The following is a 109,652-nucleotide window of genomic DNA, read 5'->3' on the forward strand; positions in this document are numbered from 1 at the left end:
CACGCCGCTGCGGCCACGGGGGCCGCAGCTTCACCGGGCCACGCGCCGGCGTGGCGGTGCTACATGGTATTGACTACGAGCCCGATATGGGTATAGAAGTTCATGGCACCGAAGAGCATGAAGATGACCCCGCTGATGACCAGGCACCAGTAGGCGGCGCTCACCACGCCGCCGCGCACCTGCCCGCTGGCATCCGGGCGCACCGCGGCGAAGAAAAGAATCGCACCCACACCGGCCAGGCCAAAGACCGCGGAGAGAGCAATCGACTCGAGCCAGGGGTAGGCAGCGAAGGACCCGGAAATCGGCTCCTGGGGAGGGGCGGCGAAGAACTGGTAGACCATCCCGGCGCACATAATCGCCAGCAGCGCCAAGCCCATCGCCAGCGCAAAAATGGAGACCGGGCGGGCAATCCGCGCGAACGTGCGGAAAGGCGAGCTGGATGCGAGGATGCGATCCCCGCGCTTCCACAGGATGAAACTCGCCGCGAGCAGGAGCACGCCGAAGCCGAGGCAGGTTTCCCCGAAGATAATATTGTCGAAGGGGAAGCCGCCGGCGGCCAGCGGCCAGGTGAGGCACATGTGCAGGCCGGTCAGCGTCTGGATCAGGCCGGTCACGAAGAAGCCGAGGGTGTAGCCGTCCAGGCTCACGGCCTTATCGGCATCCGCGCCGGCTACGTGCACGGATGCTGCGGCGCCAGCTCCCGTAGTGCCAGCTGCGCCCGCGGCATCGCCAGCTCCCACCGCTCCCGCTGGAACCGCGCTGCGCAAGTGCACCAGCAGCCGGCCAACCAAGATCAGGCCCACCCCGGCCGCGATGGCCATAATGGTGTTGTAGGTGGGCATCGACGCCCAATCAATCATTCCCGGGGCGCTTTCCCCGGTGAAGAAATCTCCCACGTTCACCACTCCTTTCTCAATTTAGGACTAATGTCCCCATGATAGCCGGGTTTGCCCGGCACAGTGGGCCACAACACAGTAAGCTAGGCTTATGACTCACTACCGCGTGCATAACCCCAATACCGGCGAGGTGGAAGAATGCTTCCCCTCCCTGCCCGCCGCCGCGATCCCGGGCGTGATCAGCGCTTCCTGGGATGCCTTCACCAGCTGGCGCGATACCCCGATGGCCACCCGCGCCGCGGTCCTGCACCGCTTCGGGGAGCTCATCACGGAGCGTTCGGCGGAGCTCGCCGATATTATCGGGCGGGAAATGGGCAAACCGGTGCGCGATGGCGTCGCCGAGCTCGCCGTCGTCAGCCAGCACGCCCACTGGTTCGCCGATAACGCGCCGCGCTACCTGGAACCCACCGCGCTGGATGCCGGGGATGGCATCCCCACCTACGTGCTCCACCAGCCGCTGGGCGTGCTGCTGGGCATCATGCCCTGGAACTTCCCCTATTCCCAGATTGCCCGCTTCGCGCTGCCCCAGCTCATGGTCGGCAATACGATTCTCATGAAACAAGCGGAGATCTGCCCGCGTTCCTCGGCTGCGTTCGAGGCGCTGCTGCGCGAAGCCGGCCTGCCTGCCGGGGTGTACCAGAATATCTACCTGGATATTGCGGATACGGAGAAAGTCCTCGCGGACCCGCGCGTCAAAGGAGTATCGCTGACCGGTTCGGAGCGGGCGGGATCCTCGGTTGCGCAGCTGGCCGGGAAGTACACGAAACGTTCCCTCCTGGAGCTGGGCGGCAATGATGCCATGGTGGTGCTGGACGCCGCCGATATCGCCGCGGTAGCCCGCGCGGCGGTGCGCACGCGCGTGTTCAACGCCGGGCAGGTCTGCACCTCGAATAAGCGCATTATCGTGCTGGATAGTGTTTTCGAGGAATTCCTCGCGGCGGCCCGCGCGGAGATCGCGAGCATCGTGGTGGGTCCCTATGATGACCCGGCCACGGATATGGGGCCGCTGTCCTCGATTGCGGCGAGGGACGAGGTGGTGCGGCGGGTGGCGAGCGCCGTCGCCGCTGGAGCGCACCGCCATTACGGAGGTCACAAAATTGACCGGCCGGGCGCCTTTATGACCCCGGCCTTGCTCACCGATATTCCCACGGACCACGATATCGCTCGCAACGAATTATTCGGGCCGGTGGTGGCGCTCTACCGGGCGGCGGATGAGGAAGCAGCCCTCGAGCTGGCCAATAGCACCGCCTACGGTTTGCAGTCCTCGGTGTGGAGCCAGGATCTGGAGAAGGCGCAGCGTTTCGCGGCGCGTTTGGCGGCCGGGATGACCATTATCAATAAGCACCGCGAATCGGCGCCCACCTGGCCTTTTGGTGGAATTAATCGTTCCGGTTACGGCCGCGAGGAGGGCGCCTGGGGTTTGCGTGCCTTCACGAACGAGCATGCGGTGCGCGTCCATCCGGCGCGATAGGTACGACGGCGCAGCTTCGTTGGTACGACGGCGCAGCTTAACTGGCGCGGGGCCGGCCGGGCAGGTAGGTGCCGCATGCCATCGGCCGGTGCCCGGAGTGAGAGAAACGCGAAGCTCGGGGGCGTTTTTTGTGTCGGGGTGGTGTCGTACCCTAGAAGGGCTATGGAGGAATCGTACAAAGCAACAATCGCGCGGCTGCGGGAACGCGTGGCGGCCGCCCAGCAAGCCGGGGCTACCGTGGGGCGGCGCCCGGGTGTGCCCGCACCGGCTCAGGCCGCTGAAAGTGCGCCTACTGGTCAGGGCGGGGCAGCGGCTGCGGGTGCGCCGGCGGCTGCGAGCGTGCCGGAGGTTTCGGGTGCGGCGGCGCGCATTCTCACCGGCCTCAATAGCGCCCAGCGGGAAGCCGTGATTCACAGCGGCGGCCCGCTGCTTGTGGTCGCCGGGGCCGGCTCGGGGAAAACCCGGGTGCTGACCTCGCGTATCGCCTACCTCATCGCCACCGGGCAGGCCCACCCGGCCAATATCCTCGCCATCACCTTCACCAATAAGGCGGCGCGGGAAATGCGCGAACGCCTGGAGGGGATGCTCGGCGGCCTGGCCCGCGGCATGTGGATCTCCACCTTCCACTCCGCCTGCGTGCGGATTTTGCGGGCCGAACACCGCGCGCTCGGGATGCGCTCCACCTTCACCATTTACGATGCCGCGGATTCCCAGCGCCTCATGACCATGGTGTGCCGGGAAGAAAATATTGACATCCGGGCCTACCCGCCCAAAATGCTCAGCCGCCAGGTCTCTAATCTCAAGGATGAACTGGTTACCCCGGCCGCGCAGGCCGCGGCCGCAACCGATAGGGACGGCCAGGTGCTGGCCCAGGCCTACGCCGCGTACCAGGATCGCCTGGAGCGCGCCAATGCGCTGGATTTCGATGATCTTATTATGCGCACGGTGGAGGTGCTCACCTCCCACCCGGAGATCGCCGAACGCTACCGCACCCGCTTCCGCCACATCCTGGTGGACGAATATCAGGACACCAACCACGCCCAATACGTCCTGGTGCGCACCCTGGCCGGGCAGGGCCCGGAACGCTCCGCGCTCACCGTGGTGGGCGATGCCGATCAGTCCATTTACGCCTTCCGCGGCGCCACTATCCGCAATATTGAGGATTTTGAGAAAGACTTCGCGGATGCCACCAGCGTGGTCCTCGAGCAAAACTATCGCTCCACCCAAAATATTCTTTCTGCCGCCAATGCCGTCATCTCCCATAATGAAGGGCGCCGGCCGAAAAAGCTGTGGACGGATTCGGGGAGCGGGGAAAAGATCACCGGCTACGTGGCCGATTCGGAAAGCGACGAAGCCAATTTCGTTGTCACAGAAATTGACCGGCTCCGGGATAATAACGGGGTGCGTTACGGGGATGTGGCGGTGTTTTACCGCACCAATTCCCAGGCTCGGGCCCTGGAAGAAATGTTCGTGCGCTCCGGGATTCCCTACCGGGTCATCGGCGGTACCCGCTTCTATGAGCGCAAAGAAATCAAGGATGCCCTCGCGTACCTGCACGCGGTCGCCAATCCGGATGATACCGTTTCGCTGCGCCGCATCATCAATGAACCCAAACGCGGGGTGGGGGATACCGCGCAGGGCCACCTGGCCACCCACGCCCAACGCTGGAATATTTCCTTCGGTGCCGCGGTGGCCGATGTGGCTACCCCCAATCCGGAGCGCGGCGAAGTTGCGGGGCTGACGGCTCGGGCCCGCAGCGCCGTCGCCGATCTGGCTCGCATCCTCGAAACCGCGCGTCAGGATGCCGCCGCGGGCGGTAAACCCGCGGATATCCTCGATTACCTCATGGATGAATCCGGGTACCTGGCTGTGCTACAGGAATCCAAAGACCCGCAGGATCTCAGCCGGGTGGAAAACCTGGCCGAATTACACGCGGTCGCGGTGGAGTTTTCCGCTCAAAATCCGGATGCCGGGTTGGGGGAGTGGCTGGACCAGATTTCGCTGGTCTCGGATACGGATCGGCTTCCCGAGGGGAGCGAATCCGAAGGGGAAACCACTCTCATGACGGTCCACACCGCCAAAGGTCTGGAGTTCCCGGTTGTTTTCGTCACCGGCCTGGAAGACGGCACCTTCCCGCATATGCGTTCCCTGGATGACCGGCGCGAACTCGCCGAAGAACGCCGCCTCGCCTACGTGGCCTTTACCCGCGCGCGCGAACGCCTCTATATTTCGCGAGCGGCAGCGCGCTCTTCGTGGGGTGCACCCCAGGAGTTCCCGCCCTCGCGTTTCATTGAAGAAATCCCGCCCGAACTTATTGATTGGCGCCGGGAACAATCCTCCCAGGATCTCGTGCGCGGTGGCGGTATTGGTTCCGGTTACGGGTGGGGGCGCCGTGAGCGGCGCGCGCCTTCTTTCTTTGACGACGACGCCGGGCCCATCATCGGCTCAGGTACATTCAAACCCGGGAAACTCGGGGTGCCCGCCACCGCTAACTCGGCCTCTCGCGCTGATTCTGCCGGAAGTTCGCATCAAGCAGCTGGCGGTTCGGGTGGTGCAGCGGGCTCAACTAGCGCGGCGGGTGCACCTAGCGCGGCCGATACCGCAGCGGATACCAAAGGCTTCGCGGTGGGTGACACCGTGGAGCACCGCTCCTTTGGGCGGGGGACCATCCTCGGCTTCGAGGGCCGAGGAAAGTCCACCACCGCGAAAGTCGCTTTCGGCTCGGTCACGAAACGCTTGATGCTGCGTTTCGCTCCGCTGACGAAAGTGGAGAAGTAGCGGCACTCGCGGCAGCGGCCGGCACGCTCAGGGTGCGCCGGTGGCTGCGTGCCGCCGCGCGCCCGCTCAGCTTGTACCAGGCCAGCGCGCTCAGGAACACTACCCCGTCGGTGAAAGCCATCATCGCCGAGGTCGCCAAATCCAGATACAGGGCCAGCACGAAGCCGAGGAGCGCCTCGGCCACCGCAATCAGGAGAGTGAGCACCAGGAGGTGGCGCAGCGAGCGGGCGAAAAGAATCGCCGTGGCCGCCGGCACCACCATGAGGGCAATAACCAGGATCGCGCCCGCGGCATTGAAAGCCGCCACCACGGTCAGGGACACCAACATCATGAGCCCCAGCTCCACCGCCCGCACCGGGAAGCCGATAGTCGCAGCGAAATCACCGTCGAAAGTATCGGTCTTGAGAACCCGGAAAAACACCGCGATGAAAATCGCGTTGAGCGCGCACACCGCGAGCAGCTGCCACATGGTGCGCGGGCCAATATCGTAACCGCCGATAATGATATGTTCCGGGCTCAAAGCCATGAGATTGAGATCCCCGGTGAGCACGGTGTCCTGGCAAATATGGATATGGGAAAGCGTGGTCGAGAGCAGCAAAATACCCAGGGCGAAAAGCACCGGGAAAATCACGCCCTGGCTGGCATCCCCGGTGAGCAACCGGGTGCGATCCAGCTGCTGGGCACCCAGCACCACCACCAAACCCATGAGCGCCGCGCACACCACCATGATCGGGGAATGCGTGGAACCAGACAGAATCGTGCCCACCACAATCCCAGGGAGCACGGCGTGCGACATCGCATCCACCAGCATGGACTGCCCGCGCAACACCAGGAACACCCCCGGAAGCGCGCAGGTCACCGCGGTCACCACCGCGAGCAACATAACTGCCACAATGAAACTCATTGCCCGCTCCTCTCCGAAGCACCCCCGGCTGCCAGAGCATCCGGCGCCGTAGGCGCCGGCGTCGTCGCCGATCCTTGCGCACCCGCAGGAACCGGAACCTCCGCGGAAGCCAGCGCCCGCGTGGCAAGATCACCGCGCAAGCGGCGCTGGCGCAGGGCCACCACCACAATGGAGCGGCGCGGCGCGGCCAACAGCGAGAACGCGAAAATAACAAAGAGGTGGAGCACCACAATCGGGCCGGTGGGAACCTTGCCCAGGCACACGGACAGGTACGCGCCCGCCGCGCCCGCAACCCCACCGAAAATCCCGGCCAGCACCATCATGGAGGACATGCGGTGCGTCCACTGGCGCGCGGCCGCGGCCGGCATAATCGCAAAAGCGACCATGAGGATAAGCCCCACGCCCTTAATTCCAATCACGATAGCGATGGTGACGAGCACCAGCATGAGCGGCGTGAGCACGCGCGGGCTGAAGCCCTGCAATTGCGCCGTCACCGGATCGAAGGTCACCAATTTGATTTCTTTAAAGAAAGCGAGGATAACCGCGACGGTGAGCAGCCCGAATACCGCGATGGTCACCAGGTCCCCGGCGCGTACATTCGCCGCGTTGCCGAACATGTAGCTGTCGATCCCGCCGCGATTGGGCAGGTGGGAATGGGTGAGGAGCCGTAGGCACACCATCCCGCCGCCGTAAAACAACGAGAGGCAGATGGCCATAGCCGCGTCCGCCTTCACTTTCGAATGCGCCACGATGATATTGGTGAGAACGACGGCGCACATCGCCGCCGCGCTCGCCCCCAGCACGAGGACCACCATCGAGCGCCCATCCATGCCCAGCAGGGTGGCCACCGTGAAGGCGGCAACCACACCGAGGATGGAGCTGTGCCCGATAACGTCGGATACCAGGGACTGGCGGCGCAGGTAAAGCAGGCAGCCAGCGATACCGGAAAACACCCCGATGAGGGTGGTTCCGATGAGCATGGTGCGGAAAATATAGGTTCCCCACAATTCCAGCGGGGAAATAAAATCAATCATCGCGCCGCGCCCTCACTTGCGTTCGAGGGCGATGGAAAGGCCGTAGGCTCGCGCGATATTATCCGCGGTGAAAGCCTCCTCCACGTTTCCGCTCGCCACCAATTTGCCGCTAGAGAGCAGCACAACGCTATCGCAGAAATCAGGGACCGTCTGCAAATCGTGATGCACGATCATCACGGTTTTCCCCTCATCAACCAGCTCGCGCAGCAGCGTCATAATCGCCTGCTGGGAGGTGATATCGATACCCGCGAAAGGTTCGTCCATGAGGTAGAGCTCGGCGTGCTGGGCCAGGGCGCGCGCCACGAAGGTGCGCTGCTGCTGGCCGCCGGACAGCTCGTTGATATGGCGGTGGGCAAGATTGGAAATTCCCAGGCGTTCCATGGCCGCTGCGGCGGCTTCGCGCTGGCGTGCGCCCGGGCGGCGCAGCCAGCCCAGCTGGGCGTACGTACCCATGAGCACGACGTCGCCCACCGTGGTCGGGAAATCCCAATCCACGGTGGCGGTTTGCGGCACGTAAGCAATGCGTGAACGCACCCGGGGGAGTGGTTCGCCGAAGAAGCTGACGTCCCCGGCGAGGGCCGGAACGAGGCGCAGGGCCGCCTTCATGACGGTGGATTTCCCCGCGCCGTTCGGGCCGAGAAGCGCCACCACCTGGCCTGGACTGACGCGGAGCGAAACATCGCTCACCGCGATCGTATCCTGGTAGGCGACGCTCAGGTGGTCAATCTGACAGGCCAGCGTGGTAGCGGATCCCATAGATATCACCTATTTCTGCGACAGCGCGCTGACGATGGAATCAACGTTGTAGCTGAAAGCACCCAGGTAGGTATTCGTGGGCGCTTCGGAGCTGAGGGTGTCGGCGAAGAGCTCGTTATCGGAGACCTCAACGTGCCAGCCCTTTTCGCGCACCGCGTCCTGGAGGTGCTTAATGACTTCGGGGTTCTTGAGGTTGTCCTGGAAGATCACCGGAACCTTGCGCTCGGCAATGAGGGTGGCGAGCTCGTTGAGCTCCACCGCGGACATTTCCGATTCGGAGGAAACGAAATCGGTGGCGTGAATTTCAATACCGAAAGAAGCGCCCAGGTAGTTGAAGGCGTCATGCCCGGTGATGAGCACGCGGTTTTCCTTCGGGATCTTATCGAACTTGGCCTTGGCTTCATCGGCGGCCTTGGCGATCTTCTTGTTGTATTCTTCCGCGTTGGCCTTGTAGAGGTCCGCGTTCGCGGCGTCGATCTCACCGAGCTTGGTGGCGGTGGCCGTCACCACGTACTGCCAGTTCTCCGGGGAGTTCCACACGTGCGGGTCGTGGCCTTCGATCTTGCCGTCTTCTTCCCAGGGGAGGAGCTTATCCTCCGGGATGGCTTCCGCGGCCGCGATCTGGCGGTCGCCGAGCTTCTCAAGCTGGCCCATCATCTTGTGTTCCATATCGTGGGAGGTCCACACCACAAGATCGGCCTTTTCAATGGCCTGGGTGTCCTGGGTGGTCAGTTCCTGGGTGTGAGGATCACCGCCGGGCTTGACCAAGGTGGTTACGTTAGCCTCGGGAGCGACGTTGCGAATAACATCTTCGAGGTAACCGGTAGTTGCCACCACCGACAGGCCCGCGGCCTTTGAGGAGTCGGTGGCCGGCGATTCGGATGCGCCCTTATTATCGGTGGCGCAGCCGGTCAGGGATGCGAGTGCCAAAGCCCCGGCCGCGGCAATCGCGGCCAACTTAACAGAATGTTTCATGGTGTCCTTCTTCAATCACGAAAGCATGTAAGGTATGGGTTTCTTTACTCGGGACCTGAATATGTTAACCGATGCACGCATAAAGCACTAGGGCGAATCTGCGAAACGTCGCGAAAAATCCCGGGAATCTCTGGGTGAAAAGTCAATAATAATAATTGCGTGCCTGGTAGTTGCGGCACGCCGGCTCACTTCTGGTAGTACGACGACGCCGCCAGCTGGCTGCCGCCCTTACCTGTCCGCATGATGGACCGGGGCGGGGGCGCCACCCGGGGTGGGCTAAGCTGCACAGCTATGCAGCAGGATCTCAAGGTACAGGGTCAGGCCGGTGCGGCCTGGCGATGGTGGCGCGCCTAAGAAGCGTGCCCCTGCGGCGCAACCACGCCGCCCCAACCACCTGAGAGGAGAATCCCGTGCAACGGGACCTACCGCATTCACCTGAGCACCATGTCCCCGATGCCCTATCCACGCATCGCCGGCACTCCACCACACTCACTGTCTCCATCATGGCGCCTTCCGCAACGCCGGCTACTGCCGCCGCGGCGGCGGCCATGGCTGCCTCCACCCGCGCCCAGCTGCGCTGCCGCTGGTGGAAAGCCGCCCGGGGGCGATGGCGCGGCCCGCTCAGCACCGCAGTCCACCCAAACTTTCCCAACGTACGGAGTTGTCATGATTAAAGAAGCCATTATTAAAGTTGTGTCCAAGCAGGATCTCACCTATGACGAGGCCTATACCGTTATGAATGAGATCATGGGCGGGGAAAGCACCCCCACCCAGACGGCAGCCTTCCTCGCCGCGCTGTCCACCAAGAACGCGCGGGCAGAAACCACCGATGAGATTTCCGGCTGCGCCACCGCGATGCGCGAACACGCCGATTACTTCGAGGTTCCTTTCCCCACCCTGGAAATCGTGGGAACCGGCGGGGATAACGCCCACTCCTTCAATATTTCCACGACCTCGATGTTCGTGCTGGCCGCCGGGGGAGTCAAGGTCTCCAAGCACGGCAACCGCGCCGCCTCCTCGCTGTCCGGTACCGCCGACTGCCTGGAAGCCCTCGGGGTGAATATCAACCAGGATCCGGATACCTGCCGGCGTCTCCTCGATGAGGTGGGCATGTGCTTCATGTTCGCCCAGCTCTACCACAAGTCCATGAAGAACGTGGGGGCGATCCGCAAGGAGCTTGGCTTCCGCACTGTCTTCAATATCCTCGGGCCGCTGACCAACCCGATCCACCCCGAATACCAGGTCCTCGGCGTTTACGATGAATACCTCGTCGAGCCCCTCGCCCGCGTCCTCAATGACCTGGGCGTCCACCACGGCCTGGTGGTCTACGGCCAGGATAAGCTCGATGAGATTTCCCTCTCCGCACCCACCACGGTCTGCGAAGTACGTAACGGCGAATACCGCACCTTCGAAATGTCCCCGGATGTGTTCGGTTTCAACCGGGCCACCCCGGCCGATATGCTCGGCGGCACCCCGGAAGAAAACGCCCAGATCACTCGCGATATCCTTTCCGGGAAGATCACCGGCCCCAAGCGTGACGTGGTCCAGCTCAATGCCGGTGCCGGGCTCTATATCGCCGGCAAGGCCCGCTCCATTGCCGCGGGTGTGGATATGGCCGGCGACCTCATCGAGGATGGCAGCGCCTACCGCAAGATTGACGAATTCGTGGAGGCTTCGCGTGCCTAATATCCTCGAGCAGATCGCCGCCGCCACCCGGGAACGGGTGGCCCGCGATAAAGAACAGATCCCCGCGGCCCGCATGCGCGAACTCGCCGAAGCGCTTGCCGCCGCGCCTGCGCCTGCCGAAGCACTCGCGCCCGCCGCCGGGAGCCAACCCGGGAGCGATCCGGCCAGCTTCCCCTTCGAGGCCGCCCTGCGCGGCCCCGGGCTCGGCTTCATCTGCGAAGTGAAAAAAGCTTCGCCCTCGAAGGGCATCATCGCCGAAGATTTCCCCTACCTCGATATTGCCCGCTCCTACGAAGCGGCCGGGGCGGAAGCTATGTCTGTGCTGACCGAACCGCAGTGGTTCCTCGGTTCGGATAGCTACCTGGAGGAAATCACCCGCACGGTTACCACCCCCTGCCTGCGCAAAGATTTCGTGGTGGATTCCTACCAGATCTACCAGGCGAAAACGCTGGGGGCCAGCGCGGTGCTGCTCATCTGCTCGCTCCTGGATACCGCAACCCTGCGCGAGTACCTCCAGCTGGCGCATTCCCTTGGGCTATCCGCCCTGGTGGAAACCCACGACGCTGCGGAAATTGACTCCGCCCAGGCGGCCGGCGCCCACATCATCGGAATCAACAACCGCAATCTCAAAGATTTTTCGGTTGATCTGACCACCGCGGGCCAGTTGCGGGCCCGTATCGAGAGCACTGCCCTCGTCGTCGCCGAATCTGGGGTGCGCGGGGCCGCGGACGTGGAAGCGCTCGCGGCCGGCGGTGCCGACGCGGTGCTCGTGGGCGAAGCCCTCATGCGCAGCGCCGATAAAGTAGGAGTACTGGCCCAGTGGCGCCAGGCCGCGGCGCGCGTCGTCGCCCCCGCACAGGAGAAAGAATAACCATGACCGAAGGACACACGATGGAAAGCTCCACCTCGGGAACCTCCACGCCGGAAACCGGCGCGCCCGAGCGCCCGGGCAGGTTCGGCATCCACGGCGGGCAGTTCATCCCGGAAACTCTCATGCCGGCCATCGAAGAGCTGGACGCCGCCTACCGGCACTACCGCGACGACCCAGAATTTAATGCCGAACTCACCGATCTTTTCAATAATTACGCGGGCCGGCCCTCCCTCCTCTACTACGCGGAGCGGATGACGCGCGATCTGGGCGGCGCGAAAATCTACCTCAAACGCGAGGACCTCAACCACACCGGCGCCCACAAAATCAATAACGTGCTCGGCCAGGCGCTGCTCGCCAAGAAAATGGGCAAAACCCGCCTCATCGCGGAAACCGGGGCCGGCCAGCACGGGGTCGCCACCGCCACCGCTGCCGCGCTGTTCAATATGGAATGCGTGGTGTTCATGGGGGAGGAAGATACCCGCCGCCAGGCCCTCAACGTGTACCGGATGCGGCTACTGGGCGCGGATGTGGTCGCGGTGAAATCCGGGACCGGCACCCTCAAGGACGCCGCCAGCGAAGCCTTCCGCGAATGGACCGGGCGGGTCAGCGATACCCACTACTGCCTCGGCTCGGTTATGGGCCCGCATCCCTTCCCCACGATCGTGCGTGATTTCCAAGCGGTTATTTCCCGCGAGGCCCGCGCCCAGATCCTGGAAGCCGAAGGGCGCCTGCCCGATGCGGTGATCGCCTGCGTGGGCGGCGGCTCGAACGCGGCCGGTTCTTTCTATAACTTCGTAGGTGACGCGGGCGTGCGCCTCATCGGCGCGGAAGCGGCCGGGCGGGGCGTGGATACCCCGGATACCGCCGCGACCATCGCCACCGGCACCGAAGGCATTTTCCACGGTATGAAATCCTATTTCTGCCAGGATGAATTCGGGCAGATCGCCCCGGTGTACTCCATCTCGGCCGGCCTGGACTACCCGGGGATTGGCCCCGAACACGCCTACTGGCACGATATCGGGCGCGCGGAATACGTACCGGTCACCGACGCGGAGGCCGTGGAGGCTTTCGAATACCTTTCGCGCACCGAGGGGATTATTCCCGCGATTGAATCGGCGCACGCCCTCGCGCACGCCATGAAGATCGCCCCGGAGATGCCGGGCAAGATTATTATCGTCACCCTCTCGGGCCGCGGGGATAAGGACGTTGCGGCCATCGCGCGCTACCGGGGAGAAGATATCCATGACTAAACAGGTACCCATCGCCCGGGCTTTTTCCCGCGGCAAAGCTTTTATTCCCTTCTTCACCTGCGGGGATCCAGATTTAGGTACGACGGCGCACATCATCCGCGCGGCCGGCCGGGCCGGTGCAGATCTCATTGAATTCGGCGTGCCTTTCTCTGATCCGACCGCCGAGGGCCCGGTCATCCAGGCATCCTCGGAGCGGGCGCTGCGCGGGGGAGCCACCACGGACAAGATTTTCGAGATGATCGGCCAGGTGCGCCCGGATCTGGAATGCCCCTTCGTCATCATGACCTACGCCAATGTGGTCTTCTCCTACGGACCGGAGCGCTTCGCGCGCCGCTGCGCGGAAGTTGGGGTCTCCGGCGTGATCCTCCCCGATGTGCCTTTCGAAGAAAAGGGCGAATTCGAGGGGGCTTTGGCTGCGCATAACGTTGATCTCATTTCGCTGATCGCGCCTACCTCCGAGGATCGGATCGAGGCGATTGCGCGGGCCGCGCGCGGCTTCCTTTACGTGGTCTCCTCCATGGGGGTGACGGGCATGCGCTCGAATATCACCACCGATGTGGGGGCCATCGTGGAGAAAATCCGCTCGGTCACGGATACTCCCTGCGCGATTGGCTTCGGGATTTCTTCCCCGGAGCAGGCCGCCCGCATGGGGGCGCTCTCCGACGGGGTGATCGTGGGATCGGCCCTGGTTTCTCGGATTCACGAACTTGCTGCGGCTGGAAAGGGCGCGGAGGAAATCGCCGCGGATATCGCCGGCCGGGTGAGCGAACTCAAGGGCGCGCTCGGCTAAGCGCCGCGAAGGTGCCGGTGCGCGTAGCGGAGCGCAGGCTCCGCGCGCAGCGGCCGCGCGAAGATGGTGCGGTGAGCAACACGCCGGGCCCTCTTCCGCGGCCCGGCACCCATCGCGCGCCACCATGGAAGGGATGTTAACGTATTCGCGCCGCGTGGCGCTCGCCCTGGCCGTTATCCAGCCCGTGGTCCTCACCTGGATCACGGTGGTGCTCATCTGCCTGCTCGGATACACCCTCACCGCGGCCTCCCCGCTGCTCGGGGACGTAACCTGGCAGGGCGCGGCACGCCTGGGCGGCTCCCTGTGGCTGCTCGCCCTCGGCACGCCGCTCGTAACCGCGGGTGGGCATATCGGCCTCATGCCGCTGCTCCTGACCGCTCTCATCGCCTGGCTCACGGTGCGTTTCCTGCGCGCCATCGTGGTGGAAGACTGGTGGGACGTAGCCATCGCCACGCTGAGCGGAGCGGGCAGCGCCGGTGTGATCTGCCTGCTTTCCCTCCCGCAATCATCCCTGCTCCACGCCCTCGTGGGCGGGGCGGTGCTCGGCTTCGCCGCCAGCCAATGCGCCTGGCTGGAACGCCCGGCCTGGCCCGGGGTGGCCATCCTCGAACGCGGCTGGCGCCTCATCGCACCGCTGGCCGCCACCCTGGCCGCCCTGAGCCTCCTCCTGGTTCTTGCCGCGGCGGTGCTCGGCTTCGGGCGCGCCCAGGCCCTGCACGCCGCCTATCTCACCGACCTCACCGGCACGATTCTCTTCACCCTCACCCAGCTGCTCTTCGCCCCCGCGCTCGCGGTATGGGCGCTGGCTTACGTAACCGGCGCCGGTTTCACGGTGGGCAGCGGCGCGGTCTTTTCGGCCCTGGGTGGCAGTTTCGCCCCCATCCCCGGCCTTCCCGTTTTCGGCCTGCTGCCCGACCCGGCCCTGCGCCCCGCCTGGCTCCTCATCATCCCCATCCTCACGGGCCTGGCCTGGGGCGTGATCCGCTCGCTGCGCCCGCGCGACTGGGTGAGCGCCGCAGTGGGCGCCCTGGAACTCCTGGTGCTCGTGGCCCTCGCCGGGCAATTCGCCACCGGCGGGATCGGCCCGGGCCGCATGCTCGAGGTCGGCACTCGCGCCCCGCTCCTCACCGGCTGCGTGGCGCTCACGGTGCTGCTGCCTTTCGCGCTCGGTTACGGCGCGCGCGACTTCTGGACGTGGGTGCGCGCCTTGTGGGAACGTTACCGGGTACGGCGCGCCCTGCGCCCCGCCCCACAGCAGCACGACGCCGCCGCCCACTCCGCAGCGCCCACTTTCGCCACCACCGTGACGCCTGGCGATGCAGCGATGGAGCAGGCCGCACCGGAGCATTCCGAAGCGCCGGGCGGAGAGAGCGCCCTCACCGCGGACGCCAGCGCCACCGCGCCCACGGCCGCCACCGCGCCGGCTGCGCCGACGGCACCGGCCGCCACGGCGCCAGCCGCGCCGTCCACCACCCTGCATTCGGTTCCTACCGCCGCGATCGCTCCGGAACCAGCATCTTCTCAGCCCGCCGCCGCTGACTGGGAAGAGCGTGGGAAAAGTGAGGAAAAATAACAGGAGAGCTGGGCATAGAGTGAAATAACGGCGCGCGAAGGCGCCCGGGCGGCCTAAAATTTTGCCTATGCTTCAACCCAATACGCACGGGGCGCTCCTGGCTGCCGGCCTCTGCTCGCTGGCTTTCCTGGCGCTGGGGGTGCGCACCATCCCGCGTACCCGTCGCCTGGCTACCGCGATTCCGGTGCTTGCCATGGTGGTGGCAGCCGTATGCGGCGTCGTCGCTATTGGGGTGGGGATGAACCTCAACTTGCAGTACGCAAGCACGTGGAGCGATGTCAAAACCATTTTCACGAAAAGCGGCGGCAAGGCTTCCATGACCGCGGTGACGAGCGAGCTACCCAAATACGCCGGGCAGTCCGGTGAGATTCCCATGCCGGAAGGCAAAGAGTGGAAAGCTGATTTCACCCCGGCCGGGCACGGGGTGGTGGGCACCGTTTTCCGCGGCCCCGAATCCGGCCTTGAGCTGCCCGTTTGGGTCTACCTGCCCCCGGATTATTCGCCGGAGCGCACCTACCGCGTGATCGTCATGATCCAGGGCTTCCCCTCGCAGACGGAGAAAATCCCGGGCGTGCTGGATTTGGAACATACGATGCCGGAGAGCGCGCCGGATACGATCATGGTGGTTCCCTCCCTCAATGTGGATAACCAACAGCCCGATTGCGTGGATCTATCCGGGCGGCCCGCGGTGGGTACCTGGGTGAATCGCGATATCGTGCAGATGGTGCGCAAGAATTTCTCGGTTTCCGCGGATCGGCGCGACTGGGCTATTGCCGGGGCCTCCTACGGGGGCTGGTGCGCGCCGGTGCTCGGCCTGTACAACCCGCAGACCTTCGCCTCGGTGATTTCCTTTTCCGGGTACAACGTGCCGGTTATCGGCCTGACCCAGGCCCCCGGCCTGCGCGAACAATTCACCGTCACCAACCTCATGAAAAAAGCGAGCTGGCCGCAGTCCATGTACTTCACCGGCACCCGCACCGATAACGACCCGGTGGAACTCGCGCGCGGCCTGGAGGAAGTCAAGAACCCGCGCCTGAAAACCACCGTGCACCTGGACCCGAACGGCGGGCACTCCTGGGACACCTGGAAAAAACAGCTGCCCGGGGCGCTGGACTGGTGGAATGGTGATCGGGCGGGCGGAGCGAAAAGCGTGGTGGCCACCCGCGGCTGGATGACCCAAAAAACAACCGTTGCCGGCGCCTACCTGGTCTTCGCGCTCTTGGCCGCGGGGAGCATTGTGCGCGGGCGGGCCCTGGTGCGCCGCCCCCGCTACGTGCCCCGGCACGCACTGCACACCCGCCGCCACGCCCTGCCGCGCGGCACAGGCCGCTACCGGATCCGGCGCTGGGCCTGGGTGAGCCTCACAGTGGCCTGGGGGATCGTGGCCCTGCTCCTCACCGTCAATCTCAAAACGCATACGGTCGAAGACATCCGCTTCATCGGCGCCTTCTTCCACCTCTTCACCATGTAGCGGCGGGTAGGCGCCCTCGCAGGCTGAGCGTTCCGCGCCGGGAAGCTACCACCGTACCGGCAGTGGCCGCCCCGCCGCGGGCTATACTGGCTCACGTGAATGCGCACTTTTCCCACCCGCTGGTCTACTGGGCCTGCGCGGCCTGGATCGGCATCATCGTGGCCCTCGCCTTCCTCGCCGACCCGCGCGTGGCCATCCTCGCGCTCGCGGGCAGCTTCGTGATCCTCGCGGTGGCGCGCCTGACGCTGCCCACCGGCTACGTCCCCTCGGTGCGTTCGCGCATCACCGACGCCGCCACTCTCCTCCTCCTGGCCGCAGCCCTCTTTTTCCTGGCGCGTTTCGCCCTCACGCCCCCCGTTATTTAAGAACGACGCCGCAGCTCCCCGGCACGCCACCACGCAGGCGCTGCGCCGTCGCCGTGCCACCACACCTTTCCCGTGTTCGCTTGCCGCTTGTTTCTGAGACGCGGTGGGGCCGGTGGGCGCGGGCTCGTCCATACTGGTGGAGTGAGTCCCTTAGCTATGAACATTATCTGGGTTGTTGTTTTCACGCTGATCGGCGCGTTTTTCGCCGCTTCGGAAATCGCGCTGGTTTCCCTGCGGCAAACGCAGATCGACGAGATGGCGGAGAATTCCGCCTCCGGGAAAACTATCCAGCGCCTAACCGCGGATTCCAACCAGTTTCTTTCCGCTGTTCAGGTGGGCGTGACCCTGGCCGGGTTCTTCTCCGCCTCCTTCGGTGCGGCTTCCATTGCCCCGGAGATCGCGCCCACGTTCAGAGCGTGGGGGATGTCGGAAAACGGGGCCACCACCCTGGCTTTTGTGCTCACCACGCTCGTGATTTCCTATATTTCCATTGTGTTCGGGGAGCTGGTGCCCAAGCGTATCGCCCTGCAATCGGCGGAAACGATCTCCACGCTGGCTGCCCGGCCCCTCGCTTTTATTACCGCGGTGCTGCGCCCGGTCATCTGGTTCCTGGGCGTGAGCGTGAACGGGGTGCTGCGGCTGCTGCGCCGTGACCCGAAAGAGCAGCGCGAAGAAATGGGGGTGGCGGAGCTGCGCGCCTTCGTGGCCAGCCAGGAAACGATTGGCACCGAGGAACGCGATATGGTCGTCTCGATGCTGTCCGTTTCAGACCGCACGGTGCAGGAGGTCATGACGCCGCGCACCGAAGTGGAATTCCTAGACGCGGAACTTTCTCTAGACGAAGCACGCCCCCTTGTTACAGCCCTGGAGCACTCGCGTTATCCGGTGCGCCGCGGTGGGAACGACGACGACGTGATCGGCTTCCTGCACATTCGCGATATGCTCGCTCCCGCTCCCACGGCTCAAAGGGTGAGCGATTTGGTGCGCCCGGTGACCTTTTTCCCGACGGGTAAGGATGTGCTGGAAGCCCTCTCAGATCTGCGGAAAGCCCATGCCCATCTTGCCATCGTGGTGGATGAATACGGCGGGACGGACGGCATCGTCACCATTGAGGACGTGATGGAAGAATTCGTGGGCGAAATCCGCGATGAGTACGACCGCGAGGTTCCCAAGGTGCAGGTGCACGGGGGAGTGCGGGATATGGACGGGCTCTCCACCCGCCCCGAAGTGCTCAAAATGCTCGGGGTGGAGCTACCCGAGGGGCCTTTCGATACCCTGGCCGGCTATATCATCGCCCAGCTCGGGCGCATGCCGCAGGTAGGGGATTCCACCCGCCTGGGCGCGGTGGAACTCACCGTGCAATCCCTGGACGGGCGGCGCATCGACCGGGTGCGGGTGGACCAGGTGACCGAATCGGAGGACATTGCCATGGCCCGGATGGAAGGCCATAGCGAAGCCGGGCGGTAGCTGGTGCTCTAGCGGATCACGCGGGGAGCTGAATCGCGCGGGGAGTGAGACTCGCAGGCGGCAGCTGGAAGCCCCCGCTGCCAGCGGTCGCGGTTCCGTTGAATTCTGGATAGACCTTCACGGAGCTGAACGGAGATTTCGTCTAGCGGTGCGCAAACGCCAAAAAATAGCATTTTTATGGCGTTATGAGCGTTTCTAATTTTCGCGACAGTGAAAATAATATATAGAAATAGTCACTGCCAGGCCGCATAGAAAACTAATTATTATGTATAAATCGACGGTGCATTCGGCAAGTAATCGAGCTATAGTGGGCTCGTTTCCGATCTGTTGAATTTTGGTTACAAAAGACGTTTCCGCTCGAGACTTTAGTCACAAGTAGCTACCTGTTACCGCATAAATAAGCAGAAAAGTCTGACTACTGCGTGGTTCGTGCTGGAATTATCCTGAACGTTACCCGTGGTGGAAACTGTAGAAATAAGCTAAGGTAAATCAAGAAAGCGACTATGCAGTCGTACTCATTCCTATTCCTTATTGAACGTGAAAATGGTTTCGCGACGGGGGTGGGAGATCTGCCTGTAACAGTATCAATTGGTGAGGGGTTAGTAGTGAAGCTGATCAAACGAGCGGCTGCCGTTATTGCCGCGCTTGCTGTTTTAGCGGGGGGGGGGGAGCCGCTCCTAGCCTCGCGTCACCCGACACTTCCGATGGGGGAGAAACGAGCGCAACGGAGCGCGCAGCAGGTATCCCCGTCGGCCCCAACCTCACCGCCACCTGGGATTCCACCACAAAAACACTCACCGTCGCCGGCCACGGTGAACTCAATCGTAAACAGTGGATGGATCTGAAAAAACAACACTGTGATACCGGCGGGGAAACTGAGCCTAAGAAAATAGTTTTCACTCTAAATGGTGGTAAAGAAATAATCTTTCCCGAGAGCTCTACTGCCCTATTTAAAGACTGTGTTGATGCGGAAATTGATCTCCCTGCTAATGGAATCAACACTTCCCGAGTCAGGAATATGAGGGAGATGTTTATGGATGCTCATAAGGCTAATCCGGACGTTTCTAACTGGGATGTTGGAAATTGCAGGAGTTTTGTGCGAATGTTTACGGGCTCGGGTGCTAATCCGGATGTCTCTCGCTGGAAGCCGCACTGGAGTGCTGAATTTCAGTGGATGTTTTTTGACGCGCCCAACGCTACATTTATCGATATAACTAACTGGACGCTTCCTCAAAATGGAACAATCCTCGACAGAAGAAGAACCGCTGAATGGATTTTCTTTACCAGCAGTCGTACAACACTGCGACTGAGGGGAGAACAATTTGAGCAACTAAGGTCGCTATATACAATCGCATCCTTCGACTCAGATGTTTTCTATGAAATCGTTAAAGAGGGGGATACCGAACCTCTTAGCTGGAATATACCTGGTGATCAGGTGAAGAACTTTTTCATTCCTAATTATAATTTTTCGGTATATCAAGATAATGCCATTTATCTTCTCCGTCCTATGGACATTAAAGAAATTACGGTGAAAGCCAATCCGATTATTATTTATGCAGGCGAAAAATCACCAAACTTGACCTACGAGATTTCGCCGTCAGGACTTGGTGACCAACTAGAAGGTGAACTTGAAACAACATATTCAAATGGCATGGGTCCGGGTGAATACCCAATCAGCCAGGGAGCGCTTCGACTCAAGCGTTCGGCACTTTCTACCTACTCATTGAAATTTGTGCCCTCAACCTTAACTGTAAAAGAAAAACCTGCGCAGCCTCCGGCTCAAGTGACGGCAACGGATTGGGTTGATGGTGCGAAAGACTGTAATACTCGGAAGGTTTCGCAGTCGCGTACGGTGACCACGACCCCGCAGCGGTGGGATTCTTCCTCGCGCAAGTGGGTCCTTGATACTGCGAAAGCAACGAAGAAAACCGAGTCCCGCCAGCGCGACATGAATGACGGCGAGCACCGTGCATGTACGCCGCAGCCGCCAGCCCAGGTGACGGCAACGAATTGGGTTGATGGCGCGAAGGACTGTAATACCCGGAAGGTTACGCAGTCTCGTACGGTGACCACGACACCGCATCGTTGGGATTCGGGCTCGCGTAAGTGGGTGCCCGATAATGCCGCTGCAACTAAGAAGACCGCGACCCGCCAACGGGACATGAACGATAACGAGCATCGCGCATGTACGCCGCAGCCGCCAGCCCAGGTGACGGCAACGAATTGGGTTGACGGGGCCAAGGACTGCAATACCCGCAAGGTTACGCAGTCGCGTACCGTGACGACAACGCCGTATAAGTGGGATTCTGGCTCGCGTAAATGGGTGCCTGATGCCGGGAAGGCAGTCAAGAAGACTGAGACCCGCCAGCGGGAGATGAATGACGGCGAGCACCGTGCATGTACGCCGCAGCCACCGGCCCAGGTGACCGCTACTAACTGGGTTGACGGTGCGAAAGACTGCAACACGAGGAAGGTCACGCAGTCTCGCATCGTGACCACGACACCGCATAAGTGGGATTCTGGCTCGCGTAAATGGGTGCCCGACACCTCGAAAGCAACTAAGAAGACTGAGACGCGTCAACGCGAGATGAATGACGGCGAACACAAGGCTTGTACGCCGCAGCCGCCAGCGCAAGTTACCGCAACTAACTGGGTTGACGGTGCGAAGGATTGTAATACTCGGAAGGTGTCGCAGTCGCGGACGGTGACGACAACCCCGCATAAGTGGGACTCGTCCCAGCGCAAGTGGGTCCTCGACCCCGCGAAAGCAAGGAAGAATACCGAGAGGCGGCAGCGGGATATGAATGACGGCGAACACCGTGCATGTAGCCCCCAGCCGAATCCGCAGGTGACGGCAACGAATTGGGTTGATGGCGCGAAGGACTGCAACACCCGCAAGGTCACACAGTCGCGGACGGTGATCACGACCCCGTATAAGTGGGATTCTTCCCAGCGGAAGTGGGTCTTGGACAGTGCTGCGTCGTCGACAAAGACTGAAACGCGTGAGCGGGAGATGAACGATGACGAGCATCGCGCGTGTACTCCGCAGCCGCCGGCCCAGGTGACCGCAACTAATTGGGTTGATGGGGCCAAGGATTGTAATACTCGTAAGGTTTCGCAGTCCCGGACAGTGACCACGACACCGTATCGGTGGGATTCTTCTTCGCGTAAGTGGGTGCTCGACACGAGCAAGGCTTCGAAGAAGACCGAGACGCGTCAGCGTGACATGAACGATGGTGAACACCGCCAGTGCACGCCGCAGCCGTCGGCCCAGGTGACCGCAACTAACTGGGTTGATGGCGCGAAGGATTGCAATACCCGGAAGGTAACGCAGTCGCGGACGGTGACGACGACCCCGTCTAAGTGGGACTCTTCCCAGCGGAAGTGGGTCTTGGATACTGCTGCGTCGTCGACAAAGACTGAAACCCGCGAGCGGGACATGAACGATGACGAGCACAAGGCGTGTACTCCGAGGCTCCCGGTTCAAGTCACACATTCGGATTGGGTGGACGGCTCCAAAGATTGCAATACCCGCAAGGTCACGCAGTCTCGCACCGTGACGACGACACCGTCTAAGTGGGACTCTTCCCAGCGGAAGTGGGTCTTGGATACGGCTGCGTCGTCGACAAAGACTGAAACCCGCCAGCGGGAGATGAACGATGACGAGCACAAGGAGTGCAGTCCGCGGCCGGTGGATAAGGTCACGGAAGGTGACTGGCAGGACTCGACCGAGCAGGGGGCTAAGGACTGCTCAACGCGGAAGGTTAAGCAAACCCGGACTGTGACGACGACTCCGCCTAAGTGGGACTCGGGTAAGCGCCAGTGGGTTTTGGATACCGCGAAGGCTTCGAAGCGGACTGAGACGCGTGAGCGGGACATGGATGAGCGCGAGCTGGGGGAGTGCGTGAATGTTGCCCTCACGGTTTCTAAAGACACCCTCACGGTGGTGAAGGGCCAACCGGTTCTCGAGCCGCTAAGCGTGGAGGCCACCTCTACGACGGATGCGGGGTTGATCAGCCTGCAGACCGTGTGCGCCCCGAAGCATGACGGCCAGGCTGAGGGCGAGCGCAATGCGTTGCCTGTGGGTGTGGAGTTGGTGCGCGTGAAGCAAGCACCTGATGGCGTTGAGCTTGCGGGGAGCGGTGCGCGGACGGTTGGTGAGGTGGATGGTAATGCCACCCAAGCCGAGCTCGGCACGTATCGGTGTTGGGTGTATGCCACGAAACCCGGTATCACTATCGACCCGCTCACCGGTGCGGCTACGGGGCCGAACGCTGTGGAAGGCGTGGGGTGGGCACGCAAGGCGCTCACGGTTGAGGTTGTGCAGCCTGCGCTTCCGAAGACGGGTGGGGCTGGAATGAACCGCACGGCTGGCCTGGGTGCGCTTCTGATCGTGGGGGTCACCGGTGGCTGGTGGTGGGCTCAGACCCGACGGAAGAAGGGGGTGGGCCGCCGCGCGTGAACTATTGCTACCACCTACATGCGCTCTCAATAAACCAAGAGGGCGCGTGGTATCGAGCGCAAGCAAAAAGGGAGACGAGGGTGGGCGTGTGGCCACGCAACAACCACTACGCGCGCCCTCGGTTCCCTGGCGAGATAGGTGGGACCGGCCCGGTAGGGGCAGTTTTTCAACAAGTTCAACAACAAGCGCTTGGCGTTGGCCGGGCGTGTTGGTCAGTACTTCTTGTGGTGCTGAAATTATTGGGAAGGAAAAAGTATGGCTCGTAAGAAGTCATTGAGAGCGTTGGTGGCGGCGTGTGCGCTGGCACTGACGGGAATGGGTATCGGGGTGGCTAACGCCGCACCCGAACCGGCAGGCGATCCGGCGTCGGTTGCTCCGTGGGCTGCGGGTGCTCCCACGACGGGGTCGATTACGATCACGAAGCAGGACGCCGCAACGCACAAGCCTGTGAACGGTGCTGAGTTCACGGTCACGAAGGTGGATGCCCTCGGGGATGTCACCCTTGGTGATATGAAGAAGATGGCTGATTGGGAGACCGTGGCGGGTTCAATCAAGGACCTCAACGCGAATCCCGATAGCCCGAAGGCGAAGCTCAGCACGACCGCTGTTTACAAGGTCGAAACCACTGGTGAAGGTAAGGCAGTTTTTGATCGCCTTCCGCTTGGTCTTTACAAGATTGTGGAATCGAAGGTGCCGCTTGGGTATACCTCGGATATTAAGCCGTTCTTCATGACGGTCCCGGAAATCACGGGAACCTCTTCTGCGGACCAGAAGTACACCTATGATGTTTCGGTCACCCCGAAGAATACGGATGTTCGTGACCTTGTGAAGAAGACTGGTGCTTTCGAACAGGTTGTGGGTGCGGGCGATGATGTTTCCTACACGATTTCGGCGACCTTGAATAAGAAGGGCCCAATCACTGGGGCTGATATTAAGGGCTTCGCGGTTTTCGACGATGCGATGACTGATGCTTACACCGTGATCGATAAGACTTCGGTCAAGGCTGTCAAGGTGAGCGGCGAAGTAATTGCGGAATCGCAGTACAACGTTGCTACCTCAACTGATGGTGTGGAAGCTGGGCGTACTCGCCTCCAGGTGAATTTCACTGATGACGGTCTCAACACTATCGCGGCTAAGGCGACTGCGTCGGAGGCTCCGGTGGTGACCGTGGACCTGACCTTCACCCTCAAGGCTGATCTTGCTCTTGATTCGGTTTCTAATAAGTTTGGTTTCATCCCCGGGCACTCGGATAGCGAACCGACTCCCGGCCCGATTGTTCCCGAACCCGGTCCGACCCCCGGTCCCGGACCCGAGCCGGGTCCTGGCCCGAATCCGTTCCCGACTATTGAGTTCTACGATTTCCAGATCGCCAAGACGGATGCTTCGGATGGAAGTGTGCTTGCGGGCGCGAAGTTCGTGGCCTTCGCCAACCAGGATGACGCTAAGGCTTGTGTAGCGAAGAAGGATCGTACTAACTGCTCTGGTGCTTCGGTTGGTTTCGGTACCAAGGTGACCGGCGATGATGGGTTGACCCCGAAGTTTAAGGCGAAGAAGGGTGAGGCTTTCTACGTGGTTGAGGTCGAAGCCCCCGCGAAGTTCATTCGCTCGGATGAGATCACCGAAGTCACCGTAACCGATAACGCCGGCCAGGTCTTCCAGACTGGTATTAAGAATGTTCCGACGAAGGATTCTGGTAAGTGGTTCGACCTGCCTAAGACCGGTGCTATCGGGGTGGGTATCTTCGCCCTCCTTGGCGCTGGCCTGGTGGCGAGCGGTGCGGTGACGCACCTGCGTTCGCGTAAAAACAACGCATAAACAGGAAAAACTAACGGTTCAGGTTTGCCAGCCTGAGTAGGTAACGAAGATTGTGGGGCCGGTCAGTCCGACTGGCCCCACAATCTATCAAGCGCAAGTTAATTCTGCACGACTAGCGCAATACGAATTGCACGGCTAGCGCTAGTAAAAAGCCACGCCAGGGAAGGGGGTAGGGACATGAGCGGCGAAACGGGCGCGGTGCGTGGGCGGCGTGCCCTCAACGCCCCGACACCCAACCCCGCGGAATCAAAGCCAGCCCTCGAAACGGAATCCAAGACGGTACGCAGGGCAGGATCCGGGGAAGCACCTAAGGTGGCGCTTCATGTGGAGCCCGAACCGGCTGCTGCGCCAGTACATCATGTGGAACCCAAGGCACAGCGCGGCCCTGCCGCTGGTGTGGTTCGTGGGCGGCGTGCGGCGCGTGTGGGGGAAGAAAGCGGGCTGGCGAGCCTGCTGTTCTACACCGACCCGAAAGAGGATAAACGCCGGCTCTCCCCGCTGGCCATGATCCTCATCGGGATCCTGTGCCTGGCTTATCCGGTGACTTCGACGGTGTGGAATAACTGGCAATCCAAAGTAGTCTCCCGTGCCTATGAGGGCCAAGTGAATACCCAATCCCAGGAACTACGGAACTCGTATATTGAGCGGGCTCACGCCTATAACGCGAGCCACCAGGGGATGGCGGTCCTTGACCCTTATCTTGACGATATAGCCACCGACCTGCCGGCCTACCAGGAATACGCTCGGGTGCTTGATCAGCCGGATGGGATTATGGGGATCGTGAAAATCCCGAAGATCGGGGTGAAACTCCCGATCTACCACGGCACCTCACCTGAGACTCTGCAGCGGGGTGCCGGGCATATGTTCGGGACCGATATACCAGTCGGCGGTATAAACCGGCATAGTGTGGTGACGGCTCATACTGGACTGCCGACCTCTACCATGTTTGACCGGCTCACCGATCTGGGTATCGGGGATGAGTTTTTCTTCGAAATCCAGGGTCAAGTGTTTGGGTATCGCGTGGTCAGAGTAGACGTCGTCGACCCTCACGACCCAAGCCTGCTGGTACGCGCACCCGGGCGTGACCTAGCCACTCTTCTTACGTGTACTCCGTATGGGGTGAATTCGCACCGGCTGCTGGTGACGGGTGAGCGGGTGTTGCCTGACCCGGTGGAAGTGCCGGCGGTGGACGGGTTGCAATGGTCGTGGTGGATGACCCTCTTCGTGCTCGCCATCCTTATCTCTTTGCTGTTTGCGTTCCTGGTGGCACGCTCGGCGCTCGCCCGGCGTGAGGAGGACTCCAGGCGGGATATGTTGCCCCGACACATGCTCCGCTAGCTGCACCGTAGCGCTGGCCAACGTGGCAGCCTGGAGCACGCGGCGGGGTGCTGCGGCGTCGTACAACCCTCACTGATTTAGACCATTTAGCATCACGACATACAACGAGGTACCGGTGTGAGACTGGAATTATTAGAAACCCTCATTCTTTATTCGCGACTGGGCACCATGGACGCGGTGGCCCGCAAATGCGGGTGTACCACGGCGGCGGTCGTGAAACGTATCCAGCTCTTGGAAGAAGAAGTCGGCCAAGTACTTACCCGCAGGGTCGGGCGCGGGCGAGAACTCACCGAAGCTGGGCGCTACCTGGTGGAGCGCAGTCACCAGATCCTCGGGCTCGTGGATAGTACGGTGGCGGAGCTGCAGAATCTGGAGGATAACCCGCAGGGAACTATCGTGATCGCCGGCCGGGAAAGCAGCGCGCTGGATAGCCTGGCGCCGGTGATGAGTCAGGTGCGGGCCCGCTACCCGGGTATTAGTTTCCAAGTCACGTTGTGCGGGCGTGAAGCGGCCACCCGGATGCTTGCTGAGGGTACGGCTTCTTTCGCTGTTTTGGATGATTCTTGGGATTGCACAGCTTGGGAAACCCTCGCGCTCCGCGGTGAGGATCGGTGGGGCTTGTTGGTGCGTACGGATAGTGACGTGGTGGGGCGTGGGACGGTTCGGCGGGCGGATATTACCCAGCGGTCCTTGATTATGCCGAAGGAGCGTAGTCGGGAGCTGGGATATTGGTTGGATAAGGAAAACCAGCTGACGGTAGTAGGCCGGTACGGGACGAGTCGCGGGGCCCGGGTGATGGTGGAGGCCGGGGTTGGTGAGGCTATCGTGCTGGAGAATATGACGCTGAGCGGGGGCGCGGGCCTGGGCGGGGACACTGGTGCCGGGTCGGGAGTGGCGTCTTCCGGTGCGGGCCTGGTGTTTATCCCGCTGGATTGGTTGGTGGGCCTGACCTGCGTGCTTGCCTGGGATAAACAAGCACGTCTGAGCCGAGTGGGGGAGATATTCCTGGAAGCAGTACGCGCAGCCACGGCCGGCGCGGGGGCGGCCGGCGGGAGCGCAGCCAGCTAGAAGTTATCCACAGAATCGCGAAACGTCCCCCTTGTCCACAGTGTTGTAATTGGCTCTTTGCTGTGCCTTGGCGTCATGCAAGAATAACGAATAAGCACAAGCAACTACGCCGCCATGAGGCGATTGAAGGAGTGAGACACATGGACATTTACGAGGATATTTATGAGGACCAGTTGGATATTCCGGATCGTGTTTACAACTCGCTGGAAGAAATCCTCGAACGCAAGGAGGAAATCTTGCGTGAAGTCAGAATGACCCGGGAAGAATTCGACTGGCGTGCCGATAACTACCAGCTCGGACCAAAAGAGTCCGACGCTTATTTCGAGATGATAGGCCTGGACCGCTTTGAGGAGTATTGCCGTGGTGAACACACTATTGGATGAGCGTGCCGATGATTTTGCGGCACATCTGCAGCGGATCGGGGAGCTGATCGCCCCCGGCTTTTCGCTGATAAAACAGACGATCACAAAAGGAGATCTTCCGCGAAAAAGATTGTTTGGCGATATTCGCGTTGATCGTTTCCTTTTTGTCCGTTTTGATTACGAGGTTTTCCTTAATCCAGAAACCGGTTTACTCAGCGTCAATGAATCAACGTTCTCGGTCATCCGAGGAGCAAAAAGCAGCGAGCCGCTGGTGCGCTGGGATTATATTCGCTCACCACGTTCGAATATTCCTTGCGCGCATATCCAGATCCATTCCCACCGCGATGAATGGACACACGCCCTGGTCCTGAGTGGCACTCATTCCCGCCGCTCACGCCGGCGCATCAAGAACGAGGCCCGCACTCCCCACGTTGCCGATATTCATTTCACGATGGGCCGGCGCTGGTTCCGGCCCTGCCTGGAAGAAATCCTCCTTTTAGTCATTGACGAGCTCGGGGTGGCGTGCACACCACAAGCACGCGAAGCACTCGACCAAGGCATCGAGGATTGGGAACAGATTCAGGTGCGATCCGTAGTGCGGCATCACCGCGCCACCGCTCTCCAAGCTCTCGAAGAGTGAACCACCCGCGCTAATAAAATGCGACCGGGCCGCAGAGGCCGAGGATTAGGCACGCAGTAGCGAGAGGTGGGGCGCTGCCAGCTAGCGGCGTCGTCGCCCCCACCGTGCGCGGGCGCAAGCACCGCGCTACAAGTAAACGCGACTAGCGGTTATCGTCGTAAATCGCCAGGTGCTCCAGCGGGGTGGTATCTTCGCGGGCCGCCACCGTGTAGAGCACGGGGAGCGCGGAAATCCACCACGGATCCAAGGGCACCCGGTTCTTCATATCCATCTCTTCGTCCATGCGCATAATCGGATGTGACTCCAGCTTGCCATTGTGCTGGCCGATATAGCGCGCGCCCACCCGCTCCTTCTTCTCCAGCTGCGCGGTCACCTCATCAATGGCTAGGGCCGCGAGCGACACCGCGAGCGTACGGTCGTAGGAGGTGGGAATACCGCCCTGCTGCTGGTGGCCAATAATCGTGGAACGAACCGAGAAAGCCCCGTGGCCCTCCTGCTGGAAAACCCGCCGCAGCAGGTCCGCGGTGTAGTACTTGGACGCATCCTCATTACGAATAGCGAGGTAGAGGGAACGGGAGCCATCAAAGGCCCGGTTCATGCGCTCGCTTTCCTTCGTGAGCATCGCCAGATCCACCCCGGTCTCATGCAGGTAGACCTGCTCAGCCCCGGTGGATAGCGCACTCATAAGCGCGAGGTAACCGCACTTGCGGCCCATCGTTTCCACCACGAAGCAACGTCGGGAAGCGGAAGCGGAACGGCGAATCTTATCGATGGTCTCCACATTGGTATTGAGCGCGGTATCCACCCCGATAGACAGGTCGTGGCCGGGCAGATTGTTATCAATCGAGGCCGGCACGCAGATGAGGGGGAGGCGGAAAGCGGTGTAGCGGTCCGCCTCTTTCGCCATATTCCACGCGGTTTCATAGCCGGCCAGGCCGCCGATCATAATAATGGCGTCCAGGCCATTGGCTTCGATGGAGCGCGCGAGCCCGAAGTAATCCTCGATACCGAGAACCGAGCGGGCAGTACCCAGTTCCGCGCCGCCCAGCGAAACCCAGCCATCCACATCGCCCCAGCTCAGTGGGCGAATATCCCCGCGGATGAGGCCGGGGAAACCGCCCTCCACACCGAGCATCTCAAAACCGCGATCTAGCCCCAGCCGTACCGCGCTGCGCGCGGCCGCATTCATTCCCGGGGCGAGCCCGCCGGCGTGGAGCACGGCCACCCGCGGGCGCCACCCGTCCTTGAAATAGCGGTCCTCACCCAGCGGAGAAGAAAGCGTTTCGAAAAGGGACTTGATGCGGGAGAAACTGGTGCCGCGCGAGCGCACCGCCGCCTCGTAATCGCCCTCTTCCAGGTAATCGATGACCTTCTTGGTATTGGCGACCGTCTCCACCAGCGGCAGGCGCTGGAGCCGATTATTACGAATCCCGATAATGCAGGATTCTTCACCCGGTTCGGCCCGGATCACCTCCAGGGCGGCGGTGTAGCCGAGCAGGGTGGACATCCAGCGGTCATAAGCGGACGGCGTGCCGCCGCGCTGCACGTGACCGAGCGCGGTAATACGTGGAGACTCCCCGGTGCGTTCTTTAATAGCTGCCTGGATGCGCTGGGCGGTGATCTTTTCACCGTGCCGATCCATGCAGCCTTCGGCCACGACGATAATCGAATCGCGCCGCCCGGCCGCCCGCCCGGAACGGATCTTTTCGCACATGGCATCTTCCCAGCCGTCCTCGGGGGGAAGCTCGGGAATGATGACATCATCGGCACCGCCGGCCATCGCACCCATGAGGGCCAGATAGCCGCAGCGCCGCCCCATCACTTCCACCACGAATACCCGCTGGTGGGAAGCGGCTGTGGAAGTGAGAGCGTCAATAGCATCAATAATGCGGCACAGGGCCGAATTGGTTCCCACCGTCATATCGGTGCCGACCATATCGTTATCGATGGAGCCCACCACCCCGGCAATATGAAGCTCAGGGTGGCGCGCGGCAAGATCGGCTTCGATTTCCCCGGCTTCTACCAGTTCTTCGAGGAGCCCACTCCAGCGCTCCCGCAAGGTATCAGCCCCGGTGAGGGAACCATCACCGCCGATAACCACGAGGCGGTCAATTCCGGCGCGCACCAGATTCGCGGCCACTTTCCGCATCCCGTCCCGTTCGCGGAATTCGGTAGAGCGGGCCGAGCCGATCACCGTGCCGCCCTTATCCAGAATGGAGGACACATCGCTCCAGGCCATGGGCTCAATAAGATTATCGATAGCTCCGCGCCAACCCTCGCGAATTGCGAAGGGGCGGGCGCCCACGTGTAAAGCGGTACGCACCACGGCGCGCACTACCGGGTTCATGCCCGGGGCGTCCCCACCCGAGGTAAGAATGGCAAGGGATACGGGATCTGCGTGATCTGACATGGTTCCTCCTCCGAAGATCATTGTGTCAAAGATGGTGGGCTCATGTGTGGTGCTAGAGTCCGGCGGGGCGCCCGCGAGATGTGGTAGCGGCGCGCCGCGGGGTACACGGGAGCCGGGGCGATGTGCACGTGCCCGCGCCCGTGCCGCTACTCGGGTAGGCGGGCGCGCCGCGGGGCCGCAAAGTTGATTACACTACGAGATAAAGACTACTTCGAGGATGAGGATAACCATGTCGCACCCCATTGACCCCACAACCACGCGCGCCTGGGCGCGGCTGCATGACCTTCATGACGGATTCACCGCTGATTTCCGGGCCCGTTTCGCTGCGGATCCCCAGCGTGCCGAGCGGCTGAGTTTCACTGCCGGTGATCTTTTCGTGGATCTGTCCAAATCCTATTTGGATGATGACGTTCGCGATGCCCTGCTGGAACTCGCTGAAGAAACCGGGGTTGCCGAGCGGCGCGATGCCATGCTGCGTGGCGAGCGGATTAACGTGACCGAAAATCGGGCGGTGCTCCATACCGCACTGCGGCGCACCGCCGACGACACCGTGGAAGTAGACGGGCACAACGTTGTGGCCGATGTACGCGAAGTCCTTGAGCGGATGTACGCTTTCGCCACCAAGGTGCGGGAAGGCAGCTGGCGCGGGGTGACCGGAAAGGCCATCACCACCGTGGTTAATATCGGTATTGGCGGTTCGGATCTGGGCCCGGTGATGGCCTACGAAGCACTCCTCCCGTACGTCAAGGACGGGCTGGAATGCCGCTTCATTTCCAATATTGACCCCACCGATGTGGGGGAGACCCTGCGCGGGGTGGACCCGGAAACCGTGCTCTTCATCGTGGCATCCAAGACTTTCACCACTCTGGAAACTCTCACCAATGCCCGCCAAGCCCGCTCCTGGTTCCTCGCCCAGCTCGCCGCGCGCGGCATCCAAGATCCCGGCGCGGTGGCCAAGCACTTCGTGGCCGTCTCTACCAACCTGGAGAAGGTGGCGGAATTCGGAATTGAGCCCGCCAATGCCTTCGGTTTCTGGGATTGGGTAGGAGGGCGCTATTCGGTGGATAGCGCCGTCGGCCTTTCCCTCGCCATTGCCATCGGCCCGGAACATTTCGAAGAATTCCTCTCCGGGTTCCGTACGATTGACGAGCATTTCGCGACCGCGCCGGCCGCGCAGAACGTGCCCCTCCTCATGGGGCTCCTCAATATTTGGTACGTCAATTTCTTCGGGGCGGCCACCCACGCGGTGCTGCCCTACGCGCAGTACCTGCACCGCTTCCCGGCCTACCTTCAGCAGCTGACCATGGAATCCAACGGGAAGCGGGTGCGCTGGGACGGCAGCCCGGTCACCACCCATACCGGGGAAGTGTTCTGGGGTGAACCGGGCACCAACGGCCAGCATGCCTTCTACCAGCTCATCCACCAGGGCACCCAGCTTATCCCCGCCGATTTCATCGCCTTCGCGAATCCTGTTTTCGCGCTGGTAGATGGGGAAGCCGATCAGCATGAGCTCTTCCTGGGCAACTTCTTCGCGCAAACGAAGGCCCTGGCCTTCGGGAAGACTCTGGACGAGGTGCGGGCGGAAGGCACCCCGGAGGAGATCGTGACCGCGCGGGAATTCCCCGGGAACAAGCCGACCGCTTCGATTATGGCGCCGGCCCTCACCCCTTCGGTGCTTGGCCAGCTCATTGCGCTCTACGAGCACATCACCTTCACCCAGGGCGCGGTGTGGGGTATCGACTCCTTCGACCAGTGGGGCGTGGAACTGGGCAAGCAGATGGCCAAGGAACTCACCCCGGCGATTAGCGGGGACGCGGCGGCCCTGGAAGCCCAGGATGCTTCCACCCGCCAGCTCATCGAGTACTACCGCGCGCACCGGAAGTAGTGCCGCGCACCGGAAGTAGCACCGTGCGGCAATAGTACGAAAACAGCGCCGGCCACCCCTAATAACGGGAGTGGCCGGCACCGTTTATGTAGCTGCCGTAGCGAGGTAATAGACCGAAAGGCGGGGCTGCGGCGGTTTTTCTAGAGCACCTTGGTGAAGAAATCGCGGGTGCGCTCCGAGCGCGGGTTATCGATCACCTGCGCCGGGGTTCCCTCGTCGATAATCATGCCCTCATCGAGGAACACTACTTTATCGGCCACCTCTCGGGCGAAACCGATTTCGTGGGTGACCACCACCATGGTCATGCCCCCGCGCGCCAAATCCTGCATCACGGACAGCACCTCACCCACGAGCTCCGGATCGAGCGCCGAAGTAGGCTCATCGAACAGCATGAGCTCGGGGTGCATGGCCAGGGCGCGCGCAATAGCCACGCGCTGCTGCTGCCCGCCGGAAAGCTGCGCCGGGAAATGATTAGCGTGATCGCGCAAGCCCACCCGCTCCAGCAGCTCCAGGGCCTCGGCCCGCGCCTCCTTTTCCGGGCGGTGGGCCACCTGGACGGGCGCCTCCATAATATTTTCCATCGCGCTCATATGCGGGAAAAGATTGAAACGCTGGAACACCATCCCGACCTTGGCGCGCTGGGCGGCCACTTCCGCCTCGCTGCGCTGGCGCAGCCAGGTCCCTTGCGAAGTAACGGCACCGGCCCGGCGGGCCAGCACCCCGCGCCACCCGGTGGGGGCGGGCTGCTCGGTCATCCCCAGCAGCTCCCCATCCAGGTAGATCCGCCCGGCCGTAATAGTTTCCAACTCGTTCAGGCAGCGCAGCAGCGTGGATTTACCCGAACCGGAGGGCCCGAGCAGCACCACCACCTCACCGCGCTCCACCGTGAGATTAACACCTTTGAGAACGGTGTGATCACCGAAAGATTTGTAGACATCGCACACGTCCACCATGGCGTGAGTCATTGTTCTCCTTAGGGGGTGACGTCCAGGAAGGCCGTCGTCGCCGTACGTCCGTCAAAACCACGCGCGAAATGGCGTTCAATACGATGCTGCACCATCATGAGCAGCGAGGTAATAACCAGATACCAGATTGCCGCAACCACGAGGAAGGGGAACGGCAGGTAGGTTTTCGAACCCAAATCCTGGGCCGCGAAAGTGAGGTCCAGGGTGAAGGGGACGGCGAGAACCAGCGACGTTGTTTTCAACATCGAGATAGTTTCGTTCCCGGTGGGCGGAATAATAATACGCATGGCCTGCGGCAAAATAATACGCCGCATAATCGTGCCCGAACGCATCCCCAACGCCACCGCGGCTTCCCGCTGCCCCGGGTCAATCGCACCCAAACCGGAGCGAATAATCTCCGCCAGGTAGGCGCCTTCGTTCAGGCCCAGCCCGATAATCGCCGCGATAAACGGGGTGATGACCCGGTCGGTCTGGAACGTGAAGAACTCCGGCCCGAAAGGAATCCCCAGCGATAGCTTCTGATAGAGCGACGGCAGCAACCCCCAGAACATGAGCTGGGTGTAGATCGGGGTGCCGCGGAAGAACCAAATATAGAAGCGGGCAGCTGCGCGCAGCACCGCGTTACTCGATTCGCGCAGCACCGCCATGGTCAGCGCCAAAATAATGCCAATAACCATGGCGAGCACGGTCAGCACCAGGGTGTAGACGATACCGCGCAGGATCCGCCAATCGAAAAGATAACGCCCCACCACATCCCAGTGGAAAGCATCATTGGTGATGAGCGCATTAAGCGCCATCGCCCCGAGCACCGCCATGACGATGAGCCACACAATATTGCTCATCTTCACGCGGGCTTGCGGATGAATCTTCTCCATTACTGCACCTGGGGGTTGATCTCGGCGGTGCTCAGCACGCCTTCGGTAATGCCGTAATGCGCGAAGATTTCCTTGAGCTCACCCGAATCCATGAGGGATTGCAGCGCGGCCTGCACCGCCTTAGCGAGCTCCGGATTATCCTTGGCCACCGCGATAGCCACCGGGGCCGAATCATAAATATCACCCGTGGTCTTCAGCTGCCCATTTGAGCGGGCCACCGCGTAACCGAGCACCGGCGAATCAGCGAAAATAGCATCGTACTGGCCGGAAACCACCCGGGTCACGATCTGCGGCACATCCGGGAGGGACATAATCTTAATCGGCTTGGCACCCTTCGCTTCGCAGGCGGCGGTGGCTTCCTTGAGGGCTTCCTCCTGAGAGGAACCCGTTTGCACGCCGATGGTGAAACCGCAAGGGTCATCCGGAGTGAAATCACTGGACTTGGCCGGCACCCCGTATTCGGAACCCGCCTCGAAATACGTGATCATATTGAAAGCTTCTTCACGCTCGGGGGTGACGGTGAAGGTGGACAGGCCCACATCGAATTTGGTGCCGATCTGGGGGAGAAGCGAATCGAATTCCACGTGCGTGGTGGTGCCGTCTTTGAGTCCCATTTTCTTCGCGATGGCGCGCGTGAGATCAATATCGTAACCGGTGGGGGTCTGCCCGTCTGCCTTGCGGTATTCCGCGGGAGCGTAGTCGGTAGACGCGCCGTTGCGTAATTGCCCGCGTGCGGTAACATCCGCGGGCACTAGGGCAGCGACGGCGGAATCTGCCGCGATGCCATCAACAGCGAAACCGGACTCGCCCGGATCGGCCGCGGCGGTGGAATCCGTCAAAGCAGCCTCATCATTGGAGCAGGCGCCCAGCGTGAGGAGGCCGGCAGCAAGCAGCGCGATTGTTTTCTTCATTTTCTTCCCCTACGGTGAATGTTTTTTCAGTGTTCGGGTGGAAATTACTCGGAACAATCCCAAGTATAGCCAGTAAATATACGTGTGCATGTATAAAAATGTGAATATGCGGGTAGATAACGGCCGCTTTGGCGTATTTTCGGGCTTTGCGCGGCGCTGATGTGAGAGGACTAACGGCGGCGCGCCTCAAACAAGCGAGTATGTTACGAATCCGTAAGTTACGATTACGTAAGGTTACGCATTAGTAGGTTAGCGGCGGGCTGCCCCGCCGGGAAGAAGGCTGAGATGAGTCACGTGCATTCAGGGAACGTGCTCTTTCCGCGTACCGCGAGCGCGCTGGGGGAGGTAGGGCTCCCCGGTGCTGCGCTCCTGCATACCGAGCTGACCACATCCACCCAGGATGACCTGGCCGAACTCTGGCTCAACTCCGGGGGCGCTCCCGCACCCGGGCTGGTGTGCGGCCTTATCGCCGATGAGCAAAGCGATGGGCGCGGGCGCATGGGCCGCTCCTGGTTCGCCACCAAAGATGGCTCCCTGCTTTTCTCGGTACTCATCGCGGTGCCGGAAGTGGTGCGCGCGGAGCTGAGCTGGGTGACCTTCGCCGGGGCGCTGGCCGCGCGCGCCGCCCTCGAAAAGCTCGGGGCTGACGTGGCGATTTCTTGGCCCAATGATATTGTTACCCGCCCGCACGCCGCGAAACTGGCGGGCTTGCTGGGCGAAGTGGTAAGTACGGACGTGGCCGGGAATATTGGCGTGGTGCTCGGGGTGGGAATCAACCTGGGGCTGCGCGCCGCAGAACTTCCCACTCCCACCTCGGCTTCGCTAGCCACCGCCGGCTTCCCGGTTCCCAGCCGCGATGAGGTAGCCGCCGCCTACCTGCGCGAACTCGGGGCCCGGCTGGCCGCCCTGGTGAGTGCCTGTGAGAGCGGAATAAGTCATGCGGCAGCTAGCGGCGCCGTCGTACCCGAAACGCGCGCGCGGCACCTGGAAGCGAGCGATGCAAAGGCGACCGATGCAGAAGCCAGCGCGGCAGAACGCTCCGCAAGCGCGGCAGAACGCTCCGCAAGCGCGGCAGAACGCTCCGCAAGCGCGGCAGAACGCTCCGCAAGCGCGGCCGAACGCTCCGGGCTCCTAGCCGAGCTCAATGCCACCTGCGCAACCCTGCGCGAGGGCATTACCGTCAACCGCCCGCGCGATACTCCGGTGCACGGGCGCGGGGTGCAGATTTTAGCCGACGGCGCCCTCGTGGTCGCCACCACTGCCGGTGACGTGCGTATTTCCACCGGAGAAGTCTCGCTCCTGGGTCAGGTTGCGCCCTCGGAAGGAAAGTAGTGATGAAAAAAATTCTGGTTGCCAATCGCTCCGAAATCGCCGAGCGCGTGATTCGCACCGCCCACGATATGGGGATAAAAACGGTGGCGGTCTATGCGGACGCTGATCGCGAAGCCCAATTCGTGGAGGATGCCGATAGCGCCTACGCGCTCGAGGGCACCGCCTACGCCGATACCTATATGAATATTGAGAAAATCATCGCGATTGCCAAGCGTTCCCACGCGGACGCCGTGCATCCCGGCTACGGTTTTCTTTCCGAAGTTCCCGAATTCGCCACCGCGGTTATCGAGGCGGGGCTCACGTGGATCGGCCCGGCCCCCGCGGTGCTCCACCGCCTCGGCGATAAAATCCAGGCGCGCCGCCTGGCCGAATCGGTGGGCGTGGCCCCGGTGCCCGGCGTCTCTGACCCGGTGCAGGGGCGTGCCGGCGTGGACGAGTTCGTGGCGCGCTTCGGTTTTCCGATTGTTACGAAGAAGGCCGACGGCGGGGGCGGGCGTGGCATCACCATCCATAATGAAGCCGCTGACCTGGACCGCTTCTTCGCGGCCCACGGGGCGGACCTGGATTCCTATTTTGTGGAGCGTTTTATTCGCACCGCTCGCCATATTGAAACGCAGTCGGCGCGCGATTCCCACGGGAATTTCGCGGTGATTTCCACCCGTGATTGTTCGGCCCAGCGCCGCAACCAGAAACTCATCGAAGAAGCCCCCGCCCCGCTGCTGCCCGGCAACGCGGAAGCAATCGTGACCGAATGGTCGCGCCGGCTTTTCGAAGCGGTGGATTACGTTGGTTTGGGGACCTGCGAATTCCTGGTGGAGCCCGATGGGCGGGTCAATTTCCTGGAAGTGAATCCGCGCCTCCAGGTTGAACACACCGTTTCCGAAGAAGTGACGGGCATGGACCTGGTGCGCGAACAGATCCTCATTGCCTCCGGCGGCGAGCTCTCCGAAGTTCCCGCCCCGCGCGCCCACTCCTTCGAATTCCGGATTACCTGCGAGGACCCGGCCACCGGCATGGTGCCCTCCACCGGAACCATCGAGAAAATCCGCTGGCCGCTCGGGCACGGGGTGCGCATCGAATCCGGGATTGAAGAAGGCGATATTGTGACCGCCGATTTTGATCCCATGCTCGCCAAGCTCGTGGTAACCGCCCCGGACCGTGAGCAGGCCATTGCCCGCTCGCGCCGCGCCCTCGCAGAATTGCAGATCACCGGGGTGGCCACCCCCTGCGCCATGTACCGCGATGTGCTGGCCATGGAAGAATTCGCCGGGCATATTCCGTCCACCCGCTGGCTGGAAGATACCGTGCTCCCGCGTTACGAAAATACCCAGGCCGCCAGCACCCCGGCGCCCGTTAAGGACGAAGAACCGCGCCACACCTTCGTTATTGAAGTGGATGGGCGGCGCATGCGCATGACCCTCCCGGCCGCGCTCATCGCCACCGGCTCGCACGTGGCCCGCCGCACCCTGCAACCGCGCCGCTCCCAGGCGGCCTCCCGCACCGCGATGCCGGCCCAGGACCTGACCGATCCGAGCGGAATGGTGAACTCGCCCATCCAGGCGATTGTGGTGCGCGTGGTGGTGGAACCGGGGGATAAGGTCCACGAAGGCGATCTGCTCGTGGTCCTCGAATCCATGAAGATGGAAAGTTACGTGTATTCGCCGCGCGATGGCGAAGTGACCGACGTGGAAGTGCGGGCCGGGGCCACCGTGGCAGCCTTCCAACCCCTCGTGCGGGTGGTGGGCGCCGATGCCTAGCAACCAGCCCAGTTCCTGCCCGCGCGTTATGCGTCCGTGCCGGCGCGCGATTATGCGCCCGCGCGCGATTATGCGTCACCACGCGAGCCCCTGCCCGAAAGTAGCGAAGGAGAATCATGTCGCTGACTGAATTACGTTCCGCCCACGAATGGCAAACCCTGGATCACAGCGCCCAGCAGGTGGACCGGGTGCGTTTCGCGGAATACCAAAACGACTTGGCCCGGCAGGCCGAGGAACACGCCGCGCAGCGCCAGCACGCCCACGGCAAAAAGACCGCCCGGGAGCGCATCGCCCTGCTCTGCGATGAGGGCAGCTTCACCGAAATCGGGCAGTTCGCCGGCGGGAACCTGGGGCGCGGCTTCCGGGGCGCCGCGGTGGTGACCGGAATTGGCCAGGTGGACGGCCAGCTCGTAGCGGTCTACGCCCAGGACTTCTCCGTATCCGGGGGCACCCTGGGCGAAGCTGAGGGCGATAAAATCGTGGCCCTCATGGACAAAGCCCTTGAGCTGCGCATCCCCATGGTCTCCCTGCTTGATTCGGGTGGCGCCCGCATCCAGGACGGCGTCGTCGCCCTGTCCCAATACGGCCGTATCTTCAAGAAAACAATCGCGGCATCGGGCATTATCCCGCAACTCTCCGTCATTTTGGGACCTTGCGCGGGCGGCGCGGTCTACGGGCCGGCCCTCACCGATTTCATTATTATGACGCGCGATAACGCGCATATGTTCGTGACCGGACCGGACGTCGTCAAGGCGACCACCGGGGAAGAGGTCTCCTTCGATGACCTGGGCGGGGCGACCCTCCACAATTTCCAATCCGGGGTGGCTCACTACCTGGCCGCGAACGAGGACGATGCCCTCGATTACACCCGCACCCTCCTCACCTACCTGCCCGCCCATTGCGACGCGGAGCTGCCGCGCTGGGATTACGAGGAAACGGCCACGGATACCCAGTGCGCCCGCCACCTTTCCGATCTGGTGCCCGCCTCCACCAAGCAGCCCTACGATATGCTCGACGTCATCGCGAACCTCGTGGATTACGGGGAATTCGTGCAGGTCCAGGAGCATTTCTCCCGTTCCATCGTGGTGGGATTCGCGGCGCTGGCCGGGCAGTCGGTGGGGATCGTGGCCAATCAGCCGCTCGTGGATGCCGGCACCCTGGACGTGGACGCCTCCGAAAAAGCCGGGCGTTTCGTGCAATTCTGCGATGCTTTCCACGTGCCCGTGATCACCCTCGTGGACGTGCCCGGCTACCGGCCCGGCACCGAACAGGAGCAGGCCGGGATTATTCGCCGCGGCGCGAAGCTCATCTGGTCCTACGCGAATGCGACGACGCCCCTTGTGACCGTGGTGTTGCGTAAAGCTTACGGGGGCGCCTATATCGTGATGGGGTCGAAGTCCCTGGGAGGGGACCTCAACTTCGCGTGGCCGGGTGCGGAAATTGCGGTGCTCGGCGCCGAGGGCGCGGTCGCTATTACAGGGCGACGGCGCCTGCGGGAAGCCGAACAGAACGGTGAGGATGTGGCGGCGGTGCGCCAGCAGCTCATCGAAGAGTACACCCGCGAGAATGTCAATCCTTTCCTCTCCGTGGAACGCGGGGAGCTGGACGGCATTATCGCCCCCGAAGATACCCGGCGGGTGCTCATTGAATCCCTGCGCATCCTCGCCACCAAAGACTGCTCGCATCCCGGCGAGCGCCGGCACGGGAATATTCCCATGTAGCGGCCCGCCCCGAACCCAATTTCGATCTTTCCATTTTTCAAGAATTGCCTCGCGGGACCTCCCGCATCTAGCAGAAAGAACACTATGACCAGCGTGTATGAATCCCTGACGGCCACCCCGCCGGCTTCCCCGTGGATCCTCCAATTCGCCGGCCAGGGTACCCCCTGGCGCGCCGAATTAGATGAGCTGCTCACCTCCGCGCGGCTGCGCGCGGACCTGACCGAGGTGGACGCGGCGGCCGAGGAGATCCTCGCCCCGGTGCTCCCCGAACTCACCGTGATTTCCGCCGGGCGCCTCGACCTGCTCGGGCTGCGCGGCCCGGCCAGCGCCGGGCGCGCCCCCCACACCTCGGTTCCCGGTATCCTGCTCAGCCAGTACGGGGCCTACCGCGACCTGGCGGTGCGCCCCACCGCCACCATCGGGCATTCCCAGGGCGTGCTGGCCGCCGCCATGGTGGAATCCAGCGATCCGGCCAGTATTTTTGCCCTCGCCCGGCTCATCGGGGCGGCCGCCTCCAAGGTCAGCGGCGAACTCGGGATTACCGCGAGCAAGGATGCCAGCCCCATGCTCTCGGTGCGTGGCGTGGGTGCCCCGCTGCTGCGCCGCCTGGCTGCCAAGGTTCCGGATGCGGATGTTGCCATTATTAATTCCCGGGAAGCCTGCGTGGTATCCGGGCGCCCGGCCGCCCTCACCGCCCTGGTAGCCCTCATCGAACGCGAAGCTGAACGGGAAGCGCGTGCCCGCGCCGATAAACTCACCGGCGGGGAAGCCCTCCACCCGGTCTGCGAATTCCTCAACGTGGGAGCTCCCTTCCATTCCCCGCTCCTCGAACCGGCCGTGGCCCTGGTGGACGCCTGGGCGGCTCGCTGCTCCCTCAATGTGGAACGCAGCGATGAGCTGGCCCGCGCCGTGCTCACCGCCAGCCTGGACTGGACCGCGGAATTCGCCGCCGCCCTGGACGAAGCAGGGCAGGGCGGCACCCCGGCCGGTTTCGTGGTGGACCTGGGCCCGGGCCCGAACCTCAAGACCATCGCCCTGGAAAACCTGGCCGGTACCGGGGTGAGCTACGTGGATGCCTCCACCGCCGCGGCCCGCGATGACCTGGTGACCGGGGTGGCGCGCGTGACCCGCACCCGCGACTGGTCCGAATACGCCCCGCAGCTGCGCCAGATCAAGGGCCATACCTACCTGGATACCGCTTTCTCGCGGCTGACCGGGCGCAGCCCGATTATGCTCGGCGGGATGACCCCGACCACCGTGGACGGGGAAATCGTGGCGGCCGCCGCCAACGCCGGCTACTGGACCGAACTCGCCGGGGGCGGGCAGGTCTCCGAAGAAGTCCTCGCGGAAAACCTCTCCACCCTGCGCGAGCACCTGGAACCGGGCCGGGTAGCCCAGTTCAACACCATGTTCCTGGACCGCTACCTCTGGGATCTCCAATTCGGCTCGCGCCGGCTGGTTTCCCGCCAGCGCGCCGCCGGGGCGCCCCTGGACGGCGTGGTCATTAGCGCCGGAATTCCGGAAAAGGACGAAGCCCTCGAACTTATCGCGCGCCTGCGCGCCGAAGGTTTCCCCTATATTGCTTTCAAGCCCGGCACCGTGGCCCAGATTCGCCAGCTCGTGGAGATCGCCAAGGCATGCCCGGGTGCCCCGCTGATCGCGCAGGTAGAAGACGGCCACGCCGGCGGGCACCACTCCTGGGAGAACCTGGAAGACCTGCTCATCGCGACCTACGGCCAGATGCGTGAGGCCGGCCTCATTATTACCGTGGGTGGCGGCTTGGGCATTCCCGAGCGGGCGTCGTCGTTCCTCACCGGAACGTGGGCGCAGGCCTACGGTATGCGACCCATGCCCGTGGACGGCGTTTTCATCGGAACCGCGGCCATGGCCGCGAAGGAAGCGAAAACGAATCCGGACGTCAAGCAGCTGCTCGTTGATACGCCCGGTGTGAGCCCGGATGATAACGGCGGCTGGGTGGCGGCCGGCTCGACCCGCGGTGGTATTTGTTCCACCCAGTCCTCCCTGCACGCCGATATTTACAATGTGGAAAACGCGGCCGCCCGCGCCGCCCGCCTCCTCGTGGAAGTGGACGGGGATGCCGAGGCCATCGCCGCGCGCCGCGAGGAAATCATTACCGCGATCAACGCCACCGCGAAGCCCTACTTCGGGGATATCGCGCAGATGACCTACGCCCAGGCGCTGCGCCGCTACGTGGAACTGACCGTGCCCTGGGCCGACGAACCCACCCAAACCCGCTTCTGGGAAATGCTTCAGCGTTTCGAAGCGCGCCTGTGCGAAGCGGAAAGCGGGGATGTTCCCACGCTCTTCCCGACCCAGGCCGATGCCGCCGCCGATCCGCAGGCCGCGCTCCAGCGCTTCCTCGCCGCCTACCCGAGCGCGGAAGAACACACCGTGCTCGCCCAGGACGAAGCCTGGTTCGTGGCCCTGGCCTCCAAGTACCCCAAGCCGGTGCCTTTCGTGCCGGTGATTAACGAGCAGGTGCTGCGCTTCTGGGGCTCGGATTCGCTGTGGCAATCCCACAACCCGCGCTACACCGCGGACCAGGTCCGTATTATTCCCGGCCCCACCTCGGTGGCCGCCATCACCAAGGTCGATGAGCCCATCGCCGATATCCTGGGCCGCTACGAAGAAGACGCCGTGGCCCGAGTGAGCGCGGCCGGGGCGCAGGCCCAGCCGGCCTTCTCCCGCGCGGCACGCGACCGGGAAACCTTCCTGCGGGAAACCCCCTTCATCGTGTGGCACGGCCACCTGGCCACCAACCCGGCCCACCTCATTCCGGAAGCGGAAATCCGCGATACCCCGGAGGGCCTGGAAATCTTCGTGCCCCTCGATACCCTCTGGGATGGCACCCAGGCGCACCAGCACGTGGTGCGGCATATGCGCATCCCGCTGCTGCTGCCCGAATCGGTAGCCACCGGCGGGCTGCCCGTGGTGGATGATGCCCGCCTGGAAGCGGCCATGCGCGAGGTGCTCGCCGCGATGTCCGGGGTGGGAACCACCACCCTGGGCGGCACCCCCATCACGAAGCAACCCGAGATGATCGACGGCGTTGCCACCCTCACCTTCGCGGTCTCCCCGGAGATCAACACCCTGCACGCGGGGATTACCGCGCCGGCCGGGCGCACCCCGACGGCCGTGCCCTCCGCGCTGCTCGGTTCGTGCTGGCCCACCATCTATTCCGCGATGGGTTCGGGCGAAGCCGATGGTTACCCGATTATTGAAGGGCTGCTCTCCGGCGTGCATCTTGATCACCTGGAAAAGGTGAATGTGCCGGTGGAGGAGATCCTGGAAGCCGGGCAGCTCACCGCGCGCTCCTGGGTGGCATCCGTGGCCGAATCTTCGGCCGGCCGGGTGCTGACCATCCGCACGAATGTTGCGCGCGAGGATGGCACCGTGGTGCTGGAATTCCAGGAACGCTTCGCCATGCGCGGGCGCGCCACCACCACGGAACTGCCCTCCGAACCGGCCGCCCGCGGGGGAGTGGATGCCGATATTATCGACACCCCCCGTTCGGTGCTGCGCAAGGTCACCGTGCAGGCCCCCACCGATATGACGGCTTTCGCGATTGTTTCCGGTGATTTCAACCCGATTCACGTATCCCGCAACGCCGCGCTGGTGGCGGGAATGGATGCCCCGCTGGTGCACGGCATGTGGCTGTGCGCCGCCGCCCAGCACGCGGTGGCCGATCCGGTGGCCGGGCGCGCCCCCATGCATATCACCGGGTGGACCTACCGCATGTTCGGCATGGTGAACCTCGGCGACGCGGTGGATATTACCGTGGAGCGCGTGGGCCGGGTGCGCGGGGGCGGGCTCGCCCTCGACGTGACCGCCCGCTGCGGGGATACCGTGGTCTCCCAGGCTTCCTGCACAGTGAGCGCCCCGCGCACCGCCTATGTGTACCCGGGCCAGGGCATCCAGGCCCGCGGCATGACCCTCGATGACCGGGCAGCCTCCGCTGCCGTGCGCGAGGTGTGGGAACGCGCCGACCGGCATACCCGTTCCGCCCTCGGCTTCTCCATCCTCGCGGTGGTGCGCGATAACCCCGTGGAACTGCGGGTGCGTGACGAGATCTTCCGCCACCCGGACGGGGTCCTTAACCTCACCCAATTCACCCAGGTGGCGCTCGCGACCGTGGCCTTCGCCCAAACCTCGCGCCTGCGTGAACAGGGTTCACTGGTAAGCGGTGCTTACTTCGCCGGGCATTCCCTGGGTGAATACAATGCGCTTTCCGCCTACTCGCAGGTCTTCAGCCTCGAGGACGTGCTGGAAATCGTGTACCGGCGCGGTACCACCATGCATCACCTGGTGGAACGCGATGAGCAGGGCCGCTCGAATTACCGCATGGGTGCCTTGCGTCCCAACCAATTTGGGGTGGGCGACGACGCCGTGCGCGACTACGTCGCGCAGGTAGCTGCCGCTTCCGGGGAATTCCTCGAGATCGTTAATTACAACCTGGCCGGCGCCCAGTACGCGGTGGCCGGAACCGTGGCGGGCTTGGAAGCCCTGGAAAAGGACGCTAATGAGCGGGCCCGGCAGGCCGGGGGCAAACGTCCCTTCATGCTGGTTCCCGGTATTGATGTTCCCTTCCATTCCAGCGTGCTGCGCACCGGCGTAGCCGAATTTGGCGATACCCTGCGCGCTATTGTTCCCGCGGATATTAAGCTCGAAATTCTTGAAGGGCGCTACCTGCCTAACCTGGTGGCCCGCCCCTTCGAGCTGACGGAAGAATTCTGCGATGCCCTCCTCGAGGTGGTTCCCTCAACGGTGGTGCGCGAGATTCGCGATGATTTGGCCGCGCGCGTGGAGCGCGACCGGGTGGGTACCGCCCGCGAGATCCTCATCGAGCTGCTGGCCTGGCAATTTGCCTCCCCGGTGCGCTGGATTGAAACCCAGGATTACCTCATTGAGGCCGGGGTGGAAGATATCGTGGAAATCGGCCTGGCCGCTTCGCCGACGCTGGCGAATATGGCCACCCGCACCCTCGCGCTACCCAAGCACGCCCAGCGCCACGTGAGCGTATACAACGTGCAACGGGACGCCAAGCGCGTTCTGCACGAGGATGTTGCCAGCGCCCCGGTTGCTGAAGATGGATTCGCGGACGGCGCGGCGGCTGCGGCCGGTGCCAATGGCGCTGCGGCGAACGGCGGCGATACCGCCGCGGCCCCGGCCCCCGAAACCGCTGCTGCTGCTCCGGAAGCTGCTGCTCCCGCACCGGATGCGGCTGCTGCTGGCGCCGCTGCGGCCGCGCCGGCCGCGGCAGCAACCCCGGCACCCGCCGCGGCTCCGGCCGGCGATGGCCAACCGACCGCGGACCTGCCCTTCCGGGCCGGGGATGCCCTGCGCGTCCTGCTCGCCTGGTCCACGAAGATCCGCCTGGATCAGATGGGCGATGCCGACTCGGTCGAAACCCTCACCAACGGGGTTTCCTCCAAGCGCAACCAGATCCTCATGGATATGACCGCCGAATTCGACCTGGCCTCCATGGACGGCGCCGCGGAAGCACCGCTGGCCACCCTGGTTTCCCAGGTGGATCAGGCCGCCCACTCCTATAAGCCCTTCGGGAGCGTGCTGCGCGAAGCTATCGCGGACCGGCTGCGTTCGCTCACCGGTGCGGCCGGCGCTAAGCCGGCCCGGGTGGCCCAGCGGGTGCAGGATACCTGGCAGCTCGGCGAAGGCTGGGTGGCCCACGTGACCGCCACCATCCTCCTGGGTACCCGCGAAGGTAAGTCGGTGCGCGGCGATGAACTGGCTACCCTCCCGCTGGCCCCCACCTCGGCCGCCCAGCTCGATGAACTCATCGACGCGGCGGTGCGGGCGGTGGGCGCGGCCCACGGCATCAACGTTGCGCTCCCGAGTACCGGGAGCGGGGCGGGCGGCGTCGTCGATTCCGCTGCCCTGGACGCGTATGCCGAACGTATGGACGCGATCCTGGCCGGAACCGCGCGCGATCTGCTCGCGCGCCTCGGCCACAACGAGCGCCCCGAGGCGCCCGCAACCGCTGATGACCTAGCCCTGCGCGAAGCGATGAGCGCGGAACTGGGCAGCGGTTGGGAAGACTTCGTGACCCCGCGCTTCGACCCGGCCCAGGCCGTGCGCCTGTGCGACCGCTGGGCCACCGCCCGCGAGGACGTGGCCAAGATCGCCTTCGGGCGCGAAGTGAACGCCAATTTCACCGGCGTTGGGGAAGAAGTGGCCCGCCAGGCCGAATGGCAGGCGGCCCGTAATCCCAAGCTCGCGGCGCGCTTGACGAAGATCGCCCGCGCTGCCCGCGATACCACCCCGGGGATCTACGCCGGGAAGGTTGCGGTGGTGACCGGTATGGCGGAGAACTCCATCGCGGGTGCGGTGGTGGCCGGGTTGCTGGCCGGCGGGGCAACCGTCGTCGCCACTTCCTCGCGTATCTCCACCGCGCGCCTGAACTTCGCTAAGAAGCTCTACCGTGAGAACGCCATCAACGGTGCCGAACTGTGGCTTATCCCCGCCAACCTCGCTTCCTTCCGCGACGTCGACGCGATCACCGCGTGGATCGGCGCCGAGCAGCGTGAAACGGTGGGTGCCACCTCGAAGCTCGTCAAGCCGGCCCTCATTCCTGACCTCCTGGTGCCCTTCGCGGCACCGCGGGTGAGCGGCTACCTCAGCGATGCCGGCCCCGAAGCGGAAAACCAGGCCCGCGTGCTGCTGTGGAGCGTGGAACGCCTCATCGGCACCCTCGCGAGCCTGGGCACCGATGCCGCCATTGACCATCGCATGCACGTGATTCTGCCGGGCTCCCCGAACCGGGGCTCCTTCGGTGGGGACGGCGCCTACGGCGAAGTCAAGGCCGCGCTGGATGCCGTTGTCAATAAGTGGCGCGTGGAGCCGTGGGGGCAGCGCACCACTATCGCGCACGCGAAGATCGGGTGGGTGCGCGGCACCGGCCTCATGGGCGGGAATGATCCGCTGGTGGAAGCTGTGGAAGCCAAGGGCGTGCATACCTGGTCCACGGTGGAAGCCGGACGCGAACTGCTCACCCTCTTCACCCCCGAATCGGTGGCGGCTGCCCGCACCGCGCCGGTTATCCACGATATGACCGGTGGGCTGGGTGATATTAACCTGCCCGAACTGGCCGCGAGCATCACGCCGGCCGCCCCCGCTCCGGCAGCGCAGGCCGCACCGAGCGTGCGGGCCCTGCCCAGCCCGGTGAGCATCCACCAGCCGACCATGGACCTGGGTGCTTTCGGGAGCGGCAGCGCCAAGCCCGAGGACCTCGTGGTGATCGTGGGGCTGGGAGAAACCGGTCCGTGGGGCAGCTCGCGTACCCGGTGGGAAGCCGAATTGGGGATTCAAAGCGACGGCGATGTGGACCTCACCCCGGCCGGGGTGCTGGAGCTGGCCTGGATGATGGGCCTGCTCACCTGGTTCGATACCCCGAAGCCGGGCTGGTACACCCCCGAGGGCGAGCTGGTTCCCGAAGAGGATATTTTCGAACGCTACCGCGATGAAGTTGTGGCACGTTCGGGTATCCGCGCCTTCGTGGATGACGGGCCGCTGGCCGATATCGGGACCACCGATATCGCCCCGGTCTACCTGGAGAAGGACGTGACCTTCACGGTGGGCAGCGAAGCGGAAGCCCGCGCCCACGCCGAAGCGGATCCGAGCTTCACCAGCTTCTTCGAGGAAGACGGCGAATGGCGGGTGACCCGCAAGGCCGGGGCACTGACCTATATGCCGCGCCGTACCACCCTCACCCGCCGCGTGGGCGGGCAGTTCCCCACCGATTTCGATCCGGCCAAGTGGGGGATCCCGGCATCGCTGGTGGAGAGCGCGGACCGCATGGCTATCTACAACCTCATGACGGCGGTGGATGCCTTCCTCTCGGCCGGGTTCTCCCCGGCGGAGCTGCTCGAATACGTGCACCCGGTGGATGTTTCCTCCACGCAGGGCACTGGCTTCGGCGGGATGACCTCCATGCGCCGCCTGTACGTGGATCGCTTCCTGGGTAAGGACTACCCGCAGGATATCCTCCAGGAAACCCTGCCGAATGTGATCGCCGCGCATACCATGCAGGCCTACGTGGGCGGGTACGGTTCCATGATTCACCCGATCGGTGCCTGCGCGACCGCCGCGGTGTCCGTGGAAGAAGGCGTGGATAAGATCGCCACCGGCAAGGCCCAGTTCGTGGTCTCGGGCGCGATTGATGACGTGCAGGTCGAGTCCCTCATCGGTTTCGGTGATATGAATGCGACGGCGGATTCTGCCGCTATGGCGAAGAAGGGCATCAACCCGCGCTTCTTCTCCCGCGCTGGCGATCTGCGCCGCGGTGGCTTCGTGGAAGCCTGCGGCGGTGGCACGGTGCTGCTGGCCCGCGGCGACGTGGCCGCCCAGATGGGGCTGCCCGTCTACGGGGTGGTGGCCTATATCCGTTCCTTCGCGGACGGTATCCAAACCTCGATTCCGGCACCGGGCCTGGGAGCGCTGGCCGCCGGCATGGGCGGAGAGAACTCCGTGCTGGCCACGAACCTGCGCGCCCTCGGCGTGAGTGTGGACGACGTCGCCGTGCTTTCCAAGCACGACACCTCCACCAATGCGAATGACCCGAACGAAGCGGAACTTCACGACCGCCTCTTCACGGCGCTGGGCCGCAGCGCGGGTAACCCGCTCTACGTGGTTTCCCAGAAGACCCTGACCGGGCATTCCAAGGGCGGGGCGGCGCTCTTCCAGATGGCTGGCATCACCCAGATGTTCGCCACCGGGAAGATCCCGGGGAATAAGGCCCTGGACTGCTCCGATCCGGCTTTCGAGGAACGCAGCTACCTGGTGTGGCCGCGCGAGGTTCTCGAGGTGGGCGATATCAAGGCGGCCGTGCTGACTTCGCTCGGCTTCGGGCATGTTTCCGCGCTCATGATGCTCGTGCACCCGGCGGCTTTCGAAGCGGCTATCGCGCGCACCAACGGCGCGAAGGCAGCCCAGCTGTGGCGGGAGAGCGCTGATATGCGCCTGCTGGAAGGCGCACGCCACCTGGTTGCCGGAATGGTCGGCCACGCGCCGCTCTACACCGAAACCTCGGTGGATGAGCGCTTCGCCGGGGACCGCCACGAAGGCGAAGCGGCGCTGCTCCTCGATCCGCGCTACCGCCTGGTGAACGGAAAGTACCAGCTGCGCTAAAGCAGAGCTAAAGCAGAGCGGATCCATCCCATAAGAGCGGGGCGGGGCAGTTCATCACGAACCACCCCGCCCCGTTTTATGTGCACGCTGGCTTCTTATCTGTGTGTGCGTTGCTTGTGGCTCGGCGCGCATTTTCTTCTACCTATGCACGTGCTTGCTTCCGGGCGGTCGTGGATGTTTCAATACCGTGATGGTGAATCCTGATAGTGAACCGCGGTATCGCATTGACATAGCAACCGCGCGGAAAATTGCGGTGACGGCGCAGGGGCTCGCCCCGGAAGCTCGCAGCGCCGGTGCTTCCATTTCCGATGTTTTCCAGCGCCTCAGCTGCGTTCAAATTGATTCGCTACAGGCCGTGCGCAGATCCCAAGAATTGGTTTTGCTCGCCCGCGGAGTGGATAAAGATAGCTTGCCGTTGCTACACGAGAGTTCTACCGGCCTCTTCGAAACCTGGGGCCACGCGCATTCACTTATGCCCAGGTCAATATGGCCCTTGCTCCATTGGCGTCGTCGTCGCATTAAACAATACGGGTTATCCGGTCCCCAGGTCGATCACGATGTGGCGCGGGCCGTGTTGGAGCGCATACGCGAGAACGGACCCACGGCGCATTCGCAGCTCGGGCGCGCGGTGGGGCAGGGCTGGGAACGCAGCAGCCCGGTCAAAACCGCCTGCGAATGGTTACTGAGCATCGGCGACCTCGCGGTAATCAGCAGAGACGAGAAGTGGCAAAGAATCTATTGCACCCCCGAGCAAGCGGGTTTACCGAGTTCGGAGCTGCTCGATGAGGACGAGAGTTTGAACGGTACCGTTGCGCTAGCTCTGCGCGCTCTCGGGATCGCGCGCTTTGACGATGTGGTGGATTATTTCAGGTTCCCGAAAAGTGCGAATATTCGCGAGCGCTGTGTCGCGAACGGGTATGTACCGGTTGAGGTGCGCGGGCTGGCCGGAACGTGGCTTGCTGATGAGGCCTTCATGGAGGAACTGCATGGCGCCACGTGGGAGACGGGCAGTATTACGCTGCTCTCTCCTTTCGATTCGCTTATTTGGACGCGTTCGCGCCAGCGTGAACTCTTCGGGAAAGACTATCGGCTCGAGGCATATAAGCCCGCGCATAAACGGGAGTTCGGGTATTTCGGGATGCCGATTCTGTGTGATGAGCGGATTATCGGGCGCGTGGCGGCGCGGGCGAAAGATGGGCACGTAGCAATAGAAAACCTCGAGGTGGATGAGGGCTTCTCACCCGAGGGTATTCGAAGCGAGATAACGAGTCTCCTGAAGTCCTGGGTGAGCTGAGGTCATAGAAGTCGAGCTGAGTTCTATAAGGTGAGCTGACGTCTATAGCCGAACCTCAGGAGTCACATCAGCACCTGCGGGGGCACGAGGTGTTTTCCGAGCTGTACTTCGCATGTACGACATCGGCAGTACATCTCGGAAAACATATACCAGGTCCGGTGGCCGGCTCCGGGCCCGGCCCGTCGTGCGGCACCGGGCCCGGCATATGCAGCACCGGACCGGATCCGGGCTACCTACAGGCCGTCATAAGCCTCTTTACCAGCCGTAATTATCCTTGGAGAAATCTACCGTGATCGCCCCGTCCTTCACTTCGAAGCGCAGGGTGCGGTTCACCCAGATATTGACCGGCCACTCCGATTCCTTCCAGGGATCCTTCTCGCTGTAGCGCTGCTTGTAATTAATAATGGCCTTGCCCTTGACCTTGGCGGTGCCCACATAAGCGCCATCCTCGTAGCGCAGGCTGGAGGCCTCCACCTCGACCTTGGGTTCTTCCTTCCACGAGCGCCGAATCTCCGTCACCGCCTGGAAAACAGGATCGCTCATATTCAATTCGGGGCAGTCTTTCACCTCGAAGGTATCGGCGGGCATGCACGCCTCATACCGCGCATTCACCTGCTTTTGGATTTCCGCGGCCACCTCCGGAGTGAAGCTCGGTTCAATGACGGCCGGGGAGCTCAAGTCAAGAACCGGAACGGTTACGCTCTCCGTCTCCCCGAAACTCACGTACGTGTCTCCGCCCTGGGCACCCACCGTGTAGGTACCCGGGAAAGCGGGCAGCGAATAGTACCCGCTGGCGCGCTCGCTCTTGTCGGCCGGGTCCACCGTGGTCGAAAGATCGACGTCGACCCCATTGACGCTGAGCTGCGGCGTTGCGGAACGTAGCACCAAGGTCCCCAGCGGCGCATCAGTGACCTGCCACTCGGAGAAGAACAGGAATTTCTTGCCGCGCTCACTGAGAGTGAGATCAACCGGATATTTCTTCATATCGATGGTGAATTCGGCGCTCACGCGCACGGTATTTTTCCCGCCCGGCTGCGATTGCTTAAAGGCAGAAATGACCTCAAAATCGGTGGGCCGATTCGTGGCCTTGCTGTAAATCTCGTCGCTGAGGAGCAGGCGTTCGCCGGAGCGCACATTCGGGTCGTACACCTCGAGCGCGGCGCTGGCCTTCCCGTCCACAATCGCGGAAAGGTAGGCCTCGGCCGTTTTCTCCGGCGCGAACTTACTAGCCGTCACCTTAAAACCAATAACTCCCGCCACGACGAGCACCAGCAAAACCACTAGGCTAATCCACAATTTCTTATGGGATTTCTTCTCCCGCGGGAGCGACGGGGCTGGGGCGGTAGCGTACATTCCGCCCGGCATTCCGCGGCCGGCGGCCGGGCTCGGCGCGGTGCCGTACCCGCCCGGAGGTGCGTAGCCCTGCGGCGGGGCGCCGTAACCGGGCTGCGGCGCATAACCGGGAGCGGGCGGATAACCCGGGGCCGGTACCGCATCCGGGGCGGCCCCAGCACTGCCCGCGCTCGGAATCTCCTCGAGCATCCGCGGAAGCGCGGTACGGGTGGGCGCGCCCGCATCAACATCGGCCGTGATCCACGCTTCCGGCTCACGTGGGGATAGGGGCGACGGCGCCGCTGGCGCGGGCGAATCCGCCGCAGGGATTGTAGCGGCGAGTGTGGCTTCTGGATCGGGCTGCGGGGTAGCTTCTTCGGCATGTTGCTCGTCGGGCTGACCGACCTCGGAGCAGTTGCCTTCAGAGAAATCGTCTTCGGGCTGCTCGTCTGCGGCATGCGCGGGGGCCGGCGGTGCGGGAGGCGGGGGAGGAACCGGGACCGCGAGCGGATGCGCCGGAGTAGCCTCAGGCTGTGCTGCCGGCATCTCCTCGACGGGCGGAATTGTCCGGGTCAGCTCCGCTTCCTCGGGGCTCGGCGCGGAAGGCGTTGGCGCGGAGGGCGGCGGAGGCGGAGGTGGCGGCACCGGCGTGGACGGTGGGAAGTGGTCAGGTCCGTTAGTCATAAGAGGTCCTTCCTCACAGATGGAGTACGGTGACGTGGAAGGTGGAACTCGCGTGATGAGCCCCGCCGTCGTACCTGTAGAGTTTTTCATAAACTCCACGTACCTAGGGTAACTGGGATACTGTTGCTACAGGAGAAAACTCCGTATATTAACCGTAGAAAGTATTGGTAGCTACACGGGGTTTTCGTCCGCGTTTTTGCGGTACGGAAATTCTATGGGAGAAAGTGGAACCGCTATGATGTACGATCCGCGCACAATGACCCTCGAAAACTTAGGCGACCCGCAGATTACCGCGCGGGATCTTGCCGATATTGCGGCCCAGCGCCCCGACCTGTGGGATGCTATCGCGGTCCATCCGCAGTGCTACCCGGCGCTGGTTGCTTGGATTCGCGAGCGCCAGGCCGAAGGCCAGGCGCAGCAGGCCCCACAGTTCGCGCAGACCCAGCAACCGGAAGCGCAACCGGCAGCGCAGTCGGAAGAACAGCCCGCTGCGGAGCAGCCGGCCGGTGAGTATCAGCAACCCGAACCCCAGTTCCAGCAGCCCGCCGCGCACGCGCAACAGGCCCCGCAACCGCTCACCGCCGAGCAGTGGCAGGCCCGCTTCCAACTCGATAACGGCCGCGAACCCACCTTGCGGGAATACCAGGAGGCCGTCGCCCAGGGCGCGGTGGCCGGGCCGGGCGCTGCAGATAATTCCGTGGGGGATATGAAAGAAGGTCTCAAGCAATTCGCCACCGGGGCCAAGGACTTCGTGAGCAACCGGGTGGCTCCGGCGGTCGCCCAGCAGGCCGGTGCCATGCGCCAGAGCTTCGCGGCTGCCTCCGCGGGGCGCGCTTCCAAGTGGCATGTGATTATTCCGGCTGTGCTCATCGGCGCTCAGGTGCTCGCGATGCTCTCCGTTTTCCTGCCTCTGGTTTCGAGCTTTGGATTCTCCGTTAGCCTCATGACCGCCGATTCGGAAATCGGCTGGATGGTGCTGCTCTGCTACCTCATCGCGGCTGTTTTCTCCACGCTCGCGCTGGTTATCAAGAAGAAGTGGACCATGGCCACCGCCGGCGGGGTGGGCTTACTCTTCGGACTCCTGTGGTTGATCGGAATCATGAACGCTCTGTCCAAACTTCCTGACATCTCCGGATTCGCCAACCTTGGATCTGGTTTCATTCTCCTTATGCTCGCCACCATCGTGAATATTGCCTTCTCCATCTGGGCTATCGTAGTGGTGGTCAAAAAGAACTAAATGACAAGGAGTGCTGGGATGACTCAGCCGGACACGCCCACCGGGGATATTCCCGCGTGGGCGGGCCTCGATCTGCCTGCCGCGCTCAAAGCCGCCAGCTTCCTCACCAGCGAGCTGGCGCGGCAGTACCGGCTGATCGTCAAGGTACTGTACGAACAACGTGAATTCACCCTCACCGGGGTAAGCCATCACGATTTATTCGAGTTAGTGCGCGGCTACCTTCCAACAGAGGGAGCCGAGCGCTTCCTCGAAGAATTCAATTTTGATGCGCGCATGGCGAGCCTGGTCGAGTGGGGCACCTGCACCGCCTGGCAGGATGACGCCGAAACCGAAGAAGATTTCCTTCGCAATAGGTACCGCTACCAACTCACCGAAGCCGGCTCGAAATTCCACGAAGCCGCGCTCGCGATAGAAAACGACCTGGGTACCCAGTCCACGGCATCGCTGCTGGCCCCGGCTATCCTCGCCAAGCTCTTGGAAGAAACCCTCGAGCAGGTCCAGCACGCGGAATATCCGGAAGCCAGCCAGTCATTCGCGCAGGTGGAAAGCACGCTTTCCGATATGCGGGAGACCGCTTCCCAATGGCAATCGCGGCTCGCCTCCGCGCTCGGTGGGGAACCCACCCGTGACAAAATCGTGACGACCCTCGAAACGATCCTGGCCTATTCGGAAGTGTGGGGCTCCGGGGTAGATGCGTGCAGTGAAAGCATCTCCCGGCTCGTTGCCCAGCTCCAGGCCACCGATATGTCCGTGTGGAAAGCCATGGCGATTCCGCGCCACGGCTCGAAAGCTGCGGAAGAAACTCTGCTCGCCACCGCCCGGCAGCTGTGGCGCGTGCTGGATGTTCTTGATAACTGGTTTACGGGGTCGGCTTCCCAAGCCAAACGGCTGCGCCGCCAAATTCGAGACGCCGTCGCCCCAACCATCCAGGGCCACCGCGCCCTCCTGGCCGTGAGCGGAACAATATCCAGAAAAGCCGATCTCCTGCGCCTTGCCGAGCGCCTCGAACAGGCTCCCGATGAGGAAACGGTCTGGGATATATGGTGTGCGACGACGGGTTTGTACTCCACCAGGCACGTTACCGATACCGTCCCGGATATCTCTGCCGGGCATCAACAATCCGCTTGGGAAACACCGCCGGTTCCCATTAGTCGCAAGCTGCGGGTGCGCGGGCCGCGCGCGGTACGGGGCCGGCCGGCGCAAATGATCAACCGCCAAGATAATATCCGCAAGGCAAAACTCTTGGCTGCCCAGCGCAACCTCGATATTGCCGACGCCGCGGAAGCCCTGGCGAAGAAATCCGGGAGCGAATTGAGTGAATGGGGCACCTTGAACCGCACCCAGGCCGATCTGCTTCTTGACTTGATTTCCGGGGCGCGCCGGCATAAAAAGGACACCCGCGTGCGCGAATCCCGTACCAAAGATGGTAAATGGCGCCTGCGTTTCACCCGGACGGAAGGCTCGGCCGTCATCGAAACGGAAGCCGGGCGTTTGGTGCTCGCCAATGGAATTGTGGAGTTCACTCGATGAGCGTCACGATGTTTAGCTCGGATCGAGCCGAAAAACAGCTGGCCTTCATCGGGCTGCTGTGTTCTCCCGTGGTGGCACCGTGGACCAATCCAGAGCTGACCGAATTGGTGCGTCGCCATATTAAAGACTTGGAGATGTGGTGCGAGCGGCTCGGCTACCGGATCGGCCACGTGGGCGAATGCTACCGGCTGCGCCGCACTCCGCTGGACGGGAAAAACTCCGTGCCGGTGGGCGCACATCCGGATCGCGGCCAGCTGCTGCTGCGCCTCTACGCGGCGGCCAGTCTGGAAGACCAGCAGGGGGATTCCATCACCCTGCAAGAGCTCTCCGACCAGGTCCGCAATTCTTCCGCGAGTCGCAACGGCTGGCCCTACGATCCCGATACTTTCGCGCATCGAAGAAGATTCATCGCCGCGGTGCAATGGCTGTGCGACCAAGGGGTACTCAGCCGGCTCACCGATGAAATCCGGCTCGATACCTGGGCCCGGGAAGGCTCCGGTTTCGGGGCCGGCTACCGCATCCACCGCGATTGCCTCATGATGCTTATTAACGTCGACGATGTGGATCTGGGATTATCCCCGGTAGAAGAAACAGATACCCGGCGCAAAGTGATTATGCGTGCCCTCATCGAACAGCAAGCTCTCTACCCCGAACAGCTCACCGAAGAAGAACGCGCCTACCTGTACGGCCCCCAACGTGGCCGAATCATGGCGCTCGTAGAAGAAATGACCGGCGGTATCGTGGAAATACGGAGCGACGTCGCCCTTCTCTCCCTTCCGCAAGATCGCAACTTCCCGGGCGCCGTCCATGTGCTGTTCCCGAGCAGCACCGCGCTCGATTGGGCCTGCCTGGCTTTTATTGACCGCCTGGCGCCCGGCGCGGAAGGTAGTTGGCGGCGGGTATCGCGTGCCGATATTGAGCGGGTGGCCGCGGATATTCACGCCGCCTTCGGGGCGAAGCTCACCAAAGAGCTCCAAGAATCACCGCGGGTCCTGGCGGAGAAAGCCGAAGAACGGCTGCGCGAGACCGGCCTGCTGGAAGCGGGGCCCGAAGGCTGGAGCTTGAGCCCGCTCGCGGCGCGCTACCGGGGAGCTGATTTGGAAGAAGACGCCGTCGTCGACGAAAGTTTGTTTTAGGAGGAGCAAGGAGCCATGGAGGCGAATGAACTGAAAGCCTGGCGCGAAGCCTGGCAAAACGGCGGCTTCCCCATGCCCCGCCTGGACCGCTGGCAGGTGCTGCGCGCCGGAGTGGTCAACCTGTGGGAATTCGAAGCCGTGGAATACTGGTTCGCGGACGGCTGGGCCCAGCTTTTCGGAGCCAATGAAACCGGGAAATCCACCCTCATGGCCCTCACCACGCTCATTCCGCTGCTCGGCGATACCTCCCCGGATAAAATCGACACCCTGGGGCGGTCCGGGAAACAATTCGGCTACTACGTGCGGCCCACCCACGAAGGCTCCGACCGGCGCACCAGCGACCTCTCCTTCTACCACGGCTGGCTCTGGGTGGAATACGGTCGGGTTATTGACGGGCAGCCCCATTTCTTCACTACTCTGCTTTACACCTATTGGCGGGAGGGCAATACTCGTTTCCACGCCAAGTGGTGTACCTGCGAGGAGAGCCGGGTGCGCGGGGATCTGGCGATCTTTTCCGGGCGAACCGTGAACGCCGCGAAAGAAATAACTGCCCCCGGCTGGCAGGTGCACGATAATGCCACCTCCTACCGGAAAACCGTGGCGCGCAAACTTTTCAGCTGCGATTGGGAGAAACTGGAAGCAATCGGGCGGATCCTCAAGGTTACCCGCACCCCGAAACTCGGGGCGCAGTTGGAATCCAAATTCGTGACCGATAAGTTGCGCGAGGCGCTGCCGGCCCTGGAAACCACCGAGATAACTAAACTGGCGCGGGGCTGGGATGCCCTTGACGGCATCCGCAAAGACCTCGATACCACGAAAAAAGCCCTCGGCGATGTTAAGGATTTCATCAAAACCCACTGGTGGCCGTGGACCAAAGCGGTGCTGCGCATCGCGGCGGACGAAGCCGCGCAATCGCGCTCCGAACTCGATAAGGTGACCCGGAACGAAAACGATTCCCGCGCGAAATTAGCGGAGAACTGGGAACGCAAAGAGGCCCTCGATAGCGCGCTGGAGGAGGTGCGCGCCCAGCTGGAGCAGGCCAGAACTCAGCATGAGGCCCTGCGCAATTCGGCCGCCTACCGCGATGCGGAAAGCCGCGCGGCGCAGGTGCGTTCCCTGCGGGAACTGGTCCGGCGTGATACTTCCCAGCACGAGCGCGATAACGCGGATGTGGAGCGCTGCCGCCAGCGCGAGGAACACGATTCTGGCGAGGTGAGCGAACGCACCGCGAACCTGGATCAGGCCCAGCGCCGCGTGGTCGATGCGAAAGACACCGCCGTGAGCACGTTCCGCGCGGCGGGCTATACCGGCGAAACATCCGTCGATATCGCGCGGCTGCGCCAATGGCACGACGAGCGCGAGGGGGAGCTGCGGCAGGCGCGCACCCTGCTCAAAGTTGTTGAACAGGCCACGCAGCAGGCGATGCTGCTGGAAAATACCGCGGGCAATGCCCTGGCCCGCGCGGAGAAAAGCAAGCACAGCGCTGAAGAATCCTGGAATCGGGTCGAAGAAGAATACGAACGGCTCTCCAGCAGCGTGACCGAGTGGGCCAGCAGCGTTGACGCGGATGGCGCCGAGGCGTGGTTGAGCCAGCTCCCCACCAGCTACCCCTGCCCGGCCGGCACCCTCACGGAAGCGATCCGTCGCGACTGGTACCAGCCCCGTAAAAACGAGATCCAGGCCCGCACCGAGCGCGAACTCGGGGAGATTCGCCAGCTACGCGAACAAGTCACGCAAATCGATACCGAGGTGGCCGCGCTGGAATCCACCGGCGTCCAGGCCCCGCTCGCCCCGCAGCTGTGGCGCCGGCGTTCGCGTGACGGCGCGCCCGGCGCCGTCCTGTGGCAGCTCCTCAACCCGCGCGCGGGAGTCGCGCCCGCCGACCTCGCCCATATTGAAGCGGCACTTGCCGCCGCCGGTCTCCTCGACGCCTGGGTTGCGGAAAATGGTATATACGACGACGCCGACACGTTCCTCGCACCCCTCCCGGCCAGCACCGCTAGCCGGACGCTGGCCGATGCCCTGGAAACTGGCGAATCCGCGGGCGCCCTGGGCCGGCAGGCGGATAATCTGCTGGCGGGGGTGGCTTTGGTGCCGGCAGGAGCGGCGATGCCCGCGCAGGGCCTGGCCATTAGCGTGGACGGGCGCTGGCAGGCTGCCGGCCTGGCCGGTACCGCGCTGCCGGTCCGCGAGGTAGCCGAATGGCTGGGTGAAGAAGCCCGGGCCGCGCAGCGCCGGCGCCGGCTGGCCGAATTGGCCACCCAAAAAGACCAGCTGCTGGCAAATATCGCAACGCACACCAGCCAGGTTGAAGAACTGGAGCGGCGCGGCGCTGAGCTCGATACCCAGTACGCGCAAGCCCCCAGCGATATTGCTTTGCGAAACTTGCTGACCGCTTGGAATAAGGACGATGAGCGTGCCCGGGCCGATAGAGCCGAGGCCGCGGCGAAACAGAAGGAAGCGGAAGAAGCCCGCACCCGCTGCGATAACCACCAGGCCGAGCTCGCGCAGTACGCCGCGGAGCATGCCCTGCCCAAAGACCGGGACGGCCTGGATAATTTGCGGGAGCATTTACAGCGGGGGCTGCGCCACCTGGATGCATGGCGCCAAGCACTCCTCGGCGAAGAGTCCGCGCGCGGCGAACTGGAAAAAGCACAGCGGCGCCTGGAGGAGGCCCGCGCGAGTCTTGAGCAGGCCCGCGGGCGCCTGGCGGAAACCGCGCGATCCCTGGCCGCCCACAGCGAAGAATTGCGGGTCCTGGAAGAAACCGCGAACCAGAGTGACGTGGCCATTCTGGAGCAGGTTGAGGAATGCGCCGCCCGGATCACCCGGCTGGAAGCCGAACGCGAGCAAGCCCAGAAACAGCATTCCGAGGCCCTCGTCAACCTGGAGCGCGCCAGTAACGAATTGGAGCGCGTGACCGAGGAACGCGAGCGCGCCCTCGCGAACCGCGATACCTGCTACGCCGCCTTCCGCGAACTTATCGATGCGGGCCTGGCGCGCAGAATCCAGCTGGAGCTACCCGAAAGTGAGTCTTCGGCGATTACGAATGTGCGCGAGCAGGTGGCAACGGTCCGCCGCGAAGTCACGGTGCGGGGCTGGAAAGAAGGCCCCGAGCAGCGCGCCGATAACTACGCCACCCGCGATAAGCTGCGGCGCAAAGCCGAGGATGCTATCCGGGATTTGCGGGCCAAGCTTGAGGATGGCGGTAGAACCGTGACGGCCCGGGTGGATCGCCCGCTCCTCGAGATCGATATCCGCATCGATTCCAACGGCCAGAGCGTGAGCATCGACGAGTCGATCGTGCGCCTGGGCAAAGCCGTGGACGATATCGCCACCACCTACGGTATGCGCGAACGCGAAACCCTCGATGAGCTTCTCGGTTCGACCTTCCTGGAGTACTTGCGTGAGCAGATTGGCGAGGCGGAGGAGATCGTGGCGGGTATTAACACGGTGCTCGCCAAGCACCCCACCGGCACCGATAAAACCACCCTGCGCGTGAAACTCCAGCCCGGCGCGAATGCTGACCTGCTCAACGCGGTCACCGGCTCCACGCTCTTCAAAAAAGAGGTCCAGGATCAGGTGCGTGCCGCCCTCAAAAACAAGATTGACGAGGCCAAACGTAGCGCCCAGGACCAGGCCCTCAACGACTGGACCGATGAATTGGCGCGGCGCCTCGACTACCGCACCTGGTATGAGATTAACCTGGAACGCCGCTTCGATAAGGGCAATTGGGGGCCGCTGACCACGCGTTCGTACTCGGAGCTTTCCGGCGGGGCCCGCGCCGTGATGCTCATGGCGCCGCTTATCAGCACCCTGGCCGCGCTCTACCTAAAAACGGAAAATTCTCCGCGCCCGATCTGGTTCGATGAGGCTTTCGACGGCCTGGACGACACCAATAAGGGCGTCATGATGAGTATGCTCCGCGACTTCGACCTGGACGTGCTGCTCGTTGGCCCCGGCCGCCTCGTCAATATTAAGGAAGTCCCGGCCGCCGCCATCTACCAGGTGGTCCGGGCGCCCGCGCCCCTCGAAGGCGCGGACGTCACCCTCGAATTGTGGGCGGGCAATACTTTGGAGTCCATTGAATTGCCGTGTTCTTGGGTCGACGACGCCGGCCCATCTCCCGTGGGGGAACCGGAAGCTGAGGGGATGCTGCTGTGATTCCCGCTCATATCCTGGAGTGGGCGAATCTGCCCGGGCCGCGCAAGTTACTCGGCCAGGCGCGGGAAAAAATCGAGAAAGGCAAGTTGGCGGAACGTTCGCAACTGGGCAAGGGCCTCACGGATGCGGAACGTATCCAGGTGGAGCGGCTCATCCCGGCCGGGTGGGCTCGCGGGCATAAGCCACTTCAGGCGCGGCAGCTGCGGGCGAGCCTGCGTGATAACGGGGCGGATCTTGAGGAGCTGCTGGTCTACCTGGGTGGCCCGCTGCGTGATATCACCGCGGAAAAAGAGGCCGCCCGCGAGCGCGTGGCGCTGGATCGCGCGGCCGGTACCCGGATTTTGCAGGGGCTCGGGATAGCGCAGGAGAGCGTGATTCTCTCTATTCTGGGCCGCGCCCCGTCCTGGCGAGAGCGCGCCGAGGAAATCGCCGCGGTTATCCACGAACTGCCGCGGTTCGAAGGCCAGTTGCTGTCCGTGCTGGCTGCCGGGCTGTTTTCCGACGCCCACGCCCTGGACCGCTCCCGGCCGCTCGGGCAGGCCGTAGCGCGCACCGCCGCCGCGCTCGGCGCGGAACCCTACCTCGATCCGCTGGCCGACGCCGCCGCTTGGCATCAGGCCTGGGCCGGAGTGGGGATCACCTGCGACGGGGTCTCTTCCCAAGTGCTGGTTCTTAATCTTCCCCTGGTGGGGGAGACTCCCGCGGCGCGCCTAGCTGCCGTGCAGGGTGAACCCGTATGGCTGACCCTGCGCAGCCTAGGCTCGGGGTCTGGCGCGGGAACAGGACCAAGTTCGGACTCGGGGCTTGGCGTGGGAGCAGGGCCGGGCCAGGGTTCCGGGCTGCGCCTGCGCCCGGGTATTTCCGATGTGTACGTATGCGAGAATCCTTCGATCATTGAAACTGCCGCGGACCGCTTCGGGCCGGCCAGCCGGCCCCTCATCTGCACCTACGGTAACCTCAGCCAGGCCGCGGTCCAGCTCCTCACTCAGCTATCCGCATGTGCCAGGCTGCATGTCCGGGCCGACGGCGATGCAGCCGGCTGGGGCTTCGTGCGAAAAATGCTCGAACTTCCCCACACCACCACCTGGCGCATGCCGGAAGGCGAAAGCCGATACGAAGAAGAACTCATCGAGGAGCTCATGAGCGATCTGGCTCTTTAAGCAGCCCAACAGGATGCGCCCTGGGGAGGGGGGATCTGTTTTCAGAGCTGTACTGCGCTTGTCGTACGTGCGAAGTACATCCCGGAAAAACACACCCTCCTCGCCGGCACTCGCTAGCGCATATCCGCTTCCTGGCGGCGCACCCGCGCCCCACACAGCCCGTAGTAGGCCACGAAGCCGATAATGAGAGCCAGGATCACGCCGATATTGCCCGAGCCGAGCGGCCCGTCCACCCCGCCGATGAGGGGGAGGAGGTAGCCCTGCCAATCATTGAAGGGGGCATCGGAGAAGCCGTTGACCACCAAACCCCAACCGATCACGCAGCACACCGCCAGGATGGCCAGCGAGGTCATGTTGTACTTGCCGTAGCGGCCGGTGGGGGAGAAGAGCGCGTCGTCGTCGTAATCACGCTTACGCAACGTAATATCCGCCATCATGATACCGGTCCACGCGGCAAGCGGTACCCCCAAAGTGACCAGGAAGGACTGGAAGGGGCCGATAAAGGTGGGCGAGAAGAAGGTGACGTACACGGTTCCCACGGTGAGAATGACGCCGTCGATGAGGGAGGCGAGCGGGCGCGGAATCCGAATCCCCAGGGTCAGGAGGGTGAGCCCCGAAGAATAAATACCGTTAATCGCGCCGGAGAGTAGCGAAAGAATCGCGGTGAGGAGGAAGGGGAGGAGGAACCAGGTGGGGAGGATAGTGGCCAGCGCCCCGACCGGGTCGGCGCCGATGGCTTCGGAGAGCGCGTCGTCCGAACCGGCCAGCATCAGCCCGAAACTAATGAGGACCACCGGGCCGAGGGAACCACCCAGGGTATTCCAGAAAATAATATGGCTGCCGCGCGCCTGCCGGCTCTGGTAGCGCGACCAATCCGCCGCGATATTCACCCAGCCCAGGCCCATACCGGTGAGCACCATAACGAAAGCGCCGAGCATGGCCGCAACAGAGCCGGAAGAGTGAGAGAAAAGCGCGGAGGCGTCGAGATGTGGGAAAACTAAAATAATATAGATAATGGTGGTGATGCCGGTGATCCAGGTGAGAACCGCCTGCATTTTCATAATAATGTGATACCCGGCCACGGCGCCCAGCACGATGAGGGTGGCAACAATGGCCGCCGCCACCACTTTGACCGTGGTGGAATCTTCCCCGGCCCAGCCCAGCCGCGCCAGCACCGTATTAGTGGCTAGAACTGCGGTAATGGCGAGCGAGGTTTCCCAGCCAATGGAGGTCAGCCAGGAAATAATGCCCGGAACTTTCGCGCCGCTGACCCCGAAAGCCGCGCGCGACATGACCATCGTGGGCACCGAGCCGCGTTTGCCGCCCAGCGCGATCACCCCGCAAATAGCGAAGGACAGAATCACGGCGATCACCGTAATGATCAGCGCCTGCGGGAAAGAAATACCAAATCCAAGCACCCACGCCCCGTAACTCATCCCGAAAACGGAGATATTCGAGGCGAACCACGGCAGGAACAGATGCCGGGGTTTCGCGGTGCGCTCACTATCGTCGACTATTTCGATACCGGTTGTCTCTATCGATGCCATAGGGACTATTTTTCTCCAGCTCAGCGGCGAATGGTAGAGGAAAAGCAAAATTCGGGAAGAGCAGACAGCGAGCGGCGGCCTCGTCTACCATAAAAGGGAAAAGCCACACGGGAGCGAAAGTCATAGGAACGACGGCGCCACTTTGGCTCTGAGCTGGCTAAACGGATACGTCACCGGGAAGGAGCACGCCGTGATCGCGGGAATTGGAACCGATACCGTGGCCATTGATGCCTTCGCCCAGCAGCTGGATTTACCCGGCTCCCGCTTCCGCAATGTTTTTACCGCGCGGGAAATGCGCTACGCGATCCGCCGGGCCCAGCGCCATACCCGCACCGAGGCCGCCGGGGCCTTCGCCACCCCGGCCGCGGAAGAAGCCGGATTTGAGACCGTTATCCCGGCCGCGGAGCTCGCCCCGCATCTGGCGGCGCGCTGGGCGGCCAAAGAAGCTTTTATTAAGGCGTGGTCGGCGGCCCTGTACGGCTCCCAACCGGTGCTGCCCGAGGGGCATTGGGACGCTATTGAGATCACCAATGACCGCTGGGGGCGCCCCGCGATTATCCTCGGGGCACCCATAGCGGGGGCGGTCCATAAAACCCTCGGGAGCGTGAATATTCATGTGTCGATGAGTCATGATGGCAACGTGGCCAGCGCCGTCGTTCTTATTGAATACCAGAACAATAGCGAGGTGCGGCGGGCCGCACGCGCGCACTAAAACCGCAGCTACACCCGGTCCTAAACCGCGCTACACCCCGAAGAAGCCGCCGCTACACCCCGAACCGGCCGGAAATAGACCCGCGGCTCGCTGTGTGAGAAGCAATAGCGCGGCGGTGGCAGCGTACACTACCGTGTGCCGGTACGAACGAAGCACTGAGGCGGTGGCGCGACCACCGCGGGGAGCGGGCCCGCCCACAGGGCGCCGCGATGAAGGAGCTGAGAAAACGTGGCACCAGAGCAAGCTGGACAACCTGGGCGAGCTGCACAAGCTGAGCGGGCCGAACAACCCGAGCTAGCCGCGCAATCTGCGCAGTCTGAGCAATCCGCCGAGCCGCAGCTGCAACGCGGCCTGCACGCCCGCCACCTCACCATGATCGCGGTGGGCGGGGCGATTGGCACCGGGCTCTTCGTGGCTTCGGGTGAAACAATCAGCCAGGCCGGCCCGGGCGGGGCTCTGGTGGCCTACGGGCTCATCGGCATGATGGTCTACCTCCTCATGCAATCCTTAGGGGAAATGGCGGCCTACCTGCCGGTCGCCGGCTCCTTCGAAGAATACGGGCGGCGTTTCGTTTCCCCGTCCTTCGGTTTCGCCACGGGCTGGAACTACTGGTACAACTGGGCCATCACCGTGGCCGCCGAGCTGTCCGCCGCGGCGCTCGTTATGAAGTACTGGTACCCGGACACCCCCGGCTGGGTGTGGTCCGCGGTCTTTTTGGCCCTCCTCATTTTGCTCAACGCGCTCTCGGTGCGCACCTACGGGGAAGGCGAATTCTGGTTCGCCCTCATTAAAGTGGTGACGGTCCTTGCCTTTATCGCGGTGGGCCTGCTCATGATCGCCGGCGTGTTCGGGGCCAGCCCCGGGCTCGCGCACTGGACGGAAGGCGAGGCGCCTTTCGTGAACGGCGGGGCGGGAATCCTCGCGGTCTTCATGGTGGCCGGTTTCTCCTTCCAGGGCACCGAAATGGTGGGCATCGCCGCGGGGGAGGCCCGCGACCCCGCCACCACCGTCCCGCGCGCTACCCGCACAATTTTCTGGCGCATCCTCATTTTCTACATCGGCGCGATCGTGGTGGTGGGCACCCTGGTGGCCTACAGCGACCCGAATCTGCTGCGCACCGACATCTCCGATATCGCCGTCTCGCCCTTCACCCTGGTATTCGAGCGGGCCGGGGTGGCTTTCGCGGCCGCGGTTATGAACGCCGTTATTCTCACCGCGGTGCTCTCGGCCGGAAACTCCGGACTCTACGTATCCACCCGCATGCTTTTCGCACTCGCCGAACAGGGCAGCGCCCCGAAATTCCTGGCGCGCTTGACCCGCCGCGGCGTCCCACTCAACGCCATGATCATCACGATTCTGGTGGCCACCGCCTGCTTCATCTCCTCCTTCATGGGCGACGGCAAAGCTTATGCCTGGCTCGTCAATGCCTCCGGGCTGGCCGGTTTTATCACGTGGATGGGCATCGCGTGGAGCCATTACAATTTCCGCCGCGCCTTCATCGCCCAGGGCCGCAGCCTCGACGAACTCCCCTTCAAAGCGCGGTTCTACCCGGCCGGCCCCATCGTGGCGCTGGTGATGTGCGCGGTGGTGATCGTGGGGCAGAGCTACCTCATTATTACCTCCGGCGGCGGTGCGCTCGACCTGCTCTCCTCCTATATCGGATTGCCGCTTTTCTTCGCCCTGTGGTGGGGCCACAAACTCGTCACGAAGAGCCCCGCCGCGGATTTGGCGCACGCCGATCTAAGCGCACCCAAGATTTCCTAAGCGCTGCGTTGTTGCGTGCGGCGCGGCGTTGTTGCGCGGGTGCTCGCTGCTCGCGGGCCGTGCGCCGTCGTTCCCATCCGCGTGCAGCACGACGACGCCGCAACGGCCCGCGTGGTCCGGAAAGCTTCGCTGCAATTTTTGTGTCGCACCCCCGCGGTAGACTGTCGACCTAACAGCGAAGGCGTGGAAGGTGTGGAGGAGAGACATGAGTACACCACTGGATGAACCTTTGGCCGTGGCGGACCCGGAAGTAGCCGCGATTCTCACCGGGGAATTGCGCCGCCAGCAAGAAGGCTTGGAAATGATCGCGTCGGAGAATTTCGTATCCCGCGCGGTTCTGCAAGCCCAGGGCTCTGTTCTCACCAATAAGTACGCGGAAGGCTATCCCGGGCGGCGCTACTACGGGGGCTGCGAATGGGTGGATAAGGCCGAAACCCTCGCCATTGAGCGGGCAAAAAGCCTGTTCGGGGCTGATTACGCGAACGTGCAACCCCATTCGGGGGCCTCGGCGAACGCCGCCGTGTACCACGCGATGGTGAAACCAGGGGGCAAAGTTCTGGGCATGGCCCTCGATCAGGGCGGGCATCTTACCCACGGCATGAAACTCAATTTCTCCGGGCGCAACTATGAGGTAGCCGCCTACCACGTCAATCCGGAAACTTATCTTCTCGATATGGATGAGGTGCGTGAAACCGCGCTGCGCGAACGCCCCGCCATGATTATCGCCGGGTGGTCCGCCTACCCGCGCCACCTGGATTTCGCGGCTTTCCGTTCCATCGCTGATGAAGTTGGCGCGGTGCTGTGGACGGATATGGCCCATTTCGCCGGCCTGGTTGCCGCCGGGCTGCACCCCAATCCCCTCCCGTACTCGGATGTGGTCACCACCACCATCCACAAAACCCTGGGCGGGCCCCGCTCGGGAATGATTCTCTCTGCCCGCGGGGAAGAATACGGGAAAAAGCTCAATTCCGCGGTGTTCCCGGGCAACCAGGGTGGCCCGCTTATGCACGTGGTTGCCGCGAAAGCGGTGGCCCTCGGCTACGCGGCCACAGAAGAATTCCGTGAGCGCCAGCGCCGCACCCTGGAAGGCGCCCAGATCCTGGCAGCCCGGCTCACGGAAGCCGATGTGGCGCAGGCAGGCATCTCGATTATTTCCGGGGGTACGGATGTGCACCTGGTCCTCGTGGATCTGCGCAATGCCGCGATCAACGGCCGGGAAGGGGAGGACCTGCTGGGTAGCATCGGTATCACCGTCAACCGCAACGGGGTTCCCTATGACCCGCGCCCGCCCTTCGTCACTTCCGGGCTGCGCATTGGCACCCCGGCCTTGGCCACCCGCGGCTTCGGCCCGGAAGAATTCACGGAGGTTGCCGATATTATCGCCCGCGCTCTCATCGCCGGGCACTCCGCACCGGTGGAGGAGCTACGTGCCCGGGTGCGCGCGCTCGCGGACCGTTTCCCGCTCTACGCCGGCCTCGATCAGGTCGGGGGCGGTTCTGGCGCTCCAGGCGCATCGGGCACTTCGGGCGCATCCGGAAACGGCTGCTGCGGCGGGCACGCAGCTAGTGCCGCCCCTGGAAGCACCTGTGCACAGAGCGGTGAAGGCGAGTAATGGCAGCGCAACTTTTGGACGGGCGCGCGGTTGCCGCCGCTATCAAAGATGAACTGCGGGTGCGGGTGGAAGCCCTGCGCGCTCGCGGCTACACTCCCGGACTCGGCACCGTGCTGGTGGGTGATGACCCGGCCTCCGCGGCGTATGTACGCGGCAAACACCGCGATTGCGCGGAGGTGGGTATCGCCTCTCTGCAAGTAGAACTGCCGGCTAGCGCCACCGCGGCAGAAGTGGCCGCTGCGCTGCGCGATCTCAATACCAACCCGGCCTGCACCGGGTACATTCTCCAACTTCCGCTCCCAGCCGGGCTTCCCGAAGCTCGCCTCATCGAAGCGATTGACCCGGATAAAGATGCCGACGGGCTCCACCCGATCAACCTCGGGCGCTTGGTGGCAAGCGTGAGCTGCCAGCTCACCTCCCCGCTGCCCTGCACCCCGGCCGGCATCGTGGAGCTGATCGAACGCCACGGGCTCAACCTTGCCGGCAAACACGTAGTGGTCCTCGGGCGCGGAATCACGGTGGGAAGAAGCATCGGCCTTCTGCTCACCCGGAAAAATATCAATGCCACCGTCACGCTCTGCCACACCGGCACCTCGAATATTCCCGAGCTGTGCCAGCGCGCTGATGTTATTATCGCCGCGGTGGGCCGGGCTGGTTTCGTTCGCCCGGAATGGGTGGCCCCCGGAGCCGTCGTTATTGATGTGGGAGTAACCCGGGAGCGCACCGCGGAAGGAAAATGGCGCACCCTCGGGGATGTAGACCCGGCCGTGCGCGATCACGCAGCCTGGGTATCACCCAATCCCGGCGGGGTGGGCCCGATGACCCGCGTCATGCTGCTCAGCAACGTCGTAGATATGGCCGAACGCTGCGCTGCGGAGCAGGATGGGGCGAAGCCACGCAGTGCAGTAGGCGGCGCAGTCGGCCCGGACGCGCCGGCGCAGCGCGCAACCGAACAGCAGGGCCCAACAGAAGAGCACGCGGCCGCACAGATCCTCCCGGAGCAGTCCGGGGCAGGGCACGGAGGGGAATGAGATGCGGATAAGCACCGTCAACGTCAATGGAATTCGCGCGGCCGCGCGTAAAGGAATCGCGGCCTGGCTGGAAGCCACCGCCGCGGATATCATCCTGCTTCAAGAAGTGCGTGCCCCCGCGGATATCACCGCAGATATTTTCGCGGGAACCGGCTACCGGATCTACACGGCCGTTTCCGATATCAAAGGCCGGGCCGGAGTTGCGGTCGCGGTGCGGGAAGGCATCGGTGTGGGTGAGATCCGGAATCACCTGGGCGTGGGCGCGGATGGAAAGCCAGTCAGTGAAGAAGCTCCGGTGGATAGCGGGCGCTGGCTTGAAGTAGAACTCCCGGATTACCAGCTGCGGGTGGTGAGCGCCTACCTGCATTCGGGAGTGGCGGATAATCCAGAAAAGATGGCGGCAAAATACGCGCATCTGGAACGGGTAAGCGCCCGCTTAGCGCAATTTGATCCGGCCGCCCGCACCCTGGTCGCCGGAGATTTCAATATCGTCCATACCGAAGCCGATATTGAGAATTGGAAGTCTAACCACAATCGCACCTCCGGGGTGCTCGACGATGAAATCGCCTACCTGGATCGGTGGTTCGGTGGGCCCTGGGTGGATGTGCAACGCGCCCTGCTGGAACACAAGGGGCACGAAGGTAAAGGTCCCTACACCTGGTGGAGTCAGCGCGGCAAAGCTTTTGATAACAACGTGGGTTGGCGTATCGACTACCATATGGCCAGCCCTGCACTTGCCACCACCGCGCAAAGTTTCACCATCGGGAGGGCAGCCTCCTACGCTGAGCGCTGGTCCGACCACGCCCCACTCACGGTGGACTACCAACTCGAAGGCTAAACTCGTTGAGGAATCAAAAACTTCTGTTTTTGTCGTAGGCCTCACGTACCATGGCTATGTGACACAGCAGAACACAGTGATGGATAGGACTTCCCGGGCTTTCGGGGTGGATCAGCGCGGGCGGCAAGCCGCCCGGCGGGGTGCACCCAGCGGGGCCCGGGTGGCGGAAAGCGGCATGGGCGGCGTCGTACATAAAGGAAAAGCCCTCGTTGAATGGGTGCAAGGCACGCGCATTATGCGGGGGATCGGCCGCTACGGTAAAGCCCGCGGGGGCCTGCTCGCCGGTGGAATCGCCTACTCGGCGCTTTTCGCCATCACCGCGGCCCTCACCATTTCCTGGACCGTGTTTATGGCCACCCTCGGCAGGAACGCGCAGCTGCGGGAAACCGTGGTGGATGCCGTCAATGCGGCCCTGCCCGGCATCCTTCAAGATTCCTCCGGGGAAGGGCTCATCAACCCCGATGACCTCATCCTTTCGGGAACCTCGGTGGTGGCAACCATCATCGCGGGCGCCGTGCTGTTGTGGACGGCCATGTCCATTATGGCCGGGCTCTCCACCGCCATCGGAGCCATGTTCGGCGTGAATCAGCGAACCGAAAACGGGGCGGTGAGTATCCTCTTCAGGCTGGCCGGATTCGTGGTGCTCGCCCTGGGGATCCTCACCTCCGCGATCATCGGCTCCCTCGTCGGCTCGGTAGGAACCCTGCTCCTCACCCACCTGGGGTTGGACGGAGCCCTCGTGCAATTCGGAACTAAAATCGCGGTCTTCCTGCTCGCGGCCACCGTCGATGCGCTCGTCATCATGTTCATTATTCGCTTCACCTCCGGGATTCGGGTACCCCGCCGCGATTTCATCACGGGGGCGGCCCTCGGTGCGCTTCTCCTCTCCATCATTCGGGTGGTCGGTACCTCCGCGGTATCCAGCGTGTCCGGCAACCCGCTCCTCGCTCCTTTCGCCGCTATCGCCACCTTGCTGCTCTGGCTCAACCTCGCTTCGCGTATCGTGCTCATGGTCTCCGCCTATATGGCGAACCCGCCCCGGGCTTATGTGGCGCAGGACCCGGAAGAACTGCGGGCTACCACCACTCCCAATTACGTCACCCTTTCCGTTCCGGAAACACTCACGTGGCCGCATGATCCCATCACGGGTTCCCTGCTGCCCGAACCGGATAACGCCACCGAAGATGAGGAAGAAGAGCTTCCCGAATGGGGTGGTTTGGCCGGGAACCTGGCTCGCCGCCGGGCCGAAAAGCTAGAATCAAAGGCGCGTGAGGCGCAGCTCAAAGCTGAGGAAGCTCGCGCGCACTACGTGAACGGGCAACGCGAACTCGCCCGCTCGCAGCGAAAGGACAGCTAGGCGTGACATTCCATGCGATTATTCCCGCCGGGGGAGCCGGCTCACGGCTGTGGCCACTCTCGCGGGCCAGCCACCCGAAATTCCTGGTCGATTTTGGATCAGGGCACACCATGATTCACGATACGGTGACCCGGCTCGCCCCGCTGGCATCGAGTATCTACACCGTGACGGGCACCGCCCATGCCGCGGCCGTCCGCGAGCAACTCACCGATATCCACACGCCCCTCCACTACGTGGTTGAACCGAGCCCGCGCGGCACCATGGCCGCCATCGGTATCGCTGCCGCACTCGCTCATCGCTCCGACCCGGATGCCCTGGTCGGTTCCTTCGCGGCCGATCACCGCATCTCCAATACCGCGGCCTTCACCGCGGCCGTACGCACCGCGCTGCGCGCCGCAGAGCACGGCTACCTGGTTACCCTCGGGATTACCCCGACCGGGCCGGCCACCGGGTTCGGCTACATTCGCGCCGGTGGGCCGCTCGCTGGCGGGTCGCGCGCTGGCGAGTCGCTCGCCAGTGGGCCGCTCGCGGGCGATACCGCTGCCTTAGCGGTAGAAAAATTCGTGGAAAAACCGGATGCGGATACTGCCGCAAGCTATCTGGCGCAGGGTGGTTACTACTGGAACGCCGGAATTTTTGTGGCCCGCGCGGCCACCCTCATGGATATGCTCACCGAATACCGCCCCGATATCGCGGCCCCGCTGCGCCAGCTAGCCCAGCTGTGGGATCTGGACTCGGCTCAGCAATCCGCGCAGGTAGAAGAACTATGGGCCTCCATCCCGAAGGAAGTCATCGACCGGGCGGTAGCCGAACCAGCCGCGGCAGCCGGGCGAGTGGCCGTGGTTCCCGCTGATATGGGCTGGTCCGATGTGGGGGATTACGATTCCCTCGCCGAAGGCATCCCCGCCGGCGAACTCACCGCCCAGCGGGTTCCGGGAAGCACGGGGGCTCCGGTGCTCGCCATTGATGCGCCGGATTCACTGGTGTACAGCTCGGCGAAGCCCGTCGTCGTAGTAGGAGTGCCGGGCGCCGTCGTTATTGATACCGAAAACGCACTTTTGGTGACCACGCGGGAGAAAGCACAGGACGTCAAAAAGGCCGTCGACGGTCTGGACGCGGCAGGGCTCAGGGATCTGAGATAGTTTTCCGCTCCGCGTAGCGGGGTGGAAGGCGCGCAGGCAGCGAAGGACAATAGAAACCATGAACACACGCGACTATCGGCGCGGGGCGCAAACCCGGCGCGGCACCCAGATTCCGCCCGTCACCGCGGATACCAAGCTGCTCTCCAACCGCAGCAACGGGGACTGGACCCTCAGCGACCCGTGGCGAGTGCTGCGCATCCAATCCGAATTCGTGGAAGGATTCGGGGCGCTCGCCCACGTGCCGCCCTGCGTCTCGATTTTCGGTTCGGCGCGCACCGGGCGCGAATCCCGCTACTACCGGGTGGCCGAAGAAACCGCCGATATCCTCAGCCAGCAGGGCTTCGGGATTATTACCGGGGGCGGGCCGGGGATTATGGAAGCCGCCAATAAAGGCGCCGCGGCCAATGACGGCCTCTCCATCGGCCTCGGGATCGAACTCCCGCACGAACAGGGCCTCAACGAATACGTCAATCTCGGCATTGAATTCCGCTACTTCTTCGTGCGTAAAACAATGTTCCTCAAGTATTCCCAAGGCTTCGTGGTACTCCCGGGCGGTTTCGGCACCCTCGACGAACTCTTCGAAGCCCTCACCCTGGTACAAACCGGTAAAGTTGCCGGATTCCCGGTGGTGCTGGTGGGCAGTGATTTCTGGGGTGGCCTCGTGGAGTGGATCCGCGGGCGCCTCGTCAGCGAAGGTATGATTTCGCCCGCAGATCCGAATGTTTTCACCGTGGTGGATACCGCTCGCGAGGCTGTTGATGCTCTTATCGCAGGTCAGCGCTCCCTCACGGCGGAACAAGCCACGCGACAAGCTCGCCGCGAACAGGTGGCAGACTTCTAGTAGAATTAGGGGTGACGTTAGTCGCATAGTTGCGGCGAACAGGAAGGAAACCACTATGGCAGCTATGAAGCCACGCACAGGTGATGGGCCGCTGGAAGTCGAACGTGAAGCGCGCGGAATCGTGGTTCGTATTCCGGTGGATGGCGGCGGACGCCTCGTCCTAGAACTCAACGACGAAGAATGCGTCAGCCTCAAAGAAGCTCTCGCAAGCGTGGAGAAGTAACCACCACCAACCTATCTGTACCTACTACCTATCCGGGGGCCAGCCAGCGGGCGCGGCCCCCGGATGCTATGCGCTCGGAGCGCGCGGAGTGCTCGGAAACCCGGACACTATGTGTTCAGGAACCGGCGGATAGTATGCGTTCAGGAACCGGCGTGCTCAAGCGTGTCGCGGTTGGATCTGAAGGGCAGCCCGGTTAGATCCGGAGGGCGGTTCGGTTAACGCAGGCGGCAGACCAGCACGCCATCGCCGAGAGGCACCAGGCTGCTATCGAGTTCTTCGGCCCGCATAAGCGCCTTAATGAGGTGCCGTATCGCGACGACGGGTTCTTCGCGGCGTGCCGGATCAGCCACTTTGCCGCCTTGAAGGGCGCCAGCCACCACCAGGAGGCCGCCGGGTCGCAAAATCCGCAATGCTTCTTCACAGTCGCCGGCAGCCTCGAGGGGATCGCCGTCGACAAGAACCATATCGTAGGAGCGGGCCGCTAGCCGCGGCAAAATATCCGCACTGCGCCCGTTAATAATGCGCACTTTCCCGGGCCTGGCCCCAGCCCGAGCGAAGAGCGAGCGGGCCACGTGCTGGGCTTCGGACTCCACGTCAATCGTGGTGAGGTGAATATCCCCGGCGCGCAGCAGGTAGAGGCCGGAAACTCCGCTGCCCGTCCCGATTTCCACCGCGTTCGTGACCTTTGCGCAGGCCGCCAGCACGGTGAGGAAGTTCCCGCAGGCCGGGCTCACGCAGCGGATGGAAAACTCAGCGGCGGTGGCGCGGGCCGCCCGGGTAATATCCCCCTCGATAACGGCGTCTTCAGCGTATGTCCACGCTAGGGTCCGATCGGACATAAGCCTCCTCCAAAACAGGGATCGTGCGCAGCAGTGTTTCTATCATAGTGCGCTGTGCCATGACGCGGGATACGCGCGCCGGGCTAAGCGGCAGGGCGCGCGCTGGACTAGTCAGCCGGCGACCCGCGCCGCGGCAGCTCTTGGATACGCGCTGCTAGGCCGCGCAGAATATCACGCGCGGGGGAGTCCACCATATCGAGGACGAATGGCGTCCCCGCATCGCAACCCTCCCGCAACGCCGGCTCCAGCGGAATCTGGGCGAGAAGCTCGACCGGATACCCGAGGGTCGCGCTGAGATTCGTGGCGACGAGCTGCCCGCCACCGGAACCAAAAATAGTATTTTTTGTTCCGTCCGGTAGTTCCAGGTAGGACATATTTTCGACGACGCCGATAACAGTCTGCTCAGTTTGCTTGGAAACTGCACCGGCCCGTTCAGCCACGTCCGCGGCAGCAGTTTGCGGCGTCGTGACAACGAGGATATCCGCGCGGGGCAGCATCTGTGCCAAAGAAATAGCGACGTCGCCCGTCCCCGGGGGTAAATCGAGGAAAACAAAATCGAGATCCCCCCAGTACACGTCCGCGAAGAATTGTTCGAGGGCCTTGTGGAGCATGGGGCCGCGCCAAACCACCGGGGTATTCCCGGGCACAAACATGCCGATGGACATGACTTTCACGCCGTGGGCGACCGGGGGGATGATCATGCCGTTGAGCTGCTGGGCGGGGGTATCCACTCCCATCATCCCGGGGATGGAAAAACCGTAAATATCGGCATCGATGAGGCCTACGCGTTGGCCGGTGGCGGCCAGGGCAACCGCGAGATTCGCGGCGACGGAGGATTTACCGACACCGCCTTTTCCGGAGGCCACCGCAATAACGCGGGTGGGGGAGTCGGGGCGCGCGAAAGAGATCTCCCGGGTGGTGCGCCCCCCGCGCAGCTTCTGCTGGAGGTGCTGTACCTGGAGAGGCGTCATAGCACCCATGGTGATGGTGATAGTACCTACGCCCTCAAGTGGGGAAATGGCTTCGCGGACTTCCTTTTCGATGACGTCTTGGCGCGGGCAGTGCACGGTGGTGAGAAGCACCGTGAGGGTGACATTACCTTCCGGGCTTACCCGCAGCCCGTGGATCATATCCAGTTCGGTAATCGGGTGGCGTAGCTCCGGGTCGATGACCCCGGAGAGGGCTTCCAGAACCCGATCCTTGGTGAGGGTAGTGGCCGCGGGTGAGCGCGGCACCGAATTGGAAACAGGATCACTCGTGGGCACCGGGCTCCTCCCTAGGGCGGTCGAGCGCGGCGCGGGCGTGGTCATCTCCCGGATCAACGGGAGTATCACGGGCTTCGCGCTGGGCTTTGACCGCATCGAGTTCTTCTTGCAATTCGCGGATGCGTTCTTCGCGTTCGGCGGCGCGGTCAATATTGCGGTCATCCAGTTCGTGGAGTAAATCGCGCAATTCCGAACGCACAAAATCACGGGTGGCCATATCGCCCACCGCATCGCGTAAACCCGCAATTTCACGCATGAGGTATTCGGTATCCGCCAGGTTCCGATCCGCCCGCTGGCGGTCCTGCTCAGCGCTCACCTTATCCCGGGCATCCTGGCGGTTCTGGGCTAGCAGGATGAGGGGCGAGGCGTAGGAGGCCTGTAAGGAAAGCATGAGCGTGAGCGCGGTGAAACCGAATTCAGCAGAATCAAATTGCCATTTTTCGGGGGCCATGGTGTTCCACGCCAGCCACGCCACCACGAAAATGGTCAGGTAAACCAGGAAACTCGCGGTGCCCTGGAAGCGGGCAATGCTTTCCGCGGCGCGCCCGGCAGCTTCCGGATCCTTGCGGCGCCGGCGCCGAAACAAGCGGCTGCGGCGTTCGAGTGGTTCATTGAAATCATTAGCCACGGTTCACCTCGTTCGTCGTGGATGCGGTGGCGTTTTCGGAATCCGTGCCCTCCCAGGAATCGTCCATATCACGCCAATCCTCGGGGAGGAGGTGGTCGAGAACGTCGTCAACCGAGACCGCCCCGAGGAGGAGCCCCTGGTCTACTACCGGGACAGCGGTGAGGTTATAGGTGGCTAATTCGCGGGTGACTGAACCGATGGGGGCTTCCGGATCCACACCTTCGGTATTGCGATCCAGAATGGAACCGAGCATCGTGGTCGGGGGTTCGCGCAGCGCCCGCTGGATATGTACTGCGCCCAGATACCGCCCCGTGGGAGTTTCCAAAGGCGGGCGGCACACAAAAGCTACCGCGGCCAGCGCCGGAGGAATATCCGGGCGGGAGGCTGCGGCCAGAGCTTGGGCGACCGTATCATCCGGGCCAAGGATCACCGGGTTGGGGGTCATGAGACCACCGGCGGTGCGCTCGTCATAGGTGAGGAGGCGGCGCACATCCTGCGCTTCGCCCTCACTCATGGAGTCGAGGAGGATCGCGGCTGTTTCAGAAGGAAGATCGGCCATGAGGTCGGCTGCGTCGTCGGGCTGCATCACGTCCAGAACGTCACCGGCACGTTCCACATCCAAGCCGGCCAGCACCGTGACGCGGTCCTCATCACCGAGTTCTTCCAGGACGTCCGCGAGCTTTTCGTCCGTAAGCTCCCGGGCGACCGATTGCATCCGTTCCTCGGGTAGATCACGCAAAATTTCCGCAATATCCCACGGCTTGAGATCCACCAGCTGGGAGACGATGGAAGCGGCTCCCTGGGTGTGGCTCGCGGTGGACAGGCCGGCCACTTCGCTCACCTTGAGGATTTCCGAATGGCGGGAATTCGTGCCGATTCCGCGCACATACACCTGGGTGAGGCCCCATTCGCGCCCGCGCAGCGGCTCAATGGCCGCGTCTACGACGCTCATGCGGGTGCCGGTTTCCCGCACCACCACTTCGCGGTCAATGAGCTGGGCCATAACGAGTGTTTCCGAACTGCGCTGCTGGAAGCGCCGCATATTGAGCACACCCGTAATGATGACCTGGCCGTTCGCGATGGAGGTGACGCGGGTAATGGGCAGGAAGACCCGCCGCCGCCCCACCACATCAATGGTGAGCCCGACCGCGGACGGTACCCCTTTGACGCGGAACACCACGACGACATCATGGACGGTACCCACCTGGTCGCCAATGGGATCGTAGACGGGGGTACCGGCCAGCCGCCCAATAAAAACGCGAGAATTTTGCGAGGTTTTCATTAGCGCTGCACCCGCGTGAACCATTCTTCGATATCAGCGATGGTCCGCGGTATATCTTCCGAGAGGCGCTCAGCGCCGTTTTCCGTGATGAGGATATCGTCCTCGATGCGCACCCCGATTCCGCGGAAACGTTCGGGAACTTTGAGGTCATCTTCGCGGAAGTACAGGCCCGGTTCGATGGTGAAGACCATCCCCGGTTTCAATTCCGCATCCAGGTACATATCCCGGCGAGCGGCCGCGCAGTCATGCACATCCAAGCCGAGGTGATGGGAGGTGCCGTGCGGCATCCAACGCCGGTGATACTGGCCTTCGGGGGCCAGGGACTGCGCGGCAGTGCCGGGGAGCATGCCCCACTTTTCCAGGTACGCGGCAATAACTTCCATGGCGGCGGCGTGCACATCCTTGAATTTCACGCCGGGGGTGCCGGCCACCTCCAGGGCGCGCTCAGCAGCTTCCAACACGGCGTTATAGACCTCCGCCTGTTCTTCCGTGAAAGTGCCAGTGACCGGGAGGGTGCGGGTGATATCCGCGGTGTAGAGAGAATCGAGTTCCACCCCAGCATCCACGAGGATGAGATCACCTTCGCGGACCTCACCATCATTCGTCATCCAATGGAGAGTATTGGCGTGGTTGCCGGAGGCGGCGATGGTGTCATATCCCAGGCCGTTGCCTTCTTCGCGGGCACGGGCGAAGAAGGCCCCTTCCACCACGCGTTCCCCGCGATGGTGGGCAACCGCGCGCGGCAGGCTACGAATAATCTCATCGAAACCGGAGTAGGTGGCCTCCACCGCCTTGCGCATTTCCCGCACTTCAAAATCATCTTTAATGAGGCGGAGTTCGGAGAGGGCCTGGGCCAGTTCCACATCTTGGGCAGAATCCTGCGAAAGCCCGGCCGCGGCACGCAAGTCATTTACCTGCGCGGTGATCTGTTCCGATGCTTCGGCGAGCACCCGGATGCTCACCTGGCCTTCCCCGAGATCCTTCGCGAGGGCATCGGGAAGATTATCCAGGGAATCGGTGGCCAAGCCGGTGGCGCGGCTGACTTCTTCCAGGGAGGGACGCGCCCCCACCCAGAATTCCCCGTGGGCCGGATCCGAATAAAACTCTTCTGAGGAACGCGAGGCGCGCGGGTAGAAGTAGAGGGTGACATCATGCCCACCTTCTTCACGCGGATTGAAAACAAGGACCGCGCCGGGTTCTTGTTCCCCGCCCAGGCCGGTCATATGCGAGAAAGCAGAGTGGGCGCGGAAGCGGTAATCGGTGTCATTAGCGCGCACTTTCGTTTCCCCAGCCGGGATAACCAGCCGTTCACCCGGGAAAAGCGCGGAAAGGGCGGCGTGGCGGGCCGGCAAATAATCTGCCACTTCCGTGCGCGGTGCCGGTTCGGGCCGGGGCCCCCAATCCGAGCCCATGAACTCCCGAAACTCGAGGTTACTGGGCTGCTGAGAACGGTTATTTCCGCGGGCGCGCAAATTTTGCTGCGCAGTATCCTGATCGTGCTGTCCCTTGGTAGTCATACCGTCCATTATCGCACCCTTTGCCGACATAAAAAGCCCCGCGAACTTTTCCGGCGCCGCGGGCAGCGCTGGGGTGCGGGGCGGCGCCGCGGTTACCCGCGCCCCGGCCGGCGCCAGGAAGCACCGCGGCCCCGCGCCCCGGCCAACGCCGACTAAGCTGGAGAGCATGGCCATCGATACCCACACTCATTCCACCGCCTCCGATTCCACGGTCACTCCGCGCGAACTCGTGGAGGAAGCCAGGAGTATCGGCCTGACCGGAATTGCGCTCACCGACCACGATACGGTGGCCGGATGGGAGGAGGCCGCCGCAGCGGCGGCCTCCTGCGCCGTCGTACTTATCCGTGGCATGGAGTTGTCCACGAAATGGGAAGGGATCACCTGCCATATCCTCGGGTATCTTTTCGATCCGCATGATGGCGCGATTCAGGAGCATATAGCTACCACGCGGGCATCGCGGCTCACCCGCACCCGGGCCATTGTGGAAAAGCTCAGCGCGGACGTGCCTATCACCTGGGATGATGTAGTGGCTCATACGCCCCCGGGGGCAACCGTCGGGCGGCCCCATATTGCCGATGCCCTGGTGGCGGCCGGTGTAGTTCCCACCCGGAGCGCGGCTTTTACCCACTATCTTTCCGTGCACGGACCCTACTATGTGTCGCATTACGCGCCGCAGGCTTGCGAGGCAATCCGGATGGTCACGGCGGCGGGCGGGAAAGCGGTGCTGGCCCACCCGGTGGCGCCCGCCCGCAATAAGGTGGTGCCCGAGCGCGCTTTTGAGGAGATGGCCGCGGCCGGGCTATTCGGCGTGGAGCTGCGCCACCCGGAAAACGATCCGACGCTGGTACCGGGCCTGGAACGCATTGCGGCGCGTTTGCAACTGCGCGGTTTCGGGGCGAGTGATTATCACGGGCGCGGGAAAACGAATCGGCTCGGGCAATACACCACGAGCCCGGATACTATCGCCGAGCTGGTCGACGGTACCGCGTTGCCTGTGCTAGGTTAAAACGCGCTTCACTGCCGTAGCGTTCCGGCGGGAGCCGGGTACCTGCGAGCGCCATTCCTACCCGGCGCGGGCGCGGCCGTGAAAATTTTCAGGATGTCTTTTCGATTCTCGCGGGGATGTCCTAGGATGGTGTCGTTATAAGTCCGGCTCGGTGTAAAACCGCTCCTGCGGATGTGGAGGACCTGGTCGCCGGGGAGAATCAGGAGGTACTGCCCCGTGGCCGTCTTTGATGTCACGATCTTCTTGTCCACCTTCATGACCCTGTTCGTTATCGCCGACCCGCTAGGTAACCTCCCGGTTTTCATCGCGCTCACCGCGCGTAATACCAATAAGGAACGCAATCGCGCGGCCTGGCAGTCGGTCCTCACCTCCGCGATTGTGCTAGCGATTTTCGCGGTTTTCGGTAAATACATTCTGGATTTGCTGGGTATTACCACCGCCGCCATGCAGATTTCGGGCGGTATTTTGCTCTTGCTTGTCGCCCTCCAGCTCATGCAAGACGAATCCAATCCGCAAGAAGAAGAGGCAAAGGCTTCTTCGGTGAATATCGCCCTGGTTCCCATGGGGATTCCGCTGCTAGCCGGCCCCGGCGCGATCGTCGCCATCATGATCAAGGTGGAGGAATCCGGCGACACCCTGGGCGGCATCCTCGCGATTATCGCCGCTTTTATCCTGCTGCACATTATTGAATGGGTGGTATTGCGTTTCGCTTCGCCCATGCACCGGCTCCTCGGCGAGGGCGGCACGGTGTTCCTCACCCGCATTGCCGGGATGCTGCTGGCCGCTATTTCGGTGCAGCTCATTATTGCCGGCGCAGTTTCCGTGTGGCCGGGCGCCGCGTAGGTTCTTCTTTCCCACGCAATTCTTAAAGTTCAGGCGGGCACCTCCGGGAAATGTGGAGGTGCCCGCCTGCGCTTGTTAATCCGCCTTAGTCCAGTTTGCGGGAGAGTTTACGACGACGCCGTTGCGTTCCTGCCTGCTCGCTAACCGCGGGAGTTTCGGCCCGCGTGCGAGGGGTGCCGAGCTTGCGGCGGGTGCGCCCGGAAGCGCTGCGCTGCTCTTTTTCTTCAGTACGACGACGCCCGCTTCCCGAGCGCTGCCCCTCCGTCGTTGTGGCCGTGGACGTGGCACGGCGCGATCCACGGGTGGAAGAAGAACGCCGCTCGCTCCCGCGTTCGCGCGGGCCGCGGCGCCCGCCCTGGCGGGCCGAGCGACGCTGAGAATTCCTGCGCCCGCCTCGCGAATGGCCGGTTTCGCCCAGATCTTCGATCTCTTCGGCATCCAGACCGGCCAGCACCCGCTGGGATTCGGGGAGAGTAGAGCCAGCATCGGTGGGAATATCAAGATCGGTGTAGAGGTGATCTGAAGTGTGGTAGGTCTCTACCGGATCGGCCATCCCGAGGTTGAGCTGCTTGCTAATAAGCGACCAGCGGGGCATATCTTCCCAGTCCACGAAGGTGACCGCGGTGCCCTTATTTCCGGCCCGGCCGGTGCGCCCGATACGGTGGATGTAGATCTTTTCATCTTCGGGGCACTGATAGTTGATGACGTGGGTGACATCGTCCACGTCAATACCGCGGGCGGCAACATCGGTTGCAACAAGCACGTCAATCTTGCCTTTGCGGAAGGCCCGAAGGGTTTGTTCCCGGGCTCCCTGGCCCAGATCTCCGTGCAGGGATCCCACCGCGAATCCGCGTTCGCGCAAGGTATCGGCCAGGCGGGCCGCGTTGCGCTTGGTGCGGCAGAAAATAATGGAGCGATCCCGGCCGCGGGCCTGGAGGATACGCGCAACCACTTCGTCTTTATTCAGGGCGTGGACGCGGTAGGCAACCTGGCGAATATTTTTCACGGTGGCGCTGTCATCACCGGGGGTATGGGCGCGAATATGCGTCGGTTTCGTCATGTAGCGGCGCGCCATGGTGATGACGGGGCCGGGCATGGTTGCCGAGAAGAGCATGGTGTGGCGGGTAGGTGGAACGGCGGAGAGGATTTTTTCGACGTCGTCCAAAAAACCGAGGTCGAGCATTTCATCGGCCTCATCGAGGACCACGGTGCGCACCCGGCTGAGCACGAGGGTACCGTGTTTCATGAGGTCGATGATGCGGCCCGGGGTGCCCACCACGATTTCAACGCCCTTAGCCAGGGCTTCTTGCTGGGGTTCATAGGCGCGTCCACCGTAAATATCGACGATACGCAAGGTGCGGTGGGCGGCGGCGTTACGCAGCTCCAAAGCAACCTGTTTGGCCAGCTCACGGGTAGGAAGCACGACGAGTGCCTGGGGCTTACCCTGATCTGCCGGCGGGATATTCTCCCAACCTTCTTCTCCCGGGCCTATCGAGACTTCGAGGAGCGGGATACCGAAACCGAGAGTTTTTCCGGTGCCGGTTTTCGCCTGCCCGATAATGTCGTGCCCGGTCAGGGCAACGGGAAGAGTGAGTGCCTGGATCGGGAAGGGGTGGGTAATGCCGTGCTCTTCCAGGGCACGAACGATAGGTTCGGAAACTCCGAAATCCGCGAAAGACTTGGTTTCGAGGCCTTCACCTGTGCCGGTGATATCAGCGGCGGGGGAGGTGTCGGTGGGTTCATGAGCGCGGGAGGAATCAATCACTCCGGAAGCCATATGCTGTCCTTTCTGCGTGCGCTAGCGCGCACGAGCTAGGGGTGGGTGCAGCAGTTGCGATATATGCCACATCAGCCGATTACGCACCGGCGACCGAGCACGCCACCCGAGGTAGCAGCCGATCGCGACAATCCCCAGCGACCGGGCAGCTACACATATCAATCACGCCTGGAGGCGGTGTACACGACCTCAGGCTCCCGGCTATTCTACGGCACTACGCCGGCCGGGCCGCTGCGACCTCCCGCGCACCACGAATTTCCTAGAGACCGAAACCAACCCGGCGGGTATCCTGCTCGCGGATTTCCACGAAAGCAATAGCATCAGCGGGAATGGTTACCTCACGATTCTTCTTCGCGGTGATACGCAGGGGCTTGCCTTCTCCACCCAGGCTGGCATCGACAAGCGCGCGCAATTCCTCAACCGAGGCATCCGTTTCCAAAATCAGATCACGGGTAGTTTCACGAAAACCAATAACGATTTCCATATGTTTCTCCTTGAATACTCTAGGGATGCGGAGCCGGAGGGCACCGCCGCGAGAGAGCCGGATAGCTCATCTTCGCGATGCATTCACAGTAGCGTTTGCGATGCCTCCACAGTAGCGGCCCCTTACGACAAAAAATTTTGTCGTAAGCCTCTCGTATGGTTAATCCTAACAACGCACCTGCGAAGAAAGGATCGTGGTGGACAGGATCGTCGAACAACTCGATGCCTCACAAGAGGCAGCGGTCAGCGCGGCTCTGGCACGGTCCGCGGGCGGCTTAGCCCCGGGCACGCTGAGCATTATTGGCGCGCCTGGAAGTGGGAAAACCACCGTCCTCGCCCATATTGCCCGCGCGGCTCTCCAGGAAGGAAATATTGCGGTCATCACCCAAGATCGGCGGGCCGCAGCACGCCTCCAACACCTGCTCACCTTGGCGGCCGGGGTGCGGCCCGAAAATCTGGAGGTTCGCACCCTTTCTGCTTTCGCCTACGCCATTGTGCAGCGCTATGCCCAAGCACTGAGGCGGGAAAACCCCGAATTGATCTCCGGTCCTGATGAGGATCGCATCGTGCGTGAGATTCTCAGTGATGAATACTCGGGCATCCATTTCCCCGATTTTGTTACCGAGGATGTGCGTGATCTTCCCGGATTACGCCAAGAGCTACGCAATCTCATCACTCGCGCTCGCGAACTCGGTCTGGATGCTAGCCAGCTGGAAGCCTGGGCAGAAAACGGGAGCGTGCCTGAACTTCAAGCGCAGATGTGGCGCCTGGCCGGCGCGCTTATGCGCCGGTACGATGAGGTGCGCACCTTGGGGGATGCGCTGGCCGGTTCGGCCGCTAGCCCGGACCGTCTTGATCACAGCCAGCTCGTCGGTGCGGCTACCCATATGCTCTCGGAGTGGGAAGAACACCTGGCGGCAGCGGGCCGTACGGTCCCGGTGCCGCGCCCGCGCTGGGCAATGGTCCTTGTTGATGATGCCCAGAATGCTCCGCGTTCCATGCTTCCCCTCTTGCGGGTGATGCGTGATCAGGGAACCCGGATCATCGTAGCCGGTGATCCCGATAGCGCGGTCCAGGGCTTCCGCGGCGGGGTGCATTCCCTCCCGGGCGATCTTGCTTATCCCGCTCCGCGCGGCTTGGATGCAGATCTTGTTTACCTCAAGGTTCGGCACCGCGGCGGTCCCGCCCTTATTAGCCAAGCCCAGCGCATCGAGCAGGCCCTCCCGGTGGGCGGGGGCGTGCACGCCCACCGCGGTGCCGGGCCGGTGCTCTCGGATCATGGCAGCGGTAGCACCAGTGGCAATGGTGACGGTGCCAGGGTGAATGCAGAAGCGGCAAGTTCGCGGATATCCGATCAACTTCCCGGCGGGCCAACCGATCCGTGGAATGATGCACTGCGCGGAGCCAGCTTCGCCCACATGGAAGAAGAAATCGCCTACGTGGCTTCCTACCTGGAAGAAATGCACCTGCGCACCGGCGTCCCCTACGCGCAGATGGCGGTATTTACCCGTGCGCGCAGTGACCACGGGCGGATCCGCGATGCACTCGTGCGGCGCGGCATACCGGTAGCGCCCCTGGCTAGTGATGAGCCCCTGCATCGCGAACCGGCAGTCGCCGCACTCTTTGATCTCATCCGCGCTGCCTTCACCAGCGGCCCGCACGCCTTCGCCACCCCTGAGAGCGTTGATATCCCGGCATTACTCGCCTCACCCATCATCGGAATGGACCCCCTCGAAATCAAAAGGGTAGGCCGGTGGCTGCGCGCCCAAGCTCTCCTCTCCGGGCAGCGTGGGAGTGAAGCAGAACTTCTCACCGGGGCAGTCCTAGGGGGCGGTGGGCCCACCGCAGCGGAACTCGAACCTCTGCGCGCTCTACTTGCCCGTATTCGGGAAGCGGGGGAGGCCTGCGCCATGCAAGCGGAAGAAGTACTGTGGGCCGCGTGGGAGGGAGCTGGAAAATCCGAAGAATGGCAACAACTAGCCCTCGGGCACGGCCCGGATGCGGATCGGGCCAACCGGAATCTCGATGCGGTTATTTCCCTCTTCCGGGTGGCGCAACGCATGGCTGATCGCGACCCGGCTGTCACGGTGGATACTCTCCTGGAGGAAGTGAGTTCTCAAGAACTCCCCGAAGATTCCATCGCTCGGGGCGGGGCGGAAGCTGATAGCGTTTCCCTCCTCACTCCCGCGGGGGCCCAAGGGCGCGAATGGGATCATATTGTCCTCATGCACGTGGTGGATGGAGTATGGCCTAATCCGCGCCCGCGTGATGCCCTCACGGGTACCGGACTTCTCAGCGAACTTGTGACCGGAAGGTTCACCGGTGGGGCCAGTTCGGGCACCGGGGTTGATGCAAGCACTGCGATTGGTGCAAGCGATTCGGCTAGTGCAGGAAGCGCGGCTAGCGGAGGAAGTGCAGCTACCACAGGAACTGCGGCTAGTGCAGGAAGCGCGGCTAACGCAGGCAGTGTGGTCTATCGTGATTCCACGTCTGCGGTTATCGCTGATGAACTGCGCCAATTACATTTCGCGGTCACGCGGGCCCGGCGCAGTCTCCTCGTGACCACCACGGACAGTATGGGAGATACCCCCTCGCGCTTCTTCCCCCTGCTCGGTTTTGATATGTCGGAAAATTCAGCCGGAACAAGTACTAGCGCGGGCGTGGGTGCACGTGCCGGAGCGGGAGCCTTGAGCGGTTCTAATCTTCCACGCACCGTGCGCTCGCTGAGTGATCCACGCTGGGGTATGACCCTTCCCCTCGGGCACCGGCCCCTCGTTGCCCAACCGATTCCGCCCGCGCTCCTCAGCGGTGAGGAAACCGTTGGGGTACTGCGCCGGGCACTGCGCGCCGGGGGAGAATCTAGCGATTTCGCCCGGGCCGCGTTGGAGAAAATGCGTGGCGCCGGATTTAGCGCGGCGGATCCGCACACCTGGATGGATGAGCTCGCCACCTCAACCGAAGCAGCGGTACCCGGCCCGGTCTACGTGAGCCCCTCAGCGGTGGAATCCCTTCTTGCCTGCCCGCTTGACGGATTCTGTTCCGCGGTGGGCCTGCGCTCGGAAGAAGGCACCGAAAGCGCCTCCATCGGAACCCTAGTTCACCGTATCGCGGAAGAATTCGCCGAAGAACCCAACCAGGAGCAGATGCACGCCCGGCTGGTAGAACTCTGGCCTGAAAAACTATCCGAAACTCCCACACATTACGACAAACTCCTTTTCGACCAAGCCAGTGACATGGTCGATAACCTCTATATCTATCTTGATTCCCACCGGGAGGACACCTTGCTAGGCGTGGAACACCGGATTAGCCGCGAGCTACCCGGCACCCCGCCCGTACGGGTATCCGGCTCCATTGACCGCCTCGTCAACCGCGGGGAAGGAGCCCGGGTCATTGACCTGAAAACCGGAAAATATAAGCCCAGCGAGGCACAAGCGGAGGACCACGCCCAGCTCCAGGTCTACCAGTGGGCACTCAATGAAAAACACACGGCTGCCGGTGCGGAACTCGTGTACGTCCACCCGCATAATTTCCTGAAGAAACAGCACAGCCCCTCCGTTCTCACCCAAGCACCTCTTGATGAGGTGAGTGCAGCTCGCGCGGAAGATCGCGTGCGTAGCGCCGCCCAGATCGCGGTGAGCGGCTTCGTACCGGTCTCGCCCAGTTTGGAAGAAGCCAATGACCGGGTTCAATCCATTAGTCCCCTGACGCAAGAAGGACGGATCTTCTCATGACACCCACACCCCACGAATACTTTGAAGCGCAGGCGCCAGCGGAACCCGATACCGCTCTAGAACGCATCCTCGCCGGCCAAGAACACCCACCCACCGCGGAACAACGCCGGGTCATCACCTCCACGGTCCCGGCTATCCTCGTCGTTGCCGGAGCCGGATCGGGCAAAACAAAAACCATGGTGGACCGGATCGCCTACCACCTCGCTTGCGGCAACGTGAGCCCGGATGAAGTCCTCGGACTCACCTTCACCCGGAAAGCCGCCGGGGAACTAGCTGAACGAGTTAACACCAGCCTGGAAAAACTCGGCCTCCTCACCCCGGAAGGAAGCAACGCGGGAAGCACCATGCGCAGGCCCGTGATATCCACCTACAACTCTTTCGCGAACGACATCGCCGGAGCCTACGGCATGCTGGTCGGAGCCGATCCCACCGCCCGCCTCATCACCGATGCCGAACGCGTCCAGCTCATGGACCAGGTCGTCAGCGCCCTGCCCAGCAGCGCTAGCACCGCGGTCCTTGCCGAACGCAGTCGCTCCAGCCTCATTAACGATGCCCTCACCTTCGCCCAAGGAATCCTCACCAACGGCGTGGAGCTTGAAGAAGCCCGGGCTTTCCTCACTGCCCAAGATCACGCACTGGAAACACTATGTGCCGACTCAACACGCATCATGAGTGCACGCTGCTGGTACCCGGATGCCTCCAAGAAATTCACCAATTTGAAGGGGGGAGCGGCAGTACCCAAACAGCAACAGGTCGTGCTCGGGCTAGTGGAGTCCTACCTGCAGCTCAAAAAAGAACTCAACGTCACCGAATTCGCCGACCAGGTCGCCATCGCTGGGCGTATCATGACCCGCTATCCCCAAATCGCCAAGGAAATCTCCTCCCGGTATCGCCTCATCCTGCTCGACGAATACCAAGACACCGACGAAAACCAGGCACAATTCCTCCTCAGCGCCCTCACCGCGAAACGCGACGGCTTCCTGTCCATCACCGCGGTAGGCGACCCGAACCAGGCCATCTACGGGTGGCGGGGTGCCAGCGCCGCCGCCCTGACCAACTTCGCACGCCACACCACCCGGATTTTCGGGCACGTAGAGAAACTCCAGCTCTCCACCGCTTTCCGTAATGATCGGGCCGTGCTCGCGGCAGGCAACGCCGTCGCCACTCCCTTGGATCGGGACACGTTCCTACGCGAAGATCGCGACCACCCGAATTTCCCACCCGAACTTAGGCCTGCCCCAACAAGCGCGGGAACGGCGGGGAGCGCGGGGGATAGTGCCGATATCGCGCCGCTGCGGTTGCGTGAACGCCCCGGAGCGGGAGCCGGGCGCGTCAGCGAAATCCGTACCCTCCTTCGCGAAGACTCCTACCGGAGTATCGCCCGGCATATCCTCGCGGTACGCGAGCGGGTAGCCGCGGAAAACGAAGAGCGGCGCGCTCGCGGTGAAGCACCGCGCGGGGCCGAGATCGCCGTCCTGTGCCGCAAACGTGCCTATATCGATATGATGGCCGCCGCCCTGCGCGAACTCAACAGCCAGCTCGCCAGGGAATCTGCCGCACACCCTGGAGGCACCACGCCTCAACCCCTCGCCTTTGAGATTGTGGGCGGGGAATCGCTGGTGGCACGTCCGGAAATCATTACCCTGCGGGCCGCCCTCGGCCTGGCCGCCAACCCGGCCCGCGGCGACCTCCTCGCGCGCTTACTCGCCCACTGGAATATCGGGGTGGCGGATATCCGCGCGCTCTCGCGCTGGGCGCGTCGCTACGCGGCCGTGGCGGTCACCAAAGTTGATAGTGACGTGCGTGCCAGTTTTATTAACGACGACGCCGCACCCGGCCACGAGGGCGAGCCTGGCGCAGAAGGTATGTCGGCCACCGCGCAACCCCTTCTCAACAGTCGTGACGAAGCCAATTTGGGTGAGGCACTCCACGCGCTTATGCTCCTGGCAAGCACCCCAAGCACCCCTGGTGATCACCCGGGGGAGCACGCGGATGTGGCGGAGCTGGCGGGAACGGGCGAAGCTGAGCTCAGGCAAGCAGCCCGATCCGCGCGCGCCGAATTCTCCGGCATTGGCTGGGAGCGCTTGCGGCGCTTGAATGCCACCCTCGCGTCCTTGCGTTCCGGTTTGCATAATGCTTTGGGCGATCAGATTGATCGGGCCGTCCACCTCCTCGGCCTCGATACCGCGGCCGCTACCCGCAGTGAAGGCGGGCAGCGGGTCCGTACCTCCATCGACCAATTCATCTCCCTGGGCCGCACCTACGAGCACGGTGATAGCCAGCGGAGCATGCGCGAATTCGTGGAATGGCTCGATGTGGTGGAAACAGAAGAACACGGCGGGGAAGAAGAATCCGGGGCAGATATTCCGCGGGTGGAGAGCGCGGTCGATGTTACTCCCGGGGTTATCCAATTGATGACCGTCCATGCTGCCAAAGGTTTGGAATGGCGTGACCTCGTCGTCGTACCTGAACTCGTGAAAGGCCAGTTCTCCGAAGTGACCGAAGGAGTGAAAGCCTGGCCGCGCAATACCGGTATTTTCCCGTACCCCCTGCGTACCGACTATCCGTACCTGCCCCAATTCACGCTGGCCGGTGCTCGCAATCTCGATAAAATCACCGTCGCGAATACCTACGCACGGTTCCTCGACGAATTGGCGTACCACGAAAGCGAAGAAATGCGGCGCCTCGCCTACGTGGCCTTTACCCGTTCCACCCGGGAGCTCCTGCTGGCCGGATACTGTTTCCAAGATGACAAGGATGTGTCTGGCCGGGTACAGAAAGCAGAAAAGCAAGCGAAGAAAAACGCTGCCGAAACCCCGGCAGATGGGAGTGATAACGCACTCGGCGTTGAAGCGCGGCAGCCCTCGTGCTTCCTGAGCGCGGTGCGGGAAGCTGCCGCCCGCGGGGAGCTGGTGCTGGCTGCCTCGCCTGCCACGGTTTCCTCCGTGCAGCTGCCGGAAGGATTCCCGGATATAGCACCGGATAGCTTGAGCGTGGATGAGCTCGTCGATATTTTCGGGGAAGACGTTGTGTACCCGCCGGCCCTCGAACCGGTACCGCATTATTTCGAAGCGCCCGACCTGCTTGCCTGGCCGCGTGACCTGGCCCGCAGCCTCCCCATTGAGGCGGAAACTCTCGACGCTGACCAGCGCGCCGAACTCACTCAGGTCATCGGCCGGCTTATCGCACGCAAACAGCAAGCCGAAACATCCGAGTACACCGAGGCGGGCGGGCATTACACCGCCACCGAGCTCGTCTATCGGGCCGAACACCGCGAAGAATATCTGCTCAATAAACGCCGCCCGGTTCCCCGCCAGCCCTCGCGAGCTGCGCGTTTAGGGACGATCTTGCACGAAAAAATCGCTGATAGTTACGCGAGCGCCGCCGTGCTCGATATTGATAGCGAGGATCCCCTCGAGCATGATCCGGTTCTCAGCGCAGAAGACATCGCGTGTATGTATAAAAATTACGAAGCATCCGAATGGGCCAGCTATCCGCCCCTCGCCATCGAACAGCAACTCGGTGTGGTCATCGGAGGGCATGTTGTCCACTGCGCACTCGACGCTGTTTTCGACACCTCACGGGTACCCGGGCGTGCGCCGGTTACTATCGTGGACTGGAAATCCGGGCGGCGCCCCGACGAGGAAACGAAAGCGGCCCGCGAACTCCAGCTTGCCCTTTACCGGCTTGCCTGGTCCCGGGCCCACGGAATCCCCCTCGGGGATATTGACGCGTCCTTCGTATACCTGCGGGGAAATAGGGCTGAGGAACTACGGGCTGGGAAGCTCAGCGAGGAGGAAATTCTGCTTCGTGCGGGTCTGCCCAATCAGGAGCAGTAACCGCGGTTTCCCCGGTCAGCTCATCCGCACCGCTCGCCTCGGCATCGGAAGCACTGTCAGTGAAAGCCGGCTCCGATGCCGGGGGAGCGGGGAGCAAATCCGGGGCCTCACGTACGTCCTCGGCCAGCGCGCCGAGCATCTGGACGGCGTCGTTCCTAATCTCCATGCTGCCCGTACGAATCCCGTACATGAGCCAGCGAATAATCGCGAACTCCGACGTGAAAATAATACGGGTGTAATCCGTTTCCCTCAGCTCAACCGAGCGCGCATTCTCATAAGAAGTAATAAAACTCGGCCACTGTTCATCATCAAGAACAAGCATCGCCGCTAAATCCCGGGCCGGATCGCCCACGTGCGCCTCACCGAAACCGAGCACGCTCGCAACCGAGCCATTCGACCACAAGAAATTATCAGAAGCCACATCACCGTGGACAACCGTTTCCTCAAAATCCCACACCTCGTCACTATCCAGCACATCCATCCAGCGCTGGCGCAAAATCGTAGGAAGGGAAGTTTCCTGATCGGCTGCCTCCAGTTCGGCCCGCACCCGCGCGCGCCACTGCTCAGCCGTATAGACAGGCAACCCGGAACGAGCCACCACATCCCGGTCAATGCTGTGAATCGCGGCAAGCGTGCGGCCCATTTCCCGCACTTCTTCCTCACCGAGAGCTTCGAAAACCAGCGCCCGCCCAAAAGGCTCCGGGTAGACCACCGCGCGACCCCCGGTATCAGCATCAACAAAACCGGCCGGCCGCATAATATCGAAAGGCAGGCGCCCGGCCCGCAATTCCTCCAAAAGCTGGGGAGCCAGAGCCGCTTCGGCTTCTAACGACGTCGCCGCCGTGCCATTCTGAGGAACTTTGACCATCCAGTGGCGCCCCTGAGAATCAAGGACGCACCCGGAAACAAAATCTTCCGTCTCAACAAACGGTTGGCGCGTGGAGACAATCTCGACGCCGAGAGCCCCGACGGCAAGCGCAGCAAGATAGAGCGGAGAAGTAGTCACCCCCTCAATTTATCCGAAAACTCAGCCACGTGCTTGCCTACACCCCGGATATAGGCCGGCTGCCGGAACTATCCACATGATCGCGAAATGCATCCCCTATCCACAGCCAGCCGGCTAGATGCTATTCCCAGACACGGGAGACCCTACAGTGAGAGCACCTCACCACGATCACCACCCCAATATTCAAAGGAGGTGCCATGCACGACACGGCATATCCCCGGCCCGCGGGCCTCGCCTCGGCTCGCCCACCGCACCTGGCCAGCCGTGCATATCGCGCTGCTTCCGCCACCCGGCAGGGCATAGAAGAACGGGTGCGGGAAACGATTCGGCACCGCGGAATTGATCCGCGCCGTGACGCCGCCTTCCTGGAAACCATCGTGGGAGAAACCCTCACCACTTTTAATGACGAATCAGTGCGCGGGGACCACGCGGCCCTGGCGGATACGGAGAGCGTACGCTCCCACCTCATCTCGCAGCTGAGCGGCTACGGGCCGCTACAGAAATTCTTCGACGACCCGCAGGTAGAAGAAATCTGGATCAACGCCCCGGATAAAATATTTGTGGCCCGCTCCGGTGTTTCCACTCGTATTGATCTCACGATGGCAGAAAGTGAGATCCACACCTTGGTCGAGCGGATGCTCTATGCCTCCGGGCGGCGCTTGGACCTCTCCACCCCGTTTGTTGATGCCCAGCTTCCTACCGGGGAACGCCTCCACGTGGCCATTCCCGATATCACCGCGCGATATTGGGCGATCAATATCAGAAAATACACGGTCCGGGCCCGCAAGCTCAGCGATCTGGTGAATGTGCAGATGCTGGAAGGAGCGCAGGCAGACTACCTGAGTGCAGCCATGAGCGCCGGGAGCAATATCTTGGTATCGGGATCAACCGGGGCCGGTAAAACCACCCTCCTGCGTGCGCTCCTCGGCGGGATAGCGCCAACCGAACGGCTTATCAGCGCTGAAGAAGTTTTTGAGCTGGGTATCGACCTTCCCGATGTTGTTGCGATGCAAACGCGCCCGCCGTCCCTGGAAGGGCGCGGCGCGGTGACGCTCCGCGACCTCGTGCGCGAAAGTCTGCGTATGCGCCCGGACCGCATCGTTATCGGAGAAGTACGCGGGGCAGAAGCTTTCGATCTTCTTGTGGCCCTCAATGCGGGCATCCCCGGGGCCTGTACCATTCACGCCAATAGTGCACGGGAAGCCCTCACGAAATTGGAGATCCTCCCGCTCCTCGCCGGTGAAAACATCACGCCAAGCTTCGTAACGCCCACCGTTGCCGCCACTATTAACCTCGTCATCCACGTGACCCGGGCGGCCAGCGGGCAGCGTAAGGTTGCCCAGATTCTGGAGGTCATGGGCCTTGGGCCAGATGGCAGCATTCTTACCCGGGCGGTGAGCTAACCATGGGACTGATCGTTGGAGCTTTACTCACCACCGGAATCCTCACGGTTATTCGTGCTCTGTCCACTCCGGGTGGGGCGCGTAGTTTGGCTCGCCCGCGCCACACTGGCGACCCGCGCTGGCCGGGACTACCGGGGCGCCTCGGGTCGGCTCGCGTCGCAATTTCCTGGCGCCGGCTCGGGATAAGTATCTGCTGCGGCCTCGGCCTGGCCTTAGCTGCTGTGCTCGGCACCGGGCATCCTTTCCTCGCCGCCGCCGGGGGAGTAGTAGGGCTCTGGCTGCCGTTCTGGCATTCTCGTCACGCCGGTAGGAAAGCGCGGGATACACAACGCCTGGCCTGGCCCGACCGTATCGATAAGCTACTGTCCTCCCTCCGGGCTGGGCGCACTATCCCCGAAGCTCTTCTTTATCTCGCCACCCGGCCAGACGCCCCGCCCGCGCTGCGCTCCTTCGCCACTCACCTGGAAACAACCGGAAGTTTTGACGCCTCCCTGACCCGCCTCAAAGATTCCTTCCACGACCCGGTATCAGACCGGGTCCTCGAAATTCTTCGGCTCGCGGTGCGCCACGGCGGCCACGATCTACCCCGCGTCCTGGAATCCCTCGCGGTATCCCTGCGAGCAGAAAACCGGGCCCGGGGCGAACTCCTAGCCCGGCAATCCTGGACCGTCAATGCAGCACGGGTGGCAGCACTTGCCCCGTGGCTCGTTCTCCTCCTGCTCTCCACCAGGCCGGGCACAATGGATGCCTTCACCTCGCCTACCGGCACCCTCATCCTCCTCATTGGCCTAGGCACCACACTGCTCGCCTACGGGCTCATGCTCCGCCTGGGCCGACTCCCCGAAGAGCAACGCGTCCTGGCCGGCTCACCGGGAGTATCACCGGGAACCTCACGGAGAGCATCGCCGGGAGCCTCGCAGGTTGCCTTGCCTACTGCTGTGCCGGCAGCCTCACAGGCTGATCCATCCTCGCCGCCCCGTCCCAGTCGCGCCCGGCGCGCCGCAGTATAGAAGGGGCCGCTCCTATGTTTCTTTCCCTTTCCGCACTTGTTCGCGCACCCCTTCCTGTATTTACCGGTAGCATCACCGCGGCTGGCCTCGTACTCCTGGGCTGGTGGTGGCTCTGGCCAGGCCCTGCACTGGTCTCACGCATCGCGCCCTACCTGGGCGGTGCCCGCCCGCGCCTGCCCCATCGCATCGTCCGGATGGTGTTGCGCGGTGCGGAAAAATTCGGTTCCACTCACGCATCGGTCACGAGCCGCCTCCACCGTTTAGGGGAGGGCGACGTCGCAGACTTCCGCTTTGCCCAATTACGCGCGGGAGTACTCGCGGGAGCAGTCGGTATCGCACTCGGGCTCGCCTGCCTTGCCCGCGGATTACCCGCGGCGCTCGCGGCCGCCTGCCCCCTCCTCTTCCTCATCGGTGCCATCCTTGCAGTGGACTCCCAGCTCACCGCGCGCCTGCGCCGCCATGACGGCGCTATCACCGCCGAACTTCCCGATATCGCCCACCTCCTGAGTATCGCGGTGGGGGCGGGCACCAGCATCGTGGGAGCTATCGAATACGTTGCGAGCTTAGCCGGCGGAGCCGTGGGAAAAGAACTGCGGCGAACCCTCGGAGATGTCTATGCCGGCGACCCGCTCACCACGGCCCTGCGCCACCTCAACGAACGGGTACACAACCCGGCCTTGCAAAGCCTATGCGAAGCATTACTTGCCGCACTCGCCCACGGTTCCCCACTCGCAGATACCTTGCGGGTACAAGCCGAAGAATCACGAGATTACGCGCGCCGCCAACTCCTCGAACGTGGAGGACGCCGCGAAATCCTCATGATGGTTCCCGTTGTTTTCCTTATCCTGCCCTTCATCGTGGTCATCGCCCTCTACCCGGGCCTGGCCCGACTCACCTTCCTTCCCCTGACCTCTCCATAAACCACCGCCACAACCAACCTATCTAGCGAAAGGAACTACTTATGTCAGTGAGTACGCACGGCGCGCTTATCCACCCTGATTTACCAACCGCAACGTGGACCGCTCCGGATTCCGGCGAACGCGGAGACGTGCCCGGCTGGGTACTTGTCACCCTCATGACCGTGGGTCTTGTGCTCGCCATCTGGGCAGTAGCCGGCCCGGCCCTCACGAATCTCTTCTCCACCGCCATCGAACGCATCTCGAGTTTTTCATGACACCGATACCTGAACCCGCAGCACAGTTTTCCGGCAAGCCGCTCTCCGACACGCATGTGTTTGGAGCGCCAGTTCCCGGTAAGTCACCATCTGACGCGCATACGTCTAGCGCGCCAGTTCCTCGCGCGCCAGATTCCGAACGCGGCAGTGCAGTCGTTGATTTCTGCCTCCTTGCCGGGGTGGTGGTCCTCGCGGCCCTGGCACTCGCGGTTCTCGGATCCCGCGTCTTTGCTATCGAACAGATACGTGATTGTGCAGCGCGGGCCGCTCGGGCGGGAGCGGTGCGCCAGCTCAGCATTCCTGAAATAGCCACGCAGGCCACCGCGGACATTACCGCGCGCCTACCCGCCTGTCAGTGCACGGCCAGCGCGAGCATGATCCGCATTGGGGAAGAGGACTTCCTACGAGTCGAGATCACCGGAACATATTCTTCCCTCCTGGGAACACACCCAGTCAAACTGCGCGCCCACGCACACGTCCTCACCGCTCGCGGGGCTAACACTCACCCGCCACCCGCGAAAGGAGCGCGGTTATGAAAAACCAGGTGAACCACCGAAGCATCCGCGAAAAGGGAAACGGCACCTTGGAAGCCCTTGCGGTCCTTATTGTGCTTGTTCTCCCGCTCCTCATGTTTACCGTGGAAAGCACCGGGATTACCCGCGCCCGAGCGGTCGCCGCGCAGGCAGCCCAGGAAGCAGCCCGCAGTTTTGCAACTGCGGACAACACTGCCAGTGGAACAGCGCGAGCTCGGGCGGTTGTCCACGCCGCGGTGAGCGATGCTGCGGTTAGCAGCGCCGGCCTAAGCGGCGCGCCCCCGCGGATCTCCTGCTCCGCACACCCGTGCCTGAGCCCGGGAGCACGCATCACCGTCACGGTTGAGGTATCGGTTCCGCTCGTTTATTTCGGGCGCACTGTTCTTATCGAGCAGAGCGCCTCAACAACCGTTGATCGTTTTCGAGAGGCACGGCCGTGAACAACCTTAGACCGTTTTCGACAGGTACGGCCGTGAACACCCTGGCGAAAGCTCGGGCACTGCAGGCACGAGCAGCACCCCGGGAACTCGGCAATATCCTCATCCTGGGCCTGGGAACCTGGGCGCTCAGCGCCGTGCTGTGCTTAGGTTTCATCTACCTCGCCACCATCCTCACCGCCCGGCACGCACTCCAGGGGCAAGCCGATTCCGCCGCGCTCGCGATCAGCCAAGAGATCACCCGCGAATGCTATTTCAGCAGCGCGCCCCTGAGCGATTGCCATCCCAGCCCAGCCACCGTGCGCCAGCTCGCCGCCGCAACATTCCCCGCGGAGCGCGTGCTGCCAGATACCCGCGCGGATAGCGCCGGCGTCGTCGTCGCCCTGGAAAAAACGGTGCGGCTTCCGGTACTGGACCTTCCCGTGCCGATACGTGCGCAGGCCCGGGCGCGCCTTGACCTGAGGTAGCCTTATGCCGTGAGTGATTTTTCCGAACGTCTTGACCATCTGCGCAGTGTTTTTCACCAAATCGAAGCGGTGACCGATGTGGAGGGCCTCACCGCGCGTATCGCCGCGCTGACGGAAGAATCCTCCGCACCCGGGCTCTGGGATGATACCGCCCGCGCCCAAGAGGTCACCTCGAAACTCTCCCACGCACAAAGCGAACTGGAGAAACTCGAGAAAATGCGTACCCGTATTGACGATGCCGGTGCGCTCCTTGAAATCGCGCAGGAAGAAGAACTCTCGGATCCGGCTTCGGCTCGTGAAGTCTACGAAGCGCTCGGCGAAGAGATGACGAGCACCGAAAAAGCGTTGGAAGAACTCCAGATCCGCACCCTGCTCTCCGGCAAATACGACGAGCGCGATGCGGTGGTGACCATTCGTTCCGGGGCCGGGGGAGTGGACGCGGCTGATTTCGCGCAGATGCTGCAACGCATGTACCTGCGCTGGGCTGAACGCAGCGGCTACGCCACCAAGGTGCTCGATACCTCCTACGCGGAAGAAGCCGGGCTGAAATCAACCACCTTTGAGGTGAGTGCTCCCTACGCATACGGCACGCTCTCGGTGGAAGCCGGGACCCACCGGCTGGTGCGCATCTCGCCTTTCGATAACCAGGGGCGGCGTCAGACTTCCTTCGCCGCCGTCGAAGTTATTCCGCTGATCGAACAAACCGACCATATCGATATTCCCGATACGGACATTCGCATCGATGTGTTCCGTTCTTCCGGGCCGGGTGGTCAGTCCGTGAATACCACCGATTCGGCGGTTCGCATCACCCACCTTCCCACCGGGATCGTGGTCTCCATGCAGGATGAGAAATCGCAGATCCAAAACCGCGCCGCCGCGATGCGGGTTCTGCAATCGCGCCTGCTCCTCCTCAAACAGGAAGAGGAAGCGCGCGAAAAGAAAGAATTGCGCGGAGATATCAAAGCCTCGTGGGGCGACCAGATGCGTTCCTACGTGCTCCAGCCCTACCAGATGGTCAAGGATCTGCGCACCGGGTACGAATCGGGGAATACCGACGCGATTTTCGACGGCGATATTGACGGTTTCATCGACGCCGGTATCCGCTGGCGCGCCACAGGCGAAAAAGCCGGCGAAAAGGCGAGCGAAAAGAGCAGCGATAAAACCGGCAGCAAGACCACCGATAAGGCAGGCGACAAAACCGGTGACTAAGTGGGGAAAGCGGGGGAGGAAACGCATGAATTTCCCCGGGTACGCGGCGCGTCCCGCGCGATTTTACGGCCTGTTCCGTAGGGTAAAGCACGATAGTAGTAATCTAAGGGCAAGTTTATGATCACATTTACCAAGGTGACGAAGCTCTACCAGAAGGGCGCGAAACCCGCGCTGGATTCGGTGAGCGCGGATATTGACCGCGGCGAATTCGTTTTCCTCGTGGGCCCCTCCGGTTCGGGAAAATCAACGATGCTTTCGCTCATCAATGTTGCCGAACGGCCAACATCCGGAAAAATCGAGGTGCTCGGCAAGGATCTAGCCACTGTTTCCCAGCGGCGCGTCCCCTTCCTGCGGCGCCGCATCGGCACGGTGTTCCAAGATTTCCGGCTCCTTCCCGATAAGAACGTGCACGATAACGTGGCGCTCGCGCTCCAGGTCATCGGCGCGCCCCGCCACCGCATCCGCACCGAAGTGCCGGAAGTGCTGGAAATGGTGGGCCTGGACGGTAAGGAACGCCGCCGCATGAACGAACTATCGGGCGGGGAACAGCAGCGCGTAGCCATTGCCCGCGCCATGGTCAATCGCCCCGAAATCCTCCTCGCCGACGAACCGACCGGCAACCTGGACCAAAATACCGGGCTGTCGATTATGCGCCTCCTGGATCGCATCAATCGTTCGGGAACCACGGTGGTTATGGCCACCCATGATGCCACCGTCGTCAACCAGATGCGGAAACGCGTTATTGAGCTGGCCAACGGCGTGATCGTCCGTGATCAGGATCGCGGCCAGTACGGAGGAGGGCAACACTAATGCGCAGTCGTTTCGTCCTGTCCCAAACATTCAAGGGACTTATCAATAACAAGGCGATGGCTGCCTCGGTTTCCCTCGTCACTTTCGTTTCCCTACTTTTCGTGGGCGCGGCCGCGCTGCTCCAAACCCAGATCAGCCACCTGCGTGCCGATTGGTACAGCCAGGTGGAAGTCTCGGTGTTTATGTGTGCGGCGAATGACGCCACCGAACCCTGCGCCGGTAACGAAGCCACCGAGGAACAAATCAAGGCCATCGATACCGCCCTGACCACCGAACCGCTCGCCTCCCAGGTGGAGCGCTACGAATTCGAAACCAAAGAAGAAGCCTTCGCGAACTACCGCGAACAAATGGGCGATTCGGTGTGGCGTGACACGGTGACCGCCGACCAGATGCAGGTCTCCTTCCGCGTCAAATTACACGACCCGGAAAAGTACCAGGTCCTCGTGGAAGACCTCGGCAACCGCCCCGGAGTGCAGAGCGTGTACGACCAGCGCGAACAAATCGAGCCGGTCTTCGCCACCCTCAACCGCTTCACCGCAATTGCCGGCGGGCTGGCCGCGGTCATGATCCTCACCGCGCTTCTCCTCATCCCCACCACGATCCGCCTCTCGGCAATGTCGCGGCGTAACGAAACGGGGATTATGCGCTACGTGGGCGCCTCGAATTTCTTCATCGAGCTGCCCTTCATCCTCGAAGGAATTATCGCCTCGCTCGTCGGTGCGATTTTCGCGGTCGGCGGGCTGTGGCTGGCAGCGAAATTCCTGCTCGAGGACTGGATTTCCCAATCGCTGCCGTGGATTCGCGTGATCGGCGTCAGCGAAGCCCTCCAGGTAGCGCCCTGGCTGCTCATCGGCTCGGTTGTGGTGTCCGGCCTGGCGTCCTGGATCGCTTTGCGCAGGTACGCGCGCGTGTAGTGAACGTGGGGCGACGGCGCCGCGGCGTCGTCGTACCGCATACGGATAGGAAAGGTGAACCGGTGAGAATCGGGAGCAGACGATGGTTGGGAGCGCTGGCTGCGGGGGCGCTGGGCGTTGCCGGGTTAGCGACGCCGGCGCGTGCCGATGACCGCGACGACCTCGTCCGCCAGCAAGAACAGCAGGAAGCCGAAATTGAGAATCTGCGTTCCTCCCTCGAGGGCGTGGACGTGGATTTGCAGAACGTTTACCTCAAGTTGCAGGAAACGCAGGCGCAGGTCCCCGGGGCGCAGGCCGCGTTATTGCAGGCGCAGAACGACGCCGCAGCAGCTCAGCGCGAACAAGAAAAGATTGGGGCGCGCCTGGATGCGGCTGAGGGGGAGCTCGATTCCATCACCACCTCGATTGCTCAGGGGGAGAAGAAACTGAGCGAAACGCGCGATAACCTCGGCGAGATTGCGCGTTCCGAATACCGCGGTGATAACCGGGTTTCCACCGTGGAGCTTCTGATCGGCGCGAAGTCGAGCGCGGATTTCTTCAACGCGCTGTCCGCGAACCAGGCGATCACCCGGGTGCAATCCCAAACTCTCACCGACGTTACCCAAACAACGGCCGCGAATCGGACCCGCGCCCAGCGGCAAAAGGCAGTGCAGGGGGAGATCTCCCAGCTCAAGAGCCAGGCCGATGCCGCGGTGGCGGAAAAGAAATCGAAGGAGGCGCAGGCCGCGGCCCGCACCAAGGAGCTCGCGGATCTGGAAGCTTCCGTCACCCAGCAATCCCAGGCTTTGGAGGCTCGGCGCGGGGAATTCCAGAACTCGCTGTCCGCCATGAACGCGGCCCGCGATGACACCGCCGCGCAGATCGCTCGCATTGATGAAGAAAACCGGCGGCGCGCCGCGGAAGCAGCAGCTCAGGGCGGTGGCGGGGGAGGTGCCCCGGCGGCGCCCCCGGCAGCTTCGGGTGCGCTCATTCCGCCCGTGCCGGCCCCACTGTACGTGACCTCGCCCTTCGGGATGCGTGTCTATCCCTTCGACGGCGGCTGGTGGATGCACGAGGGCGTGGACTTGCGTTCTGCCTGCGGTAATCCGCAATACGCGGCGGCCGCCGGGGTGGTGGCGGCGGTGCGCCCGGCCTCCGGCAACGGCACCCACGGCAACCAGGTCATCCTCAACCTCGGCTATATCAACGGCTCGTCCTACGTGGTGGTGTACAACCACCTCTCCGGTTTCAATGTGTCCGTGGGGCAGAGCGTGGGCCAGGGCGATGTGATTGGCTGGACCGGTATGACGGGCATGGTCACCGGTTGCCACGTACACTTTGAGGTGTGGCAGGACGGCGTGGTCATCGACCCGATGTCCCTGCCCGGATTCTACGAATAGCGCGGCGTACCCGTTCGCGTCGCCGTGGCCGAATGCCCCGGCGCAAGGAGCGGCCTGACGCGAAGTTGACGAAGAGGATGTCATGACACAAGCACACGGCTCAACCGATCCCGCTCCCACCACCGACGCACCCTCAACCGTACGTGACACCGCGCCGGGCGTTTCTAGTACGACGCCGCCGCAAGGGCCGGGCAGCTTGCCTAGTGCGGAGAAGCCGGCCGGGGTGGCTGCTCAGCCCGGTGCCGCTACCAAACTCGGGGAAACCGAGAAGGCAGTTCCGGCTGGTGAGGGCGCAGGTGCTCCGACTTCCGCGGAAACATCCGCGCCGGCGAAGAAGAAGCAGAAAACTGATGTGAGCGAGTATTCGCGCCGGCAATTGGAGAAACGCTACGCGCGTGGGCAGCGCAAAGCCACCGCCTATGAGGTGCTCACCGGTGTTTTGGGATTGGTGCTCGCCTGGTTTGTGTGGGATCGGGCTGCTATCACCGATTCGCCTTACGCGGTCGGCACGCTGCTTTTCGCGGTTGGTTTCGCGGCGCTCATTGTGTTGGCGATGGTACGCCGCATGATTAATACGATTGCCACGCGGCGGGGAATCGCGGTAGCCGGGGTAGCTACCGGCGTGACTACTTTTGTTATTGGATTGATTATCACCTTGACGGTGAATACCGATGCGGCAGCTGCGCCGTCGTTCTTCACCGATCATCTGCTGGACGTGAGCGCGCCGGCGGTGGTGCTGCTGGCCGGAACCCTGATTTTTGTGTGGTTCCTCATCACTGACCAGCGCGAACTCAAGGATTAGAACGGAGAAGCCCGCGTGGCGAAGAAAAAAGAAGGAAAGCTGAGCGCGGCCCAGCAGGCGAAAGCGGCGGCCGATGCGCATCAGGTGATCGCGCGCAATAAGAAAGCGCGCCACGATTATTTCATTGAGGACACCTTTGAGGCGGGGATGTCCCTATCCGGAACCGAGGTGAAGGCGCTGCGCATGGGCCGGGCCTCGCTGGTGGACGGCTGGATCGAGGTGGATCGCGGGCAGGTGTACGCGCACGGGATCAATATCCCGATTTACGCGATGGGAACGTGGACGAATCACGCGCCCACCCGCAAGCGGCGCCTGCTGCTGCACAAATCGGAGATCGAGAAGCTGGCGCGGGCCGTCGAGGCGAAGGGCTATACGATTGTGCCCCTCGAGCTGTATTTTGTGCGCGGGTTGGCCAAGCTGGAAATCGCGGTGGCCAAGGGCAAGCAGGAATGGGATAAGCGCGAGACGATCCGCCGGCGCGAAGCGGACCGGGAGGCGCAGCGGGCGATGTCTGCCGCACGCCGCCGCGAAGGGCTGGTGCGGTAGCGTTTCCTCGCAATGAGTGGCAAGGCTTGAGGTTGCAGATCTCGGGGTTGGTGAAATCGCCCTGTGAAGGCGCAGCATCCTGACCTAACGCAGCCCGTTCGCTGAGATGACCAGTCGGACGGTGCGATCCGCATGCATTGCTTTTATGAAGGTTTTACTTGGCGTGATGTAGTCGATGAACCATGCGTCGCCATTGTTCCAGCTTTTCGCGGGCAGGGTGAGAATTGGCGAATATGCGCAGAAGTTATCCCGAAGCTCGCCTAGGGTTCCGGCCGGGGCGCTACCGAAGGCAATTACGTTATTCCGATTTGTATCACTTTGCTCGTATACGCCGATATCGACGTTCTCGAGCAGAGTGCAGGTGCCGTCCCCATTATTTTTCGAGTTGCCAAAAGGTGTTTTATCGATGATGCTCACCTCGAGGTTTTTACCCTTGTATTTATTGAATGTGGCCGTTGTTGTGGGAGTCGGGGTTGGCGTTGATGCTGATTCTTTGGACTTGCTAGTGGTGCCGCACGCGGTGAGAGCGAGGGCGGCGATCATGGTTAAGATAATCTGCCGTTTCACACCCTAATTTTAGTTGTGGTTGCCTGAGCTGGGCGGTGCTGCAAGTCCCACAGTATTCCGCCTTGGCCCGGTGCGCTTATTCTTTCGGCCACGCAGGCAGAGACCTCCAGAGCTTAAGGATTGATCGGCCGTCAGTTACAGAGAATGCCGCGAAGCTGCCACCTACTGCGAATCATTCGAGCGTGATTCTCTCGGCCAAGGTGGCGATTTTGTGAGACCAGTAGCTTTGATGTCGTTCGGTAGCGCTTCATCTAAAGACGCCATCGCATGGTATTTCTTGATGAATTCGGCACGATTCTTAAACCCGCCCCGTTCGATTGCCCACTGCAGAAGAGTGAGAGTGGTGGCATGCGTTATCGCACCGCCGGGCACATGGAGCCCCCGTTGATGCTGGATCATCAGCAAACGAGCCTGTTTCTTGATCAGGGAAGTTCCATTTTCCTCATCGCAAACAAGGACAACTTTTTCCCCGGATCGCGCCAGAAGGACACCGTGCAAGATGGCCATATTCTCGCCTCTGTCCTTCGTAAGAGAGTACATATCATCAAACTCAACTCCCAGTACATCGCGACAACATTGCTGCATATCCTCTGTTGGAGCATCCGAGATAATGCTTTTGAACCGTCCCGGAAGCCTTAGCCATGTCTCAGCAGCTCGTTTAAATTGAGGACGACGTTTCGGAGTGTCATAGATTTCAAATTCCACAGCTTCCGGTACGTGCACAGGGTTACCGCCCAGTGCTTTCACTAGCTGTGGTACACAATCTGTGGCGAAGAATTTAAAGATCGGTCCCGTGTCGAGAATATACATCGCAGCTATCCGCCCGTTGGGATCGCCAGCTTCCGGGTGGCGCGGCCTGATTCACCTGTCAAAAGGGCCAATTCCTCAGCAGTTAATTCCGCACCGGTATCGTGAGGGGCAGTAGCCGTAATATCCGGCATCTCAACAGGAGTGATTCCAGCTGCTCGCAACTCTTTAATCAGAACGTGGTAATCATTTCTGCCCGTCAGGCGCGCTATAGCGGCCGGGCCAATGGCACCCCATCGATAGCCTTCAATCGCCCGAGCAAGAAGTTTCTGAGGAGCGCGTGGTTGTTCTGCCAGCGCAGCGAGGAGCTTGTATTCGGACAACCATCCAAATTGCGCGGCAAGTGAAGGTGCGGGAATAGCACTCCATTCTTCACATGTACTCTGGTCGATAACACCACTCTCACGAAGCTGAACGGCAGCGTCCGCCGGCGAAACCAGGTAGCTGTGAACAAGATCTGATAACACAGCTAGAGTGGGTTCCTTTCCTTGCGTGACATCAGCTACAGCTTCTGCTGGCATAAGGAAATGCCGAGCGAAAGCATCTGCCTGATCCTCCCGCGGAGTACCTGTGCTCCATTCCTGTGAAGTGCTCATGTGGCGGTCAAGATGCCCTAGCCACAGATGGCCAAGTTCATGGGCAAGTGTAGAACGTAGCTGCATGGGCTGATCCGTACAACCCACCGCAACAAGCCGCTTATTTTCCCAGTCCACCACCATCCCGTGACCCGGCGCGGCACCAGCAACAAACGCGACACCAACGTTCATAACGCGTTCAAGTAGCTGGGTCACGCTGAGAATCGGGGCGGATCCTAAATCGTGTTCCTGGCGGAATTGCGCAGCGGCTTTCCGGGCAATTTCTTCGTTGCTCATGCCGCCTCCGGAATCCCAATATCGTCAAGACGCCGGGCAAGACCAAGAGCGTAGACAAGGTAATCATAGAGACCCTCAGCGCCCGCGGTGTCCGTACGGTCGGCATAACGGACCTCACTCTGAATTGAGTCCGTACCCCGTAAATGATCGACCAGAACTCCGCAGGCATCAGCAATAAGGGAAAGCTCAATGAGAGTTGCAGGGCGTTCCCCCGCCTCTATCCGGTGGATTGTGGATTGGGACAGGCCCGAACTTGCAGCTAAATCGCGCTGCGACATTCCCACGCACGCACGCGCGGCGGCAATACGCTGGCCGATCCTAGCTTCACTAGCACTCATACTGAATCACTCTCCCTACACTTTGATTCTACAAGAATCTCCGTGCAAAAGTAAGCACCCGCGCCGAAAAATCGGAGCGGGTGCTCATCATAAGTGGAGATGCCGGGAATCGAACCCGGGTCCGACGATAGCCAAAGGAGTATTCTCCGGGCGCAGTTCGTTGATAGTTGTTTTCGGCTCCAGGGTTCCACACGAACCAGGCCCTGACGAACCTATCTATGTTGGTGTCGCGAGCACGCCCGTAGCAAACGTACTCACCAGTGGCTTTCTCAACGATGCTGAGGTCTAGGCGGAAAGCACACCTAGTTCAGCAGATTTCGCAGGTCGCTTAGCTTAGGCAGCGAGGGCGAAATCGGTGCTCTTGTTCTTGGCACCTATAGGTTGCAGAGAGCGTTATCGAGGTGACTCTACATCCTCGGCCCGCTTCCCTCCGACTAACTACCGCCGTCGAAACCGATCATCCCCGTATGCTGTTATCAAACAGTCCCACCCGCCCGGCATTCAACGCCGGCAACGCGGTGGATTCACTAGTCTACAACGACGGCGCCGCATGCGCTATTCCCGCTGCTATGTAATGAAGTCCGAATTCTATTTCGGAGTAAGAATCTGTACCTATTTTTAAATTCGTCACGTCGATGTATTGGAGAGGGGAGCAGCTTTAGGTGGAGATTTCCGGGAATCGAACCCGGATCCGACGCTAGCCACAGGAGTATTCTCCAGGCCAGCCTCACGCTTCCACCCACACCTCATCCACATCCAGCACAAACCACCGATGCAGACTGTCAATGAAGTGGATCGCAGAGCCGCGGGACCCGGCGGGATAATACGGGAGCGTGGCATCGTCCGCGTGTTGTACCTGGCAGCGGGTGATTTCGCGGTAGCCGTCGCTCGTATCTGCAAAGGCGCAGATAGGTTCGCGGTAATCGCCGTAGGTGAGCACATGATTTCCCGAAACTGCCAAACCTCTCAGCCGCGGTATTTCCTTGCGGGTATCAATAATCCGCGTAATCCGATCCCCTGCGATCGTAACCAGCGGGAAGTCTGAGTAGGGGCAAATAACCGTCTGCTCTTCGGTGCAATTCATGGCATAGCAATCGGCAATAAAGGTCAGGCGGGCCAGCTCCTCACCGAACTCCGGTTCCACATCGTGCCGGTCAGGATACAGCCATTCGGCTTTCAGCTCGCTATTCCAGCGGCAGAGCCCACAAAATCCGATAGCGAGGTTCTCCGCCTCGCCGCTTTTCTCCCCGCGTACTCCGAAATCCCAGCCGAAGTTACCAAGAATTCCTTCATCGAAATAGCTTGTCCAGATGCTGCCATCGCTGAGCGCCTGAACATCTTGGATGCCATCACCGAACACCCCGGATCGCACCAGCTCCCCGTTCACTGTATAGATATAGGCATTGTGCGTGGCTTCATGCCGGTCGTTGGACCATCGGCATCGCGCGCCGACGGCAAGGAACGTACCGTCAGGCAAGTATTGGATACAGGGAACGGAAACGGGCAGATCGACGGGTGCCGATGCGATGCGCACTGTCCCGTCAGCATTGTGCAGCGCGAAAATCGCATCCGCTTCTTCAGAAACGAAAACCCTCGGAAAATTCTCGTTACGTTCGAAAAAGCGCGCGTATCCCTCTGCATCGCTCCAGATCGCCACCGGCAACCCGTGATAACTAATGGAGGCTTGCACAAGCACGGCGCCCTTGACCGGCGCTTGCAGAGTTGCTTGGTACCGGGGCGTAATAACGCGCATTTCTTCAGCCATGCTTTAGTTTCCCTCGCTTCACTTTTTCACGCTAAGGTACGACGACGCCGCACCGTTCACGCTACTCATCCGGCCACACGTCGTTGATATCCACAGTGAACCACACGCCAAAGTCGTCAATCCAATGTATTTTTGAATCTCGGCAACTCGCAAGCCACCATGGACCATAGACTTCTTCTGGACAATCGATGTGGCACTTCTCAATTTCCTGATACCCGTTCGTAGTATCTGATAAGACGAAGTAGTGGTCTCCGCCACCGCGCTCCACGCAGTAGGCCAGAATGTGTGAACCTGATACGGCGAGGCCGAGAATATCGCGTAGTGCGCCGTGGGTTTCAACAATACGGGTTACCTGATTACCGGCAATGCTCATGATGGCAAAGTCGTAATTTGGGCATATTGTTGTGACCTCATCCGTACAGTGCAACGCACGATGGTCGTCGATATATGCACGGCGGGCAAGCTCTTCACCGAAGGCGGGAGTCAGCTCCTCAGCAGTAGGGTAGCGCCAGACGCTTTCGAGGTTGTTGTCCCAGCGGATCAATCCACACGTGCCGATTGGTTCGCGAGTTTCCTTATCTGCGCCATCGGGGTCAAACGGCGCATGCCATCCGTTATTACCAATAATTCCTTCGTAGAAATATCCGGTCCAGAAGGTACCGTCGCTGAGTGCTTGGACATCGGTAACTCCGTCTCCAACAGCGCCGCTCCGGAGTAGCTTGCCTTCGAAGTCATAGATGAAAGCGTTGTGGTCAGCACGCTTCTCCGCTGCATGCCATCGGCACCGTGACCCGACGAGAAGAAAAGCTCCCGAGGGTAATGATTGGATGTGGGGGAAACAAACTGGGAATCGAAAAATAGGTGTTTTCTGGATAACCTTGCCGGCACTGTTATGACGTGTCAGCAGAGCCTCAACAACACCATTGACATGTACATTAGGGTGACAGCCATCGTCCGACCGCCCGAAAAACTTACGCACGTCCTCAGCAGTGCTCCAGATCGCCACCGGCAAACCGTCGTAGCTAATAGAGGCCTCCACAAGCGCAGCTCCGATAACCGGCGGTTCCAGCGTGGCTTGATATTTAGGCGTGATGACGCGCAATTCTTGGGACATACCCCAGTTTCTCATAATCAATTTTTCCGCGCCATCGTGGCATATGCGCTGGTGGGGGAGGTGGCTGCGTCGTCGTTTTTAAAGTGCGGGACTTAGAGCCCGCACGTCACGTTTTCGATGGGCGAGGATGAGACAAGCAGCCGCGCGAAAACAAGAAAACACGCCTTTTCGCGACCGGAATGCGGCGATGATGATGTCCTGCGCCCCGGGTATGGCTGAGCTGATGAAGGGAGGACGAAGATGACGTATATGCGAAAACTCGGTGCTGCAGCGGTAGCGCTCCTTCTGGCTTTGCTGGGGATCGCATCCTCCGCGCAAGCGCAACCGGCCGATAGTCCGGCCGCGCGGATAGAGTGCCCGGCCAAGGAACACCCGGATTTCATCACCCTGGAGCTGTGGGGAACGCAGTACACGCGCGACGCCGAAGGTAATCTGCTCACGGAGGTCCCGAAGGAAACGATCAAGTACGCGGTCTTCAAGGTCTACCAGGATCGCAGCGAACAAATCTGGATCAATCCACGCTACGAGGCAAGTAAGGACCAATTCGTGGTCATCAATTATCCCTCAACGGTTGACGACTGGAATTTCACCTTCAGCGTCCCCAAGTATGAGCTTGCCGGCCCTACCTGGAGAGATAACGAGGTTGAGTACAATATCACCGAAATTCCCACGCCCGGGTACCGCAGCGATGTGGGCATGAATCCGGATGGCACCCTCAAGTTCACGAATACTCTGGCCACTGATGTCTCGGCAACGAAGGCCTGGCAGGATAACGATAATGCCAAGCAGACCCGCCCGGAGAACATCACTTTCGTTCTGCTCGCTGACGGCAAGGAAGTCGCCCGAAAGACTGTTGGTGAAGCGGAAGGTTGGACGGCTACCTTCGCTGAGGTGGATAAATGCGCGGGTGGTTATCTCATTAATTACGAGATCGCGGAAGTTGCCGTTGAGGGGTATAAGTCGGCCGTGACGGGCAATATGACGGATGGGTTCGTGGTGACGAACTCTATCGTGCCGCCCACTCCTACGCCGACCCCGACCCCGTCGGTTCCGGAAACGACTCCGCCGACGCCGCCGGCAACGACTCCACCCGTAACAACACCGCCAACATCCTCGCAAACTCCTACTCCTACAACCACGCCCACGCCGCGCGAGCGGCTCGTGAAAACGGGAACGTCCCTGGCCGGCCCGGCCGTGACGCTGGCAGGTCTCGCGTGCCTGGCAGCGGGAGGAGTGATGGTGGTACGACGGCGCAGCTAAGCGCCGCGGACTCAGCACATTAATGTGACTCATCGTGGGGCGGCGACGCCAACAAGTCGCCGCCCCATTCCCATACACCCGCGAATCCCCGCGCGCGCCTACGCCACCTCACGCGCGCCCCCGCGCGCCCTCACGCGCGCGACTCAACCACATCCACCCGCAGGGTCTCTTCACAAATGCACATTTAAGTGCCATAGTGGCTTGGTGATGGGGGCACAGGTGCCCCGTTCAGTCTCGCTCACCGCGGCGCCCGCCGCACCGATGGCTGAAAAAACAATCACGTTTCATCAATAACTACAAAGGAGTAACCGTATGTCGATTCGCGTTGCCATTGTGGGAGTAGGTAATTGTGCGTCCTCGCTGGTGCAGGGCGTGACTTACTACCACGGCGCATCTGAAAGCGAAACGGTCCCGGGCCTTATGCACGTGGTATTTGGCGATTACCATATTCGAGATATCGAGTTCGTCGCGGCTTTCGACGTCGATGCCAAGAAAGTCGGCTTTGACCTGGCCACTGCGATCAACGCCAGTGAAAATAACACAATTAAAATCTGCGATGTGGCACCTACCGGGGTGGAGGTGCTGCGCGGGCCCACCCTCGATGGCCTGGGGGAGTACTACCGCGCCACCATTACCGAATCCGATGCCGAACCCGTTGATGTGGTGGCCGCGCTCAAGGAAGCGCGGGCCGATGTGCTGGTCTCCTACCTCCCGGTCGGCTCCGAAGAGGCCGCGAAGTTCTACGCGCAGGCCGCCCTTGATGCCGGCGTCGCCATGATTAATTGCATGCCGGTCTTCATTGCCTCCAACCCGGAGTGGGCCCAGAAGTTCACGGACGCGGGTGTGCCGATTGTGGGCGATGATATTAAGAGCCAGATCGGCGCGACCATTACCCATCGGGTGCTCGCTCGACTTTTCGAAGAGCGCGGCATTTCCCTCGACCACACCTACCAGCTCAATGTGGGTGGCAATATGGACTTCAAGAATATGTTGCAGCGCTCGCGCCTGGAGTCGAAGAAGATCTCCAAAACTCAGGCCGTCACCAGCAATATCACCCAGCACCTCGACCCGCACGATATCCACGTGGGTCCCTCCGATTGGGTGCCCTGGCTCGAGGACCGCAAATTCGCCTTCGTGCGCCTGGAAGGCCGCAATTTCGGCGATATTCCGGTCAAGCTGGAATACAAGCTCGAGGTCTGGGATTCCCCGAATTCGGCCGGCGTGGTCATCGACGCAATCCGCGCCGCCAAGATCGCCCTCGACCGCGGCATCGGCGGCCCGCTGCTCTCCGCCAGCGCCTATTTCATGAAGTCGCCGGCGCAGCAGCGCCCTGATGAGGAAGCCCGCGCCGCGGTGGAAGCTTTCATCCGCGGGGAAGTGGAACGCTAAGCCCGGCATCCGCACCATCTCATCTCAACAAACGTGGCGGCCG

78 protein-coding genes, 1 other RNA gene and 2 pseudogenes are annotated in these 109,652 nt (G+C 62.3%); 55 read left to right on the forward strand and 26 right to left on the reverse strand.

Annotated features, from left to right (window positions below; genetic code table 11):
- Positions 1 to 59: 59 nt before the first annotated feature.
- Positions 60 to 902 carry a DUF981 family protein gene (locus ACRQDJ_RS03845; RefSeq protein WP_435717796.1) on the reverse strand — a complete coding sequence of 281 codons (843 nt, stop codon included), beginning with the start codon at positions 900 to 902 and terminating at the stop codon, positions 60 to 62.
- An 85-nt stretch (positions 903 to 987) separates the two neighbouring features.
- On the opposite strand from ACRQDJ_RS03845, the gene ACRQDJ_RS03850 reads away from it, so the two are divergent.
- Both ACRQDJ_RS03850 and ACRQDJ_RS03855 read left to right on the forward strand, forming a co-directional pair.
- Positions 988 to 2,367: an aldehyde dehydrogenase family protein gene (locus ACRQDJ_RS03850; protein ID WP_435710922.1), complete on the forward strand. Its 1,380-nt coding sequence runs from the start codon at positions 988 to 990 to the stop codon at positions 2,365 to 2,367.
- A 162-nt stretch (positions 2,368 to 2,529) separates the two neighbouring features.
- Positions 2,530 to 5,145, forward strand: coding sequence for a UvrD-helicase domain-containing protein (locus ACRQDJ_RS03855; RefSeq protein WP_435710920.1), 2,616 nt, complete (start codon positions 2,530 to 2,532; stop codon positions 5,143 to 5,145).
- Here the strand turns inward: ACRQDJ_RS03855 and ACRQDJ_RS03860 are convergent.
- Genes ACRQDJ_RS03860 through ACRQDJ_RS03875 form a run of 4 tightly spaced genes read right to left on the reverse strand, consistent with a single transcriptional unit; the run spans position 5,093 to position 8,814 of the window.
- Positions 5,093 to 6,049 carry a metal ABC transporter permease gene (locus ACRQDJ_RS03860; protein WP_435710919.1) on the reverse strand — a complete coding sequence of 319 codons (957 nt, stop codon included), beginning with the start codon at positions 6,047 to 6,049 and terminating at the stop codon, positions 5,093 to 5,095. The two genes, ACRQDJ_RS03855 and ACRQDJ_RS03860, sit on opposite strands and share 53 nt — an antisense overlap.
- Positions 6,046 to 7,083: a metal ABC transporter permease gene (locus ACRQDJ_RS03865; RefSeq protein ID WP_435710918.1), complete on the reverse strand. Its 1,038-nt coding sequence runs from the start codon at positions 7,081 to 7,083 to the stop codon at positions 6,046 to 6,048. Before ACRQDJ_RS03865 ends, ACRQDJ_RS03860 begins: the two co-directional genes overlap by 4 nt.
- Positions 7,084 to 7,095: 12 nt before the next feature.
- On the reverse strand, positions 7,096 to 7,839 hold the full coding sequence (locus tag ACRQDJ_RS03870; protein WP_435710916.1) for a metal ABC transporter ATP-binding protein: 744 nt from the start codon (positions 7,837 to 7,839) through the stop codon (positions 7,096 to 7,098).
- 9 nt (positions 7,840 to 7,848) lie between these two features.
- Entirely contained in the window at positions 7,849 to 8,814 is a 966-nt protein-coding gene (locus ACRQDJ_RS03875) for a metal ABC transporter substrate-binding protein (protein WP_435710914.1), read from the reverse strand.
- A 666-nt stretch (positions 8,815 to 9,480) separates the two neighbouring features.
- Between ACRQDJ_RS03875 and trpD the strand changes: the two genes are divergently transcribed.
- The 15 genes and pseudogenes from trpD (at position 9,481) to ACRQDJ_RS03950 (ending at position 27,972) form a co-directional block, all read left to right on the forward strand.
- Complete coding sequence (trpD, locus tag ACRQDJ_RS03880) at positions 9,481 to 10,500, forward strand: anthranilate phosphoribosyltransferase (RefSeq protein WP_435710912.1); 1,020 nt, start codon at positions 9,481 to 9,483, stop codon at positions 10,498 to 10,500.
- Entirely contained in the window at positions 10,493 to 11,371 is an 879-nt protein-coding gene (gene trpC, locus ACRQDJ_RS03885) for an indole-3-glycerol phosphate synthase TrpC (protein ID WP_435710911.1), read from the forward strand. The genes trpD and trpC overlap by 8 nt, the downstream gene beginning before the upstream one ends.
- A 2-nt stretch (positions 11,372 to 11,373) precedes the next feature.
- Positions 11,374 to 12,621: a tryptophan synthase subunit beta gene (gene trpB, locus ACRQDJ_RS03890; RefSeq protein ID WP_435710910.1), complete on the forward strand. Its 1,248-nt coding sequence runs from the start codon at positions 11,374 to 11,376 to the stop codon at positions 12,619 to 12,621.
- Positions 12,614 to 13,411: a tryptophan synthase subunit alpha gene (gene trpA, locus ACRQDJ_RS03895; protein ID WP_435710908.1), complete on the forward strand. Its 798-nt coding sequence runs from the start codon at positions 12,614 to 12,616 to the stop codon at positions 13,409 to 13,411. Before trpB ends, trpA begins: the two co-directional genes overlap by 8 nt.
- A gap of 133 nt (positions 13,412 to 13,544) precedes the next feature.
- Positions 13,545 to 14,984, forward strand: coding sequence for a cell division protein PerM (locus ACRQDJ_RS03900; RefSeq protein WP_435710906.1), 1,440 nt, complete (start codon positions 13,545 to 13,547; stop codon positions 14,982 to 14,984).
- A gap of 67 nt (positions 14,985 to 15,051) precedes the next feature.
- On the forward strand, positions 15,052 to 16,455 hold the full coding sequence (locus ACRQDJ_RS03905; RefSeq protein ID WP_435717797.1) for an alpha/beta hydrolase: 1,404 nt from the start codon (positions 15,052 to 15,054) through the stop codon (positions 16,453 to 16,455).
- 95 nt (positions 16,456 to 16,550) lie between these two features.
- A complete protein-coding gene (locus ACRQDJ_RS03910; RefSeq protein ID WP_026428220.1) occupies positions 16,551 to 16,820 on the forward strand; it encodes a DUF3017 domain-containing protein in 270 nt (89 codons plus the stop codon).
- A gap of 141 nt (positions 16,821 to 16,961) precedes the next feature.
- The gene (locus tag ACRQDJ_RS03915) at positions 16,962 to 18,287 is read left to right on the forward strand and encodes a hemolysin family protein (RefSeq protein WP_284903543.1); all 1,326 of its coding nucleotides are present in this window, start codon (positions 16,962 to 16,964) and stop codon (positions 18,285 to 18,287) included.
- Positions 18,288 to 19,122: 835 nt separating this feature from the next.
- Positions 19,123 to 20,025 (forward strand): annotated as a pseudogene (locus tag ACRQDJ_RS03920) (BspA family leucine-rich repeat surface protein); the annotation flags it as partial.
- Positions 20,026 to 20,070: 45 nt separating this feature from the next.
- A complete protein-coding gene (locus tag ACRQDJ_RS03925) occupies positions 20,071 to 22,749 on the forward strand; it encodes a hypothetical protein (RefSeq protein WP_435717815.1) in 2,679 nt (892 codons plus the stop codon).
- A gap of 255 nt (positions 22,750 to 23,004) precedes the next feature.
- The gene (locus ACRQDJ_RS03930; protein WP_435710904.1) at positions 23,005 to 24,564 is read left to right on the forward strand and encodes a SpaH/EbpB family LPXTG-anchored major pilin; all 1,560 of its coding nucleotides are present in this window, start codon (positions 23,005 to 23,007) and stop codon (positions 24,562 to 24,564) included.
- Between the two features lie 177 nt (positions 24,565 to 24,741).
- Positions 24,742 to 25,902, forward strand: a complete 1,161-nt coding sequence (locus ACRQDJ_RS03935) for a class C sortase (RefSeq protein ID WP_435710903.1) — start codon at positions 24,742 to 24,744, stop codon at positions 25,900 to 25,902.
- Positions 25,903 to 26,019: 117 nt separating this feature from the next.
- Positions 26,020 to 26,970 (forward strand): LysR family transcriptional regulator, encoded by a 951-nt coding sequence (locus tag ACRQDJ_RS03940; RefSeq protein ID WP_435710901.1) that lies wholly within the window; start codon positions 26,020 to 26,022, stop codon positions 26,968 to 26,970.
- Between the two features lie 140 nt (positions 26,971 to 27,110).
- Positions 27,111 to 27,353, forward strand: a complete 243-nt coding sequence (locus ACRQDJ_RS03945) for a hypothetical protein (RefSeq protein WP_435710900.1) — start codon at positions 27,111 to 27,113, stop codon at positions 27,351 to 27,353.
- Positions 27,334 to 27,972, forward strand: coding sequence for a hypothetical protein (locus ACRQDJ_RS03950; RefSeq protein ID WP_435713248.1), 639 nt, complete (start codon positions 27,334 to 27,336; stop codon positions 27,970 to 27,972). Before ACRQDJ_RS03945 ends, ACRQDJ_RS03950 begins: the two co-directional genes overlap by 20 nt.
- Before the next feature lie 142 nt (positions 27,973 to 28,114).
- Here the strand turns inward: ACRQDJ_RS03950 and ACRQDJ_RS03955 are convergent, their stop codons facing one another.
- On the reverse strand, positions 28,115 to 30,382 hold the full coding sequence (locus ACRQDJ_RS03955) for a 6-phosphofructokinase (RefSeq protein ID WP_435710897.1): 2,268 nt from the start codon (positions 30,380 to 30,382) through the stop codon (positions 28,115 to 28,117).
- A 229-nt stretch (positions 30,383 to 30,611) separates the two neighbouring features.
- Here ACRQDJ_RS03955 and pgi point away from each other — a divergent pair, with 229 nt between their 5' ends.
- The gene (gene pgi / locus ACRQDJ_RS03960) at positions 30,612 to 32,267 is read left to right on the forward strand and encodes a glucose-6-phosphate isomerase (RefSeq protein ID WP_435710895.1); all 1,656 of its coding nucleotides are present in this window, start codon (positions 30,612 to 30,614) and stop codon (positions 32,265 to 32,267) included.
- A gap of 140 nt (positions 32,268 to 32,407) precedes the next feature.
- On the opposite strand, the gene ACRQDJ_RS03965 is transcribed toward pgi, so the two are convergent.
- From ACRQDJ_RS03965 to ACRQDJ_RS03975, 3 genes are read right to left on the reverse strand one after another with little or no spacing between them, the layout of a single operon-like run.
- Positions 32,408 to 33,232, reverse strand: a complete 825-nt coding sequence (locus ACRQDJ_RS03965) for an amino acid ABC transporter ATP-binding protein (RefSeq protein ID WP_435710893.1) — start codon at positions 33,230 to 33,232, stop codon at positions 32,408 to 32,410.
- An 8-nt stretch (positions 33,233 to 33,240) separates the two neighbouring features.
- Positions 33,241 to 34,107 carry an amino acid ABC transporter permease gene (locus ACRQDJ_RS03970; protein ID WP_435710891.1) on the reverse strand — a complete coding sequence of 289 codons (867 nt, stop codon included), beginning with the start codon at positions 34,105 to 34,107 and terminating at the stop codon, positions 33,241 to 33,243.
- A complete protein-coding gene (locus ACRQDJ_RS03975; protein WP_435710890.1) occupies positions 34,107 to 35,018 on the reverse strand; it encodes an ABC transporter substrate-binding protein in 912 nt (303 codons plus the stop codon). The genes ACRQDJ_RS03970 and ACRQDJ_RS03975 overlap by 1 nt, the downstream gene beginning before the upstream one ends.
- 285 nt (positions 35,019 to 35,303) lie before the next feature.
- Here ACRQDJ_RS03975 and ACRQDJ_RS03980 point away from each other — a divergent pair, with 285 nt between their 5' ends.
- The 5 genes from ACRQDJ_RS03980 (at position 35,304) to ACRQDJ_RS04000 (ending at position 50,287) form a co-directional block, all read left to right on the forward strand.
- Positions 35,304 to 36,350 (forward strand): biotin--[acetyl-CoA-carboxylase] ligase, encoded by a 1,047-nt coding sequence (locus ACRQDJ_RS03980; RefSeq protein WP_435713247.1) that lies wholly within the window; start codon positions 35,304 to 35,306, stop codon positions 36,348 to 36,350.
- A 2-nt stretch (positions 36,351 to 36,352) separates the two neighbouring features.
- Complete coding sequence (locus tag ACRQDJ_RS03985; protein WP_435713251.1) at positions 36,353 to 38,107, forward strand: acetyl/propionyl/methylcrotonyl-CoA carboxylase subunit alpha; 1,755 nt, start codon at positions 36,353 to 36,355, stop codon at positions 38,105 to 38,107.
- A gap of 116 nt (positions 38,108 to 38,223) precedes the next feature.
- On the forward strand, positions 38,224 to 39,828 hold the full coding sequence (locus ACRQDJ_RS03990; RefSeq protein ID WP_284903519.1) for an acyl-CoA carboxylase subunit beta: 1,605 nt from the start codon (positions 38,224 to 38,226) through the stop codon (positions 39,826 to 39,828).
- A gap of 84 nt (positions 39,829 to 39,912) precedes the next feature.
- A complete protein-coding gene (locus ACRQDJ_RS03995; RefSeq protein WP_284903517.1) occupies positions 39,913 to 48,993 on the forward strand; it encodes a type I polyketide synthase in 9,081 nt (3,026 codons plus the stop codon).
- 190 nt (positions 48,994 to 49,183) lie between these two features.
- Positions 49,184 to 50,287, forward strand: a complete 1,104-nt coding sequence (locus ACRQDJ_RS04000) for a DNA glycosylase AlkZ-like family protein (protein WP_435713244.1) — start codon at positions 49,184 to 49,186, stop codon at positions 50,285 to 50,287.
- Between the two features lie 255 nt (positions 50,288 to 50,542).
- Here ACRQDJ_RS04000 and ACRQDJ_RS04005 read toward each other — a convergent pair whose 3' ends face one another.
- Positions 50,543 to 52,303, reverse strand: coding sequence for a zinc ribbon domain-containing protein (locus ACRQDJ_RS04005; protein ID WP_435713243.1), 1,761 nt, complete (start codon positions 52,301 to 52,303; stop codon positions 50,543 to 50,545).
- Positions 52,304 to 52,517: 214 nt separating this feature from the next.
- Here ACRQDJ_RS04005 and ACRQDJ_RS04010 point away from each other — a divergent pair, with 214 nt between their 5' ends.
- From ACRQDJ_RS04010 to ACRQDJ_RS04030, 5 genes are read left to right on the forward strand one after another with little or no spacing between them, the layout of a single operon-like run.
- Positions 52,518 to 53,540 carry a variant leucine-rich repeat-containing protein gene (locus ACRQDJ_RS04010; RefSeq protein ID WP_435713242.1) on the forward strand — a complete coding sequence of 341 codons (1,023 nt, stop codon included), beginning with the start codon at positions 52,518 to 52,520 and terminating at the stop codon, positions 53,538 to 53,540.
- A gap of 18 nt (positions 53,541 to 53,558) precedes the next feature.
- A complete protein-coding gene (locus tag ACRQDJ_RS04015) occupies positions 53,559 to 55,070 on the forward strand; it encodes a DUF2397 domain-containing protein (protein ID WP_435717801.1) in 1,512 nt (503 codons plus the stop codon).
- Positions 55,067 to 56,206: a DUF2398 family protein gene (locus ACRQDJ_RS04020; protein WP_435713240.1), complete on the forward strand. Its 1,140-nt coding sequence runs from the start codon at positions 55,067 to 55,069 to the stop codon at positions 56,204 to 56,206. Before ACRQDJ_RS04015 ends, ACRQDJ_RS04020 begins: the two co-directional genes overlap by 4 nt.
- A 15-nt stretch (positions 56,207 to 56,221) precedes the next feature.
- A complete protein-coding gene (locus ACRQDJ_RS04025; RefSeq protein WP_435717802.1) occupies positions 56,222 to 60,370 on the forward strand; it encodes a TIGR02680 family protein in 4,149 nt (1,382 codons plus the stop codon).
- Positions 60,367 to 61,530 (forward strand): TIGR02679 domain-containing protein, encoded by a 1,164-nt coding sequence (locus tag ACRQDJ_RS04030; protein WP_435717804.1) that lies wholly within the window; start codon positions 60,367 to 60,369, stop codon positions 61,528 to 61,530. The genes ACRQDJ_RS04025 and ACRQDJ_RS04030 overlap by 4 nt, the downstream gene beginning before the upstream one ends.
- Positions 61,531 to 61,643: 113 nt before the next feature.
- Here the strand turns inward: ACRQDJ_RS04030 and ACRQDJ_RS04035 are convergent, their stop codons facing one another.
- Positions 61,644 to 63,077 (reverse strand): purine-cytosine permease family protein, encoded by a 1,434-nt coding sequence (locus tag ACRQDJ_RS04035; RefSeq protein WP_284889148.1) that lies wholly within the window; start codon positions 63,075 to 63,077, stop codon positions 61,644 to 61,646.
- 190 nt (positions 63,078 to 63,267) lie between these two features.
- Here ACRQDJ_RS04035 and ACRQDJ_RS04040 point away from each other — a divergent pair, with 190 nt between their 5' ends.
- The 9 genes and pseudogenes from ACRQDJ_RS04040 (at position 63,268) to ACRQDJ_RS04080 (ending at position 72,597) form a co-directional block, all read left to right on the forward strand.
- Complete coding sequence (locus tag ACRQDJ_RS04040) at positions 63,268 to 63,789, forward strand: holo-ACP synthase (protein WP_284889146.1); 522 nt, start codon at positions 63,268 to 63,270, stop codon at positions 63,787 to 63,789.
- A gap of 228 nt (positions 63,790 to 64,017) precedes the next feature.
- A complete protein-coding gene (locus tag ACRQDJ_RS04045; protein ID WP_435717805.1) occupies positions 64,018 to 65,553 on the forward strand; it encodes an amino acid permease in 1,536 nt (511 codons plus the stop codon).
- 205 nt (positions 65,554 to 65,758) lie between these two features.
- A complete protein-coding gene (gene glyA / locus ACRQDJ_RS04050) occupies positions 65,759 to 67,165 on the forward strand; it encodes a serine hydroxymethyltransferase (RefSeq protein WP_284896705.1) in 1,407 nt (468 codons plus the stop codon).
- A pseudogene (locus ACRQDJ_RS04055) lies at positions 67,165 to 68,031 on the forward strand (bifunctional methylenetetrahydrofolate dehydrogenase/methenyltetrahydrofolate cyclohydrolase); the annotation flags it as partial. The gene glyA and the pseudogene ACRQDJ_RS04055, both read left to right, overlap by 1 nt.
- Before the next feature lie 166 nt (positions 68,032 to 68,197).
- Entirely contained in the window at positions 68,198 to 69,034 is an 837-nt protein-coding gene (locus ACRQDJ_RS04060) for an exodeoxyribonuclease III (RefSeq protein ID WP_435717807.1), read from the forward strand.
- A 58-nt stretch (positions 69,035 to 69,092) separates the two neighbouring features.
- Positions 69,093 to 70,391, forward strand: coding sequence for a YihY/virulence factor BrkB family protein (locus ACRQDJ_RS04065; RefSeq protein WP_284896703.1), 1,299 nt, complete (start codon positions 69,093 to 69,095; stop codon positions 70,389 to 70,391).
- A gap of 2 nt (positions 70,392 to 70,393) precedes the next feature.
- Positions 70,394 to 71,533 carry a mannose-1-phosphate guanylyltransferase gene (locus tag ACRQDJ_RS04070; RefSeq protein ID WP_435717809.1) on the forward strand — a complete coding sequence of 380 codons (1,140 nt, stop codon included), beginning with the start codon at positions 70,394 to 70,396 and terminating at the stop codon, positions 71,531 to 71,533.
- A 58-nt stretch (positions 71,534 to 71,591) separates the two neighbouring features.
- Positions 71,592 to 72,374, forward strand: coding sequence for an LOG family protein (locus tag ACRQDJ_RS04075; protein WP_435714869.1), 783 nt, complete (start codon positions 71,592 to 71,594; stop codon positions 72,372 to 72,374).
- A gap of 55 nt (positions 72,375 to 72,429) precedes the next feature.
- The gene (locus tag ACRQDJ_RS04080) at positions 72,430 to 72,597 is read left to right on the forward strand and encodes a DUF3117 domain-containing protein (RefSeq protein WP_016442993.1); all 168 of its coding nucleotides are present in this window, start codon (positions 72,430 to 72,432) and stop codon (positions 72,595 to 72,597) included.
- Between the two features lie 215 nt (positions 72,598 to 72,812).
- Here ACRQDJ_RS04080 and ACRQDJ_RS04085 read toward each other — a convergent pair whose 3' ends face one another.
- From ACRQDJ_RS04085 to ACRQDJ_RS04105, 5 genes are all read right to left on the reverse strand, one after another.
- On the reverse strand, positions 72,813 to 73,436 hold the full coding sequence (locus tag ACRQDJ_RS04085) for an O-methyltransferase (protein ID WP_284889137.1): 624 nt from the start codon (positions 73,434 to 73,436) through the stop codon (positions 72,813 to 72,815).
- Positions 73,437 to 73,543: 107 nt separating this feature from the next.
- The gene (locus ACRQDJ_RS04090) at positions 73,544 to 74,701 is read right to left on the reverse strand and encodes an Mrp/NBP35 family ATP-binding protein (protein WP_284889135.1); all 1,158 of its coding nucleotides are present in this window, start codon (positions 74,699 to 74,701) and stop codon (positions 73,544 to 73,546) included.
- Positions 74,688 to 75,329, reverse strand: a complete 642-nt coding sequence (locus tag ACRQDJ_RS04095) for a DUF1003 domain-containing protein (RefSeq protein ID WP_026429524.1) — start codon at positions 75,327 to 75,329, stop codon at positions 74,688 to 74,690. Before ACRQDJ_RS04095 ends, ACRQDJ_RS04090 begins: the two co-directional genes overlap by 14 nt.
- A complete protein-coding gene (locus tag ACRQDJ_RS04100) occupies positions 75,322 to 76,611 on the reverse strand; it encodes a magnesium transporter MgtE N-terminal domain-containing protein (protein WP_284889132.1) in 1,290 nt (429 codons plus the stop codon). Before ACRQDJ_RS04100 ends, ACRQDJ_RS04095 begins: the two co-directional genes overlap by 8 nt.
- Complete coding sequence (locus ACRQDJ_RS04105; protein WP_284889130.1) at positions 76,611 to 78,137, reverse strand: aminopeptidase P family protein; 1,527 nt, start codon at positions 78,135 to 78,137, stop codon at positions 76,611 to 76,613. Before ACRQDJ_RS04105 ends, ACRQDJ_RS04100 begins: the two co-directional genes overlap by 1 nt.
- A gap of 157 nt (positions 78,138 to 78,294) precedes the next feature.
- Between ACRQDJ_RS04105 and ACRQDJ_RS04110 the strand changes: the two genes are divergently transcribed.
- On the forward strand, positions 78,295 to 79,134 hold the full coding sequence (locus ACRQDJ_RS04110; protein ID WP_284889129.1) for a PHP domain-containing protein: 840 nt from the start codon (positions 78,295 to 78,297) through the stop codon (positions 79,132 to 79,134).
- Between the two features lie 216 nt (positions 79,135 to 79,350).
- A complete protein-coding gene (locus ACRQDJ_RS04115; RefSeq protein WP_026429521.1) occupies positions 79,351 to 79,977 on the forward strand; it encodes a MarC family protein in 627 nt (208 codons plus the stop codon).
- A gap of 85 nt (positions 79,978 to 80,062) precedes the next feature.
- On the opposite strand, the gene ACRQDJ_RS04120 is transcribed toward ACRQDJ_RS04115, so the two are convergent.
- Both ACRQDJ_RS04120 and ACRQDJ_RS04125 read right to left on the reverse strand, forming a co-directional pair.
- A complete protein-coding gene (locus tag ACRQDJ_RS04120; protein ID WP_284889128.1) occupies positions 80,063 to 81,754 on the reverse strand; it encodes a DEAD/DEAH box helicase in 1,692 nt (563 codons plus the stop codon).
- Positions 81,755 to 82,013: 259 nt separating this feature from the next.
- Positions 82,014 to 82,238, reverse strand: a complete 225-nt coding sequence (locus ACRQDJ_RS04125) for a DUF3107 domain-containing protein (protein ID WP_087070621.1) — start codon at positions 82,236 to 82,238, stop codon at positions 82,014 to 82,016.
- 196 nt (positions 82,239 to 82,434) lie between these two features.
- On the opposite strand from ACRQDJ_RS04125, the gene ACRQDJ_RS04130 reads away from it, so the two are divergent.
- Both ACRQDJ_RS04130 and ACRQDJ_RS04135 read left to right on the forward strand, forming a co-directional pair.
- On the forward strand, positions 82,435 to 85,968 hold the full coding sequence (locus tag ACRQDJ_RS04130) for a PD-(D/E)XK nuclease family protein (RefSeq protein WP_284889127.1): 3,534 nt from the start codon (positions 82,435 to 82,437) through the stop codon (positions 85,966 to 85,968).
- Positions 85,965 to 89,807: an ATP-dependent helicase gene (locus tag ACRQDJ_RS04135; RefSeq protein WP_284889126.1), complete on the forward strand. Its 3,843-nt coding sequence runs from the start codon at positions 85,965 to 85,967 to the stop codon at positions 89,805 to 89,807. The genes ACRQDJ_RS04130 and ACRQDJ_RS04135 overlap by 4 nt, the downstream gene beginning before the upstream one ends.
- Here the strand turns inward: ACRQDJ_RS04135 and ACRQDJ_RS04140 are convergent.
- Positions 89,755 to 90,813, reverse strand: a complete 1,059-nt coding sequence (locus ACRQDJ_RS04140; protein ID WP_284889125.1) for a phosphotransferase — start codon at positions 90,811 to 90,813, stop codon at positions 89,755 to 89,757. The two genes, ACRQDJ_RS04135 and ACRQDJ_RS04140, sit on opposite strands and share 53 nt — an antisense overlap.
- A 197-nt stretch (positions 90,814 to 91,010) precedes the next feature.
- Between ACRQDJ_RS04140 and ACRQDJ_RS04145 the strand changes: the two genes are divergently transcribed.
- The 12 genes from ACRQDJ_RS04145 (at position 91,011) to smpB (ending at position 101,497) form a co-directional block, all read left to right on the forward strand.
- Complete coding sequence (locus ACRQDJ_RS04145; RefSeq protein WP_284889123.1) at positions 91,011 to 92,216, forward strand: TadA family conjugal transfer-associated ATPase; 1,206 nt, start codon at positions 91,011 to 91,013, stop codon at positions 92,214 to 92,216.
- 2 nt (positions 92,217 to 92,218) lie between these two features.
- Positions 92,219 to 93,226: a type II secretion system F family protein gene (locus ACRQDJ_RS04150; protein ID WP_284889122.1), complete on the forward strand. Its 1,008-nt coding sequence runs from the start codon at positions 92,219 to 92,221 to the stop codon at positions 93,224 to 93,226.
- A 14-nt stretch (positions 93,227 to 93,240) separates the two neighbouring features.
- A complete protein-coding gene (locus ACRQDJ_RS04155) occupies positions 93,241 to 94,146 on the forward strand; it encodes a type II secretion system F family protein (RefSeq protein ID WP_284889120.1) in 906 nt (301 codons plus the stop codon).
- Between the two features lie 41 nt (positions 94,147 to 94,187).
- Positions 94,188 to 94,400 carry a hypothetical protein gene (locus ACRQDJ_RS04160; protein WP_284889118.1) on the forward strand — a complete coding sequence of 71 codons (213 nt, stop codon included), beginning with the start codon at positions 94,188 to 94,190 and terminating at the stop codon, positions 94,398 to 94,400.
- A 532-nt stretch (positions 94,401 to 94,932) separates the two neighbouring features.
- Complete coding sequence (locus ACRQDJ_RS04165; protein ID WP_284889115.1) at positions 94,933 to 95,373, forward strand: hypothetical protein; 441 nt, start codon at positions 94,933 to 94,935, stop codon at positions 95,371 to 95,373.
- Between the two features lie 32 nt (positions 95,374 to 95,405).
- The gene (locus ACRQDJ_RS04170) at positions 95,406 to 95,837 is read left to right on the forward strand and encodes a hypothetical protein (protein ID WP_435717812.1); all 432 of its coding nucleotides are present in this window, start codon (positions 95,406 to 95,408) and stop codon (positions 95,835 to 95,837) included.
- A 9-nt stretch (positions 95,838 to 95,846) separates the two neighbouring features.
- Positions 95,847 to 97,046: a peptide chain release factor 2 gene (gene prfB / locus ACRQDJ_RS04175; RefSeq protein WP_284889113.1), complete on the forward strand. Its 1,200-nt coding sequence runs from the start codon at positions 95,847 to 95,849 to the stop codon at positions 97,044 to 97,046.
- 117 nt (positions 97,047 to 97,163) lie between these two features.
- Positions 97,164 to 97,856 carry a cell division ATP-binding protein FtsE gene (gene ftsE / locus ACRQDJ_RS04180; RefSeq protein ID WP_026429511.1) on the forward strand — a complete coding sequence of 231 codons (693 nt, stop codon included), beginning with the start codon at positions 97,164 to 97,166 and terminating at the stop codon, positions 97,854 to 97,856.
- Positions 97,856 to 98,770, forward strand: a complete 915-nt coding sequence (ftsX, locus tag ACRQDJ_RS04185; RefSeq protein ID WP_126135352.1) for a permease-like cell division protein FtsX — start codon at positions 97,856 to 97,858, stop codon at positions 98,768 to 98,770. The genes ftsE and ftsX overlap by 1 nt, the downstream gene beginning before the upstream one ends.
- Before the next feature lie 62 nt (positions 98,771 to 98,832).
- On the forward strand, positions 98,833 to 100,149 hold the full coding sequence (locus ACRQDJ_RS04190) for a murein hydrolase activator EnvC family protein (RefSeq protein WP_284889110.1): 1,317 nt from the start codon (positions 98,833 to 98,835) through the stop codon (positions 100,147 to 100,149).
- Between the two features lie 82 nt (positions 100,150 to 100,231).
- Positions 100,232 to 100,951, forward strand: coding sequence for a hypothetical protein (locus ACRQDJ_RS04195; protein WP_284889109.1), 720 nt, complete (start codon positions 100,232 to 100,234; stop codon positions 100,949 to 100,951).
- Between the two features lie 15 nt (positions 100,952 to 100,966).
- Positions 100,967 to 101,497 (forward strand): SsrA-binding protein SmpB, encoded by a 531-nt coding sequence (gene smpB, locus ACRQDJ_RS04200; protein ID WP_026429507.1) that lies wholly within the window; start codon positions 100,967 to 100,969, stop codon positions 101,495 to 101,497.
- Between the two features lie 84 nt (positions 101,498 to 101,581).
- Here smpB and ACRQDJ_RS04205 read toward each other — a convergent pair whose 3' ends face one another.
- The 7 genes from ACRQDJ_RS04205 to ACRQDJ_RS04235 form a co-directional block, all read right to left on the reverse strand.
- The gene (locus ACRQDJ_RS04205; RefSeq protein ID WP_284889108.1) at positions 101,582 to 102,064 is read right to left on the reverse strand and encodes a hypothetical protein; all 483 of its coding nucleotides are present in this window, start codon (positions 102,062 to 102,064) and stop codon (positions 101,582 to 101,584) included.
- A gap of 162 nt (positions 102,065 to 102,226) precedes the next feature.
- Positions 102,227 to 102,874 (reverse strand): PIN domain-containing protein, encoded by a 648-nt coding sequence (locus tag ACRQDJ_RS04210; protein WP_284889107.1) that lies wholly within the window; start codon positions 102,872 to 102,874, stop codon positions 102,227 to 102,229.
- Positions 102,875 to 102,879: 5 nt separating this feature from the next.
- Complete coding sequence (locus tag ACRQDJ_RS04215; RefSeq protein ID WP_284889106.1) at positions 102,880 to 103,743, reverse strand: ImmA/IrrE family metallo-endopeptidase; 864 nt, start codon at positions 103,741 to 103,743, stop codon at positions 102,880 to 102,882.
- The gene (locus ACRQDJ_RS04220; protein WP_435717814.1) at positions 103,740 to 104,081 is read right to left on the reverse strand and encodes a helix-turn-helix domain-containing protein; all 342 of its coding nucleotides are present in this window, start codon (positions 104,079 to 104,081) and stop codon (positions 103,740 to 103,742) included. Before ACRQDJ_RS04220 ends, ACRQDJ_RS04215 begins: the two co-directional genes overlap by 4 nt.
- A gap of 91 nt (positions 104,082 to 104,172) precedes the next feature.
- Positions 104,173 to 104,546, reverse strand: a transfer-messenger RNA (tmRNA) gene (gene ssrA, locus ACRQDJ_RS04225).
- A gap of 262 nt (positions 104,547 to 104,808) precedes the next feature.
- Positions 104,809 to 105,846: a YxiH-YxzG fusion protein gene (locus ACRQDJ_RS04230; protein ID WP_284889103.1), complete on the reverse strand. Its 1,038-nt coding sequence runs from the start codon at positions 105,844 to 105,846 to the stop codon at positions 104,809 to 104,811.
- A gap of 61 nt (positions 105,847 to 105,907) precedes the next feature.
- A complete protein-coding gene (locus tag ACRQDJ_RS04235) occupies positions 105,908 to 106,960 on the reverse strand; it encodes a hypothetical protein (RefSeq protein WP_284889101.1) in 1,053 nt (350 codons plus the stop codon).
- Positions 106,961 to 107,200: 240 nt separating this feature from the next.
- On the opposite strand from ACRQDJ_RS04235, the gene ACRQDJ_RS04240 reads away from it, so the two are divergent.
- Both ACRQDJ_RS04240 and ACRQDJ_RS04245 read left to right on the forward strand, forming a co-directional pair.
- Entirely contained in the window at positions 107,201 to 108,220 is a 1,020-nt protein-coding gene (locus ACRQDJ_RS04240; RefSeq protein ID WP_284889100.1) for a Cna B-type domain-containing protein, read from the forward strand.
- A 312-nt stretch (positions 108,221 to 108,532) separates the two neighbouring features.
- Positions 108,533 to 109,609: an inositol-3-phosphate synthase gene (locus tag ACRQDJ_RS04245; protein WP_284889098.1), complete on the forward strand. Its 1,077-nt coding sequence runs from the start codon at positions 108,533 to 108,535 to the stop codon at positions 109,607 to 109,609.
- Positions 109,610 to 109,652 lie beyond the last annotated feature (43 nt).

It is taken from the genome of Actinotignum urematis (assembly GCF_051264595.1).
GTDB classification, from domain to species: Bacteria; Actinomycetota; Actinomycetes; order Actinomycetales; family Actinomycetaceae; genus Actinotignum; species Actinotignum timonense_A.

Bases quoted from the DNA above. Each gene is read 5' to 3' on its own strand.
- ACRQDJ_RS03850 (WP_435710922.1), top strand. From the start codon at position 988: ATGACTCACTACCGCGTGCATAACCCCAATACCGGCGAGGTGGAAGAA.
- ACRQDJ_RS03855 (WP_435710920.1), top strand. From the start codon at position 2,530: ATGGAGGAATCGTACAAAGCAACAATCGCGCGGCTGCGGGAACGCGTG.
- ACRQDJ_RS03860 (WP_435710919.1), bottom strand. From the start codon at position 6,049: ATGAGTTTCATTGTGGCAGTTATGTTGCTCGCGGTGGTGACCGCGGTG.
- ACRQDJ_RS03865 (WP_435710918.1), bottom strand. From the start codon at position 7,083: ATGATTGATTTTATTTCCCCGCTGGAATTGTGGGGAACCTATATTTTC.
- ACRQDJ_RS03870 (WP_435710916.1), bottom strand. From the start codon at position 7,839: ATGGGATCCGCTACCACGCTGGCCTGTCAGATTGACCACCTGAGCGTC.
- ACRQDJ_RS03875 (WP_435710914.1), bottom strand. From the start codon at position 8,814: ATGAAACATTCTGTTAAGTTGGCCGCGATTGCCGCGGCCGGGGCTTTG.
- trpD (WP_435710912.1), top strand. From the start codon at position 9,481: ATGATTAAAGAAGCCATTATTAAAGTTGTGTCCAAGCAGGATCTCACC.
- trpB (WP_435710910.1), top strand. From the start codon at position 11,374: ATGACCGAAGGACACACGATGGAAAGCTCCACCTCGGGAACCTCCACG.
- trpA (WP_435710908.1), top strand. From the start codon at position 12,614: ATGACTAAACAGGTACCCATCGCCCGGGCTTTTTCCCGCGGCAAAGCT.
- ACRQDJ_RS03900 (WP_435710906.1), top strand. From the start codon at position 13,545: ATGTTAACGTATTCGCGCCGCGTGGCGCTCGCCCTGGCCGTTATCCAG.
- ACRQDJ_RS03905 (WP_435717797.1), top strand. From the start codon at position 15,052: ATGCTTCAACCCAATACGCACGGGGCGCTCCTGGCTGCCGGCCTCTGC.
- ACRQDJ_RS03930 (WP_435710904.1), top strand. From the start codon at position 23,005: ATGGCTCGTAAGAAGTCATTGAGAGCGTTGGTGGCGGCGTGTGCGCTG.
- ACRQDJ_RS03935 (WP_435710903.1), top strand. From the start codon at position 24,742: ATGAGCGGCGAAACGGGCGCGGTGCGTGGGCGGCGTGCCCTCAACGCC.
- ACRQDJ_RS03945 (WP_435710900.1), top strand. From the start codon at position 27,111: ATGGACATTTACGAGGATATTTATGAGGACCAGTTGGATATTCCGGAT.
- ACRQDJ_RS03955 (WP_435710897.1), bottom strand. From the start codon at position 30,382: ATGTCAGATCACGCAGATCCCGTATCCCTTGCCATTCTTACCTCGGGT.
- pgi (WP_435710895.1), top strand. From the start codon at position 30,612: ATGTCGCACCCCATTGACCCCACAACCACGCGCGCCTGGGCGCGGCTG.
- ACRQDJ_RS03965 (WP_435710893.1), bottom strand. From the start codon at position 33,232: ATGACTCACGCCATGGTGGACGTGTGCGATGTCTACAAATCTTTCGGT.
- ACRQDJ_RS03970 (WP_435710891.1), bottom strand. From the start codon at position 34,107: ATGGAGAAGATTCATCCGCAAGCCCGCGTGAAGATGAGCAATATTGTG.
- ACRQDJ_RS03975 (WP_435710890.1), bottom strand. From the start codon at position 35,018: ATGAAGAAAACAATCGCGCTGCTTGCTGCCGGCCTCCTCACGCTGGGC.
- ACRQDJ_RS03980 (WP_435713247.1), top strand. From the start codon at position 35,304: ATGAGTCACGTGCATTCAGGGAACGTGCTCTTTCCGCGTACCGCGAGC.
- ACRQDJ_RS03985 (WP_435713251.1), top strand. From the start codon at position 36,353: ATGAAAAAAATTCTGGTTGCCAATCGCTCCGAAATCGCCGAGCGCGTG.
- ACRQDJ_RS03990 (WP_284903519.1), top strand. From the start codon at position 38,224: ATGTCGCTGACTGAATTACGTTCCGCCCACGAATGGCAAACCCTGGAT.
- ACRQDJ_RS03995 (WP_284903517.1), top strand. From the start codon at position 39,913: ATGACCAGCGTGTATGAATCCCTGACGGCCACCCCGCCGGCTTCCCCG.
- ACRQDJ_RS04000 (WP_435713244.1), top strand. From the start codon at position 49,184: ATGGTGAATCCTGATAGTGAACCGCGGTATCGCATTGACATAGCAACC.
- ACRQDJ_RS04005 (WP_435713243.1), bottom strand. From the start codon at position 52,303: ATGACTAACGGACCTGACCACTTCCCACCGTCCACGCCGGTGCCGCCA.
- ACRQDJ_RS04010 (WP_435713242.1), top strand. From the start codon at position 52,518: ATGGGAGAAAGTGGAACCGCTATGATGTACGATCCGCGCACAATGACC.
- ACRQDJ_RS04015 (WP_435717801.1), top strand. From the start codon at position 53,559: ATGACTCAGCCGGACACGCCCACCGGGGATATTCCCGCGTGGGCGGGC.
- ACRQDJ_RS04020 (WP_435713240.1), top strand. From the start codon at position 55,067: ATGAGCGTCACGATGTTTAGCTCGGATCGAGCCGAAAAACAGCTGGCC.
- ACRQDJ_RS04025 (WP_435717802.1), top strand. From the start codon at position 56,222: ATGGAGGCGAATGAACTGAAAGCCTGGCGCGAAGCCTGGCAAAACGGC.
- ACRQDJ_RS04035 (WP_284889148.1), bottom strand. From the start codon at position 63,077: ATGGCATCGATAGAGACAACCGGTATCGAAATAGTCGACGATAGTGAG.
- glyA (WP_284896705.1), top strand. From the start codon at position 65,759: ATGAGTACACCACTGGATGAACCTTTGGCCGTGGCGGACCCGGAAGTA.
- ACRQDJ_RS04060 (WP_435717807.1), top strand. From the start codon at position 68,198: ATGCGGATAAGCACCGTCAACGTCAATGGAATTCGCGCGGCCGCGCGT.
- ACRQDJ_RS04075 (WP_435714869.1), top strand. From the start codon at position 71,592: ATGAACACACGCGACTATCGGCGCGGGGCGCAAACCCGGCGCGGCACC.
- ACRQDJ_RS04080 (WP_016442993.1), top strand. From the start codon at position 72,430: ATGGCAGCTATGAAGCCACGCACAGGTGATGGGCCGCTGGAAGTCGAA.
- ACRQDJ_RS04085 (WP_284889137.1), bottom strand. From the start codon at position 73,436: ATGTCCGATCGGACCCTAGCGTGGACATACGCTGAAGACGCCGTTATC.
- ACRQDJ_RS04100 (WP_284889132.1), bottom strand. From the start codon at position 76,611: ATGAAAACCTCGCAAAATTCTCGCGTTTTTATTGGGCGGCTGGCCGGT.
- ACRQDJ_RS04105 (WP_284889130.1), bottom strand. From the start codon at position 78,137: ATGGACGGTATGACTACCAAGGGACAGCACGATCAGGATACTGCGCAG.
- ACRQDJ_RS04110 (WP_284889129.1), top strand. From the start codon at position 78,295: ATGGCCATCGATACCCACACTCATTCCACCGCCTCCGATTCCACGGTC.
- ACRQDJ_RS04120 (WP_284889128.1), bottom strand. From the start codon at position 81,754: ATGGCTTCCGGAGTGATTGATTCCTCCCGCGCTCATGAACCCACCGAC.
- ACRQDJ_RS04125 (WP_087070621.1), bottom strand. From the start codon at position 82,238: ATGGAAATCGTTATTGGTTTTCGTGAAACTACCCGTGATCTGATTTTG.
- ACRQDJ_RS04135 (WP_284889126.1), top strand. From the start codon at position 85,965: ATGACACCCACACCCCACGAATACTTTGAAGCGCAGGCGCCAGCGGAA.
- ACRQDJ_RS04145 (WP_284889123.1), top strand. From the start codon at position 91,011: ATGCACGACACGGCATATCCCCGGCCCGCGGGCCTCGCCTCGGCTCGC.
- ACRQDJ_RS04150 (WP_284889122.1), top strand. From the start codon at position 92,219: ATGGGACTGATCGTTGGAGCTTTACTCACCACCGGAATCCTCACGGTT.
- ACRQDJ_RS04155 (WP_284889120.1), top strand. From the start codon at position 93,241: ATGTTTCTTTCCCTTTCCGCACTTGTTCGCGCACCCCTTCCTGTATTT.
- ACRQDJ_RS04160 (WP_284889118.1), top strand. From the start codon at position 94,188: ATGTCAGTGAGTACGCACGGCGCGCTTATCCACCCTGATTTACCAACC.
- ACRQDJ_RS04165 (WP_284889115.1), top strand. From the start codon at position 94,933: ATGAAAAACCAGGTGAACCACCGAAGCATCCGCGAAAAGGGAAACGGC.
- ftsE (WP_026429511.1), top strand. From the start codon at position 97,164: ATGATCACATTTACCAAGGTGACGAAGCTCTACCAGAAGGGCGCGAAA.
- ftsX (WP_126135352.1), top strand. From the start codon at position 97,856: ATGCGCAGTCGTTTCGTCCTGTCCCAAACATTCAAGGGACTTATCAAT.
- ACRQDJ_RS04195 (WP_284889109.1), top strand. From the start codon at position 100,232: ATGACACAAGCACACGGCTCAACCGATCCCGCTCCCACCACCGACGCA.
- ACRQDJ_RS04210 (WP_284889107.1), bottom strand. From the start codon at position 102,874: ATGTATATTCTCGACACGGGACCGATCTTTAAATTCTTCGCCACAGAT.
- ACRQDJ_RS04215 (WP_284889106.1), bottom strand. From the start codon at position 103,743: ATGAGCAACGAAGAAATTGCCCGGAAAGCCGCTGCGCAATTCCGCCAG.
- ACRQDJ_RS04220 (WP_435717814.1), bottom strand. From the start codon at position 104,081: ATGAGTGCTAGTGAAGCTAGGATCGGCCAGCGTATTGCCGCCGCGCGT.
- ACRQDJ_RS04230 (WP_284889103.1), bottom strand. From the start codon at position 105,846: ATGGCTGAAGAAATGCGCGTTATTACGCCCCGGTACCAAGCAACTCTG.
- ACRQDJ_RS04235 (WP_284889101.1), bottom strand. From the start codon at position 106,960: ATGTCCCAAGAATTGCGCGTCATCACGCCTAAATATCAAGCCACGCTG.
- ACRQDJ_RS04240 (WP_284889100.1), top strand. From the start codon at position 107,201: ATGACGTATATGCGAAAACTCGGTGCTGCAGCGGTAGCGCTCCTTCTG.
- ACRQDJ_RS04245 (WP_284889098.1), top strand. From the start codon at position 108,533: ATGTCGATTCGCGTTGCCATTGTGGGAGTAGGTAATTGTGCGTCCTCG.